The 88,488-nt window shown below is 54.7% G+C and carries 84 protein-coding genes, 4 tRNA genes and 2 pseudogenes; 54 read left to right on the plus strand and 36 right to left on the minus strand.

The genetic code is table 11. The features are described 5' to 3' along the window. Positions 1-175 precede the first annotated feature (175 nt). The 6 genes and pseudogenes from A936_RS17020 (at position 176) to tssD (ending at position 5,654) form a co-directional block, all read left to right on the plus strand. Positions 176-1,324 (plus strand): integrase core domain-containing protein, encoded by a 1,149-nt coding sequence (locus tag A936_RS17020; protein ID WP_008459987.1) that lies wholly within the window; start codon positions 176-178, stop codon positions 1,322-1,324. A gap of 432 nt (positions 1,325-1,756) precedes the next feature. Beyond that, entirely contained in the window at positions 1,757-1,969 is a 213-nt protein-coding gene (gene cspE, locus A936_RS17025) for a transcription antiterminator/RNA stability regulator CspE (protein ID WP_008459989.1), read from the plus strand. 256 nt (positions 1,970-2,225) lie between these two features. Continuing rightward, entirely contained in the window at positions 2,226-3,410 is a 1,185-nt protein-coding gene (uxuA, locus tag A936_RS17030) for a mannonate dehydratase (RefSeq protein ID WP_008459992.1), read from the plus strand. A 74-nt stretch (positions 3,411-3,484) separates the two neighbouring features. Continuing rightward, a complete protein-coding gene (uxuR, locus tag A936_RS17035) occupies positions 3,485-4,267 on the plus strand; it encodes a Uxu operon transcriptional regulator (RefSeq protein ID WP_008459994.1) in 783 nt (260 codons plus the stop codon). Between the two features lie 740 nt (positions 4,268-5,007). Then, a complete protein-coding gene (locus A936_RS17045; protein ID WP_008459997.1) occupies positions 5,008-5,274 on the plus strand; it encodes a hypothetical protein in 267 nt (88 codons plus the stop codon). A 19-nt stretch (positions 5,275-5,293) separates the two neighbouring features. After that, positions 5,294-5,654, plus strand: a pseudogene (gene tssD / locus A936_RS17050) (type VI secretion system tube protein TssD). A 38-nt stretch (positions 5,655-5,692) separates the two neighbouring features. Here the strand turns inward: tssD and A936_RS17055 are convergent. From A936_RS17055 to A936_RS17075, 5 genes are all read right to left on the minus strand, one after another. Beyond that, on the minus strand, positions 5,693-6,490 hold the full coding sequence (locus A936_RS17055) for an anti-sigma factor family protein (protein WP_008460001.1): 798 nt from the start codon (positions 6,488-6,490) through the stop codon (positions 5,693-5,695). Then, positions 6,487-7,035, minus strand: a complete 549-nt coding sequence (locus A936_RS17060) for an RNA polymerase sigma factor (protein ID WP_008460002.1) — start codon at positions 7,033-7,035, stop codon at positions 6,487-6,489. Before A936_RS17060 ends, A936_RS17055 begins: the two co-directional genes overlap by 4 nt. Further along, positions 7,013-7,465, minus strand: coding sequence for a tetratricopeptide repeat protein (locus A936_RS17065; protein WP_442892840.1), 453 nt, complete (start codon positions 7,463-7,465; stop codon positions 7,013-7,015). The genes A936_RS17060 and A936_RS17065 overlap by 23 nt, the downstream gene beginning before the upstream one ends. A 100-nt stretch (positions 7,466-7,565) precedes the next feature. Next, positions 7,566-8,156, minus strand: coding sequence for a cytochrome b (locus A936_RS17070; protein ID WP_008460004.1), 591 nt, complete (start codon positions 8,154-8,156; stop codon positions 7,566-7,568). Positions 8,157-8,279: 123 nt separating this feature from the next. Next, complete coding sequence (locus tag A936_RS17075; RefSeq protein ID WP_034809735.1) at positions 8,280-9,374, minus strand: adenosylhomocysteinase; 1,095 nt, start codon at positions 9,372-9,374, stop codon at positions 8,280-8,282. A 221-nt stretch (positions 9,375-9,595) separates the two neighbouring features. Between A936_RS17075 and A936_RS17080 the strand changes: the two genes are divergently transcribed. Next, the gene (locus A936_RS17080; protein ID WP_008460006.1) at positions 9,596-10,180 is read left to right on the plus strand and encodes a histidine phosphatase family protein; all 585 of its coding nucleotides are present in this window, start codon (positions 9,596-9,598) and stop codon (positions 10,178-10,180) included. 57 nt (positions 10,181-10,237) lie between these two features. On the opposite strand, the gene A936_RS17085 is transcribed toward A936_RS17080, so the two are convergent. From A936_RS17085 to A936_RS17095, 3 genes are all read right to left on the minus strand, one after another. Then, positions 10,238-11,911 carry a carbohydrate porin gene (locus A936_RS17085; RefSeq protein ID WP_008460008.1) on the minus strand — a complete coding sequence of 558 codons (1,674 nt, stop codon included), beginning with the start codon at positions 11,909-11,911 and terminating at the stop codon, positions 10,238-10,240. 89 nt (positions 11,912-12,000) lie between these two features. Next, complete coding sequence (locus A936_RS17090; RefSeq protein ID WP_008460011.1) at positions 12,001-13,323, minus strand: PTS sugar transporter subunit IIC; 1,323 nt, start codon at positions 13,321-13,323, stop codon at positions 12,001-12,003. Positions 13,324-13,455: 132 nt separating this feature from the next. Continuing rightward, a complete protein-coding gene (locus A936_RS17095) occupies positions 13,456-13,770 on the minus strand; it encodes a PTS sugar transporter subunit IIB (protein ID WP_008460012.1) in 315 nt (104 codons plus the stop codon). Between the two features lie 195 nt (positions 13,771-13,965). Here A936_RS17095 and A936_RS17100 point away from each other — a divergent pair, with 195 nt between their 5' ends. The 7 genes and pseudogenes from A936_RS17100 (at position 13,966) to A936_RS17130 (ending at position 21,763) form a co-directional block, all read left to right on the plus strand. Next, the gene (locus tag A936_RS17100) at positions 13,966-14,673 is read left to right on the plus strand and encodes a GntR family transcriptional regulator (protein ID WP_008460014.1); all 708 of its coding nucleotides are present in this window, start codon (positions 13,966-13,968) and stop codon (positions 14,671-14,673) included. A 356-nt stretch (positions 14,674-15,029) separates the two neighbouring features. Beyond that, positions 15,030-15,923, plus strand: a complete 894-nt coding sequence (gene bglK / locus A936_RS17105; protein WP_008460016.1) for a beta-glucoside kinase BglK — start codon at positions 15,030-15,032, stop codon at positions 15,921-15,923. Between the two features lie 10 nt (positions 15,924-15,933). Continuing rightward, positions 15,934-17,364, plus strand: a complete 1,431-nt coding sequence (locus A936_RS17110) for a 6-phospho-beta-glucosidase (protein WP_008460019.1) — start codon at positions 15,934-15,936, stop codon at positions 17,362-17,364. Between the two features lie 412 nt (positions 17,365-17,776). Then, on the plus strand, positions 17,777-18,226 hold the full coding sequence (locus A936_RS17115) for a cupin domain-containing protein (protein WP_034809738.1): 450 nt from the start codon (positions 17,777-17,779) through the stop codon (positions 18,224-18,226). Positions 18,227-18,522: 296 nt separating this feature from the next. Continuing rightward, positions 18,523-20,214 (plus strand): methyl-accepting chemotaxis protein, encoded by a 1,692-nt coding sequence (locus tag A936_RS17120; RefSeq protein WP_008460024.1) that lies wholly within the window; start codon positions 18,523-18,525, stop codon positions 20,212-20,214. A 154-nt stretch (positions 20,215-20,368) separates the two neighbouring features. Continuing rightward, entirely contained in the window at positions 20,369-21,178 is an 810-nt protein-coding gene (locus A936_RS17125) for a CatB-related O-acetyltransferase (protein WP_008460026.1), read from the plus strand. A 262-nt stretch (positions 21,179-21,440) separates the two neighbouring features. Continuing rightward, positions 21,441-21,763: pseudogene (locus A936_RS17130) on the plus strand (DUF1889 family protein). Positions 21,764-21,824: 61 nt separating this feature from the next. Here A936_RS17130 and A936_RS17135 read toward each other — a convergent pair. Further along, positions 21,825-21,900 (minus strand) — tRNA-Ile (locus tag A936_RS17135). Positions 21,901-22,026: 126 nt separating this feature from the next. On the opposite strand from A936_RS17135, the gene mug reads away from it, so the two are divergent. Further along, on the plus strand, positions 22,027-22,533 hold the full coding sequence (gene mug, locus A936_RS17140; protein WP_008460030.1) for a G/U mismatch-specific DNA glycosylase: 507 nt from the start codon (positions 22,027-22,029) through the stop codon (positions 22,531-22,533). A 236-nt stretch (positions 22,534-22,769) separates the two neighbouring features. On the opposite strand, the gene rpoD is transcribed toward mug, so the two are convergent. The 3 genes from rpoD to rpsU form a co-directional block, all read right to left on the minus strand. Then, positions 22,770-24,614, minus strand: coding sequence for an RNA polymerase sigma factor RpoD (gene rpoD, locus A936_RS17145; RefSeq protein ID WP_008460031.1), 1,845 nt, complete (start codon positions 24,612-24,614; stop codon positions 22,770-22,772). 150 nt (positions 24,615-24,764) lie between these two features. Further along, on the minus strand, positions 24,765-26,510 hold the full coding sequence (gene dnaG, locus A936_RS17150; RefSeq protein WP_008460032.1) for a DNA primase: 1,746 nt from the start codon (positions 26,508-26,510) through the stop codon (positions 24,765-24,767). Positions 26,511-26,663: 153 nt separating this feature from the next. Beyond that, positions 26,664-26,879 (minus strand): 30S ribosomal protein S21, encoded by a 216-nt coding sequence (rpsU, locus tag A936_RS17155; protein WP_001144069.1) that lies wholly within the window; start codon positions 26,877-26,879, stop codon positions 26,664-26,666. Positions 26,880-27,128: 249 nt separating this feature from the next. On the opposite strand from rpsU, the gene tsaD reads away from it, so the two are divergent. After that, entirely contained in the window at positions 27,129-28,142 is a 1,014-nt protein-coding gene (gene tsaD, locus A936_RS17160) for a tRNA (adenosine(37)-N6)-threonylcarbamoyltransferase complex transferase subunit TsaD (protein WP_008460033.1), read from the plus strand. A gap of 44 nt (positions 28,143-28,186) precedes the next feature. Here the strand turns inward: tsaD and A936_RS17165 are convergent, their stop codons facing one another. Next, complete coding sequence (locus A936_RS17165; RefSeq protein WP_157141432.1) at positions 28,187-28,633, minus strand: cupin domain-containing protein; 447 nt, start codon at positions 28,631-28,633, stop codon at positions 28,187-28,189. Positions 28,634-28,825: 192 nt separating this feature from the next. Here A936_RS17165 and trpC point away from each other — a divergent pair, with 192 nt between their 5' ends. Together trpC and A936_RS17175 are read left to right on the plus strand one after the other, a co-directional pair. Further along, positions 28,826-29,620, plus strand: a complete 795-nt coding sequence (gene trpC, locus A936_RS17170) for an indole-3-glycerol phosphate synthase TrpC (protein ID WP_008460036.1) — start codon at positions 28,826-28,828, stop codon at positions 29,618-29,620. A gap of 149 nt (positions 29,621-29,769) precedes the next feature. After that, complete coding sequence (locus tag A936_RS17175) at positions 29,770-30,000, plus strand: hexameric tyrosine-coordinated heme protein (RefSeq protein WP_008460037.1); 231 nt, start codon at positions 29,770-29,772, stop codon at positions 29,998-30,000. A gap of 78 nt (positions 30,001-30,078) precedes the next feature. On the opposite strand, the gene plsY is transcribed toward A936_RS17175, so the two are convergent. Then, the gene (plsY, locus tag A936_RS17180; RefSeq protein WP_008460038.1) at positions 30,079-30,699 is read right to left on the minus strand and encodes a glycerol-3-phosphate 1-O-acyltransferase PlsY; all 621 of its coding nucleotides are present in this window, start codon (positions 30,697-30,699) and stop codon (positions 30,079-30,081) included. Between the two features lie 107 nt (positions 30,700-30,806). Between plsY and folB the strand changes: the two genes are divergently transcribed. Together folB and bacA are read left to right on the plus strand one after the other, a co-directional pair. Then, positions 30,807-31,175: a bifunctional dihydroneopterin aldolase/7,8-dihydroneopterin epimerase gene (folB, locus tag A936_RS17185; protein ID WP_008460039.1), complete on the plus strand. Its 369-nt coding sequence runs from the start codon at positions 30,807-30,809 to the stop codon at positions 31,173-31,175. Between the two features lie 115 nt (positions 31,176-31,290). Then, a complete protein-coding gene (gene bacA / locus A936_RS17190; RefSeq protein ID WP_008460040.1) occupies positions 31,291-32,112 on the plus strand; it encodes an undecaprenyl-diphosphate phosphatase in 822 nt (273 codons plus the stop codon). 12 nt (positions 32,113-32,124) lie between these two features. Here bacA and A936_RS17195 read toward each other — a convergent pair whose 3' ends face one another. Together A936_RS17195 and A936_RS17200 are read right to left on the minus strand one after the other, a co-directional pair. Beyond that, the gene (locus tag A936_RS17195) at positions 32,125-33,366 is read right to left on the minus strand and encodes a multifunctional CCA addition/repair protein (protein WP_008460041.1); all 1,242 of its coding nucleotides are present in this window, start codon (positions 33,364-33,366) and stop codon (positions 32,125-32,127) included. A gap of 81 nt (positions 33,367-33,447) precedes the next feature. Beyond that, positions 33,448-34,068: a TIGR04211 family SH3 domain-containing protein gene (locus tag A936_RS17200; protein WP_008460042.1), complete on the minus strand. Its 621-nt coding sequence runs from the start codon at positions 34,066-34,068 to the stop codon at positions 33,448-33,450. A 235-nt stretch (positions 34,069-34,303) separates the two neighbouring features. Here A936_RS17200 and A936_RS17205 point away from each other — a divergent pair, with 235 nt between their 5' ends. The 3 genes from A936_RS17205 to hldE are packed head-to-tail and all read left to right on the plus strand — an operon-like array spanning position 34,304 to position 39,961. Continuing rightward, complete coding sequence (locus tag A936_RS17205; RefSeq protein ID WP_008460044.1) at positions 34,304-35,602, plus strand: CYTH domain-containing protein; 1,299 nt, start codon at positions 34,304-34,306, stop codon at positions 35,600-35,602. Positions 35,603-35,625: 23 nt separating this feature from the next. After that, positions 35,626-38,484 (plus strand): bifunctional [glutamate--ammonia ligase]-adenylyl-L-tyrosine phosphorylase/[glutamate--ammonia-ligase] adenylyltransferase, encoded by a 2,859-nt coding sequence (gene glnE / locus A936_RS17210; RefSeq protein ID WP_008460047.1) that lies wholly within the window; start codon positions 35,626-35,628, stop codon positions 38,482-38,484. A 49-nt stretch (positions 38,485-38,533) separates the two neighbouring features. Then, positions 38,534-39,961 (plus strand): bifunctional D-glycero-beta-D-manno-heptose-7-phosphate kinase/D-glycero-beta-D-manno-heptose 1-phosphate adenylyltransferase HldE, encoded by a 1,428-nt coding sequence (gene hldE, locus A936_RS17215; RefSeq protein WP_008460049.1) that lies wholly within the window; start codon positions 38,534-38,536, stop codon positions 39,959-39,961. A 47-nt stretch (positions 39,962-40,008) separates the two neighbouring features. Here the strand turns inward: hldE and A936_RS17220 are convergent, their stop codons facing one another. Beyond that, positions 40,009-41,352, minus strand: a complete 1,344-nt coding sequence (locus A936_RS17220; protein WP_008460050.1) for an NCS2 family permease — start codon at positions 41,350-41,352, stop codon at positions 40,009-40,011. 16 nt (positions 41,353-41,368) lie between these two features. Continuing rightward, a complete protein-coding gene (locus A936_RS17225) occupies positions 41,369-43,156 on the minus strand; it encodes an adenine deaminase (protein WP_008460052.1) in 1,788 nt (595 codons plus the stop codon). 134 nt (positions 43,157-43,290) lie between these two features. On the opposite strand from A936_RS17225, the gene A936_RS17230 reads away from it, so the two are divergent. Both A936_RS17230 and A936_RS17235 read left to right on the plus strand, forming a co-directional pair. After that, entirely contained in the window at positions 43,291-44,217 is a 927-nt protein-coding gene (locus A936_RS17230; protein WP_008460054.1) for a LysR family transcriptional regulator, read from the plus strand. A 20-nt stretch (positions 44,218-44,237) separates the two neighbouring features. Beyond that, the gene (locus A936_RS17235; protein ID WP_008460056.1) at positions 44,238-44,978 is read left to right on the plus strand and encodes a CDP-diacylglycerol diphosphatase; all 741 of its coding nucleotides are present in this window, start codon (positions 44,238-44,240) and stop codon (positions 44,976-44,978) included. A 209-nt stretch (positions 44,979-45,187) separates the two neighbouring features. Here A936_RS17235 and A936_RS17240 read toward each other — a convergent pair whose 3' ends face one another. From A936_RS17240 to A936_RS17265, 6 genes are all read right to left on the minus strand, one after another. Continuing rightward, the gene (locus A936_RS17240; protein ID WP_034809722.1) at positions 45,188-45,700 is read right to left on the minus strand and encodes a YjjA family protein; all 513 of its coding nucleotides are present in this window, start codon (positions 45,698-45,700) and stop codon (positions 45,188-45,190) included. A gap of 139 nt (positions 45,701-45,839) precedes the next feature. Further along, complete coding sequence (locus tag A936_RS17245) at positions 45,840-46,268, minus strand: organic hydroperoxide resistance protein (protein WP_008460060.1); 429 nt, start codon at positions 46,266-46,268, stop codon at positions 45,840-45,842. 95 nt (positions 46,269-46,363) lie between these two features. Further along, positions 46,364-46,810: a MarR family winged helix-turn-helix transcriptional regulator gene (locus A936_RS17250; RefSeq protein ID WP_008460062.1), complete on the minus strand. Its 447-nt coding sequence runs from the start codon at positions 46,808-46,810 to the stop codon at positions 46,364-46,366. Between the two features lie 67 nt (positions 46,811-46,877). After that, positions 46,878-47,351, minus strand: coding sequence for a threonine/serine exporter (locus A936_RS17255; RefSeq protein ID WP_008460064.1), 474 nt, complete (start codon positions 47,349-47,351; stop codon positions 46,878-46,880). After that, positions 47,342-48,118, minus strand: coding sequence for a threonine/serine exporter family protein (locus tag A936_RS17260; RefSeq protein WP_008460066.1), 777 nt, complete (start codon positions 48,116-48,118; stop codon positions 47,342-47,344). Before A936_RS17260 ends, A936_RS17255 begins: the two co-directional genes overlap by 10 nt. Positions 48,119-48,228: 110 nt before the next feature. Then, positions 48,229-48,687, minus strand: a complete 459-nt coding sequence (locus tag A936_RS17265; protein WP_008460069.1) for a YbaK/EbsC family protein — start codon at positions 48,685-48,687, stop codon at positions 48,229-48,231. Between the two features lie 211 nt (positions 48,688-48,898). Between A936_RS17265 and A936_RS17270 the strand changes: the two genes are divergently transcribed. Together A936_RS17270 and A936_RS17275 are read left to right on the plus strand one after the other, a co-directional pair. Then, the gene (locus A936_RS17270) at positions 48,899-49,204 is read left to right on the plus strand and encodes a PTS sugar transporter subunit IIB (RefSeq protein ID WP_008460070.1); all 306 of its coding nucleotides are present in this window, start codon (positions 48,899-48,901) and stop codon (positions 49,202-49,204) included. A gap of 13 nt (positions 49,205-49,217) precedes the next feature. Then, the gene (locus A936_RS17275) at positions 49,218-50,564 is read left to right on the plus strand and encodes a PTS cellobiose transporter subunit IIC (RefSeq protein ID WP_008460071.1); all 1,347 of its coding nucleotides are present in this window, start codon (positions 49,218-49,220) and stop codon (positions 50,562-50,564) included. Between the two features lie 60 nt (positions 50,565-50,624). On the opposite strand, the gene fhuF is transcribed toward A936_RS17275, so the two are convergent. Both fhuF and A936_RS17285 read right to left on the minus strand, forming a co-directional pair. Further along, on the minus strand, positions 50,625-51,416 hold the full coding sequence (gene fhuF, locus A936_RS17280) for a siderophore-iron reductase FhuF (RefSeq protein ID WP_008460072.1): 792 nt from the start codon (positions 51,414-51,416) through the stop codon (positions 50,625-50,627). Positions 51,417-51,545: 129 nt separating this feature from the next. Beyond that, positions 51,546-52,610, minus strand: a complete 1,065-nt coding sequence (locus A936_RS17285; protein ID WP_008460073.1) for a GGDEF domain-containing protein — start codon at positions 52,608-52,610, stop codon at positions 51,546-51,548. Between the two features lie 265 nt (positions 52,611-52,875). Here A936_RS17285 and A936_RS17290 point away from each other — a divergent pair, with 265 nt between their 5' ends. Continuing rightward, positions 52,876-53,115 (plus strand): DUF1435 domain-containing protein, encoded by a 240-nt coding sequence (locus A936_RS17290; protein WP_008460074.1) that lies wholly within the window; start codon positions 52,876-52,878, stop codon positions 53,113-53,115. 39 nt (positions 53,116-53,154) lie between these two features. Here the strand turns inward: A936_RS17290 and A936_RS17295 are convergent. The 4 genes from A936_RS17295 to rsmC form a co-directional block, all read right to left on the minus strand. After that, positions 53,155-53,241: transfer RNA gene (locus A936_RS17295), tRNA-Leu, on the minus strand. A 47-nt stretch (positions 53,242-53,288) separates the two neighbouring features. After that, a tRNA-Leu gene (locus A936_RS17300) sits at positions 53,289-53,375 on the minus strand. Between the two features lie 31 nt (positions 53,376-53,406). Further along, positions 53,407-53,493 (minus strand) — tRNA-Leu (locus A936_RS17305). 121 nt (positions 53,494-53,614) lie between these two features. Further along, positions 53,615-54,646 (minus strand): 16S rRNA (guanine(1207)-N(2))-methyltransferase RsmC, encoded by a 1,032-nt coding sequence (rsmC, locus tag A936_RS17310; protein WP_008460075.1) that lies wholly within the window; start codon positions 54,644-54,646, stop codon positions 53,615-53,617. 107 nt (positions 54,647-54,753) lie between these two features. Between rsmC and A936_RS17315 the strand changes: the two genes are divergently transcribed. From A936_RS17315 to yjjJ, 14 genes are all read left to right on the plus strand, one after another. Next, positions 54,754-55,173, plus strand: coding sequence for a DNA polymerase III subunit psi (locus A936_RS17315; protein ID WP_008460076.1), 420 nt, complete (start codon positions 54,754-54,756; stop codon positions 55,171-55,173). Continuing rightward, positions 55,142-55,585, plus strand: a complete 444-nt coding sequence (gene rimI, locus A936_RS17320) for a ribosomal protein S18-alanine N-acetyltransferase (RefSeq protein ID WP_008460078.1) — start codon at positions 55,142-55,144, stop codon at positions 55,583-55,585. The genes A936_RS17315 and rimI overlap by 32 nt, the downstream gene beginning before the upstream one ends. 18 nt (positions 55,586-55,603) lie before the next feature. Continuing rightward, positions 55,604-56,281, plus strand: coding sequence for a pyrimidine 5'-nucleotidase (gene yjjG / locus A936_RS17325; RefSeq protein WP_008460080.1), 678 nt, complete (start codon positions 55,604-55,606; stop codon positions 56,279-56,281). A 100-nt stretch (positions 56,282-56,381) separates the two neighbouring features. Further along, a complete protein-coding gene (prfC, locus tag A936_RS17330) occupies positions 56,382-57,971 on the plus strand; it encodes a peptide chain release factor 3 (protein WP_008460083.1) in 1,590 nt (529 codons plus the stop codon). A 315-nt stretch (positions 57,972-58,286) separates the two neighbouring features. Continuing rightward, the gene (osmY, locus tag A936_RS17335) at positions 58,287-58,898 is read left to right on the plus strand and encodes a molecular chaperone OsmY (protein WP_008460085.1); all 612 of its coding nucleotides are present in this window, start codon (positions 58,287-58,289) and stop codon (positions 58,896-58,898) included. A 133-nt stretch (positions 58,899-59,031) separates the two neighbouring features. Continuing rightward, positions 59,032-59,193, plus strand: coding sequence for a DUF1328 domain-containing protein (locus A936_RS22960; protein WP_007373037.1), 162 nt, complete (start codon positions 59,032-59,034; stop codon positions 59,191-59,193). A 292-nt stretch (positions 59,194-59,485) separates the two neighbouring features. Continuing rightward, entirely contained in the window at positions 59,486-60,559 is a 1,074-nt protein-coding gene (locus A936_RS17340; protein WP_008460089.1) for a patatin-like phospholipase family protein, read from the plus strand. Next, entirely contained in the window at positions 60,556-61,332 is a 777-nt protein-coding gene (locus tag A936_RS17345; protein WP_008460090.1) for a metal-dependent hydrolase, read from the plus strand. The genes A936_RS17340 and A936_RS17345 overlap by 4 nt, the downstream gene beginning before the upstream one ends. 171 nt (positions 61,333-61,503) lie before the next feature. After that, entirely contained in the window at positions 61,504-62,781 is a 1,278-nt protein-coding gene (locus A936_RS17350) for a NupC/NupG family nucleoside CNT transporter (RefSeq protein WP_008460091.1), read from the plus strand. Positions 62,782-63,126: 345 nt separating this feature from the next. After that, complete coding sequence (deoC, locus tag A936_RS17355) at positions 63,127-63,906, plus strand: deoxyribose-phosphate aldolase (RefSeq protein ID WP_008460093.1); 780 nt, start codon at positions 63,127-63,129, stop codon at positions 63,904-63,906. Between the two features lie 182 nt (positions 63,907-64,088). Continuing rightward, the gene (gene deoA / locus A936_RS17360) at positions 64,089-65,411 is read left to right on the plus strand and encodes a thymidine phosphorylase (RefSeq protein ID WP_008460095.1); all 1,323 of its coding nucleotides are present in this window, start codon (positions 64,089-64,091) and stop codon (positions 65,409-65,411) included. Between the two features lie 52 nt (positions 65,412-65,463). Continuing rightward, entirely contained in the window at positions 65,464-66,687 is a 1,224-nt protein-coding gene (deoB, locus tag A936_RS17365; protein WP_008460097.1) for a phosphopentomutase, read from the plus strand. Positions 66,688-66,746: 59 nt separating this feature from the next. Beyond that, positions 66,747-67,466: a purine-nucleoside phosphorylase gene (deoD, locus tag A936_RS17370; RefSeq protein ID WP_008460099.1), complete on the plus strand. Its 720-nt coding sequence runs from the start codon at positions 66,747-66,749 to the stop codon at positions 67,464-67,466. A gap of 150 nt (positions 67,467-67,616) precedes the next feature. Then, a complete protein-coding gene (yjjJ, locus tag A936_RS17375) occupies positions 67,617-68,945 on the plus strand; it encodes a type II toxin-antitoxin system HipA family toxin YjjJ (protein ID WP_008460101.1) in 1,329 nt (442 codons plus the stop codon). Here the strand turns inward: yjjJ and lplA are convergent. Together lplA and A936_RS17385 are read right to left on the minus strand one after the other, a co-directional pair. After that, positions 68,942-69,958 (minus strand): lipoate--protein ligase, encoded by a 1,017-nt coding sequence (gene lplA, locus A936_RS17380; RefSeq protein ID WP_008460104.1) that lies wholly within the window; start codon positions 69,956-69,958, stop codon positions 68,942-68,944. The two genes, yjjJ and lplA, sit on opposite strands and share 4 nt — an antisense overlap. Positions 69,959-70,032: 74 nt before the next feature. Beyond that, a complete protein-coding gene (locus tag A936_RS17385; protein WP_008460105.1) occupies positions 70,033-70,668 on the minus strand; it encodes a YtjB family periplasmic protein in 636 nt (211 codons plus the stop codon). Positions 70,669-70,872: 204 nt separating this feature from the next. On the opposite strand from A936_RS17385, the gene serB reads away from it, so the two are divergent. The 3 genes from serB to nadR are packed head-to-tail and all read left to right on the plus strand — an operon-like array spanning position 70,873 to position 74,526. Further along, positions 70,873-71,850 carry a phosphoserine phosphatase gene (serB, locus tag A936_RS17390; RefSeq protein WP_008460106.1) on the plus strand — a complete coding sequence of 326 codons (978 nt, stop codon included), beginning with the start codon at positions 70,873-70,875 and terminating at the stop codon, positions 71,848-71,850. A gap of 14 nt (positions 71,851-71,864) precedes the next feature. Continuing rightward, positions 71,865-73,247: a DNA repair protein RadA gene (radA, locus tag A936_RS17395; RefSeq protein WP_008460107.1), complete on the plus strand. Its 1,383-nt coding sequence runs from the start codon at positions 71,865-71,867 to the stop codon at positions 73,245-73,247. Positions 73,248-73,293: 46 nt separating this feature from the next. Next, positions 73,294-74,526 carry a multifunctional transcriptional regulator/nicotinamide-nucleotide adenylyltransferase/ribosylnicotinamide kinase NadR gene (gene nadR / locus A936_RS17400; protein WP_008460108.1) on the plus strand — a complete coding sequence of 411 codons (1,233 nt, stop codon included), beginning with the start codon at positions 73,294-73,296 and terminating at the stop codon, positions 74,524-74,526. Positions 74,527-74,690: 164 nt separating this feature from the next. On the opposite strand, the gene ettA is transcribed toward nadR, so the two are convergent. Continuing rightward, positions 74,691-76,358 carry an energy-dependent translational throttle protein EttA gene (gene ettA / locus A936_RS17405; protein ID WP_008460109.1) on the minus strand — a complete coding sequence of 556 codons (1,668 nt, stop codon included), beginning with the start codon at positions 76,356-76,358 and terminating at the stop codon, positions 74,691-74,693. Between the two features lie 242 nt (positions 76,359-76,600). Here ettA and sltY point away from each other — a divergent pair, with 242 nt between their 5' ends. Continuing rightward, on the plus strand, positions 76,601-78,535 hold the full coding sequence (gene sltY, locus A936_RS17410) for a murein transglycosylase (RefSeq protein WP_008460110.1): 1,935 nt from the start codon (positions 76,601-76,603) through the stop codon (positions 78,533-78,535). Between the two features lie 55 nt (positions 78,536-78,590). After that, complete coding sequence (gene trpR, locus A936_RS17415; RefSeq protein WP_008460111.1) at positions 78,591-78,929, plus strand: trp operon repressor; 339 nt, start codon at positions 78,591-78,593, stop codon at positions 78,927-78,929. Here trpR and yjjX read toward each other — a convergent pair. Continuing rightward, positions 78,926-79,453, minus strand: coding sequence for an inosine/xanthosine triphosphatase (gene yjjX, locus A936_RS17420; protein WP_008460112.1), 528 nt, complete (start codon positions 79,451-79,453; stop codon positions 78,926-78,928). The two genes, trpR and yjjX, sit on opposite strands and share 4 nt — an antisense overlap. Positions 79,454-79,505: 52 nt before the next feature. On the opposite strand from yjjX, the gene gpmB reads away from it, so the two are divergent. Continuing rightward, a complete protein-coding gene (gpmB, locus tag A936_RS17425) occupies positions 79,506-80,153 on the plus strand; it encodes a 2,3-diphosphoglycerate-dependent phosphoglycerate mutase GpmB (protein WP_008460113.1) in 648 nt (215 codons plus the stop codon). Here gpmB and robA read toward each other — a convergent pair. Next, complete coding sequence (robA, locus tag A936_RS17430; RefSeq protein WP_008460114.1) at positions 80,150-81,019, minus strand: MDR efflux pump AcrAB transcriptional activator RobA; 870 nt, start codon at positions 81,017-81,019, stop codon at positions 80,150-80,152. The two genes, gpmB and robA, sit on opposite strands and share 4 nt — an antisense overlap. A gap of 211 nt (positions 81,020-81,230) precedes the next feature. Between robA and creA the strand changes: the two genes are divergently transcribed. Continuing rightward, positions 81,231-81,704 carry a protein CreA gene (gene creA / locus A936_RS17435; RefSeq protein ID WP_008460116.1) on the plus strand — a complete coding sequence of 158 codons (474 nt, stop codon included), beginning with the start codon at positions 81,231-81,233 and terminating at the stop codon, positions 81,702-81,704. Between the two features lie 141 nt (positions 81,705-81,845). Beyond that, positions 81,846-82,748 (plus strand): LysR substrate-binding domain-containing protein, encoded by a 903-nt coding sequence (locus tag A936_RS17440; RefSeq protein ID WP_008460117.1) that lies wholly within the window; start codon positions 81,846-81,848, stop codon positions 82,746-82,748. Between the two features lie 129 nt (positions 82,749-82,877). Here A936_RS17440 and A936_RS17445 read toward each other — a convergent pair whose 3' ends face one another. Continuing rightward, positions 82,878-83,177 (minus strand): CBU_0592 family membrane protein, encoded by a 300-nt coding sequence (locus tag A936_RS17445; protein ID WP_008460118.1) that lies wholly within the window; start codon positions 83,175-83,177, stop codon positions 82,878-82,880. Positions 83,178-83,369: 192 nt separating this feature from the next. Between A936_RS17445 and A936_RS17450 the strand changes: the two genes are divergently transcribed. The 4 genes from A936_RS17450 to A936_RS17465 are packed head-to-tail and all read left to right on the plus strand — an operon-like array spanning position 83,370 to position 88,359. Further along, positions 83,370-84,959: an ABC transporter substrate-binding protein gene (locus A936_RS17450; RefSeq protein WP_008460120.1), complete on the plus strand. Its 1,590-nt coding sequence runs from the start codon at positions 83,370-83,372 to the stop codon at positions 84,957-84,959. Then, a complete protein-coding gene (locus tag A936_RS17455; RefSeq protein WP_008460122.1) occupies positions 84,959-85,906 on the plus strand; it encodes an ABC transporter permease in 948 nt (315 codons plus the stop codon). Before A936_RS17450 ends, A936_RS17455 begins: the two co-directional genes overlap by 1 nt. A 3-nt stretch (positions 85,907-85,909) precedes the next feature. Further along, positions 85,910-86,740: an ABC transporter permease gene (locus A936_RS17460; RefSeq protein WP_008460123.1), complete on the plus strand. Its 831-nt coding sequence runs from the start codon at positions 85,910-85,912 to the stop codon at positions 86,738-86,740. Further along, entirely contained in the window at positions 86,737-88,359 is a 1,623-nt protein-coding gene (locus A936_RS17465; protein WP_008460124.1) for an ABC transporter ATP-binding protein, read from the plus strand. The genes A936_RS17460 and A936_RS17465 overlap by 4 nt, the downstream gene beginning before the upstream one ends. Positions 88,360-88,488 lie beyond the last annotated feature (129 nt).

Consider the following 88,488-nt stretch of genomic DNA (forward strand, 5'->3'; position numbering starts at 1 on the left):
GAATGTTTGGGTGATAGCCGGTGGGTTTACCGCTTCAGCGGCGATGAGCTCGCCGGGCGCCGGGGGTTGTCAGGGGGCATGGCGTTGTATGAACTGGCACATAGGTAACACTTTAAACCGGGCACATGGGTAACAGGTTATAACTGGTACGGTAAACTGAGTGAGGAGGTTTATCGTGCCCTGGCTTGAGACTGTTACCATGCAACGAATGCAATTTGTCATGGCATGCCTTGTAGACGGATTATCTGTCAGCGATGCCTGTCGCAGATTCAATATCAGCCGTAAAACGGGCTATAAGTGGTTAGCTCGTTTTTCAGGCGAAGATGTTAACTCTCTGGCTGACCGTTCCAGGGCACGCCATCATCAAAACACCATTCCTGAGTCGATGGTTCAGTTGCTGCTGAAAACTAAAAAGCAGTACATGCTGTGGGGGCCAGAAAAAATCAGGCAATATCTGCTCAATCTGGATACTCCCGGTGTCCCTGCCGCAAGCACTGTCGGCCAGATATTCAAGTCTCATGGATTGGTAAAAGCACGCCCCCCTGCTCGATTCAAGCCGACACAGCCCCATGTTCTGTATGAGGTCAAAGAGCCCAATGATGTCTGGAGTGCTGATTTTAAAGGGAAATTTAAACATGCTAACGGGAAATGGTGTTACCCGCTCACGCTGACGGATAACTGCAGCCGGATCATCCTCGCCAGTGAGGCGACCTATTCCCCTAATAATGCCTTTGTCGTTTCCTGCCTCGAGCGCATTTTTATTGAAAACGGCATGCCCCAATTATTACGGACTGATAACGGTGCACCCTTTGCCGGACATGGGGTGTGGGGGTTGAGTGTCATGTCCGTCTGGTTATTAAAATGTGGCATTATTCCTGAACGTATCCGGCCAGGTAAACCGACTGAAAACGGGCGTCACGAAAGAATGCACCGGACAATGAAGGAAGCGCTCAACCAACATTGCTCATTTTCTTCTCTGGAAGAACAGCAACAATGGTTTGACAGATGGCGAAAGGAATTCAACGAGATAAGGCCGCATAAAGCGCTTCAGGGTAAAACGCCGGCCTCGGTCTGGAAACCTTCGGAAAGACAGTTTACGGGGCCACGAACAGAAATGCCTGTCCCGGATAATGCCAGAATGTTGAGAGTCGCGCAGAGAGGAGATTTATGGTTCAACAGTACCCGAATATTTCTGAGTGAAGCGCTACGAAATGAGTGGGTCTGGATGAAACCGTTGAATGAGCAATGCGACGAAATAGGATTTGGTGAACTGATACTGGCGCATTACGACAGAATCAATCACCGTATCCTGAGGTTAGATTGAGAGAAAGGTGTAACCCATGTGACCGGTCAGTTCTGTAACCCATGTGACCGGTTCATACAGCGTAGTGCCCCCTGACACGTTCACTGTCTCTGTACCTGTAGGGTAAAAAGAGATACGGGTGAACGGAACTTAAGCCGCTCTCTTTATAGATAACTTGTGTGAACAGCCAACAGTTTCATGTCCCCCTTAAATGAGAATTTTTTTTATTTCCCTGCTGTACTTGCTAAATGGCGGCGGACGTGAGAGATTAGCACCCGGTTTGGAACACAGACCTTATGAAAGCAGTTTTAGTAAAGCAGTCCTCAGTTCAAGCGCTATCTTAGATATCCCTTCTTCTCGAGTCTCCTCCTAAGTGCCCGAATAAGTCCAACTCTGCTGAACAGACCATGTTCGCCGCGTTTAGTGGCTCAAGAAACTGAAAAGGTAATATCTATGTCTAACAAAATGACTGGTTTAGTAAAATGGTTCAACGCTGAGAAAGGTTTCGGCTTCATCTCTCCTACCGATGGCAGCAAAGATGTATTCGTACACTTCTCTGCAATCCAGAGCGACAGCTTCAAAACCCTCGACGAAGGCCAGAAAGTTGAGTTCTCTATCGAGAACGGCGCTAAAGGCCCAGCTGCTGCTAACGTTGTTGCGCTGTAATCCAGCCTGACGTTTCAGAAGTGAAGAAACCCGCTACGGCGGGTTTTTTTGTGCCCGCAGTTTGTAGATGTCTGATATCTTTTGCCCTCTCCTGCCTAATGTTGTGTGTTAAATTGTGATTTTGGTTAACCAATTATCCCTTCCTGATTGACACGCTTGCCGAATTGGCCGAACTTAGACGCTATATCACGCACCTAAAGAGGTGCTTAATCATCAGTGTTTACTGGTCAACCAATTTGAGTTGTGGGGGGATATTATGAAGCAAACCTGGCGCTGGTATGGTCCAAACGATCCGGTTAGTCTGGCCGACGCCCGGCAGGCGGGGGCGACAGGGATCGTCACCGCGCTGCACCATATTCCGAACGGTGAAGTGTGGCCGGTCGAAGAGATACTGAAACGCAAAGCCGTGGTGGAGGCCGCCGGGCTGGTCTGGTCGGTGGTGGAAAGCGTGCCTATCCACGAAGAGATCAAAACCCATCGCGGGCAGTACGATTTGTGGATCGACAATTACTGCCAAAGTCTGCGTAACCTGGCGGAATGCGGCATCTACACCGTGTGCTACAACTTTATGCCGGTACTGGACTGGACGCGCACCGATCTCGAATACCCGCTGCCGGACGGCTCCAAAGCGCTGCGCTTTGACCAAATCGAATTCGCCGCGTTTGAGCTGCATATTCTGAAGCGCAAAGGGGCTGAAGCTGACTACAGCGCGGAAGAAATTGAACAGGCAAACCGACGCTTCGCGGAAATGCGAGAGGATGAAAAAGCGCGGCTGACCCGCAACATCATCGCTGGCCTGCCCGGCGCGGAAGAGGGCTACACGCTCGAGCGGTTCCGCGCCCAGTTGGACACTTACAAAGATATCGACAAAGCGAAGCTGCGCGAAAACTTTGCCTACTTCCTTGAGGCCATTATCCCCGTTGCGGAGCAGGTTGGCATCAAAATGGCGGTTCACCCGGACGATCCTCCGCGCCCCATCCTTGGCCTGCCGCGCATTGTTTCAACTGTGGAGGATATGCAGTGGATGGTGGAGGCGGTGAACAGTCCGGCGAATGGCTTTACGATGTGTACCGGCTCTTACGGCGTGCGGGCCGATAACGACGTGGTCGGCATGATTAAACGCTTCGGGCCTCGTATCTACTTCACGCACCTGCGCTCAACGCTGCGGGAAGAAAATCCTAAAACCTTCCATGAGGCCGCACACCTTTATGGTGACGTGGATATGTATGAAGTGGTGAAAGCCATTGTGGAAGAGGAACAGCGCCGGAAAGAAGCAGGGCAAAGTGAACTGATTCCGATGCGCCCGGATCACGGCCATCAAATGCTGGATGACCTGAATAAAAAGGTGAATCCAGGCTATTCGGCGATTGGCCGTCTGAAGGGGCTGGCAGAAGTGCGTGGCGTTGAGATGGCTATCCAGCGCGCGTTCTTTGGTAAATAGCCCTCGTCGGGCCAGGGAATGGGTCAACCAGTTATGCTATAGTCCGGCTCATTCCCTACCTGCCGTGAGTAAAGATGAAACCGCAAATCCAGGACAAACCTGCCGCGCAGCCGCAGCGGCCTTATCAGGAAGTGGGCGTGATGCTGCGCGACATGATTGCGCGGCAGCAATATGCCCTGGGGGATCGTCTTCCGCCCGAGCGTGAAATTGCGGCGCTGCTGTCGGTGAGCCGGACCGTGGTGCGCGAAGCGCTGATCATGCTTGAGATTGAAGGGCTGGTGGAAGTCCGCCGTGGGGCGGGTATTTTTGTGGTTGCCATGCCGGATAAACTCGTTAACCCTCCGGTCGGCACGAGCCAGTGCAACGATGCCGGGCCGTTTGAGCTATTGCAGGCGCGCCAGCTGCTGGAAAGCAATATCGCGGAGTTTGCCGCCCAGCAGGCCACACGGGAAGATATTCTGAAAATGCGTCAGGCCTTGCAGATAGAAGAACAGGAACTGGCTGCCGGGGATAACGAAAGCGGCGACAGGCAGTTCCATCTTGCCGTGGCCGAGGCCACCCACAACAGCATGCTGGTGGAATTGTTTAAACAATCCTGGCAGTGGCGTGAAAACAACCCGATGTGGATCCAGCTGCACAGCCATCTGGAGAACAACCACTATCGGCAAGAGTGGCTCGCCGACCATAAACAAATCCTTGCGGCGCTGATCAAGAAAGACGCCAAAGCGGCCAAACACGCGATGTGGCAGCACCTGGAAAACGTCAAAAACCGGCTGCTGGAGCTGTCCGACGTCGATGATATTAACTTCGACGGTTATTTGTTCGAGTCCTGGCCGCTGAACGAGCCCGGGCGTTAATTCTCGAAAAGGCCAGCTAATTAGCTGGCTTTTTTTGCTCTGTATATCCTTTCTTTTTTAGAACGGTAGTTTAGCTGGATTGCATTTATATTCATTTAATGAATGATCTGGCGTGGATGATTTATTGAATGAATAGCTTGTGATGTTATTTTTATTTTAAATGAGAAGAGTGTCATAAATAATGAACTCTTTGAGAGGTAAGTCTAGTTTATTTTATAAAATATAATTATTATCCATAAATCTTATTGTACTAAGCAATGGATGACTTATGGCTTTACATGGAAAGATGCTGCTGAATAATTCATATTATGCAATAATAAGAAATGCGTTGCTGAGCACAACACCTATTCGTGTGCCTTGTATTAAGTTCTTGATGGCCCGTGGTTGGATTGAGGTCGTGGTCTATGGCGATAACAACACGTGTCCGTAATGTTGGAAAAACACTCTATTTTTTAATCTTATCACTGATTATAGGTCGTACAATTGGGAATCCTGAAATATGGTTCGATCATGACCTGGCCACTCAGCTAGGCAACATACTGTATGGTCCCGGAGAGATTGGTGCTGATAATTTTTATGATCTCTATTTTTATATCTCTATCATTACTGATTTATCTGTAACAATATTGATTTATTTTATAACTGTGAAGTTATTCAGAGCTATCAGGAGTGAGTTCTAATGCTAATTACTCACTGTATGAAGTTACCCATCGCTCTCGGATAAATTGAGGTGGTTGCCAGTGGAATTGCCAACGCTTGCCCGTAGATTGCTTAAAATAGGGTTGCTCCTGTTTATTGGCGCAATGGTAATGATACGTTTAGATAATCCAGAAAACTATGTTAACCGTCAAGTTGCGAACAAGATCGCCCTGTTTATAGCGGGGAATATCAACGCAGAGTCAATTTATGACGCTTACTTTTATATCGATATTATCTGCGTAGTAGCCATTACCATTGCAGCTTACCTGATAGCAATTAATTTAATAATCAAAATAAGGAAATACTAAAACGCCAATTTATCCCAATATGTGGCTTAAAGATGATGGTGGTGCAGATATAAAAGGTTCTGTAGACATTGAAGATGGCGAAGGTAGTTGATAGCTCAACACCTTACCTTTATAAAGCCGCAGGGCAGACACTGAGAAATGCTGAGGTCTGGTTTTACCGGATAAACGATGCGGGGCAGGAGGTTTGCTACTACACGGTATATATGGAGAATGCAAAAATCACGGGCGTTAACTGTGGTGTTCCAAATGTGAAATTGGCTGGAAACGATAAAATGAAGCATAACGAAAGCGTCAGCCTGCACTATGAAAAAATTACCTGTCGTATTGTTGATGGAAATATTCAGTATACGGACGCCTGGAACGAACGTCCTGGCGCTTAAACGCTTCGCTGTAAATGGCCGCGGATGCGGCCCTTATTTCACGCGAACTGCCGCTGCAGCAGCTCGCCGCTTTGCTGTAAATCCTGCTGCGGGTTGCGGCCTATCAGCACATATTCATACCCCTTACTGCGCCACCAGACGAGGTTAAGGCCGCGGCGAACTTCGTGCTTCAGCGTAGGGCTGTCGGCTGCCTTGCTGCGGGAAATACACAGCGCCATCGGCCCGTAGCTGGCGTGCAGGTAGGCCATCTGCGCGATGGAGGTGCTGTCGTAGCGCAGCATCCTGACGCTTTTTAGCTCGGCTTCCGGCAGCTCAACTTCACCTTGCTGCAGCCTGAGGCCGATATCTTGCTGCATACGGTTCAGGCCGTTTTGCAGCGCCTGAGGCGTGACGTTGATGTCCGCTAGCGTTTCGGCGCTGTAAAGCGACATGTACTGCGCAATCAGGTCGCGAATTTCTGGCTCGCCGCTAAGTTTTTGCTCGCCGGGGCGAATAAAGCGCCCGGCCAGCACGCCGACGGCGAGGAAGCTGAGGGAGGCGGCGATCAGGCTGCGGCGGCTAACGCCTTGTGTTTGCGGCTTCATGTTCACCGGCTGATGCAGCAGCACGTTGAGTTTGGCCTGCATTCTATCGACTGGCGCTTCTTCCAAAAGTGGGGCAAAAGCCTGTTCCAGCGGCAGATGGCTTTGCATGAGCGGCTCAACGCGGGCGGCCAGATCGGCGTCGTTATTCAACTGCTGCTCAAAGGCGTGGCGTTCATCCTCGCGCATTTCGCCGTCCAGCCAGGCCACGATAGCCTCATCGCTCCACGGAGCGGAGAAGGATTGACGCGTCATTGGAGCTCCTTCTTCATCGTCGGCATCAGGTGCCTGGCCAGCGTCAGACGCGCGGCGGCCAGGCGGCTCATCACGGTGCCGATGGGAATGGCCAGCGTGTCGGCCGCTTCCTGATAGGTAAAGCCTTCGACATACACTAAAAACACGGTATTGCGCTGGGCTTCAGGTAGCTCGCTAACCTGCTGCAGCAGCGCGTGATACTGGTGCTTGTCTTCGGTATTTTCGCTGTCTGCCAGCTGGCTCAGTTCGTCGCTGTCGACAAAGCCCTGGCCCTGGCGAACGCGCAGGGCGCGAATTTCGTTGATCCAGATAGAGTACAAAATCGCAAACAGCCAGCGGTCTATCCGCGTCCCGGACTGAAACTGACTGCAGCGCTCTAAAGCGCGCACGCAGGTGGACTGAACCAAATCTTCAGCCACATCACGATTGCGGGACAGCACCATGCCGTAACGCCAGAGGCGGGCAAGGTGCTGGGCCAGCTGTAAACGAACTTCGTTGACGGTGATTTTTATGCCCTCAGCCTTAGGACTCCGGGTGCCCGTCAATGGCGGCTTTTAAATCGCGATACTCCTCGCAGCCGGTTCCGCAGAGCGTTTTAATGGTCGCTAACTGGGCTTTCGCCAGGTCAGGGCGGCCCTTAATCATCCACGCTTCGCCAAGATATTCGCGCACTTTGGCATAGTGCGGATCCAGGGCGATGGAGCGCTGATAATAGCCGATTCCTTCGTCGGTGCGCCCCAATTTTCTTGTGGCGTAACCCCGGTAGTTCCAGGCTTCACGCGTGTTGGGCTGCTGCAGGGTATCCAGCAGGTTTAACGCCTCCTGATACCGGCCTGATTTTGCCAGATGGTAAGCATATTGCGTCTTGTCGCTGTCGCTTAACATGCTGCTCTTTTCCACGGTACAGGTTTTGGTTTTGCTGTCGTACACCTGGCCTTTCGGGCAGTCCGGCGTTTTGGAATCATCGTCGCCCATGGCGCTGGCGGTGGCGGAGTAGAAAAGTCCGCTGGTCACGAGGCACAGCAAAGGCAGCAGTTTACGAGTTAAAGGCATGTTCATGGTGTCGTCCTGTAGGTTAACGAGAGTGGCCTTTGCAGGCGGGGAGCATGCGGCGCAGCGTGCCGTCACGCAGAACATAGTGGTGGATCAGGGCGGCGACAGCATGCGCGCCCGCCAGCAGGATCAGCGCCCAGGCCACGTTGTTGTGCAGCATCGCCAGGGTATGGCGCAGCGTCGGATCGATGTTAAACACGTCCGGAACTTCAAACAGGTTGAAGAACCAGAAGGGTTCGCCCTGCGCCCAGCGGAACAGGAAGCCAAGCGTGATCTGAGTCAGCAACAGGATGTAAAGCACGCCGTGGGTGGCATGAGCGGCGATGCGAAACGCGCCTGGCATCGGCACTTTCTCCAGCTTTCGTGACGGCGAAAAAGCGGCGCTGATGCGCCAGATTAGTCGGACGACCATCACCGCCCCAAGCAAAATGCCGAACGAAATGTGTAGCGATTGCAGGCCTTTGCGAAGCGGAGTGCCGCGTTCAAGGACTTCCCAGATGTGCGCGCTGGCAAACAGAAATATCACGCAGAAGGCGGTTAGCCAGTGGAGGGCCATGCTAAAGGCGTCGTAGCGCTTGTGAGGCGGCGTAGCTTCGGGGGGCAGGTAACTCATGATTGTCTCTTCCTCAGGTTCTTGTAAGGAGTAAACAATCGGGGTGGGGAAATTATTCGGCGAAAACGAAAAAAAAGTCAGGCACTCCGCAGAGGCCTGACTTGATCGGGGCTGGAAGGCAGCTTAAAGGGCTTTTTCCCACACGGACTGCGGCAGTAAATAAACCGCTTTTTCAGCGTGCTGGCCGTCGGTCACGATGTGTTTGATGCCGCTTGCCATCACGGCCAGCGTCACGTCGAAGGCGTTCAGGCTGTCGCCGAAGCCGGCGGTCAGGTTCAGCATTGAGCCGTTCGCCATCAGATAAAGCGTTTTGCCGTTAAGCTGGTACGCGTTGATAAACGGCATCACTTCTTCGGTCGGATATTGCTGCAGGTAGCCGCAGTCGATCTCTTCCGCAACGTGGCCCACGTTCAGCACAAACACGCCGTCTTTGGCTTTATCCAGTACCGCTGCGCTGACGACTTTTTTCGCGCCGGTGGCGGTGGCGACAACGTCAGTGGTGGCAATCACGTCATGAATATCAACCACGTGCCAGCCGTCATAGGCGGCCTGCAGGCGGCGGGCCGGATCTAACTCGGCAACCATCACCTGGCCTCCGTAGGCTTTGGCGGCGGCGGCAACGCCCTGGCCCACCAGGCCATAGCCAATCACCAGTACTTTCTTTTCGTGCAGGGTGAGGTGGGTGGTCTGGAAGAAGGTCTGCCAGGCGGTGAGGCCAACCATGTGGCGGTTATGCAGGCCTTCTTTTACCGGCAGGTCGTCCCAGTTAAAAATTGGATAGCCGGGGCGCAGATCCGCGAGGCGGTTGACCCCGGAGCCGGTTGCTTCCAGGCAGGCAACCACGTCGCCAAACTCGCCACGCTGATGCAGCAGCGTGGTGATGTCCGCGCCCATTTCGCACAGATGCGTTGGGCGCCAGGCGATGGCTTTTTCCCACGAGTCGCGCCAGTCGGCGTCGTTCATATTGCGCCATGCGCTGGCTTCCGCCCCGGCGGCGACCAGGTAAGCGATAACGTCATCCTGTACGGTGGTTGGGTTGCAGGTGGTGAGGAAGACTTTGGCATTTTTCTTCAGCAGGCCTTCAACCAGCGGGATCATTTTCAGGTCGAGATGCATATTGCAGGCGATGCGAACGTGGCTTAAGTCGGGCAGCGCCTGAACCTGTTTGAGGGTGCGAACCATGTGGCGAGTAGACCACGCAATCTCTTTGTTAAACATCTCGTTCTGGGTGCTCACGTCTTTTCCTTATTAATTGTTTTTACTGGTTTTTATAGAATATATCATCACGTTAACGGACGTCAGAATAGCAAAACGATGGCCAGTTGTTAATCGCTGAACCCGGCGCGGCAGGCGTGACGTCTGCTTACCAATGTTTTGTTTTTTTCCTCGGTTTCTTCTCTATAGTAAAAGTTTCATTCCCTGATAAAAACGAGAAAAACATGATCAAAAAAGCGCTTGTTGTGTTGCTGAGCAGTGCCTTCTTGACCCCGATGATAGCGAATGCCGACAGCACGATAGTCTTCCTGCGCCACGGTGAGAAACCGGCTAACAATAGCGGGCAGCTCACCTGCAAAGGGCTGAATCGCGCGCTGCAATTGCCGTCGGTTCTGCTGAGCCAGTACGGCAAACCGGATGCCATCTACGCCGCCGCGCCGAAAGAGAACAAAACCGGCAGCTCGCTGCGCCCGTTAACCACCATCACGCCGACCGCAATCCGCCTTTCTCAGGCCATCGACCTGCATTACCACGCGGAGCAGACGGACGAACTGGCGGATGATTTACTGAAAACTCAGAGCAGCGGCCGCCTGACTTTTGTCTCGTGGGAGCACAAAAACCTGGTGATAGCGGCGCAAAAGCTGGTGAAGAAAACCGGCGGCGACCCAACCGTGGTGCCAAAATGGCCGGGCAGCGATTTTGATTCGCTGTACATCATCAAACTGGACGATCAAAAGCGATTTAAATCTTTCACCCACGGGGCTGAAGGGCTGAATAACGTGCCGGACAGCTGCGCGGGCGCGAGCTGACAGAAAAGAAAAACCCGTCTGGAAGACGGGTTTTTTTATGCACTTAGCAAAAGAGGATTACCACCACACTTCAGCCTGAACGCCAGCCATAAACTCGTTCTTGCTGTTTTCGTTAAAGCGGAAGTTTGACAGCTCGTTGTCCAGAATATTCAGGTATGTGCCGTAGAAACGAATTTCAGGCCGCGAGCCGAGCAGGCTTGGGCCAACCTTCAGAGCGTGATAGAGCGTGGTTTTGTAGCCCGACTCTTTCAGGTTAACCCCTTGCTCTGTTTTGTTTTTCTGGGTAAACCAGCTCAGCTCCAGGCCGGTCTGGTTCCAGGTATCCCAAATCCACGCCGGGCGAATCACGGCCCGAATGCTGCTGAAGTCGCTGTGGGCGCCGCTCTCATAGCTATAAACATCGCTACCCTGGGAGTAAACCAGCGCGTTAGCCATGATGATCCTGTCCGCGAGGTACATTTCCCCCTGCGAAATCAGACGCCAGGCCACGCCGTCCGTCTGGTCGCCGTAGTAATATCGGCCCGGTGCCATGGAGTTGCTGGCTCCCGAGAAGTTCGCGAAGCTGCTGGCATAAGAGTTATTGGCCACCTGCAGGGTAAACTCGTTGAAGGTGTCGCGCGGCAGATCCTGGCGCACAATGGCCGTCGCCATCCAGGTATCCTTCAGTTTAAAGAAGGAGCCGTTATTTTCGTTGTCCTTCTGGTCGTCAGTTTTATTGGCAAAGGCGTATTTGCCCATCAGCGAGAGCGAACCTTTTTCCCACAGCGGAATGTTGCGGTAGCGCAGGTCAACCGAGTTGGTGTTCATCTGCGTGGTGTGGCTGAAGTCGCGGGAATAAACGTCGACGTCGTTGCGGCTGAGGGAGGCGTCAAGCTGGCCGACGCCCAGGTTCCAGTTTTGGATCCCGACGGCCGCCGCCACCTGGGTAGTTAAGGATTTCCAGTCGAGCATCTGGATTTCGTACTCAGGCAGCTTGTGCTTCCCGACCCAGAAGTCTGCTTCCGGTGCAAACGGCAGGAAGCCTCTGGTGGTCAGGAAAATATCGCTGAACTGCATGATGTTTTCGTTGCCATTGTTGTCGCCAAACCAGGCGTCGTTATACTGCTCCCCGACGTTACCGTCGTAGGTCACGATGGCGTTGGCGGTTTTGCCGTCCTGGTTGTAGACGCGCTGGTTCAGCGTTAAGTCGAACCAGCCGCTCATTTCGTTGCCGAAACGACCCAGCGACCCGGCGGCGTAGGTTTGAGCCGACCCGCGATTGGCCGCTGCCCAGCCGGAACGGAAATAACCTTCGTAGCTAAAGCCAATATCATCTTTAATGTATTTACTGATGTCTTTCAGGGTAACGTTTTCTACGGTAGTCTTGCCACCTTCGTTATTGACCACGGCCACTTTTTGCGTGCCTTTCACCGGCGTTGGTGCCGGCTTAGTATCGAGATGATTATTTTCATTCTCGATGTTGTCGGCTACCGGAGAATACACCGTCTGATTGACCGGTGCCGGGCCAGACTGCACGTTGTTACCGGTTGGCTGCAGTTGGGCGACCTTATCTTTATATATGGCCAATTCTTTCTGAGTTTTATTTAATTCTGATTTGTTTTCTGATAATTGTTTTTCAAGTAATTCCAGACGCTGCTCTACCGTTAATTTGGCTGCCATTACGTGGGTTGAGGATAACGCCAGAAGGATGGATGAAGACAATAAGCTAACCTTCAATAAATTTGAATTCATAGAATGTCCCAGAAGTATAATTATTATTTGCCTCCGGTTTTAATAACCGGAGGCGGGTGGAAATTAAATTGCTATCATCGGTTTATTTATTACTGCGCCGCCTGTGCTGCATTTACCTTATTGGCGGCCATAACGAACGGTAAATAAATTAGCGTGGAGATGGCCAGGCATAGCAGCCCGACAATCAATGCCATCCAGTTCCCCCCGGTGCCGAAGAAGGCGATGAGCGGCCCCGGCGTTGTCCACGGTACGGCATAGGCAATTGGTGGAATAATCTCCAGAGTGACGAAGGTGTAGCCCACCAAAGAGTTGACGAACGGCACCATAATAAACGGAATGATCAGGATCGGGTTCAGCACGATGGGCAGGCCGAAAATCACCGGTTCGTTGATGTTAAACAGGCCCGGCACGAAGGCCATTTTCGCCAGATCGCGGTAGTCGGCACGGCGGGAGGCAATAAAAATAGCCAGCAGCAGGCCGAGCGTCATTCCCGAGCCACCGTAGTTGGCGAAGGCGTCGTTGATGCTCCCCCAGGTGATAGGGTATGGCGCCCCCCACGTAGTGCCGTTGGATGCGGCAAAAGAGAGGTTCTCGAGGTTAGCTTCGGAGAAAATAGTCTCGCGAATCGCCGCCGTGGTGTTCGGCCCGTGAATGCCCAGCACCCACAGGAAGTTGGTGACCACGCCAAGTACCAGCACCGCGACGATATTGGTGCCCATGTTTTTCAGCGGGGCCTGAATCAGGGTATAAATCAGTTCGTTCAGGCCATTCGGGGAGATTTTCGTCAGGCAGTAGTTCAGCACCGAGAAGAAGATCATCACGAAGAAGATAGGAATTAAAACTTTAAATGAGCGTGCAACCGCCGGCGGTACGGCGTCTGGCATGGTGATGGTGATCTTCGGGTTACGCGCCAGGCGGCAGAAGATTTCCCCGGTAATCAGCGCGACAATCACCGCCACAAAAAGCCCCTGCGGCCCCAGATATTGCGTGGTCAGATACGACTGCCCGCCCATCATTTGATAAGGGGTATAGACCACGAAGAACGCGCCGATAGCGGTCAGGCCGCACAGCAAGTCGTCCTGCTGATAGCTGATAGCGATATTACGTGCGACCAGGAAGGCAATCATGATCGACATGATATTCACCGACCCATTCATCACCGGGGAGAATATGTTTTGAGCTTCGGCTAAGTTAGGGAATAACACGCCGAGATGCAGCAGTGAAGCAATAAAACCATCCGGTGAAAGGATGGCAAAGTTAATCAGCACGATCAGCGAGCTGGCCATAACGATGGGGAACGACAAAATAAATGCATCGCGGATGGCCGAGACGTGTATCTGAGAGTTTAATTTAATCGCAATAGGAACAAGGAGCTTTTCCATACCGCGCTCAAAGGCATTCATAATACTCATGATGCGCCCTTTATCATTAGAGAGATATTGACTGATGATATAAGTTTATTGGCGAAGCCTCTGCTTAATAGCAGGTCGCGTAACGATAAACCTAATCAATTACCCATTGGGTTGTTATTTTGGCTGGAAAGCTTAGTGTTCACCGAGTAAATTCAGTGCGGAATCAAGAACTGATTTGCCATCCATTTGCCCGTAATACTTCATGTCGATTACCGCTACCGGAATTTTCCCCTGGGCGATTTCTTCTATTTCACTTTTTTGGAAGCGAACCTGAGGTCCCAGCAGAACAACATCTGCTTCATTTCTTTTAATTCTTTCTTTCGCCTCGGCAATCGCCAGTGCATTAATATTGACCGAAATATTTCCCGCGCTGGCGTGATCCTGCATTCTTTTCACCAGCATGCTGGTAGACATCCCGGCCGCACAAACCAATAATATATTCTTCATTTTTCCCCTTAACGCTTCGTAGATAATCAACCAGCGGCTAACTTAATGAATATCAATGCGTTCATCTGCCATTTCGATCACAGTTAGTCATGCCCGAGTGGTGCAGAAAGCAAAGTGAAAATGGACCTGTGTTGCGCTTTTATTATGACTCGAACGGTAATTGACTGTTTTTAAATAAGTTCAGGAGGTTCAAAAGTGGTATACAAAGATGTTGTTAACTTACTAAAAAACAGGATCAGCAGCCCAACTTATCATATCGGCGACATCCTCCCTTCGGAGAAAGAGCTGGCTGAGTTCTACAATGTGTCACGTAATACCTTGCGTAAAGCATTGAAAGTGCTGGAAGATGAGGCGTTGATTGAGCGTAGGCACGGCTCCGGCACCTATGTGCGAAATAAACATTTTCAGGCTTCGGTTACGCATCTGGACAGCTTCACCGAGATTGCCCGAAGTGAAGGGAAAAAACCGTCCAGCCAGGTGCTGAGATTTGAGCTGCAGCAGGCATCGGAAGAGATTGCCAGCCGCCTGCAGCTGGCCATCGGCGAACCGGTCTATTACGCCAAACGACTGCGCCACATCGACAACGTGCCGATGCAGCTGGAAGAGACCTGGCTGTCGGTGAACCGCTTCCCCGACCTGACGGTCAACCACATGAAGCGTTCGAAATTTTCCTACATCGAAGATGAATGCGGCGTCAAAATTCACGGCTGCTACGAGGCGTTTCAGCCCATTCTGCCGTCAACCGAGATTGCCAAAATGCTGCACATCAGTACCCGCGACCCGATTATCCGCATGGAAACCCAGTCCGTTGACGCCAGCCACAGCCCGATTGATTACTCGATCCTCTACACCAACGTGTTCGAGTTCCAGGTGAAGTATTTTTTGCCTCGTAAGGCGGGCTAGCCGCTGTGGCTGACCTTGCATTCGCCACGTCGGTCACAGTTCTGCTTTAAAAAGAGGTTCAATAATGTTCATGAAAATGAACCTGTCGCTTCTGAAAGATGAATATCAGCGGTAACTCACTGTATATCATATCTTTTGACAGGTTCAAAAGTTGTTCAATGTGTTATCCCCCTTCTATTGCCTGATGCGCCTCCCATTGATTAAGATTTTCTTCGTTTTCAGAACTGATAATTAAAAATTGAACTCGTCAATTTTTGTATTCCTTTTACCAGGCATGAATATGACCGGTGCGAAATAGTTTCCTCGTTTCAGTGGAAATAAACGATGAGCCGGAAATATGCAGGAGGAATTAGCGTATGAATATCGCCGCATTTGATATCGGTGGTACGGCTTTAAAAATGGGGATCGTCAACTCGCAGGGCGAGATACTGGCAAAGGGCAAAGAGACGATCGACGACAGCGATGGCGAGCAAATTTTACAGGCCATTTTAGCGTGGATTGCCGAGCATCCCGGCTGTGAAGGCGTGGCGATCAGCGCCCCTGGCTATGTCAATCCGCACACTGGCTTTATCGAAATGGGCGGGGCCATCCGCCGCTTCGACAACTTTGCCATCAAAGAATGGCTGGAAGAAAGCACGCAGCTGCCTGTTGCCATCGAAAATGACGCCAACTGCGTCCTGCTGGCTGAACGCTGGCAGGGGAAAGCGGCGGGGATGAGCAACTTCCTCGTACTGACCATCGGCACCGGCATCGGCGGAGCGATTTTCTGCAATAACCAACTGGTACACGGCGCGCGCTTCCGGGCGGGAGAATTCGGTTACATGCTGACCGAACGCCCTGGCCCACGCGATGTTCGCCGCTACACCATGAACGATACCTGCACCCTGAGAACCCTGCGCAAAGACTACGCGGAGTATGTCGGCAAGCCGCTTGAGGCCGTCAGCGGGGAAGAGATTTTCGACCGCTTTGATGCCGGCGACGTGGCGTGCCAGCGTATGGTGAACGCGTTCTTCAACGATCTCGGCACCGGCCTTTATAACCTCGTCAATCTGTTCGACCCGGAAAAAATCCTGCTCGGCGGCGGCATTGTGGAACGCCCAGGCTTCCTTGCGCTGCTGCGCGAATATCTGGCCTGGTTCACCCTCGACGACTATATCGACACCGTCAGTCACGGCAACGATGCCGGACTCATTGGCGCGGTCTACCATTTTAATCAGCACTATCGGTCGCAGCATGCGATCTCTAATTAAGGGAGAGAATATGTCTGGATTCAAAGAAGGTTTTCTGTGGGGCGGCGCGGTTGCGGCGCACCAGCTGGAAGGTGGCTGGAAAGAGGGCGGCAAAGGCGTTAGCGTTGCGGATGTGATGACGGCCGGCGCCCACGGCGTCCCGCGTGAAATTACCGATGGCGTGCTGCAGGGAAAAAACTACCCTAACCATGAAGCGATCGACTTCTACCACCGCTACAAAGAAGACATCCAGCTGTTTGCCGAGATGGGCTTCAAATGCTTCCGTACCTCCATCGCCTGGACGCGTATTTTCCCGCTGGGCGACGAGCTGGAGCCGAACGAAGCCGGCCTGCAGTTCTATGACGACCTGTTTGACGAATGCCTGAAGCACGGCATTGAGCCGGTGATTACGCTGTCGCACTTCGAAATGCCTTACCATCTGGTCACCGAATACGGCGGCTGGCGTAACCGTAAGCTGATTGATTTCTTCCTGCGCTTCTCGAAAGTGGTCTTCACTCGCTATCAGCACAAAGTGAAGTACTGGATGACCTTCAACGAGATCAACAACCAGGCCAACTACCACGAAGACTTCGCGCCGTTCACCAACTCGGGCCTGAAGTATCAGCCGGGTGAAGATCGCGAGCCGGTGATGTATCAGGCGTCTCACTATGAGCTGGTTGCCAGCGCTCTGGCGGTGCGTGCAGCCCGTGAAATCAACCCTGCGCTGCAGGTTGGCTGCATGATTGCCATGTGCCCAATTTACCCGCTGACCTGTGCGCCAGGCGATATGATGATGGCGATGAATGCGATGCACCGCCGCTACTGGTTCACCGACGTGCACGTGCGCGGTAAGTACCCGCAGCACCTGCTGAACTACTTCGAGCGCCGTGGTTTTGAGCTGGATATTACCGACGAAGATCTCGCGGCGCTGGCCGAAGGCTGCGTCGATTACATTGGCTTCAGCTACTACATGTCGTTTGCCACCAAAGCCAGCGCCGACAACCCGCAGTTTGACTACGACGAATCAAAAAGCCTCGTGTCTAACCCGTATGTGCAAAAATCCGACTGGGGCTGGCAGATTGACCCGGTGGGCCTGCGTTACTCTCTGAACTGGTTCTGGGATCACTATCAGCTGCCGCTGTTTATTGTGGAAAACGGCTTCGGGGCGATTGACGTGGCGCAGGCCGACGGCTTCGTGGACGACCAGTACCGCATCGATTATCTTTCGGCGCACGTCGCAGAAATGAAAAAAGCGGTAGTGGAAGACGGCGTTGACCTGATGGGCTACACCCCGTGGGGCTGTATCGACCTGGTCTCCGCCGGGACGGGCGAAATGAAAAAACGCTACGGCTTTATCTACGTCGATAAAGACAACGAAGGCCACGGCAGCCTGAGCCGCAGCCGTAAGAAATCCTTCCAGTGGTACAAAGATGTGATTGAGAGCAACGGCGAAAAGCTCTGATAACGCCTGTGGCTGACTGAACGCTGGGTTAAACACCAGCGTTTTTATTTGCATGTGTTCAACCCCTGAACTGAATTCACTCGGCTACCAGGTTGACGCTATTCCTGTATTTTTAGAATAAAGCGTTAAGTTAAATTATGGCTATCACCTTCTGTATTTAGTTTATTTTGTTCTAAAATATTCTTTTACCGTTTAATGACAATCAAAGTTAGCCTGTATTGAAATGCCCGCCTGGATGTTTTTTCACTCCACATTTTCTTTATATATATTTAATTTATTAACTAAATAAACTTGTCGTGCATGATATTGACGAAATTGACCACCTCTGGTGTACTAACCTTGAATTTTGTTTTTTGTTACGGTGCTTTATTCACCGAAAAAGTGCTGGCTGAAATTAACTCTGGACACGATCATGAAAAAAATAACACGGCTTATGTTGGCCACCACAGGTTTGCTTGTTTCAATGCTTGGACATGCCGAAGCCACAAAGACAGATGCCAGCGAACACCGTATTCCAGCGATAAAATTGATTAACACGGCTGATAATCACTCTGCGTTTGTAAAAGGTTCAATTCCCTCTCTGGCGAAACTTTCTTCTGAAAATCTCTATTTCAGTAATACCTTTGAAGAGTGGCAGAAAGGGGTGCATCCGGCACCGAAAAAGCAGTATGTGGTTACCCTGAAAGGCAAGCTGAAGTTTAAGGTTAGCGACGGCTCTACGTTCATCATCGAGCCAGGTACAGTACTGCTTGCAGCAGATACCGCCGGCGAAGGGCACAGCTGGGATATCGTTGATGGGAAGGAGTGGGTGCGCGTTTATATCCCGGTGGGAGACGACGATCGCTTCATCGCAGATAAATAAATCCTGCACAGATAAAGCGCTAATTTCAGTCCCGTTAACCACACAATGGAACGGGGCTGCCACTCCTAAAAATAGTAGTTTTAATTCTGTTTAGAACATTAATTCGTTCATTACTTGTCATCTCTTTGTCATTATTTTATGTGGCCAGATCATTATAAATAATGGCTAAAGAAGTCTCTCAGGCTGCCGATAAAAAATCGATAATTAAAAAAACACCGTCGCAACCGTTGATGTGATTTCTACCAATTACCTCCTCTTATTGCCTGCGATATAACCATTAAAGCTCAGAGGGATTTATGAACAAACTGAAGAATATGCGCCTTAGTACTATGCTGGGGGCTGGCTTTGCGCTGGTCATCGCTATTGGATTCTTTGTCGCATTATTTGCCAGAACGCAGTTGGTTTCTGTTGGAAATAACCTTAATTATGCTGCCAATGTCCGCCTGGTGAATTTGCTGCTGATCGTAAAGATTAAGGATAATATTACGGACAATGCCCACGATATTCGTGATATGGCGTTGTTCACCACGCTGCCGCATACCGAAGCTGAGAGTCGGGACTACATTACAAAAACCAACCAGGTACTCGAAAAGCGTATCGCGGACAACAACGTCCTCTTGAAACAGCTGGATAAGGCGCTGAGGCTTAAGCATTCTCGCGAGCTGTTCGACAACCTGAACAATGTTCGCCCGGCATACTCCCAGGCGCTTCGCAAGGTGATGAGCGTCAGCGCGGCGGGGCAGTATGATGCCGCCCGCGCGTTAGTCATCAGCGAAGTGGTTGGCCCCCAGGCCAGAGTACTCGATGCGCTCAGCGAGATGATTAGCGATCATTCCGGTAGCACGGTGGGCATGGCCCGTGGCTATGTGGAGGAAGCTCATTTTGCCGGTAACTTGTTGTTGATTATTACGATTATCAGTGCCGTGATTGGCTCTTTGATTGCCTGGAGCATCGGGCGATCGGTGAAAGGCCAGCTTGGCGGCGAGCCCGTTTATGCCGTCTCCGTGGCCAAACAAGTTTCTGAGGGGCAGCTCAATACCGCCGTTGAACTGAAGCAAGGGGACACCAGAAGCCTGCTCGCGGCTATGGATGAGATGCGTAGCCGTCTGCTCGGGGTTGTGCGTGAAGTGCGAGACAGCAGCCATTCTATCTCCGTGGGTGCCAGCGAGATTGCGGCTGGCAGCACCGATCTCAGCCAACGCACCGAAGAGCAAGCGGCCAGCCTGCAGGAAACGGCCGCTTCGATGGAACAAATGAGCCAGACAATTCAGCAGAATGCCGAGACGGTGCGCACTGCGACTCGCCTGGCCAACTCTGCCAGCGAAACGGCCACGCAAAGCGGGAGTGCCGTTAATAATCTGGTGCTGACGATGCGTGAAATTAGCGAAAGCTCACAGAAAATTGGCGACATTATTAGCGTTATTGACGGCATCGCATTCCAGACGAACATTCTGGCGCTGAATGCTGCCGTGGAAGCCGCTCGTGCAGGGGAGTCCGGGCGCGGTTTTGCAGTAGTTGCCGGGGAAGTTCGCTCGCTGGCGCAGCGTTCTGCTTCGGCGGCCAGTGAGATCAAAGCCCTGATTGAGGACAGCATGCGTACGGTAACAAAAGGATCGGATATGGTGAGTTCGGCGGGAACGACGATCGATGACCTGGTGCAACAGTCCCACCGCGTGGCCGGGCTTATTTCTGAAATTGGCGTGACGACGGAAGAGCAGGGGCAGGGGATTGCGCAGATCAACGTGGCGATCACTCAACTGGATCAGGTTACGCAGCAGAATGCTGCGCTGGTGGAGGAGTCTGCCAGCGCCGCTGAGAGCCTCAGCGATCAGGCTACTCGGTTGGTGCAGCTGATGAGTATCTTCAATACCGGGCAGGTCATTGCCGCAGCTAACGCCCGCCAGGATAAACCCGCACCGGCTTCTACCACTCGCAGGCCAGAGCTTGCCGCGAACGGTGGCCGTTTAGATAACTGGGAGCAGTTCTAAAATCTGCCGTAAGCTGTTTTAAAACTAAGGCCCGAGTTTACTCGGGCCTTACTGTTTTTAGGCTAAATTCACCTCATTTTGCGAAGTTGATAAAAACAGGTGGGTGGGATATCTTTATTTTTAACATAGTGACAATCTTATAAATGTTGAGAATATGAAAAGCGAATTATTTAAGTTTACTGAAGAAAATAATAATGGTTATACCTTTAGATGGACAAAAAGACATTATGAGTACTGTGCGGATAATAAGATATTTTTAGGTCACAAAGGCAGGAAGGTTTATAAAGAGAGAAGTTTATTGCGTTTCGTCAAAGGCGATAAAATAAAAATTGATGATAATGTTATCGCCGAAGAGTATTCCACTATGCCGATACGTAATTTTTCCAGCGTGGGCGCGTTTTCATTTCCAAGTTGCCATTTTTCAGGCAATACTGTCATCGGCAGATTCTGCAGTATTGCTGGGAATGTAAAGGTGATGGGTGGCAATCATCCCATGGACAGATTTACCACACATATGCTGACCTACAACGGGGGATTTGATAAATATGCCAGGACTGAATTTAATCGGCAGTGGGTATTAAAACCGTTTGATACGACGCAAAAAAATCCTGTAATAGGCAACGATGTCTGGATCGGCAATGATGTGGTTTTAAAAGGGGGAATTACCATCGGTGATGGCGCAGTTATTGCTGCAAACGCTGTGGTGACAAAGGATGTGCCTCCTTATGCCGTTGTTGCAGGTGTGCCAGCCAGGGTAATTAAATACCGTTTTAATGCTGATGTAATTAATGAGTTATTACATTTGAAATGGTGGGAATATAACTACCCAGAACTTCCTGATAATAATAAATGTGACGATATCGATTATTTTATTAAAGAGATTAGTGATGGGGTTGCCAGTGGAAGATTGAAGGTAAAAGAGTATAAGAAATTCGATCTTTCTAAAGACTTTAAGACGCTTTAATTTTGCGACTGCTCATTGTCGTGAGGCTTTATTTTTCGTTTCTGCGATCCTCTGGGAACGTTTATCAATCATTGCCTTTCCCGCTCGATATTACAGGCTGGCATGTTCTTCACCATGCCGGCTTTGAGTGATAAAACAACGGAAATAGGGCTGGCGGGAAGCAAAGAACCCTTTGTACTGGTCATAAACGTGACTGACCCTGAAAAAATGAAGTTTGATTAATGGTACATTTGATCTCGCTTGTCACAGTCTTATTGATTAAGTGGTTAATTTTAAGGATAAATTATGCCAACAGCGATTGATAAAGCGTTAGACTTCATTGGCGGTATGAATACCTCGGCCTCTGTGCCGCACCCTATGGATGAGAGCACCGCGAAGGGAATGCTTAGGTATCTGAAGCAATTGGGCGTCCCGGCAAGTGCTGCCGACGTTACGGCTCGTGGTGTTCAGGAGGGATGGAACACCGACTTCACGAAAAAAGTCGCCGGTTGGGCGGACAAGGTTGAGTCCGGTAACCGCCTCGTGATTAAAAACCCTGAATACTTTTCTGCCTACATGAAAGAAGAGCTTCGGGCACTGGTTTAAACGAAATCCCCATGACCCGCACAGCAAAAAGGCTGACGATTTCTCGTCAGCCTTTTTTGTCTGGTGGCCCCTGCTGGACTTGAACCAGCGACCAAGCGATTATGAGTCGCCTGCTCTAACCACTGAGCTAAGGGGCCGTGGCGCTGAATTATAATGTAACTGTCGATGGCAATCCAGCGCTTAAATTACATGTGCTGATTTTATAAACAATGGCTAATCAATCCCTTATACTTCCCGCTCGATTCCTTCAGATGAGAAATGCAATGGTTAGCGATATCCTTCAGCCTGACCTTCGGGTCGTGTTTTGCGGCATTAATCCGGGAAAATCATCCGCTCATCTCGGGCTGCCTTTTGCTCATCCTGCCAATCGCTTCTGGAAAGTGCTTCATCTTGCGGGTTTTACGGACCGCCAGCTCAAGCCTGAGGAGGCGCAGCTGTTGCTTTCCTACGGCTGCGGCGTGACGAAACTGGTGGAGCGGCCAACCGTGCAGGCAAACGAAGTGGCACTGCAGGAGCTGCGTGCTGGCGGGCGAGAGCTGATTACAAAGATGCAGGAGTACCAGCCGGGAGCGCTGGCGATTCTGGGCAAGCAGGCGTTTGAGCAGGCGTTCAGGCAGCGTGGCGCGAAATGGGGCAGACAGGAGATTACCCTCGGTGATACCGAGGTGTGGATTTTGCCTAATCCGAGTGGCTTGAGCCGCATCACGGTGGATAAGCTGGTGGAGGCCTATAGAGAGCTGAATGAGTCGCTGTCGGCGCGCGGGCGGTAGGTAAGGTGTTGCCGTTTTCCCTCACCCCGGCCCTCTCCCGGAGGGAGAGGGGAAAATAAAAGAGGCTCCAGGAGGGTGAGAGGGAATGAAAATAATCTCCCTGAGGGAAAAGGGGGAATTAAAAGCTGTGTACGGAGAGAGAAGTGAAAAAGAGGTGCCTGCGGGAGGCGGGAGAAACCGCAAATTCAAGGCAAAAAAAAGCTCCCTGGCGGGAGCTTTTCAATTTTTGACACCGATTAATCGTCCAGGAAGCTACGCAGGACTTCAGAGCGGCTTGGGTGGCGCAGTTTGCGCAGCGCCTTCGCTTCGATCTGACGGATACGTTCGCGGGTAACGTCGAACTGTTTACCCACTTCTTCCAGCGTGTGGTCGGTATTCATGTCGATACCGAAGCGCATACGCAGGACTTTCGCCTCACGCGCTGTCAGGCCAGCCAGAACATCGTGCGTTGCGGAACGCAGACTTTCGGAGGTGGCAGAATCCAGCGGCAGCTCGAGGGTGGTGTCCTCGATGAAATCACCCAGATGCGAATCTTCATCGTCGCCGATTGGCGTTTCCATGGAGATAGGCTCTTTGGCAATTTTCAGCACTTTACGGATTTTGTCTTCCGGCATCAGCATACGTTCGGCTAACTCTTCCGGCGTTGGCTCACGGCCCATCTCTTGCAGCATCTGGCGCGAAATACGGTTGAGCTTGTTGATGGTCTCAATCATGTGCACCGGAATACGGATGGTACGCGCCTGGTCGGCGATAGAGCGGGTGATAGCCTGACGGATCCACCAGGTTGCATAAGTCGAGAACTTATAGCCACGGCGGTATTCAAACTTATCCACGGCTTTCATCAGGCCGATGTTGCCTTCCTGAATCAGGTCGAGGAACTGCAGGCCACGGTTGGTGTATTTCTTAGCGATAGAAATAACCAGACGCAGGTTGGCTTCAACCATCTCTTTCTTCGCACGGCGCGCTTTCGCTTCACCAATGGACATGCGACGGTTAATGTCTTTTACCTGCTCGATGGTCAGGCCGGTCTCTTCTTCGATCTGCTGCAGTTTCTGCAGGCTGCGGTGAACGTCTTCGGAGACTTCATGCAGCTTCTCAGACCACGGCTTGTTCATCGCAATGGCCGCGTTGAACCAGGTTTCGCTGGTTTCGTTGCCGGTGAACAGCGTGATGAAGTTTTTCTTCGGCATTTTGCACTGCTCAACGCACAGCTTCATGATGATACGTTCTTGGGTACGAACGCGGTCCATCATGACGCGCATGCTGTTGACCAGGTAGTCGAACTGTTTCGGCACCAGGCGGAACTGTTTGAACACTTCAGACAGCTGCAGGATCTCCGCGGCGGCGTCAGCGTGGCTGCGGCCCTTCGCTTTGATGGTGTCGCGAGTCAGTTCGTACTGCTTGCGCAGCTCACCAAATTTTTCGCGCGCCAGTTCCGGGTCGATGCTGTTGTCATCGTCGGAGCTGTCGTCATCAGACTCTTCGTCTTCATCCTCATCGTCGTCCATCTCTTCCTGAGAGAGTTCGGAGCCGACGTGGGTTGCGGTTGGCGCGAGATCTTCTTCCGCGTTAGGGTCAACAAAGCCGGTGATGAGGTCGGACAGGCGTGCTTCTTCAGCTTCAACGCGATCGTACTGCTCCAGCAGATAGGTGATCGCTTCCGGGTACTCGGCAACCGAGCACTGTACCTGGTTGATACCGTCTTCGATACGCTTCGCGATATCGATCTCACCCTCACGGGTTAACAGTTCAACGGTCCCCATTTCGCGCATGTACATACGCACGGGGTCGGTGGTACGTCCAATTTCGGACTCCACGCTGGACAGCACCTGGGCAGCCGCTTCTTCCGCGTCTTCATCGGTGCTGTTAGAGTTTTCAGCAAGCAAAAGATCATCGGCATCAGGGGCTTCTTCCATCACCTGAATGCCCATGTCGTTGATCATTTGGATGATGTCTTCGATCTGATCGGAGTCGACGATATCTTCCGGCAGATGGTCATTGACCTCGGCATAGGTCAGATAGCCTTGCTCCTTACCACGTTGGACAAGAAGCTTGAGCTGTGACTGCGGGTTTTGCTCCATAAGACGGTATCCACACTTCAGTATTAGGGTTGTGTCGGTAGGCGTTGCCGCCAACAATAACGTACGAGGGCTGATTTATTTTTATGCCGCAGCCCGTCCGTGCGGCGTTCGGGGGTGACCCGATCAATGTTCGGCAGTTAAGCCGCGAATCTATTTTTTGGCGCGTGATTGCGTGATCACGCGAACTTCTTCACGTTCCGCAGGGGTCAGCCCCGTCGTTCTGGAACGTGCCATTAATTCTTCAAACCTCAGCTCCAGCGCCGACTCAAAAAGATGGTCCAGCGAGTCGGTGAACGTTTTTTCAGCAATGTCCTTATCTGCTATATCGTCCCACGCCGAGAGTTTTTCAAGGGTTGTGGCCTCATTTGTGCCACGATATTGTTCCAGTAGCTGCCCGGTGGTCAGCCCCGGATGCGCCAGGCAAGCGTCAACCAGGTCGCTAAACAGCGTTAAACCCGGCAGCTTTGCGGCATCCAGCCCGCTTAGTGGCGGGACCAGCGGAGCCAGTTCCGGATTCTGTACCAATAACCCTATCAGTATACGCATGGTTGTGCGTTTTAGCTGAGGCGCCGGACGAGGTGTTGCCCCCTCGACCTGTTTGGGCATCAGCTTTTCAAGCTGGCTGTCGTCCAGAATACCGAGCTTGTTGCCCAGCTCTTGGCGCAGATAGATACGCAGCGTTTCGCCGGGTACCTGGCTAATCAGCGGCAGAGCCAGCGTGCTTAGTCGCGCTCTTCCGTCTGGCGTACTCAAATCAACCTGCGGCAGCAGGCTGTTAAACAGGAACGTGGAGAGCGGCTGAGCCTGCTCCATCCGCGCTTCAAACGCGTCCTTTCCTTCTTTGCGCACCAGCGTATCCGGGTCTTCACCGTCGGGCAGGAACATAAACCGCAGCTGACGACCGTCCGTCATATAAGGTAGCGCAGTTTCCAGCGCTCGCCATGCCGCGTCTCGTCCTGCGCGATCGCCGTCATAACAGCAGACGACATTATCTGTCACCCGGAACAGCAACTGAATATGATCGGCGGTGGTGGAGGTACCCAGGGAAGCAACGGCGTAGGAAATGCCGTACTGCGCTAGCGCCACCACATCCATATATCCTTCGACTACCAGAAGGCGTGCCGGTTCCGGCTGGCTCTGCTGGGCTTCATACAGGCCATACAGCTGGCGGCCCTTGTGAAAAATGTCGGTTTCCGGGGAGTTCAGGTATTTCGGCAGGGCATCGCCCAGCACGCGTCCACCAAACCCGATGACCCGGCCGCGTTTATCGCGAATCGGGAACATGACCCGCTCGCGAAAACGGTCGTAACTGCGGCCCTGGTCGTTGGTGACCAGCATGCCTGCGTCCGTCAGCGCCTGGCGGTTTTCGCTGTTGCCGCCAAAGCGTTTAAGCGCATTATCCCAGCCGGGTGGCGCATAGCCGATGGCGAAATGGCTAATGACCTCATCGCTCAGGCCACGCTTGCCCAGATACTGACGCGCCGGTTCTGCGGCGGGCTGCTTCAGGGACTGCTGATAAAAGGCGTTCAGGCCGTCCATCAGTTGATACAGGCTTTGGCGCTGGTGTCGTTCGATCTGGCTTGGGCCGTTGCCCGCTTCGTACGGCACTTCAAGGTTGTGCATGGTCGCCAGCTCTTCAACGCTTTCGACAAACTCGAGCTTGTCGTAGTTCATCAGGAAGTCGAGGGCGTTACCGTGTGCGCCACAGCCAAAGCAGTGGTAAAACTGTTTATCACCGTTCACGGTGAAAGAGGGGGTTTTCTCGTTATGGAATGGACAACATGCGTGGTAGTTCTTGCCCTGCTTTTTCAGCTTCACGCGAGCATCGATCAGGTCGACGATGTCGGTGCGAGCGATCAGGTCATTGATAAAAACACGCGGGATTCGTCCAGCCATAGGCCCCATGCTATATCCGTCATCTCTCAGGCGGTGGCCTAAAAGCTCAGGGATATGTCAGTTTATAAACGAGAATAAGCCGCGCATTCCTTTCGGAAGCACGGCCTTATAACTACTACTCAGTCTGATGTTGAGGAGTGAATCCTCAGAAGATTAGTACAGACGAGTGCGGCGTGCGTTTTCGCGAGCCAGTTTCTTCGCGTGGCGTTTCACAGCAGAAGCTTTAGCGCGCTTACGTTCGGTCGTTGGTTTTTCATAGAACTCACGACGACGGACTTCCGCCAGAACGCCTGCTTTCTCGCAGGAACGCTTGAAGCGACGCAGTGCTACGTCGAACGGCTCGTTTTCACGTACTTTAATTACCGGCATGTAACTCTCACCTTTAATAATTCGGTTTGCCGCTGGCATACAGGCCAGCTTAATTCAAAATGGTGCGGAATTTTACTGCAACTCTTGCTGCTTTGTAAAGCACCGAACGACCAGAAACCTGGCTTTTAGGGCCGGTATCTTCCAGGGCCGCAGATTATACACCATTAGTCCCGTCCTGGGGCAGCAAAGTTTTACAAAGGAAGCCACCGGGATTAAACTTCGCGCCGGGCCAAAGAGGTAAAACAAGCCATGCGTGTACTGGGAATCGAAACATCCTGTGATGAAACCGGCATCGCCATTTATGACGATGAGAAAGGGTTATTAGCCAACCAATTGTATAGTCAGGTGAAACTTCACGCTGACTACGGCGGCGTGGTGCCGGAGCTGGCCTCCCGCGATCACGTTCGCAAGACCGTGCCGCTTATCCAGGCTGCCCTAAAAGAGGCTGGATTAACCGCCAAAGATATCGACGGCGTGGCGTACACAGCCGGGCCGGGCCTGGTTGGCGCGCTTCTGGTTGGCGCAACCATTGGCCGCTCGCTGGCGTTTGCCTGGGACGTGCCTGCCGTGCCGGTCCACCACATGGAAGGCCACCTGCTGGCGCCGATGCTGGAAGACAATCCGCCCGAGTTCCCGTTCGTCGCGCTGCTGGTTTCCGGCGGCCATACCCAATTGATCAGCGTCACCGGCATTGGTAAATATGAACTGCTGGGTGAGTCTATCGATGATGCGGCAGGCGAAGCGTTCGATAAAACCGCTAAGCTGCTGGGGCTTGACTACCCAGGCGGGCCGCTTCTTTCCAAAATGGCGGCCCAGGGTACGCCGGGGCGTTTCACCTTCCCACGTCCTATGACTGACCGCCCGGGCATGGATTTCAGCTTCTCTGGCCTGAAAACCTTCGCGGCAAACACCATTCGTGATAACGACGCTGACGATCAAACTCGCGCGGATATCGCCCGCGCCTTTGAAGATGCGGTGGTGGATACGCTGTCGATTAAATGTAAACGTGCGCTCGAACATACCGGCTTTCAACGTCTGGTGATGGCGGGCGGCGTGAGCGCCAACCGCACCCTGCGCGCTAAGCTGGCCGAGATGATGACCAAACGTCGCGGCGAAGTGTTTTACGCGCGGCCGGAATTTTGCACCGATAATGGTGCCATGATCGCCTATGCCGGGATGATTCGCCTCAAAGTAGGTACTTCCGGCGAGCTGAGCGTTAGCGTTCGCCCGCGCTGGCCGCTGGCAGAGCTACCCGCCGCCTGATAAACGAGAAAAAAGGAGTGGGAACCACTCCTTTTTTATTTGGGCTAGAAAGGCGTTGGGCCCAGCACGGTCACTGCGAGTTGTTCGGCAATGGCCATCAGCTGGTCCATATCCTGAGCAGCAATCAGCCGCAGCGCCTGCTCAACGCCTCCGGGTGTACAGGTCATTAGCAGCCGCATGGGCTTATCGGTTCCGTTGGCCCATGCGTGTGGAATACCTCTTTTTAACAGCAGCGATTCGCCGGCGCTGGCATCAATAACCTTTTCCCCGTAGGCAATCCGGGCAGTGCCCTCGAGGACAAGGGCATACTCATCTTCGTTGGCATGAACGTGAAGCGGCGTTCCGTCGCCCGGCTGTGAAACGATCTCCACCACCGAGTAAAGTCCACCGGTCTGCTCCGCAGAGACGCGAATCAGGCAAGCTTCGCCCGGCCGCGTTTGCAGCCACTGTGACGATGCTTCCAGCGCCGTTGAGTGCGATGTTGTATTCAAGATGTTGGCCTCAGTAAAAGTGTTTTGCAGGTGAAACTGTTTTTTTGTTCCTCTCCACTTTAAGTTCCCCACATCCCGCGCTGCATCTCTGGAGTGTAATAATATGCAACAAACGAAAGCAGCCTTAGCCCGGTACTTTCAGCTCAGGATCCGGCACTCTAAGGTGATACCCGACTGAACCTGGAGAACCCTGTGTCCGATATCCTCAGCAAAATTATCGCCGTTAAACATGAAGAAATTGCCGCCGCCAAAAAAGCAATTTCCCTGAGCCAGCTTGCCGAACAGGCCGCTGCTCAGAACCACCGTGATTTTGTTGCCGCGCTGCGTCATAAGCGTGATGCAGGCCTGGCGGGCGTGATTGCCGAAGTGAAAAAGGCCAGCCCATCGAAAGGGTTGATTCGTGAGAATTTCAATCCCGCTGAGATAGCCGTTTCTTACCAGCAGGGTGGGGCTGCATGTTTGTCGGTGCTAACCGACGAACAGTTCTTCCAGGGAAGCGCGGCCTATCTGCAGCAGGCGCGAGCTGCCTGCGACCTGCCGGTTTTACGCAAAGATTTTATGATCGATCCGTGGCAGGTTGTGGAAGCCCGGGCGATGGGGGCGGATTGCATCCTGCTTATTGTTTCTGCGCTTGAAGATGGCCAGATGCAGGAGCTTGAGGCGCAGGCCCACGAGCTGGGCATGGCGGTGCTGGTAGAGGTGCATGATGCCGATGAGCTGGAACGTTCGCTCCGGTTGACCACGCCACTTATCGGTGTCAATAACCGCAATTTGCGCACCTTTGAGACCACGATAGAAACCACCATCAGCCTGTTGGCACAGCTGCCGGCGGATCGCATGGTTGTGACCGAGTCAGGCATCGCTACGCGCGAACATGTGGTTCGCCTGCGTGAAGCTAGCGTGAACAACTTCCTCGTGGGGGAAGCTTTTATGCGGGCAGATGAGCCGGGTAAAGAACTGGCCGCGATGTTTTTCCCCGCGCGGTAAACGACAGAATACATGTTAAACCAGAGCTAAAGCCCGCTGAGATAGCGGGCTTTTTTATTGATTTTTGCCAGGATTATGTTGATAACTGTCGTGCACTTAAAGTGCATAATAAATGCAATTTATACAATAACGATAATGAGTGGGACAATATGAGCGATAAATGGTTAACAACGCTGATCGCTGACGATCCGCAGGCAGGATATGAACTGGCGGTGACGCTGAGCCGTCGGGGAGTCAAAACCGTACAGCCGGACCCGGAAGTGCTGAAAAAACTGCGTCCGGTCTACGCGAATGATGCCGATGCGCTGATTGCGTCATCTCAGGTCATCGCGATTCATTTCCAGACGATTGCTGCGGCGAATAATTACTGGAAGGATTAGTGCTTAGCTGATTTACCTAAGAAAAAGGAGTGATTTATCACTCCTTTGTTGTTTCTACAGGGCTCGAATAATCCTGTCTTATTCAGACTCGTCTTTTTTCTTTTTCTTTTTAAATCGCGCCCAGATTTTCGTTTCCTGGCCTCGCCACAGGCGCTGAATATTGTCGTGATGGCGCATCAGGATCAGGCAGGAGAGCATTGCCACCGGGAAGGTAAACTGCGGTTTGAACCACCAGACATAAAACGGGGCTATCAGCGCGCTGATAATGGCACCGAGGGAAGAATAGCCGCTCAGAAGTACGCTTAGCAGCCAAGTTCCGGCCATCACGCCGGTTAAATCCCAGCCGATAGGTGCAATGGCGCCAAACGCCGTGGCGACGCCTTTACCGCCTTGAAACTTAAAGAATACTGGCCAAATATGGCCCATGCAGGCGGCAATAGCAATCAGGCCAAGCCAGAAGGGCGTCACACCCAAGGCCCAGGCCGCCCAGACCGGCAGCATGCCTTTCAGCACATCAAAAATTAGTACCGCTACGGCTGCACCTTTGCCGCCAATGCGTAACACATTGGTTGCTCCTGGGTTACCGGAGCCGCTCTCGCGTGGATCGGGGAGACCGGCAATGCGGCACACCAGAATGGCGCTAGAAATCGAGCCGCAAAGATACGCGAGGAGAATCATACCAGGCGCGATTGCACTCATAACGCTGTTCCATGTTGAAAGTGTCGAAGTCTTCTTTGCATCTGTGGATAATACGCATATTTCGCCGGAAGTGGTATCCGGCATGACTAAAAACCGGGCAGGGCGTGATGGACATTGTATTTATAGAGCAACTTTCGGTAATCACCACTATTGGTGTTTACGACTGGGAACAAACCATTGAACAGAAGCTGGTGTTCGATATCGAAATGGCCTGGGATAACCGCAAAGCCGCAGGCAGTGATGATGTCAGCGACTGCCTCAGCTATGCGGATGTCAGCGAAGCGGTTATAAAGCACGTGAGCGGGGGGCGTTTTGCGCTGGTGGAGCGCGTTGCTGAAGAGGTTGCGGAACTGCTGCTGACCCGCTTTAATTCACCGTGGATTCGGCTGAAGGTGAGCAAGCCCGGCGCTGTTGCACAGGCCGCTAACGTGGGCGTTATCATCGAGCGTGGCGGTAATCTGAAACAAAGCAAATAATGGGCTGAACGTTAAACCAAACGGCGAAAGGCTGGTCTTAACGATGTATCTTTTTGCGGCAGGCGTCAAACGTGTGCCGTTTTTTTGTGTTCGTTTTCGGGATGAGGGGTAAGTGATGAGCGATTTACCAACGTTGGCGATAGCCGCCATTCTTGGCGTTGTGGAAGGTTTAACGGAGTTTTTACCGGTATCGTCTACCGGGCACATGATCATCGTAGGGCATCTTTTAGGCTTCGAGGGGCAAACGGCGGAAACCTTTGAAGTGGTTATTCAACTGGGTTCTATTCTCGCCGTGGTGGTGATGTTCTGGCGTCGTCTGTTTGGTTTGATTGGTATCCACTTTGGTCGTCCTCCTGAGCATGAAGGGGTAGGTACCGGCCGTCTTTCTCTGATTCATATTTTGCTTGCTATGATCCCGGCGGTAGTGCTCGGCCTTGTCCTGCACGATGCCATTAAATCGCTGTTTAACCCGGTCAACGTGATGTATGCCCTGGTGGTTGGCGGCGTGCTGCTGATTGTCGCCGAGTGCTTTAAGCCAAAGGTACCGCGTGCCGTAGGCGTGGACGACATCACCTATCGTCAGGCGTTTATGATTGGCTGCTTCCAGTGTCTGGCGCTTTGGCCGGGGTTCTCTCGTTCCGGGGCAACGATTTCCGGTGGGATGCTGATGGGCGTTAGTCGCTATGCGGCTTCTGAGTTCTCATTCCTGCTGGCGGTGCCAATGATGATGGGGGCGACGGCGCTTGATCTCTACAAGAGCATCGGCTTCCTGACGATGGGTGATCTGCCGATGTTTGCCGTGGGCTTTGTCACGGCGTTTATCGTGGCGCTGGTCGCCATCAAAACCTTCCTGCAACTCATCAAGCGTATTTCGTTTATTCCGTTTGCGATTTACCGTTTTATTGTTGCCGCCGTGGTGTTCTTTATCTTCACCTAGTGGCAGCGGCCCTCAGCCTTGCGGCTGGGGGCAATTCGCTTCCTTCCAGGCCGCAACGGCCTTAATTCTCCGCTTCGTTAATTCTTCACGGATCGCCGGGCCGCTGAAGCCTGCTTCTATCACTTCTTTATTGGTTACGCTCTGCGCGGCAACCCAGGCCGCGCGAAGCATTCTGCCCTGCGGATAATCGCTGGCCTCAAAGCCGGTGCGCCCGCGAGCATCTGCTTCGCTGGTTAAGGCGATTTGGTCCACGCGCTGCGGCTTGCGCCAGGCGTCAATGGCGTCGAACAGCTTGATCACCGTTTTGGGCTGCAAAATCGGGAAGGTATGGATCAGGTCGTGGAATTCTGCGACCAGTTTAGCCAGATCACGAATCTCGTTTGGTACGCGCAGGCGAGCACAAAGTTGCTCCACAAGCTTAACGCCCGCCGGGCCGTGGCCGTGGTGGCTGGGCCATTTTTCCTTTGGCGTCAGCCCTTTTCCGAGATCGTGACACAGCGTGGCGAAACGCACATCTACCGCCGGGCTAAGCTGCGCTGCAATAGACAGCGTCATCAACGTATGAATACCGGTGTCGATCTCCGGATGCCATTTGGCCGGCGCGGGGACACCGTAAAGCGCGTCGATTTCCGGGAACAGAACTTTCAGGGCGCCGCATTCGCGTAGTACGGCAAAAAAGACCTGCGGATTGCGGCTGGTCAGCGCATTTTCCGTCTCTTTCCACACGCGTTCGGCGGTGAGATGCGCAATTTCGCCGTTGTCCGTCATGGAGCGCATCAGGGCGAGTGTTTCTGGCGCTATCTGGAAATTAAGATGGGCATAACGTGCAGCAAAACGCGCCACGCGCAGCACGCGCAGCGGGTCTTCATTGAACGCCGGTGAAACATGGCGAAGCAGGCGACGCTCGATATCGGCAAGGCCGTTATACGGGTCGATAAGCTCGCCATTCTCATCCTGGGCAATAGCGTTGATCGTCAGGTCGCGACGCAGGAGATCCTGTTCAAGCGTGACGTCCGGGGCCGAATAGCAGGTAAAGCCGGTATAACCCTGGCCCGATTTCCTTTCGGTACGGGCCAGCGCATACTCTTCGTGGGATTGAGGATGCAGAAACACCGGGAAGTCTTTTCCGACCTGCTCGTAGCCTTCGTCCAGCATTTGCTGAGGCGTCGCCCCAACCACAACCCAGTCTTTATCCTTAACCGGCAGTTTTAATAACCCGTCACGAACCGCACCACCGACAAGATAAATCTTCACGCTTTACACCCCAGGCACCGTTATTGAACCACGAATGGTAAGTGTAGATGCGAGGGGGAATCAACGGCTAATGTGCCGTCGCTAGTTCATCCAGCGGTCTTTCTTCTTGCGGCTTGGGATCATGTGCGGAAGCAGCAGGCCAATCAGCAGGCCAAACCCTGCCACGCCGCCGCCGTACATAAACCATTGCATGATGATGGCACGCTGTTTGTCGTCAAGCTGGACGTTGGCGGCATCCACCTTTTTCTTGGCGACGATAAGCTGGTTTTTGAGCTGCTGATTCTCGTCCTTCAGGCCATTAATCACGGTGTCGCTCTGGGCCACTTTCTGCTGCATTTCAGCGGTACGCTGGTTCCAGGTCGTGTCGATGTTGTTCAGCTTGTCGGTCAGCGTTTTGACCTGGTTTTCCAGATCGGGAACGCGGGTACGCAGGCTTGGGGTGGTGCTTAGCTGCGCGAGGGGGATCCAGGAGGTACGCCCGTTGCTGTCACGTACCTGGCCGTATTTGGTTTCTTCGTTGCTTTGCAGCAGCGTGACTTGTTCCCCTGCGTTGACGGTGCCAACCAGGCGGTAGTTATCGCCCGGGCCGCTGCGGACCCAGGTGTTTAATTCATCAGAGACATAACGTTTTTCTTCGGCATGAGCCACGACGGAAACGCTAAGGGAGAGCAAAGTGAGGCAAATCAGGCGTAATTTCTGCATTATTTCGTCGTTATTTTCATAAAGTGTGGAACGATAGTAGTGGCAACAGTCTGACGGCGCAATCCGTAAACCTGAATGAGAATCATCCTGATGTCAATTTGACCACCCGGTGTTCCCGCCCTACCGCAAATTCGCTACCCGACAGGGTATTTTGTCGTACTATTACAGACCTAATCGACGCTATTTAGTTCGCCAGGCGATCGCCTGGTGTGACGTAAACATAAGTAAAGAAGACATGGCCCAGGAAATCGAACTTAAATTCATCGTTAATCCTGTAGCGCTTGACGCGCTGCGCGACAAATTAAATGCCCTGCCGAGCGAGCACAGCGACCCGCGTCAGTTGCTCAATATTTATTATGAAACGGCGGATAACCTGCTGCGCCGCCACGACATGGGGCTACGTATTCGCGGCGATGCCGGGCAATACGAAATGACGATGAAAATCGCCGGGCGAGTGACCGGTGGGCTGCATCAGCGCCCTGAATACAACGTGGCGCTAAGCAAGCCCGAGCTGGATCTTGCTTTACTGCCAGCAGAAGTTTGGCCGGAAGGGCTGGACGTGGCGACTTTACAGGCCGACGTGAAGCCGCTGTTCAGTACGGATTTTGCGCGCGAAAAGTGGGTAGTTACTCACGGTGAAAGCCGCATTGAACTGGCGTTGGATCTGGGTGAAGTGAAAGCCGGTGAGCACCAGACGCCCATCTGCGAGCTTGAACTTGAGCTGCTGAGCGGTGAGACGGTGGATTTACTGGCCCTGGCGGAAAGTCTGGTCACCGAACCTGGCCTGCGTCAGGGCAGCCTGAGCAAGGCGGCACGGGGCTATCACCTGGCCCAGGGCAATGCGGTGCGCGAAGTGAAACCGCTGGGCGTGCTGTATCCGCCGGCTAAAGCCAACGTTGAGCAGGGGCTGGAAGGTGCTCTGGAGCTGGCGCTCGCCCACTGGCTGTACCATGAAGAATTATGGCTTAGCGGCGCGAAAGCGGCTAAGCAGCAGGTGATTGACGCCGTGGGCCTGGTGCGCCATGCCCTCGCGCTTTTTGGCGGCATCATTCCAAGAAAAGCGAGCACCCACTTACGTGAGCAGCTGATTGCGCTCGAAGCACGCTTTGCCGGTGACGAAAAAGCTGAAGTGATTGTCTATAGCGCGCAGGCGAGCAGCGCTAAGCTGGCGCTGACCCGCTGGCTGGTGGAGCGCCAGTGGCAGCCGTTCATTGATGAGAAAGGCCGCGCGAAGCTGGATAGTTCCTTTAAACGTTTCGCGGATACGCATCTTTCCCGCCATGCGGCTGAGTTAAAAGAGACGTTCCAGCGCCCGCTGGGGGATGCATACGCAGACCAGTTACCGCGTCTGGCGCGTGAGACGGATGCTATCCGCCTGCTGGCCGGGGTGTACAGCGATGCGCAAACCCAGCCGTGGCTGGAAAACTGGCAGGGGTTGCGTCACGCCATTGTTACCCGCCAGCGCATAGAAATTGAGCATTACCGAAACGAAGCGATCTCGCAGGCGCCTTTCTGGCTGCACAGCGGGAAATAATAGACTGGTAACGGATACCCACCATGATGGCGCTGACCCCTTTGTTACAGCAGCACCTGCAGGCGTTTTTACCGCGCCTGCCGCAAGAGATTGACTCCCTGACACTGAGCGAAGAAGCTCGCGCGGTGCTGGCGATAAGTGATTTTGTTGGTGACAGCGTGGTGGCGTATCCCGCCTGGCTGCAAACCCTGCAGCAGGACGCCCCTACGGCTGACGAATGGCAACATTATGCCGCCTGGCTGCAGCAGGATCTGCAGGATGTGCACGACGAAGCGGCGTTGATGAAAGCGCTGCGGTTTTTCCGTCGCCGTATCATGGTGCGTATCGCCTGGGCGCAGTCGCTGGAGCAGGTGGATACGCAAAGCACGCTGCAGCAGCTGAGCGTGCTGGCAGAAACGCTGATTGTTGCCGCCCGTGACTGGCTTTATGCCGCCTGCTGCCGCGAATGGGGCACGCCTTGCAACGCCGCCGGTGAGCCGCAGCCGCTGCTGATCCTTGGCATGGGCAAGCTGGGCGGAGGCGAACTGAATTTCTCTTCCGATATCGACCTGATTTTTGCCTGGCCGGAAAACGGCTCCACCCAGGGCGGGCGCCGTGAACTGGATAACGCCCAGTTCTTCACCCGCATGGGGCAGCGCCTGATTAAAGTCCTCGACCAGCCAACGCAGGACGGCTTTGTGTACCGCGTGGATATGCGTCTGCGTCCGTTTGGCGACAGCGGTCCGCTGGTACTGAGCTTTGCCGCGCTGGAAGATTATTACCAGGAGCAGGGGCGCGACTGGGAACGCTACGCGATGGTAAAAGCGCGGATTATGGGCGACAACGACGATGTCTGGAGCCAGGAGCTACGCAACATGCTGCGGCCATTTGTGTTCCGCCGCTACATCGACTTCAGCGTGATTCAGTCCCTGCGAAACATGAAGGGCATGATTGCCCGCGAAGTCCGTCGCCGTGGGCTAACGGACAATATTAAGCTCGGCGCCGGCGGCATTCGCGAAACCGAGTTTATCGTGCAGGTCTTCCAGCTCATCCGCGGTGGCCGGGAGCCTTCTCTGCAGTCCCGTTCGCTGCTGCCTACCCTGGAAGCCATTCAACAGCTTCATCTGCTGCCGGAAGAAGATGCCCAGAAACTGCGTGCGGCTTACCTCTACCTGCGTCGGCTGGAAAACTTACTGCAAAGCATCAACGACGAGCAGACGCAGACCTTGCCCGGTGACGATCTAAACCGTGCCCGGCTGGCCTGGGCGATGCAGGCGACTGACTGGGAAGCCCTGCAGCAAACGCTGCAGCTGCATATGAACGACGTGCGTCAGGTCTTTAACGATCTGATTGGCGACGATGAGCCGGAGGCCGGTGAAGATAAAGTTGCTGAAGGCTGGCGCGAGCTGTGGATCGACGCCCTGGACGCCGATGAAAACACGGCGGTGCTGAGTCATTTGAGCGCTGAGGCGCGGGCAGAGTTACTGAAGCAAGTTAGCCATTTCCGGCAGGAGATCGACAAGCGCACCATTGGCCCACGTGGCCGCCAGGTGCTGGATCAACTTCTGCCGCACCTGCTGAGTGAAGTCTGTTCACGGGCCGACGCGCCGCTGACGTTTTCCCGTCTGACGCCGCTGCTGTTTGGGATCCTCACCCGCACAACCTATCTGGAACTGTTAAGTGAATTCCCCGGCGCGCTTAAACACCTGATTACGCTCTGTGCGGCCTCGCCGATGATTGCCGCGCAGCTTGCCAGCTATCCGCTGCTGCTGGATGAACTGCTCGACCCTAATACGCTGTATCAGCCCACGGCAATGGACGCCTATCGCGACGAACTGCGTCAATATCTGCTGCGCGTGCCGGACGAAGACGAAGAGCAGCAGCTGGAAGCGTTGCGTCAGTTCAAGCAGGCGCAGATGCTGCGCGTGGCGGCGGCCGATATCGCTGGCACCTTGCCGGTGATGAAGGTCAGCGACCATCTGACCTGGCTTGCGGAAGCGATTCTCGATGCGGTGGTGCAGCGTGCCTGGGCGCAAATGGTGGCGCGCTACGGCCAGCCTCGTCATTTGCAGGACAGAGAAGGGCGCGGCTTTGCCGTGCTGGGCTATGGCAAACTCGGTGGCTGGGAGCTGGGCTACAGTTCCGATCTGGATCTGGTTTTCCTGCATGATTGCCCGATGGAAGTGATGACGGACGGCGAGCGTGAAATCGATGGCCGTCAGTTCTATCTGCGCCTGGCGCAGCGCATCATGCATCTGTTTAGCACTCGTACCTCAACCGGGATTTTGTACGAAGTTGACGCTCGCCTCAGGCCGTCCGGTGCGGCAGGTATGCTGGTCACCACCGCAGAATCGTTTGCTGATTATCAGAAGAATGAAGCCTGGACCTGGGAACATCAGGCGCTGGTTCGCGCCCGCGTGGTGTACGGCGATCCGGCGCTTAACCGCCAGTTTGACGCCATCCGCCGCGAGATCCTGTGCACGCCGCGTGAAGGGGAAGCCCTGCAGGTAGAAGTGCGCGAGATGCGTGAAAAAATGCGCGCGCATTTGGGCAATAAGCACCGCGATCGCTTTGATATTAAAGCCGATGAGGGTGGGATCACCGACATCGAATTTATTACGCAATATCTGGTGCTGCGCTATGCCAGCGAAGCGCCGAAGCTAACCCGCTGGTCCGATAACGTGCGCATCCTGGAACTGATGGCGCAGAACGACATCATGGATGAAGCCGAGGCCAAAGCGTTGACGCATGCCTATGTCACGCTGCGGGATGAATTGCACCATCTGGCGCTGCAGGAATTGCCGGGCCACGTTGCGCTGGACGCCTTTGCGAAAGAGCGTGAGCAGGTGCGTAGGAGCTGGCAAACCTGGCTTGGCGAGCCGCAAACGCACGCGGGAGAGTAATTATGTTATCATCCCGCGCAAAATTTTATCCCTCGCTGGAGAGTCAGGAATGAAAGTAACGCTGCCCGAATACAGCCGTGCAGGCGTCATGGTGGTTGGTGATGTGATGCTGGATCGCTACTGGTACGGCCCAACCAGTCGTATTTCGCCGGAAGCCCCGGTGCCGGTGGTGAAAGTCGATACCATCGAAGAACGCCCTGGTGGCGCGGCTAACGTGGCGATGAACATTGCTTCGCTGGGCGCGAATTCTCGCCTGGTTGGCCTGACCGGCATTGACGATGCGGCGCGCGCGCTCAGCCAGAGCCTGGCCGGGGTCAACGTGAAGTGTGACTTCGTTTCTGTTCCGACTCACCCGACGATTACCAAGCTGCGCGTGCTATCCCGCAACCAGCAGCTGATTCGCCTCGACTTCGAAGAAGGGTTTGAGGGCGTCGATCCTGAGCCGCTGCACGAACGTATCAGCCAGGCGCTGCCGCAAATTGGTGCGCTGGTGCTTTCCGACTACGCAAAAGGCGCTCTGGCGACCGTACAGCAGATGATTCGCTTGGCTCGCGAAGCCAAAGTCCCGGTGCTCATCGACCCGAAAGGGACAGACTTTGAGCGCTACCGTGGCGCAACGCTGCTGACCCCGAACCTTTCAGAATTTGAAGCCGTGGTCGGCAAGTGCAAAACCGAAGCCGAGCTGGTGGAACGTGGCATGAAGCTTATCGCCGATTATGAACTGTCGGCGCTGCTGGTGACGCGTTCAGAGCAAGGCATGACGCTTCTGCAGCCGGGCATTGAGCCTTTCCATCTGCCGACTCAGGCGCAGGAAGTCTATGACGTGACCGGGGCCGGTGACACGGTGATCGGCGTGCTGGCGGCAACGCTTGCGGCGGGGAACTCGCTGGAAGAAGCCTGTTACTTCGCGAATGCCGCAGCTGGCGTGGTGGTTGGCAAGCTGGGGACATCAACCGTTTCTCCGGTCGAGCTGGAAAACGCGGTGCGCGGTCGCGCGGAAACGGGTTTTGGCGTGATGACCGAAGCCGAGCTGAAAGTTGCGGTTGCCGCTGCCCGCAAGCGCGGTGAGCGCGTGGTGATGACCAACGGCGTGTTCGATATTCTGCATGCGGGCCATGTTTCCTATCTGGCCAACGCGCGCAAGCTGGGTGACCGCCTGATTGTCGCGGTTAACAGCGATGCGTCAACCAAACGCCTGAAAGGGGAAACCCGGCCGGTTAACCCGCAGGATCAGCGCATGATCGTGCTGGCTGCGCTGGAAGCGGTGGACTGGGTGGTACTGTTTGAAGAAGACACGCCTCAGCGCCTGATTGGTGAAGTCCTGCCGGATCGTTTAGTGAAGGGCGGCGACTACAAACCAGAACAGATTGCCGGGAGCAAAGAAGTTTGGGCCAACGGCGGGGAAGTGATGGTACTGAACTTCGAAGATGGCTGCTCCACCACCAATATCATCAAGAAGATTCAAAATAACGGCTAAATTGGCCGTTAAGAAAAAAGCCTCTCGTTTGAGAGGCTTTTCTGTTTCTAGTGCTTCACCAACGTGGCGAAGTAGTACGCCAGCGGAATGGCCAGCAGGTAAAGCCCCACCGGGATTTCACGCCATTTACCGGCAATCACCTTAATGATGATATAGAACAGCAGGCCGCCAGCGATCCCGGTCCCGAAGCTGTTGGCGATAAGCGTGATCATCACCATCATCAGCACCGGCAGACCTTCGGTGAAGTTGCCCAGATCCACTTTGCGCAGGCCGCTGAACATGTTCAGGCCGATAAGGATCAGCGCGGGCGCGGTTGCCTCTTTCGGGATCATCAATGCCACCGGGGTAAACAGCAGCATCAGCAGGAACATTACCGCTGCCGCCAGCGCGGTGAGGCCGGTTTTACCGCCCGCTTCTGCCGCCGCTGAAGACTCAATCAGCGCGGTAGCCGCCGGAATGCCGACCCACGGGCCTAGCGCGGCGGCAATAGAATCCACCATAAACGGGCGGTTGATGTGCGGCATGTTGCCATGTTCGTCCAGCAGGCCAGCTTCGCCACCCACCGCCAGCGTCGTGCCCATGGTGGAGAAAAACTCTGAGGCAAAGAAGACAAACAGGAACGGCAGGAAGGCGATATTCAGCGCGCCGAGCATATCCACGTGCCCCAGCACCGGCGTCAGCGAGTGCGGCATGGCGATAAAGCTCTGCGGCAGGTGAGTGACGCCCAGAGGAATACCGACCAGAGTGGCAAACAGAATCGCCCATAAAATGGCTCCCGGCACGCGGCGAGCCTGAAGCGCAATCGCCAGGAACAGGCCGCACAACGCCACGACAGCGCCAGCAGAAGTGAAGTCACCGAGCGCCAGCGCGTTGGTTTTGGCGTTGGCGAGCACCAGCCCGGCGTTGCGGAAGCCCAGCACCGCAACAAACAGGCCGATGGAGGCCGTCAGCCCAAGCTTGATCGACTGCGGTACCGAGCGCGTGACCACTTCACGCAGGCCAAGACGGGTAAGCGCAAAGAACAGAATGCCTGACCAGCAGGCGATGCCGAGGCCAATCTGCCAGCCAATATGCTCGCTCCCGGCAAGCGTCACGCCGACCAGCACCGAACCGCCGATGCCCGGCCCGACAATAAACGGCAGGTTGCCGTAAAACGCCATCAGCAGCGTGCCGAGGACAAAAACAACGATCGTCCCGGTGGTTGCCGCGCCTTTATCCATCCCGCCCACGGCCAGCAGGCCAGGGATAACAACCAGCAAATAGGCGGCGGCGAGAAAGCCAGTGATGCCCGCGAGGCATTCGGTTTTCACTTTGCTTTGGCGGCTGCGAAGCTGGAATCGCCGCTCCAGCCAGCTTTCGCTGGCAGCCTGAGACACTGAATTTTCGGCCATTACTTGGCTCTCCGGATTAATGTGTTGTGTGTGCGTCTGCCGGGTGTTCGTGGCATTCAATAAGCGGGTCGACGATCTGGCGAGTACTGCCGTCCGTCAATCCCAGGTCGGTCAAATGTGGCCCGGCGTTACAGGCCAGGCAGGTGCCTTCGATGGCCTTGAAAACCCGGTACGGTGGCTCCCAGTCGGCGACTTTATTGCTCAATTCACGGAGTTGGGCAAACTGCTGCGCCAGGTCGGCGGCGGGCAGGTCGGAGAGCATCCCGGCAATCGGCATTTCCACCTTCGCCAGCATCTGTCCGTTCTGGCTCAGCGCCATCCCGCCTCCACAGGCGATCAGCGCGTTGGCGGCGAGCGCCATGTCCTGCGGATCTCTGCCGAGGACAACGAGGTTGTGCGAGTCGTGTGAATAGGTAGTGGCAATCGCGCCGCGCAGCTCACCCCAGCCTTCGAGCAGCGCCAGCTGTGGTTTTGCCTCATGGCGACCGTGGCGATGCTGAACCCAAATCAGGCTGAAGCCGTCCGGGATCTGAACTTCACCGCGCCGGACTTCTACCTCGACTTCGCTCCACTGGGTGAAGCGAGCACCCTTGATGTGGCGCAGGCGCGCACGGCCATTATTCACTGGCACCTTGAGAACAAAATCGTTCGGACTGAGAGACTGAAGTCGGACGGTGTCTCGCGGGGGAACGATGGACGGTGCCGCTACGGGCTCCAACATTTTTCCCTGTTCCGCGACGAGCTTCCCGGCGACATAAACGGTTTGAGCGCTCAGTTTCTCCAGCGAATCGAAGACCACCAGGTCGGCAGTGCGGCCCGCGGCAATCAGGCCGAGATCCGGGCGTTGCAGGCGCAGCGAGGCGTTCAGCGTGGCCAGGCGCAAAGCATCTTCGGCTTTCATGCCGTGCTCGATGAGCAAGTTCAGCAGGGCAACGATACCGCCTTTCGCCAGCAGCATGTCCGGCGGCACGTCGTCGGTGCAGACGGTGACCTGCGATGACAGATGCGGCAGGCCGTTCAGGGCGGCGACAATCTCCGGCAGCAGATACGGATGTGAACCGCGTATCTCCAGGGTCAGCCCGGCACGCAGTTTTTCCAGCGCGTCGGCGGCGGAAGTCAGTTCATGATCTGACGTCACGCCAGCGGCAAGGTAGGCCTGTAATCCTGCGCCATTCAGGCCGCGGGCGTGTCCTTCAATTAGTTTGCCGCTTTCCAGGCCAGCGTTAAGAATCTCCAGCATTCTTTCGCTGCCGTTCAGCACGCCGTGCATATCCATCACTTCGGCTACGCCGGCGACTTCCGGCCATGAAAGCAGCGTTTCCATCTCTTTCCCGGCAAAATCAGCGCCGGACATTTCCAGGCCCGGCGTTGAAGGCACGCTGGACGGGGCCGCGCAGATCACGCGTAGCGGCAGGTTGCGGCTGGCGTCAACGGCGTAACGCACGCCCTCAATACCGAGCACGTTCGCCAGTTCGTGCGGATCCCAAAAAACCGTTGTGGTGCCCTGGGCGACGACAATTTCCGCATAGCGCGCGGGCGGCAGGTGGGAGCTTTCAACGTGGACGTGGGTATCCATCAGCCCTGGGCTGAGATAGTTTCCGGCGAGATCGTGAGTCTGGGCGGCATCTTCGCGGCTGCCGCGTGGATGTACGCTGGCGATGAGCGTACCGACGATACCGACATCCGCCTCACGGATTTCACCGGTGGCCATATCCACGATCCGACCATTGATGAGCAGCAGGTCGAAAGGCGTTTCGCCGAGAGCGGCTTTCACCGCGCGGCGACGTAAATCAGCAGGAGTCATGACAGGTTCCAAAACAGGGGCTCTGGCGGCTACTCTAGGCAGGGGAATACGCTTTGCCCAGATGATTTAATTTATCAGCCGATAAGAAACGTTTATCCTGTGGCAAACGTTTACCTGGCAACCCTGATACTCCAATGGCTGAACCCTGGCAGCGCCTTCCCGCACTCTCGTTAAAACAGATCCAGTATTTTGTGACGCTGGCCAAACTTCGTCATTTCACCGATACCGCCAACCGGCTGGCCATTAGCCAGCCCGCGCTAAGCAGCGCGTTACGGCAGATTGAGTCCGTGTTGGGCGGAAAGCTGGTTAACAGAACCGCTGCGGCAGTGACGCTGACGGACTTGGGCGCAGCGCTACTGCCCCATGCCGAACGCGTGCTCAACGTCGCGCAGCGCGCTTTTGACGACATGCAGCGCATTGTCCAGGACGGCGGTGACGGCACGCTTCGCATAGGCCTGGTGCCCTCGGTCGGCAGCCTTTTATTTCCCGATATTCCTCAACGTATTGCAGAGGCTTTTCCTCGCCTGCGGGTGGAGTTTCACGACCGCACCAATGACGCGCTGATTGCCCAGCTTGAAAGCGGCCAGCTGGACTTTGGCCTGGGGGCGCTGGACAGCTCGGTGCCCAAAACGCTGGAGATCCATCCGCTGCAGGAAGATCCCTTCGTGGCGGTAGTCAACTGTCACGATCCTCTGGCAGAATCCAGCCACGCGCCGTGGCGAAGCCTGGTGAAGCGGGACATCGCGGTGTTTTCAAAAGGGAATATCAGCCGGCTGGTCGCGGCGATGGCGGAAAGCCAGCGCCTGACGCTGAATGCGCGCTATCAGGTTGATTTTATTGAAACCCTTTATGGACTGGTGCGCTCACAGCTGGCGGTGGCGATTTTACCGCAGCTTTACACCACCTTTTTGCAGGACCCCGAGCTGAAAGTGATTCATTTGCAGCAGCCTTCGCTGAGCCGCACCGTGGCATTGATGCGCAGCACTGAGCCGTTCGCGCCGCAAATAGAAGCCTGCTTCCAGCTTATTGTCCGCCTATTACAACAACGAAAAGTACTCTGACTTTACAAGGAAAACCTGACATGAAAAAGATCCTGCGCGTGGTGGTTGTGCTGCTGATTTTGCTGGTGGCCGCCGTCGCAATCCGCCTGTGGCTGCTGCATCGCCACAGTGATGCTCTGTGGAATATCATCAGCCAGCAGTGCATTCCCAATCAGCAGCAGAACCACTCCCCAGCGCCTTGCCTGAAAGTCGATCTGGCCGGGCGCTACCTGGTATTTAAAGATGCCAAAGGCCCGTTGCATAATTTGCTGATGCCGACGGACAAAATCACCGGTATCGAGAGCCCGAAAATCCTTGAAAACGGTGCGCCAAATTACTTCCTGGATGCGTGGGAGAATCGCCACTATCTGCTGGATGAAACCACAAAAGCGGTTCGGGACGATGATTTGGTGTTAGCGATCAACTCTCGCTACGGACGCTCTCAGAATCAGCTGCACATTCACCTGTCCTGCCTGCGCCCTGAGGTGTATCAATCCATTAACCAGCTTGCCGACAAAGTCGGTGACCAGTGGCAGCCGTTTGGTGCGGAGATCCTTGGCCATAAATATCTGGCGAGAAAAGTCCCGGCAGAGGCGAATCCGTTTACCGTGCTGGCGGAGTACGTGAAGGCTCAGGGCGATGAGATGGAAAACTTTGGCCTGGCGCGAGTGGTGACAACGAAGGGGGATGTGGTGCTGTTGGCTAACCCTCGTCAGCTGCTGGGCGGGAACCAGGGTTCGGCGGAAGAGATGCTGGACTACAGCTGCTCGCTGGCAAACTAAAACAAAATGGCCTCTTAGCAAGAGGCCATTTCAGACTGATGACAAACCCCAAGCGCATAAAATTCTGCAATCTGTCGCCATAGAAATAAACTGGAAAATCAATGCATTGATTTTCGGCTGCTCACCACAAAGAGGGAAAAACCACGCTTTTTCCCTCTTTGTCAGCAACCTCAAATGGCCTCTTAGCAAGAGGCCATTTTTTTGTGCCGTTACGACAGGTAATTCATGCCCTGTTTGAGCACCAGATCGCAGGCTTTGGTTTTCACCTTTTCAGCCAGCGGCGAGTTGCCGATGCTGTTCAGATCCAGCTTCTGGCCGTTGGCCGTGTTCAGTAAGCCCATCAGACCCTGATTGTAGTCCTGCTTGTCGGCAGGCTTGGTGCTGCTTTCCAGCCCCAGCTTGGTCATCAGCTGGTTTTTAATGTTGTCGGTATTGGTGACGGAAGCCAGTTTATTCTTCGCGCAGTACTCCATCACGCCAGCCGCATTGGTCATCGTACTTGAGCTGAGAGATTTGCTGTTGCCGTTCAGCAGGCTGGTCAGTGAAGAGAGAGACAGACCGCCGGTCTGAGCGCCATTGCTGGTAGTAGTGGCATTGCCGCTTTTAGTCAGTTCATTGGCGGCGCTGGAAAGTTGTTCCTGCCAGTTTGCAGCCGTTGCCTGGCCCGCGAAAAAGGCTGCTGCCAGCGCCATTGCGCAGAGCGTTTTATTCCTTGCTTTCATCTTGTGATACTCGCTTTGTTTGCCTGCGGTGCAGGAGATTTCAGGCGTGAGTATAGCGCTTTGGCCGGAAGCAGGGGGATTGAGAGTTGTCTTAAACCGTGGGGGCAGGAGAAAAAGCCGGGTTTCCCCGGCTGTAGCATCAGTTGATGATGTTCAGGGTCACATCAATGTTGCCGCGGGTTGCGTTGGAGTATGGGCAAACAATGTGTGCCGCATCGACCAGTTTTTTCGCTTCGGCAGCGTCCATCCCCGGCAGGTGGATATTCAGCTTCGCTTCGATACCGAAGCCGGTTGGCAGTGGCCCGATACCGACTTCACCTTCGATGAAAGCGTCAGACGGCATGGAGATTTTATCGCGGCCGGAGACGAACTTCATCGCGCCCAGGAAGCATGCGGAGTAGCCCGCCGCGAACAGCTGCTCAGGGTTGGTGACTTCGCCACCCGCGCCGCCCATCTCTTTTGGCAGGCCCAGTTTGACGTCCAGTACGCCGTCGGAAGAGGTTGCACGACCTTCACGGCCACCGGTGGCTTTGGCTTTTGCGGTGTAAACGACTTTTTCTAAAGACATGGCAGGTTCCTCATCTTACATTTAGTATGTGCTATAAAATAGCGTGCGATTTATATGATGTTTTAAAAATCGCCGACAGTATCGACGATTAATTATTACGTATTTAAATTACTGCGCAAAGTTTCCAGCTGCGCTTTCAGCGCCATCATGCTGTCTACGCTACAGGCAGAAGCACAGCGCACGGAGTCTGGAATACCCAGCGCTTTTTCCTGCAGCGCTTTCCCTTCCTGGGTCAGCGTGACTGCCACCTGACGCTCATCTTCGCGGGAGCGCTGACGTAGCAGCAGCCCTGCGCTTTCAAGCCGTTTTAGCAGTGGCGTTAAGGTGGCTGAGTCTAAAAACAGACGCTCGCCGATTTGCGACACCGTGACATCGTCCTGCTCCCACAGCACCAGCATCACCAGGTATTGCGGATAGGTGAGCTGCAGCGGCGTAAGCAGCTGGCGGTAGAGCTTGTTCACCGCCAGATTGGCGGAGTAGAGCGCGAAGCAAAGCTGGTTGTCCAGCAGCAGGGCGTTCGTTTCGGTGGATGTCTTCTTCATGTTTCTCAATATAGATAGCGCGCGATTAAATAGCAAATTTTATTTTACGGCGATTTCGTCTGTGCGATCAGACCCGGGGCTTTTTGCGATAAAGCCACAGCCCCGGCAGAGAGAGCCCGATGGACAGCGCCCCCACGATAAATGACGCTTTCAAGAAGTTGGTCACCAGTTGGATCATCAGCGGATCGCTGTAGCCAAAGTGCGTCAATTTTACCGCCGAGATCATCGCGGTATAGGCGTAGATCCCCGGAAACATAGGAATGACGGCCGCAACGGTAAAGACCTTCGGGTGAGCAAGATACCAGCGTGACCACTGAATACCAATGATGCCGACCAGAATCGACGCCAGAAAAGTGCTCCACTCGATGTTTAAACCCGCCGTCATCATCGCCATACGCGAGCCGTGGCCGATGGCACCGAGAAGCCCACAGTAAGGCAGGGCGCGCTGAGGTACGTTAAAGACTAACGCAAAGCCCACCGCCGGCACGGCAGACAGCGCCATATCCTGAAGCAGGACCAGAAGAAATTCGATTATGCCCATCCTCTTAGCCCCCATACCGCCATTGCCATCACCACGCCAATGCAGGTTGCCAGCGTGAGCAGGCTGGCCATCGCCCAGCGAGCAAGCCCGGTATTAACGTGGCCTTTAAACATGTCGGCCACGGCGTTAATCAGCGGGAAACCGGGGACGAGTAATAACACGCTCGCGGCCATCGCAATATTGGAAGTTGCGGCAAATGGGCCTTTGGCGATAAGCAGGCCCGAAACGGTAGTGGCGACAAACGCGGTGATGCAGAAGTTGATCTGCGGATGAAGCTGGCGGTGGGTGAGCAGCTGGCGGACATACATCGCCAGTGAGCTGGCGACAAAGGCGACAAACGCCCCGTCCCAGCCACCGTTGTTCAGTTTGCAGAAGCAGCCGCAGGAAAGACCCACCATCAGGACAACCAGCCAGCGTGGGTAACGCAGCGGTTTGATGTGTTCGAAGCGTTTGAGAACGTCCCTGGCATCCAGCAGCTTGTGTTCGGTGAGGATCACGATGTGCTGTACTTCGGTGACGACGTGCATGTTGATCCCGCGATCGTTATTTTTGCGGGTAGTCGTCAGGCACTGATTGTCTTTAATGGTGCTAAGTACAATGGCGTTAGCGGAGATTGAGCTTTCCACGCTGTCCATCCCCAGCGCTTTGCCAAGGCGGGTTGAAAGCTCCTCGACCAGCGCGCTTTCTGCCCCGTGCTGCAGTAAAAAGAGCGCGCATTGAATACATAAACGAGTGACGTCCCGCTGGGAAGCAACATCTGGCTGCATGCTTGATCCTGACTAAAGAGAAGAAAATGCGCTTAACGTTTATCCATTTAACATGAGCGCATCGCTTCATTAGCCGCGTCAGATCAAGCTTTGCGTCACTTAGACGGCAATTACTGGCAGACGTCCACCCATTTGGCGTGGGTGAGTTCGGCCATGCGTTCAGGTGAAATGCGGACGGCGCTGTGAATGGCCCCTGCGGCTGGCAGCACTTCATCGTACTGGCGGAGTGAGATGTCGCAGAACACCGCCAGCGGGTTTTCCAGCCCGAACGGGCAAACGCCGCCGACCGGATGCCCGGTCCAGTTCACCACTTCATCGCTGCTGAGCATGCGCGCTTTAGAGCCAAATGCTTCTTTAAGTTTCTTATTATCAAGACGAGCATCGCCCTTCGCGACGATCAGAATAATGTCGTTTTTGACCTTTAATGAGAGCGTTTTGGCTATTTGTCCGGGGGCCACATTGTGGGCGGCGGCGGCAAGTGCGACGGTAGCGGTGCTTTGGTTTAGCTCGATGATGTCTATATCGGGGGCATGGTCGGCGAAGAATTGCCGCACGGACTGCAAACTCATGATTTTCTCCTGATCCAGGTGGCAAATAATTTCGCATAAGCTTGTGCTTTCTGTAAACCGCTTATACTTATCTCATACCCGCCTTGTCAGAAATTTCTGGATCTCCTTCACAATCACTGAAACCGGTTGCAGTAACCGGTTGCAGTAATAAATTCCGCGAGGAATACTGAATCCTGTAACCACCCCCTGTACCTAATAATAAGAGTCGTCTATGAAACGTATCCTTTTATGCTGTGCCGCTGGTATGTCTACCAGTATGGTCGTGAACAGGATGAAACAGGCCGCCCAGGATCAACATATTGAGGTTGAGATCAAGGCGGTGGGTATCGAAGAGTTCACGGATGTTATGCCTGAATTTGATTGCTGTTTACTCGGTCCGCAGATCAAATACCGTCTGGAAGATTTTAAGGCTCAGGCCGCGCCCAAACGGATCCCGGTCACGGTCATTAACTCTATGGATTACGGAATGATGCGCGGCGACAGAATTCTCGCCGACGCACTCGCGTTGATAGCCTGACAGGAGAGCCACTATGTCTTCCAACCATGCTGCTTTTAATTTAATTTTTCGGTTTGTTGAGAACTACGTTAGCCCGATAGCTGGCCGCATTTCTTCCCAGCGTCACGTGATGGCCATTCGCGACGGCTTTATTTCTGCGATGCCATTTATGATTGTCGGCTCGTTCCTGCTGGTTTTTGCTTATCCCCCGTTTTCGCCCACCACGACATGGGGCTTTGCTCGCGCCTGGCTCGACCTGGCGAAGCAGTTTGAAGGGCAGATTTTAACGCCGTTTGATATGACGATGGGCATCATGTCTATCTACATTTGTGCGGCGATCGCCTACAACCTGGGTAAACACTACGTTAAATCGCACGGGCTCGATCCTTTCATGTGCGCCATGCTGTCGCTGATGGCTTTCCTGGTGGTTGCGGCCCCGAAAACCAAAGGCACGCTGCCGGTGGACAGCCTTGGCGGCACCGGGATCTTCACCGCAATCCTGGTGGCGATTTACTGCGTAGAGATGATGCGTTTCCTGAAGGCGCATAACATCGGCATCAAGCTGCCGGATCAGGTGCCGCCGATGATCAAAAACTCCTTTGATCTGCTGATCCCGGTGCTGGTTGTGGTGCTGACGCTGTATCCGCTGAGCCTGTTTATTCAGTCCCAGTTCGATATGCTGATCCCTCAGGCCATTATGGCGCTGTTCAAACCGCTGGTGTCCGCGGCGGATTCTCTGCCGGCGATTCTCCTTGCCGTACTGATTGCTCACCTGTTGTGGTTTGCGGGTATCCACGGGGCGGCGATTGTCTCCGGGATGCTGCAGATGTTCTGGCTGACTAACCTGGGCCTTAACCAGGGCGCGCTGGCTGCCGGTGCACCTCTGCCGCATATCTTTATGGAAGCGTTCTGGACCTTCTTCATCGTGGTCGGCGGTTCCGGGGCAACGATGGGATTGGTTATCTGCTACCTGCGCAGTAAATCTGCCCACCTGCGTTCCATTGGCCGCCTGAGCATCGTGCCAACCTGCTTTAACATTAACGAACCGGTGATCTTCGGGACGCCGATTGTGATGAACCCAGTATTCTTTATTCCTTTCCTGCTGGCGCCAATGGTCAACGCCGTGCTGGCCTGGGGCGCGATGAAGCTGGATCTGATTGGTCGCGTGATTTCCGTGGTACCGTGGACCGCGCCTGCGCCAATCGGTGCCGCCTGGGCGCTGGGCTGGGACTTCCGTGCCGCAATTCTGGTGATTCTGCTGGCCTGCGTGTCGTCCATCATCTACTTCCCGTTCTTCAAAGTGTACGAGAAGCAGCTGCTGGAACAGGAGAAAGAAGAAGCTCAGAGAGCGAGCGAGGAAGGGAGCCAACAGCTGGCTTAATGGTTTAGCGGAATGAAGAACGGCGGGGAAACCCGCCGTTTGCTATTTCTCCGCCGCTTGCTATTTCAGAGTACAGTCGCCGCAGCGCTGGACGTCAGGCAGCTTATAGCGCTGGCAGCAGGTGCGTCTGACCAGAATGCCTTCACGCGAAATGACCGTGCGGTAGAGTGGATTCTCCCGGCCACATGAAAGCTGTTTTTCAAAGAAACAGGTCTGCACCAGCGCCGCCAGGCTCTGTTCATCCAGAAGTGGTTTTAGCTCGCCGAAGAACCAGTTCACCAGGTAGCCGGTGTTGCTCCAGATAAGCCGGGCGTTGATCTCTTCGCTGGCTTCCAGCGCCGCTACGACCGGCATCAAACCTTCAACGATAAACTGCTCTAGCCGCAGATGGAGCGGCAGCTCGCTTGCCCGGCAATCTTCAGTCACGTCAATCCAGAAGCATTTTGCCCGGCCCGTTTCGTGGAACTCGGCCCGCACATACTGGGGGGCAATATTCAGCGCTTTAGGCTGAGTCAGTAACGCCATCATCATCGGTGGCACCAGCAGGCCGATGTACCATTGCGCCCACAAAGACTTCAGCGGTTTGTGCTCGCGGGTAAGCTCAGGCTGGTGACGATAGATATGGTCGCCGTAGGCCGCCATCAGAGAGGTTAGCGTGGTGGGACGCTGCCACTCGCTTAGCGTCATTGCTGTGGCGGGAGCCTGTTCGTTTAATTTGATGATGTCGTTGAAGTACGGGCGGTGCGCGGCAAAATACTCCCGCAGCGAATCTGCCTGCGGGCCTGTCGCTGGGGACCAGGGAAGAACAAAGCAACCGCTGTCATCGCTGAGCTGGAGGGAGTGAAGCGCCATACTTTCGTCAGGGAGTAATCTAAATGATAATGATTAGCAATACTAACGGTGAGCGAAATCTCTGGCAAGGTGAATTCACCGCCACCGCTCGGTGATGGCTGTTTTTGCGATCTGGCGCGTCTCGCCGGGTTAATTCACGGCGAGCATTTCGTTGGTCAGGATGCTGTTTCTTCCTCGGTTTTTGGCCTGATAAAGCGCTTTATCCGCGAGGCTCAGGGCATCGTCTATGCTGCCTTCAGTGAATGGCGCAAGCCCGATACTGACGGTAACGTTGGTCGCGACCTGGGTATTAAACATATGCGGGATGTCCAAATCGAAAACGCGCTGGCGGATCCTTTCCGCCGACTGCATCGCGCGTTCCGCGTCGATGTTGGTGAGCATAATCATGAACTCTTCCCCGCCGTAGCGCGTGACAAGATCCCTTGAACGCACGGCATCGCGAATCGCCGCCGAGACCCGGATCAACGCCTGGTCGCCCATCGCATGGCCGTAGTGGTCGTTGTACGACTTGAAGTGGTCGATATCCAGCAGCAAAACGAAGTGGCTGCCGCTGCCGGAGGCCTGAATGTGCTCGAGGCGGTTTTGAAAGCCGCGGCGGTTGTACAGGCCGGTTAAAGGATCGAGCATGCTGAGATCGGTCAGTGTCTCTTTTTCTTCAAGCAGTTTATTCATCAGCCGCTGGGTGAAACGGTCATTACGTTTCTGAATAATATGCTGAATAGCGATCCCGATAGCGGGCAGCGCAATGGAATAAATTACCCTCAGCCATTGGTCAACATTACCCAGCCAAAGTACGACCAGCGCCACGGGCAGGCTGTGCAGCAGGAAAGCCACAATATTATTAATAAATGCAATAGCGCCAATAAAAAGCACCGACATCAGGCTAATCACCAGAAATGAGGTGTCCAGGTCCGCGATGGCCGCGTTTTTAATGAAAATATGCACCGCCCATAATAACCCGAAAAATAACGAGATAATATTCAGGTTAATCAGCTGCTTATTATTCCACATCTGCCAGGCAAGCAAGGCCAGGCTCATCAGCAGAATGGCGACAACGGGCGGCGTTATGCGCACTGTCGAATAGAGCGGAAAGAGAATAGAAAAAGCGGCTGCCAGGGCGTTGAGCAGCAAAAATAAACGTAAAGAAAGCAGCTGCTTTGCTTTGAGTAAGGCTCGCCAGGTTTGGGCTGTCATAGAACGATTGTGTCTTGGGTAAGCGCGTCAGGTGTTGTGTGTGTCGTATTAATGAAAAGCGAGTTATCGACTTTTCTGGCAATTATTGGAATTTTTATAAGGCAAACTAAAGCCGGCGCTCAATCTATCACCTTACTGAAAATCTGTCATTAAATGACACGTCAACCCTGGCTATTTCAGCTATAGGTCGCGCACGTTTTTACGCTGACAGTTGAGAAAATTTATCATATGATATTGGTTATCATTATCATGATGGGGCGTAAAAATGCTGCAACGACGACTCGAAAGTGGCTGGAGTGTAATGGTGGCGGGGCTTGCCGTGGCGCTGCTTGCCTGCCTGGATCTCAGTTTCAGTCAGTGGCGTGTGCTGGTGGTTATCGGGTTGCTTGCCACGGCATTGATGCTCTACCATAAAACGTTAAGACACTTTGTTTTACTGCCATCGTGCGTAGCATTTGCCAGCGGATTGCTGTTGATTGTGATGAATTTGGGATCGATGAGATAAACAAGCTGGGGGAGATAAAGAGGGTCACTTCATAAGAAGTGGTGCGAAGAGAGGGACTTGAACCCTCACGTCCGTAAGGACACTAACACCTGAAGCTAGCGCGTCTACCAATTCCGCCACCTTCGCACAGTTTTCAGATTTGCATCTGAAGAGTTTTGATATCGCCTTCGCATTGGTGCGAAGAGAGGGACTTGAACCCTCACGTCCGTAAGAACACTAACACCTGAAGCTAGCGCGTCTACCAATTCCGCCACCTTCGCGCAGTGCGAACGATATCTTTCGTGGTTGTGTTGGTGCGAAGAGAGGGACTTGAACCCTCACGTCCGTAAGAACACTAACACCTGAAGCTAGCGCGTCTACCAATTCCGCCACCTTCGCATACCTGTAATACCGAAGTATCACAACCACGGAGGCGCATTCTAGATGTTTTCTGAGCTACGTCAACACTTAATTTGATGCCGCTTTTCCGACTGATGCAAAAAGCGGCACCTTAACGCGTTTAGCGCTTTTTACCCGCCCGGGTCAGCACGGCGCGGTAAACTTTGAAGCGGCCGGTTTGAGCAATAACTTCATGACTACCAAATACTTCGTCCAGCACGTTCGGGTAGGCAAGGAAGGCGTTCGCCACGATGCGCAATTCGCCACCCATATTCAGATGGCGGGCTGCACCGCGAATAAGCTGGTGCGCTGCATCGAGGCTGGTTTGCATCCCGTCGTGGAATGGCGGGTTGGAGATGATCATGTCGAAACGGCCGTTGATTTCCGAGTAGACGTTACTGGCGATCACTTCCCCTTCAAAGCCGTTAGCGGCAAGCGTTGCGCGGCTGGCGGCGACCGCCGGTGCGCTAACGTCGCTAAGCGTGAGGCGAACTTTTGGCGAGTGGCTGGCGAGAGTAATCGCCAGGACGCCCGCGCCGCAGCCAACATCCAGCACTTTGCCTTTGGTGTGCGGCGTCAGCGTGGAAAGCAGCAGTTTGCTGCCGGTATCCAGACCGTCGCGGCTAAAGACGCCCGGCAGGGTTTTCACGGTCATCCCTTCATGAGGGTATTCACCCCACCAGCTGTTTTCATCAAACGCAGGTTGCTGCTCAAGGCGGCCATGGTACAGACCGCAGCGGCGCGCGCTGTCGATTTTTGTCAGCGGGCAAATTTCAGCCAGCATTTGCTCTGCGCTACGCACGCCAGAGCGGTTTTCGCCGACGACAAAAACATCGGTGCCAACCGGCATCAGCGACAGAATATTCATTAGCTGGAACTGAGCTTCTGGCTTGTTTTTCGGCCAGTAGTAGATAAGCGTATTGCTGTCGGCAATGTCATCCGCACTGACCACCAGGCCATATTGTGCGTTCTCACCCATCTGCGCGCTTAATACCTGCCAGTGGTGGAATTGCTGGGTGTGGGCGCGGCTGGCGGCGGTGTCGAAACGCGCCGGCAGGTCGTCTTGCATGTCACCGGCAAACAACACACGGCTCTCGGTAAAATCATCGCTGTGGCGCAGCAGTACTTCACTCGCCGGGGTAAACGCACTCATCAAATAGCTCCTGGAAAATCAGAGCGTGGATTATAGAGCTTTAATGGCGTGGATTCGATGAATTTGCTATATTTGCCGCCCGAATTACGCTCTCAACAGGTTTCGCTATGACTTCCCCTTCCCGACGCGACTGGCAGTTACAGCAACTGGGTATTACCCAGTGGGTGCTGCGCCGTCCGACGGCGCTACAGGGCGAAATTGCGGTTTCTTTGCCCGCGGGCGTGCGTTTAGTGATGGTGGCTGAGACGCTACCAGCCTTGAGCGATCCGCTGGTGAAGGACATTTTACGCAGCATAGCGTTAAGCCCCGACCAAGTAATGCAACTGACGCCGGAGCGCGCGGCAATGATGCCGCCTGACAGCCGCTGCAATAGCTGGCGCCTGGGCGTTGAGCAGCCGCTGACGCTCAGCGGCGCGCAGCTTGCGTCCCCTGCGCTTGACGAGCTTTATCACAATGGCAACGCGCGACAGGCGCTGTGGCAACAGATTTGCGAACATGAACACGATTTCTTCCCTGACGCCGAATGATTTGGCGGACGCGTATGCCATTGAGCTGCGCAGTCATGCTTTTCCCTGGAGTGAAAAAACCTTTGCCAGCAATCAAGGCGAACGCTATTTCAATTTGCGGCTGGACGTTGACGGCAAACTTGCCGCTTTTGCGGTGACGCAGGTCATTCTCGATGAAGCCACGCTGTTCAACATTGCGGTTGATCCAGCGTATCAGCGGCAAGGGCTTGGGAAAGCACTGCTTGAGCATCTTATTGCCGAGCTTGAAAAACGGGATGTCTTTACGCTGTGGCTGGAGGTGCGTGCCTCTAACGTTGCGGCGAGAACCTTGTACGAAAGCCTGGGCTTTAACGAAGCGACGGTGCGTCGCAATTATTATCCTGCAAAAGAAGGTCGGGAAGACGCGATCGTGATGGCGCTCCCCCTTGGTTAATTTTTAAAAGGTGTGTGGATGAACTGGGACTGGATTTTATTCGATGCGGACGAAACGCTGTTTACCTTTGACGCGTTCGGCGGTTTGCAGCGCATGTTTCTCGATTACAGCGTGACCTTTACCGCAGATGATTTCCAGGAGTACCAGGCGGTAAACAAGCCGCTGTGGGTCGACTACCAGAACGGGGCGATTACCGCGCTGCAGCTGCAGCTCAGGCGTTTTGAGGACTGGGCAGGGCGGCTGAATGTGCCGTCAGCAGAGCTGAACGATGCGTTTTTATCCGCCATGGCCGAAATTTGCGCCCCGCTGCCCGGGGCGGTTTCTCTCCTGAATGCGCTGAAGGGCAAGGCTAAACTTGGCATTATTACCAACGGCTTTACCGCGCTGCAGCAGACTCGCCTCGAGCGCACCGGCCTGCGTGACTATTTCGACCTGCTGGTGATTTCCGAGCAGGTAGGGGTAGCCAAACCCGATCGCCGCATTTTCGACTATACCTTCGAGCAGATGAACCAGCCGCCGCGCGACCGCGTTTTGATGGTTGGCGACACGGCAGAATCCGACATTCTGGGCGGCATTAACGCCGGGATAGCAACCTGCTGGCTTAACGCCCACGGGCGCACCGCGCCGCAAGGGATTGAACCGACCTGGCAGGTCACCTCGCTAAGTGAACTGGAGCAACTGCTGTGTAAGCCATGATTGTTGATTGTTAAACCCGCAATGATGGGTAAAATAGCCGCCAAATAACGTTCACTCGCCGCGTGGCTCAAGGCCGCGCGCACTTACAGAAGATGTAATTATGACTTTGTCTCCTTATCTGCAAGAGGTGGCTAAACGCCGCACTTTTGCCATTATTTCTCACCCGGATGCCGGTAAAACGACCATCACTGAAAAGGTGCTGCTGTTCGGACAGGCTATCCAGACCGCCGGGACGGTAAAAGGCCGTGGCTCAAGCCAGCACGCCAAATCCGACTGGATGGAGATGGAAAAACAGCGTGGGATCTCGATCACCACCTCGGTAATGCAGTTCCCGTATCGCGACAGCCTGGTCAACCTGCTGGATACTCCGGGGCACGAAGACTTCTCCGAAGATACCTACCGTACCCTGACCGCGGTTGACTGCTGCCTGATGGTTATCGATGCCGCAAAAGGCGTAGAAGATCGTACCCGTAAGCTGATGGAAGTTACCCGTCTGCGCGATACGCCGATCATCACCTTCATGAACAAACTGGACCGCGACATTCGCGATCCAATGGAAGTGCTGGATGAAGTTGAGCGCGAGCTGAAGATTGGCTGCGCGCCAATCACCTGGCCAATCGGCTGCGGCAAGCTGTTCAAAGGGGTTTACCATCTTTATAAAGATGAAACCTACCTCTACCAGACCGGTAAAGGCCACACGATCCAGGAAGTGCGCATCGTGAAAGGGTTGAGCAACCCAGAACTCGACGCAGCCGTCGGGGAAGATCTTGCTCTGCAGCTGCGTGAGGAGCTGGAGCTGGTGCAGGGGGCTTCCAACGAATTCGACCATGAACTGTTCCTGGCCGGTGAAATCACCCCGGTATTCTTCGGCACCGCGCTGGGCAACTTCGGCGTCGACCACATGCTGGATGGTCTGGTTGAGTGGGCGCCGGCTCCGATGCCGCGTAAAACCGACACGCGTCTGGTGGATGCGGCGGACGAGAAGTTCACCGGTTTTGTCTTTAAGATCCAGGCCAACATGGACCCGAAACACCGTGACCGCGTCGCCTTTATGCGCGTGGTGTCCGGTAAGTATGAAAAAGGCATGAAGCTGCGCCAGGTGCGTATCGGGAAAGACGTGATTATTTCTGACGCGCTGACCTTTATGGCCGGGGATCGTTCTCACGTGGAAGAAGCCTATCCGGGCGATATTATCGGCCTGCACAACCACGGCACGATTCAGATCGGCGACACCTTTACCCAGGGTGAAATGATGAAGTTCACCGGTATTCCGAACTTCGCCCCGGAACTGTTCCGCCGTATTCGCCTGCGCGATCCGCTTAAGCAGAAGCAGTTGCTTAAAGGCCTGGTGCAGCTGTCTGAAGAAGGCGCGGTACAGGTGTTCCGTCCTATTGCCAACAACGACCTTATTGTTGGTGCGGTTGGGGTTCTGCAGTTCGATGTGGTCGTTGCTCGTCTGAAAAGCGAGTACAACGTGGAAGCGATTTACGAATCGGTCAACGTGGCGACGGCGCGTTGGGTTGAAGGGAATGACGTTAAGAAGTTTGAAGAATTCAAACGTAAAAACGAAGTTCAGTTAGCGCTGGATGGCGGCGACAACCTGACCTATATCGCCCCAACGATGGTAAACCTAAACATTACCCAGGAACGTTACCCTGACGTGACCTTCCGTAAAACGCGCGAGCACTAATTATCAGCCAGAGCGCGGCGTTCGCCGCGTTCTTCTCACTTTCCCTGTCTTTTTAATCCCTTGCAGAATCCTCTTAATTTCCCGCGAATCCTGCGTCATTGCTGATTTTTCCATCAACACGTCATGCACTTTTATGATTGTGATCTATATTTAACAAAGTGATGACAATTTTATTGGATGAAAGATCCGGGAATTAATCATTTTCTGGTGTCTTGTTGGCGTTTCTCATGTCATCTCAATATTAATAGCTGATTTTTTTCAGCTTACGGGAAGCGAGAAAGCTCAAATGATGAGCAAACCTACAGGAATTAATCGATGACTACGACTAAGATTTCAAAAACTCTGCTGGCGGTTGTGTTGGGTTCTGTACTGGCAAGCACCAGCGCCTTTGCGGAAGACACTCTGCTTAATAAAACGGAATCTACCGCCGATAGTGCAGGGAAAAAAATCGATAGCTCCATGACGAAAGTCGGTAATTTCATGGACGACAGCGGCATCACAGCGAAAGTCAAAGCAGCCCTGGTTGACGATAAAAACATCAAAAGTACCGATATTTCGGTCAAAACCGACAATAAAGTGGTCACCCTGAGCGGTTTTGTTGAGAGCCAGGCTCAGGCCGAGCAGGCCGTTGCCACGGCGAAAAAAGTGGAAGGCGTAACCTCGGTGAGCGACAAACTTCACGTTCGCGATGTGAAAACACAGTCGGTGAAAGGCTATGCCGGTGATGCGGCCACGACCAGCGAGATCAAAGCGAAATTGTTGGCCGACAGCATTGTGCCGTCGCGTCATATCAAAGTAGAAACCACTGACGGCGTGGTTCAGCTGTCCGGCGAGGTGAAATCCGCCGCTCAGTCTGAGAAGGCTGAAAGCATTGCTAAAGCTGTTGAAGGCGTGAAAAGCGTTAAAAACGATCTGAAAGTGAAGTAAAGCAGCACCCGAAATGGCTTTCTGGACGCGTGCCGGGAAGCCATAAGCACCACCCTTACACATTATCGCCTGCGGGTTAGCCATTCGGTGCCCGTGAAGAAGCGATAAGATTCACTATGGTTAAGGAGAGTCTATGTTTCGTTGGGGCATTATTTTTCTGGTAATAGCGTTGATCGCTGCGGCCCTGGGCTTCGGTGGTCTGGCGGGTACCGCAGCAGGTGCTGCAAAAATTGTCTTTATCGTCGGGATCATTCTGTTCCTGGTCAGCCTGTTTATGGGGCGCAGACGTCCTTAGCAACGCTCATTGAGTAACATGCCGATACAAAAGAAAAGCCAGTCCTCGTGACTGGCTTTATAGTGTCGACAAACCGCTGTCGACAGAAAAGAACGACCAGACGGCTCGTTAAAAAAAACAGGAAAATCAATTCATTGATTTTCGGCTGCTCACCACAAAGAGGGAAAAACCACGCCTTTTCCCGCTTTGTCAGCAACCTTAAGCCAGTCCTCGTGACTGGCTTTCGCCGTTTTACTTAGCGCGCTATGGGTATAGGGTAGAAATTCACAACAACAGCAATTCAGGAAAGCAGGTGGGAAATCGTATACCCGTAACGCTCGGCAATATTGCGCCGCTGGCGACTAAACCTTTTCGTCCTGGAAAACTCGCTCTGATTTGTGAAGGGGGCGGGCAGCGCGGGATCTTTACGGCTGGGGTTCTGGACGAGTTTATGCGCGCGGAATTCAACCCTTTTGATCTGTTCCTTGGTACCTCTGCCGGGGCGCAGAATCTTTCCGCTTACGTTTGTAACCAGCCGGGATACGCGCGTCGCGTCATCACGCGCTTCACGACGACGAGGGATTTCTTCAATCCGCTCCGCTTTGCGCGCGGAGGGCATCTGATCGATCTCGACTGGCTGATTGAGTCGACCGCCGCCAGACTGCCGCTGTCGATGTCCAGTGCCGACCCGCTGTTTGAACAGGGAAAAGAGTTCTTCATGTGCGCCTGCCGCAGTGATGACTATGCGGCGAATTACTTTTCGCCGACCACGGATACCTGGCTAAATTTGCTGAAAGCCTCCAGCGCCATTCCCGGTTTTTACCGCTCAGGCGTGGATATTGACGGCGTCAGCTATCAGGACGGCGGCATCAGCGATGCGGTGCCTGTGCGGGAAGCGGTTAATCGCGGGGCAGATACGCTGGTGGTCATTCGCACCGTACCTTCACAGATGTACTACACGCCGCAGTGGTTCAAACATATGGAACGCTGGCTGGGCGACAGCAGCCTGCAGCCGCTGTTGAATCTGGTGCAGCACCACGAGGAAAGCTACCGTGAAATCCAAAGCTTCATTGAGAAGCCGCCCGGTAAACTGCGAATCTTTGAGATTTACCCCCCGAAAGCGCTATTAAGCAGCGCGCTCGGCAGCCGCCTGCCTTCATTGACGGCGGATTATCAAACGGGGCGCTTGTGCGGGCGCTATTTCCTGGCCACCATTGGCAAACTGCTGGTGGCTAAACCGCCGTTAAGGCGTCATTTGCCGCGCATTAATACGCCCGGCCCGTTGGTCATTCCTCCTGCTGCGGCGGCAAACGAATCGCTGGTCAAGCCGATTAGCTCTGGCCTGCAGGCGAATGATGCGGCGTTTGATAATGAGGATCTTGCGTGAGTTTTACGTTCTACGACACCCATTGCCACTTTGATTTTCCCCCCTTCACCGGGGATGAAGAGCACAGCCTCGCGCTGGCCGCTGAGGCCGGGGTTCGTAAAATCATTGTGCCAGCAATAGAAGCGGGGCGTTTCAATCGCGTACTCGCGCTGGCGCAGAATTATCCGGCGCTTTATGCCGCCCTGGGTATGCATCCGATTGTGATTGAAAAGCATGATGATACGGGGCTGGCCGCGCTGGAGGATCTTTTGCGGCAAAAGCCGGAGAAGCTGATCGCCATCGGCGAGATTGGGCTGGATCTTTATCGCGAAGATCCGCAGCTAGACAGGCAGGAGTTTATCCTCAGCGAGCAGCTGAAGCTGGCAAAGCGTTACGATCTGCCGGTGCTGCTCCACTCCCGCCGTACCCACGACAAGCTGGCGCTGCACCTGAAGCGTCACAACTTGCCCAGAACCGGCGTGGTGCATGGTTTTGCCGGCAGCTTACAGCAGGCGGAACGGTTTATTGCAATGGGCTATCGCATTGGCGTCGGTGGCACCATCACCTATCCGCGAGCCAGCAAAACCCGGGATGTGATGGCCCGTTTGCCGCTTTCATCGCTGTTGCTGGAAACCGATGCGCCGGATATGCCGCTGAACGGCTGGCAGGGGCAGCACAACCGGCCGGAACGTGCCGCCAGGGTCTTCGATGCGCTGTGTGAATTACGCCCGGAGCCCGCAGAAATCATTGCTAATGCCTTGAAAAAAAACGCAGACGAATTATTCGCCTTCTAATGAGTCTCCCTCAAAGTGTGATATTCATCACCTTGCTATGTAAATGTTTCTATACATTTCGCCCTACACGTGATTGCTCCGGCACTTTTCTCGCCCCTGTGGTTATAATCCGCGCGCTAAAAAGGGGCTGCTAAAGCCCGAATCTTTCCAGTTGATACACAGGGATACTGTATGCAAATTCTCATGGGATTGATCGGCATGGTGGCATTGCTGCTGATCGCCGTTTTACTTTCCAGCAACCGCAAAGCGATCAACCTGCGCACCGTCATTGGTGCGTGGCTTATCCAGATCGGTATCGGGGCGCTGATCCTTTACGTTCCGGTCGGGCGTAAAGTCCTGCTCGCGATGTCTGAAGGGGTGGCTAATGTCATCGCCTACGGCAATTCAGGGATTTCTTTCCTGTTTGGCGGGCTGGTGTCTGACAAAATGTTTGAAGTCTTTGGCGGCGGCGGCTTTATCTTTGCGCTGCGCGTCCTGCCGATCATCGTCTTCTTCTCCTCTCTTATCGCCGTGCTTTACTACCTCGGCGTGATGCAGTTAGTGATCCGTATTCTCGGCGGCGGCCTGCGTAAGGTATTGAAAACCTCGCGCACTGAATCCTTGTCGGCGACGGCAAATATTTTCGTTGGCCAAACCGAAGCGCCGCTTGTGGTTCGCCCTTACATCTCGACCATGACTCGCTCTGAGCTGTTTGCCGTGATGTGCGGTGGCCTTGCCTCCGTGGCGGGCTCCGTGCTGGCGGGCTACGCGCAGATGGGCGTGCCGCTGGAATACCTGATTGCCGCATCCTTTATGGCCGCACCGGGCGGGCTGCTGTTTGCCAAGATAATGCTGCCTGAAACGGAAACCCCGAACGACACGCCGGAGCTGGAGTCGATGAAAAACGACCCAGATCGCCCGGCTAACGTGCTGGATGCGGCGGCCTCGGGCGCAGCCTCCGGGATGCAGCTGGCGCTGAACGTCGGGGCGATGCTGCTGGCGTTTGTGGCGCTGATTGCCCTGTTGAACGGGATGCTTTCCGGTATCGGCGGCTGGTTCAACTATCCGCAGCTTTCGCTGGAGCTGATGCTGGGCTGGGTGTTCTCCCCGGTAGCCTGGCTGATTGGCGTGCCGTGGAGCGAGGCGATGGTGGCCGGATCGTTTATCGGCCAGAAGCTGATCATCAACGAGTTCGTTGCTTACCTGAACTTCGGCGCTTACCTGAAGGATGATGCCGAAGTGGCTGCGGCGGGCCTGCAGGTGCTGTCCGGCCATACCAAAGCAATTATCTCCTTCGCGCTGTGCGGATTTGCTAACCTTTCTTCTATCGCCATTCTGATCGGTGGCCTGGGCAGCATGGCGCCAAACCGTCGGCACGATGTGGCTCAGCTGGGCATGAAGGCCGTGGCGGCGGGGACGCTGTCTAACCTGATGAGCGCCACCATCGCCGGGCTTTTCCTGGCGCTGTAGCCTGCAATATAAATGTTATAATAATAACATTAAGCGGTAACCGATGGCTGGCGCCCTGCCAGCCATTTTCTTGTGTCCTGGCGCAATTTAGCGCGTTATTTTGTTCCTTTAATCACATATACTCTATGAAAGCTTGCAATTCACGCTTTGGCTTTTGTGAGGCGAGACACAAAATTGCATCGGTGGTGGGTGTTAGAATTCTAACATTGCAACCGGCAATGTGCGGTGGGAAGGATCTCAACGTGAGGGTGACTCAGGTGACCACTCTTCTTCAAGGAACCAAGTCCGCTCCAACGTGTTGAGTTTCCAGGCCGGAGACTTATTTCCCTTTTGTTGGAGAGCGTTATGACCGATTTAACCCAAAGCAGCCTGCGTGCGCTGAAACTGATGGATCTGACTACCCTGAACGACGATGACACTAACGAGAAAGTCATCGCTCTGTGCCATCAGGCAAAAACCCCAGTCGGCAACACCGCTGCGATTTGTATCTATCCGCGTTTCATCCCAATCGCCCGTAAAACCCTGAAAGAGCAGGGCACCCCGGACATCCGCATTGCGACCGTGACCAACTTCCCACACGGTAACGACGATATCGACATCGCGCTGGCAGAAACCCGCGCCGCTATCGCTTACGGTGCAGACGAAGTGGACGTAGTGTTCCCATACCGGGCGCTGATTGCCGGTAACGAGCAGGTAGGCTTCGACCTGGTGAAAGCGTGTAAAGACGCCTGCGCCAGCGCTAACGTACTGCTGAAAGTGATCATCGAAACCGGCGAGCTGAAGACCGAAGAGCTGATCCGCAAAGCGTCTACTATCGCGATTAAAGCCGGTGCCGACTTTATCAAAACCTCGACCGGTAAAGTGCCGGTTAACGCCACGCCGGAAAGCGCTCGCATCATGATGGAAGTGATCCGCGATATGGGCGTGGAAAAAACTGTAGGCTTCAAACCAGCCGGTGGCGTTCGCTCCGCTGAAGATGCTGCGCAGTTCCTGGCTATCGCGGACGATCTGTTCGGCGCCGACTGGGCCGACTCCCGTCATTACCGCTTCGGGGCGTCCAGCCTGTTAGCCAGCCTGCTGAAAGCGCTGGGCCATGGGGACGGTAAAAGCGCCAGCAGCTACTAATTACTCGTCATACTTCAAGCCGCAGGGGCGTTAGCTGCACTCCCTCACCTCAGTCACTTACTTCAGTAAGCTCCTGGGGATGAGCTCTTTTGCCTTCTGCCTGCGACTCGAATTATCCAGAGTAATCTTTAATTGCGGCGGATTTTCCGCCGCTCTTTACCCGCATTTCCCAGGGGGTTGCCGTGTTTCTCGCACAAGAAATTATTCGTAAAAAACGTGATGGCCTGGTACTGAGCGACGAAGAGATTCGCTTCTTTATCAACGGCATTCGCGACAACACCGTCTCTGAAGGGCAAATTGCTGCTCTGGCGATGACCATTTTCTTCCACGACATGACAATGCCGGAAAGGGTGTCGCTGACAATGGCGATGCGGGATTCCGGCACCGTGCTGGACTGGAAAAGCCTTAACCTCAACGGCCCGATTGTGGATAAACATTCCACCGGCGGCGTGGGGGATGTCACTTCGCTGATGCTTGGCCCAATGGTGGCGGCCTGCGGTGGCTATGTGCCGATGATTTCAGGCCGTGGCCTGGGGCACACCGGCGGGACGCTGGACAAGCTCGAGGCGATTCCGGGCTTCGATATCTTCCCGGACGATAACCGCTTCCGCGACATTATTAAGGACGTCGGCGTGGCCATCATCGGCCAGACCAGCTCGCTGGCACCGGCGGACAAACGTTTTTATGCCACCCGCGATATTACCGCGACGGTGGATTCTATCCCGCTTATCACCGCTTCCATTCTGGCGAAAAAACTGGCCGAAGGGCTGGACGCGCTGGTGATGGACGTGAAAGTAGGCAGCGGCGCATTTATGCCGACTTACGAGCTGTCAGCTCAGCTGGCAGAGGCTATCGTTGGCGTTTCCAACGGCGCAGGCGTGAAGACTACCGCGCTGCTGACGGACATGAACCAGGTGCTGGCTTCCAGCGCGGGTAACGCCGTGGAAGTCCGTGAAGCGCTACAGTTCCTCACGGGGGAATACCGCAACCCGCGTCTGTTCGATGTGACAATGGCGCTGTGCGTGGAAATGCTGATTTCCGGCAAGCTTGCCAAAGACGAAATTGAAGCACGCGCGAAGCTTCAGGCGGTGCTGGACAACGGCAAAGCAGCCGAAGTGTTTGGCCGCATGGTTGCCGCGCAGAAAGGCCCGAGTGACTTCGTTGAAAATTACGCGAAGTACCTGCCGACGGCAATGCTGAGCAAGGCAGTGTATGCCGAAGCGTCCGGGTTTGTTTCGGCGATGGACACTCGCGCGCTGGGCATGGCGGTGGTGTCGATGGGCGGCGGTCGGCGTCAGGCTTCCGACACCATTGATTACAGCGTCGGCTTTACCGACATGGCGCGTCTGGGAGAATCTATCGACGGCGAACGTCCGCTGGCGGTGATCCACGCCAAAGACGAAGCCAGCTGGCAGGAAGCCGCGAAGGCGGTGAAAGCGGCAATCAGCATTGACGAAAAAGCACCGCAGGAAACACCAACGGTCTATCGCCGAATCACCGAATAACGGTATACTGATCTGATCCCTATTTTATAGAGCACAAGGTACGGAGAATAATATGAAACGTGCGTTTATTATGGTGCTGGACTCGTTCGGCATCGGTGCTACCGAAGACGCAGAGCGCTTCGGAGATGTCGGCTCTGATACCCTCGGTCACATCGCGGAGGCTTGCGCTAAAGGCGAAGCTGACAAAGGCCGTAAAGGCCCCCTGAACCTGCCTAACCTGACTCGTCTTGGGCTGGTAAAAGCTCATGAAGGCTCCACCGGCAAAGTGGCAGCAGGCATGGACGGTAACGCAGAAGTTATCGGCGCTTACGGCTGGGCACACGAGCTTTCTTCCGGCAAAGACACCCCGTCTGGCCACTGGGAAATCGCCGGCGTGCCGGTTCTGTTTGACTGGGGCTATTTCAGCGACCACGACAACAGCTTCCCGCAGGAGCTGCTGGACAAACTGGTCAAGCGTGCCAACCTGCCGGGCTACCTCGGCAACTGCCACTCTTCCGGGACCGTGATCCTGGACGAGCTGGGTGAAGAGCACATGAAAACCGGGAAACCGATTTTCTATACCTCCGCTGACTCCGTGTTCCAGATTGCCTGCCACGAAGAAACCTACGGCCTGGATAAGCTTTATGAGCTGTGTGAAATTGCGCGCGAAGAGCTGACCGAAGGCGGCTACAACATTGGCCGCGTTATCGCGCGTCCGTTTGTTGGCGATAAAGCGGGTAACTTCCAGCGTACCGGCAACCGTCACGACTTAGCAGTCGAGCCACCTGCCGCCACCGTGCTGCAGAAGCTGGTTGATGAGAAGCAGGGCCAGGTTGTTTCCGTGGGTAAAATTGCGGACATCTACGCCAACTGCGGCATCACTAAAAAAGTGAAGGCAACCGGTCTGGATGCGCTGTTCGACGCCACCATCAAAGAGATGAAAGAAGCCGGCGACGACACCATCGTGTTCACCAACTTCGTCGACTTTGACTCCTCCTGGGGCCACCGTCGCGACGTAGCCGGCTATGCGGGCGGCCTTGAGCTGTTCGACCGTCGCCTGCCAGAGCTGATGGCGCTGCTGAAAGAGGACGATATTCTGATCCTTACCGCGGACCACGGCTGTGACCCAACCTGGCAGGGTACCGACCATACTCGCGAGCACATTCCGGTGCTGATCTACGGCCCGAAAGTGAAAGCCGGTTCTCTTGGCCACCGCGAAACCTTCGCGGATATCGGCCAGACGGTAGCGAAGTACTTCGGTCTTTCCGACATGGACTACGGCAAAAACATGCTGTGATCCCTTTGGGCGGGCGGTTGCCCGCCTGATTGCTAACTTTTAAAATCAAGGAATACACAATGGCTACGCCACACATTAACGCAGAAATGGGCGATTTCGCTGACGTAGTACTGATGCCGGGTGACCCGCTGCGCGCCAAGCACATCGCGGAAACCTTCCTGGAAGACGTGCGTGAAGTGAACAACGTGCGCGGCATGCTCGGATTCACCGGGACTTACAAAGGCCGTAAGATCTCCGTTATGGGCCATGGTATGGGCATCCCATCCTGCTCCATCTACGCGAAAGAGCTAATCACCGACTTCGGCGTGAAGAAAATCATTCGCGTGGGTTCCTGCGGCGCGGTTCGTGCAGACGTTAAGCTACGCGACGTGGTGATCGGTATGGGCGCGTGTACTGACTCTAAAGTTAACCGCCTGCGCTTCAAGGATCACGACTTCGCGGCTATCGCGGACTTCGATATGGTTCGTAACGCGGTTGATGCGGCAAAAGCGCTGGGCGTTGACGCTCGCGTGGGCAACATCTTTTCTGCAGACTTGTTCTACACGCCGGATCCGTCCATGTTCGACGTGATGGAAAAATACGGCATTCTGGGTGTGGAAATGGAAGCAGCCGGGATCTACGGCGTAGCGGCTGAGTTCGGTGCAAAAGCGCTGACCATCTGCACCGTGTCTGACCACATCCGTACTCACGAGCAGACCACCGCCGCTGAGCGTCAGACTACCTTCAACGACATGATCAAAATTGCTCTGGAATCCGTCCTGCTGGGCGACAAAGAGTAAGTTTTTCTTCTCGTTTAAAGGGCGCCTTAGGGCGCCTTTTTTATGCCATTTATCTATTCATTTTATTTCTTATTTTGGGTTAATCCTCTTTACCTATCTGGCATTCAAGACTATAAATCAATTCAAGTATCTATTCATTAATCTATTCACATGAGCGAACTAGCGGACATTCTTCTTACCGGGCCTCTTCCAGCCAGAACGCTGGCCCAACGGCTGGGTATCAGCCAGGCGACTTTCTCTCGCCGGGTAGCGCTTGAGCCTGACGTTATCAAATTCGGTTCAGCTCGTGCGACGCTGTACGGATTAAAACACCCGGTAAGGCAGCACCGCGAATTTCAGCTCTGGCAGATTGACGACGTCGGTAAAGCCTGGGTATTTGGTGTGCTTTATCCCGTGTGGCCGAAAGGCAGTTGCCTCGTTGTGCATCACAACGGCGACAGCCGCTGGTTTGACGGGTTGCCCTGGTACCTGACCGATCTCCGGCCTCAGGGGTTTTTGGGGCGAGCCTGGGGGCGTGAGTTAGCTAAAGACAGCGATTTGCCGGAAGATATTCGGCTGTGGCGAGAAGAGGATGTGCTCCTGGCGCTCTCTGTGCAGCGGCAGGAAAATCTGGGGGGCTGGCTGGTGGGCGAAGAGAGTTATCGCCTGTGGACAGAGAAAGACGTTCCCGAAGCCATTCCTCATAATGAACGCCTGAAGGTTTACGCTGAGCTTGCTCACAGGGCGATAGACGGTGAAATTGTCGGCTCATCCGCCGGAGGCGAGCAGCCTAAATTCACCTGCTACAGTGAAACGCTTCGCGGGCCACGACATGCTCTTGTGAAGTTCACCCCGGCTATGCGGAACGATAACCAGCGTCGATGGGCGGATCTACTGGCCGCTGAGGCTAGCGCTTTAACGCTGCTAAATGATGTAGGGATTGCTGCCGCACGGTGTGATCTACTTTCGACGGTTAGCGGGCAGGTCTTTCTCGAAGTTGAGCGCTTTGACTGCGTGGGCGTTTTCGGGCGGCGCAGTATTGTCTCTCTTGAAAGCGTGCAAAGTGAATATGCGGCGGGCGTGCTTAGCTGGCCTAAAGCCGTGACGCGTCTAAAAGAAGAGGGGATGGTTGAGGCCGCCACGCTTCGGCAGGTGCAGCGCATTTGGGCGTTTGGCCGACTGATTGGTAACAGCGATATGCATGCCGGGAACCTCTCTTTTTTTCTCTCTGACCGTCCGCTTGAGCTCACACCGGTCTACGATATGCTGCCTATGGCCTGGGCTCCGGGCAGTTCAGGCAATATGCGAACAGGCTGCATTGAGATTAATATTGATGCCGACGTCCCCGGCGAAGTGTGGCTCGAGATGCAGCCTTGGGCGCAGCGCTACTGGCAGGAGCTTAGCCTGAATGTGATGCTGAGCGAGCCATTCCGGCAAATTGCGGCGGGAATGGCTGAGCAAGTCGAGCGGTTAAGCGAGCGGCTTCGGCGGCTCGCTTAACGAACGGCCTGAGCAATCCAGGCTGAAAGCTCTCTCAGTTCGGCTTCCTGTTCCGGGAAGCTGTAAATCAGCGTTTCGCACTCCTGCTGCAGCAAAATACTGCGGTACAGGCAGCCTTTTAACCGGGCGGCCAGCGCTTCAAGCGGGGCAGGGTTCAGGCTATCGGTGAACACCTGGGCGCGGGTGATATGCCCTTTTTCGACGTCAAAATGTAGCTCAACGCCCCCCCAGGTAAAGCGGTTGTCCAGCAGGTGCGTAAAGGCCGGAGCCTGACCAAAATTCCACTCCCAGCTGCTCTGGCGGGCAAAAGTCTCGGCAAACCCTGGCAGATTGGGGAGCGCTTCCGGGGAGATATGCTCGGGTTCCACACGCTCGCCGTAGTGGACGAAAAACGCAGCCGTAATCGCGTCGGCTATCTGCTCGTGGGTCAGGCCTGGCTTGATGTCGCTGAGGTTGGCGACCCGGCTTCTTACGGATGTAATGCCTTTGGCCTGGAGCTTTTTCGGATCGGGATTGAGGTAGTTTGCCAGGCGGCTCAGATCGGCATTCAGCAGCAAAGTGCCGTGATGAAACCCACGATCCAGGGTTTCCCGGTAGGCGGAACCTGAAATCTTGCGCGTACCTTCGGCGGTTTCGACCTCAAGGTCGTTGCGCCCGGATGCGGTGGCTTCCAGCCCAAGGCTCGCCAGGGCGTTCAGTACGATAGCCGTGGAAATACTCTTGTCGTATTCGGGTTTGCCGGCCATAAAAGTGAAGCAGGTGTTGCCCAGGTCGTGGAACACCGCGCCACCGCCGCTGCTGCGCCTTGCCAGCCGAACGTTATCTTGCTCCATGCGCCCGGTATTGCACTCTTTCCAGGGGTTCTGGGCGCGGCCAATCACCACCGTATCTGCATTACGCCATAGAAACAGAACCCGCTGAGTGGCGGGCATCTGCCGAAAAATAGTCTCTTCAACGGCCAGGTTAAACCACGGGTCGTAAGAGTCAGAGATTAGCAAACGCAAAGTCGACATAACAAAGATCCTTTTCCCAGAAGAATGGCGTCATCTTAGCATGACGCTATCTCGGCGAATTTACTGAGGGAGCTTTACTTAGGCTCGTCTTCCTCTTTTACTTTCGTATTGGCGGTAAGCAGGAACGGTGACTGCTGCCAGCGGGTGCGCTTGCCGTGCAGCAGCGTGCGGGTCAGCACAATACCGATTGCGACGGCGAGCAGCAGCATCAGGCGCAGAATATTGGTGGTGTTGTCCACTTGCTTAGCTTCGGTGGCAAGCGTGTGGGTATCCAGGGTAATGCGCAGGTAGCCGATAGGCCCGCTTTTATCGGTGATAGGTTCGACGATTTGCTGGTTGAAGTAGCTGCCGGCTTTTTGGCCGTCCAGCGCCAGGCGATCGCGAACCTCAATGTTTTCCCCCGCGCGCGCAATTTGGTCACCTTCGCTGTCGTACACGGCGGCATCCAGAATACGGCTATCCTTAGTCAAAAGGTTAAGCACGGTGGAGATGCGTTTTTCATCCGGATTCTCAGTTTTCATGACGGGAACCAGATTAAACGCGACTTGACGGGAGAGGGTGCGGGCCAGCTCCTCTAACTGAACGTTTCGCGCCTGCTGGCTGCCCCGGCTGAACCAGGACGCGCCCTGCATTAGCGCCACCAAAAGTGCGAGGCAGAACAGCACAATCACTGCGCGATGGAGCCGAAATTTAAATTTTACCCGAACCATGATGCACCTTTGGAAAATTGCTTACTTTAATGTTGCCAGAAGCAAGGCGGACAAGGTAGCCTCATGCGTTGTTTTTACCCGGATACCCTGCATCCTTCAAAGGGCAGAAGCTCAGGCTTTACGCCAGCGCGAGGAGAAAAATCCCTTGCCATCAGCCCGCAATCCGACTGCAAAAGGGTATGTTTACTTGATTCTGGAGCCGCAATGCCAAACAGTTTGACCTGGTGCGATTTGCCTAACGATGTTTCACTTTGGCCTGGGTTGCCGCTTTCCCTGAGCGGCGACGAAGTGATGCCGCTGGACTACCGCGCTGGCCGCAGTGGCTGGCTCCTGTACGGGCGTAATCTGGACAAGCAGTGTCTGACCAAATACCAGCGCAAGCTGGGAGCGGCGATGGTGATTGTGACCGCCTGGTGCGTGGAAGATTATCAGGTTATTCGCCTGGCCGGCTCTTTAACGCCGCGCGCGACCAAGCTTGCGCATGAAGCCGGGCTGGACGTGGCGCCGCTGGGCAAAATCCCACATTTGAAAACGCCTGGTCTGCTGGTCATGGACATGGACTCCACCGCCATTCAGATCGAGTGTATCGACGAGATCGCCAAACTGGCGGGAACGGGTGAAATGGTGGCTGAAGTCACCGAACGCGCAATGCGCGGCGAGCTGGACTTTACCGCCAGCCTTCGCCAGCGTGTGGCGACCCTGAAGGGCGCGGATGCTAATATTTTACGCCAGGTTCGCGACGAGCTACCGCTGATGCCGGGGCTAAAATCTCTGGTACAAAATCTCGATACGCTGGGTTGGAAAGTGGCGATTGCCTCTGGCGGGTTTACCTTCTTCGCCGAATACCTGCGCGACACATTAAACCTGACGGCGGTGGTCGCCAACGAACTTGAAATTTGCGACGGCAGGCTGACCGGCGAAGTGCTGGGGCAGATTGTGGACGCGAAGTTCAAAGCGGTCACTTTGAAGCGCCTGGCCGAAAAAAATGAAATCCCCGCCGCGCAAACCGTTGCGATTGGCGACGGGGCCAATGATTTACCGATGATCCACGCCGCAGGCCTGGGGATTGCCTATCACGCTAAGCCGAAGGTGAACGAGAAGAGCGAAGTCAGTATCCGTCATGCGGATCTGATGGGCGTGTTCTGCATCCTTTCCGGCAGCCTGATTCAGGAAGAACGTTAACAAGAGGTATAAAGGTGGCGAAAGCTCCAAAACGCGCATTTGTTTGTAACGAGTGTGGTGCGGATTACCCGCGCTGGCAGGGGCAGTGCAGCGCCTGTCACGCGTGGAATACCATTACCGAAGTGCGCATCGCCGCTTCTCCGCAGGTTGCCCGCAACGAGCGCCTCTCCGGCTATGCCGGGAGCGCGGGCGTCAGCCGCGTACAAAAGCTTTCGGACATCAGCCTGGAAGAACTGCCGCGCTTCTCCACCGGTTTTAAAGAATTTGACCGGGTGCTGGGCGGTGGCGTAGTGCCGGGCAGCGCCATTCTGATCGGCGGTAACCCCGGCGCAGGGAAGTCAACGCTGCTGCTGCAAACGCTCTGCAAGCTGAGCGAGCAAATGAAAACCCTGTACGTCACTGGCGAAGAGTCGCTTCAGCAAGTGGCGATGCGCGCGCATCGGTTAGGCCTGCCGACGCAAAACCTCAATATGCTGTCGGAAACCAGCATCGAACAGATCTGTATGATCGCTGAGGAAGAGCAGCCGAAGCTGATGGTGATCGACTCGATCCAGGTCATGCACATGGCGGACGTGCAGTCTTCGCCGGGCAGCGTGGCCCAGGTGCGTGAAACTGCGGCCTACCTGACGCGTTTTGCGAAGACGAAAGGCGTGGCGATCGTGATGGTCGGGCATGTCACGAAAGACGGTTCTCTTGCGGGGCCAAAAGTCCTCGAACACTGTATCGACTGTTCAGTCATGCTAGATGGCGACGCCGATTCCCGCTTCCGTACCCTGCGCAGCCATAAAAACCGCTTTGGGGCGGTGAACGAGCTGGGCGTGTTCGCGATGACCGAGCAGGGACTGCGTGAAGTCAGCAACCCGTCGGCCATTTTCCTTAGCCGGGGCGATGAAGTGACGCCGGGCAGTTCGGTGATGGTGGTTTGGGAAGGAACTCGTCCGCTGCTGGTTGAGATTCAGGCGCTGGTGGATCAGTCGATGATGTCCAACCCTCGCCGCGTAGCCGTTGGTCTGGAGCAAAACCGCCTGGCGATTCTGCTGGCCGTACTCCACCGTCACGGCGGCCTGCAAATGGCCGATCAGGACGTGTTTGTGAACGTGGTGGGCGGCGTAAAGGTTACCGAAACCAGCGCCGACCTGGCGCTGCTGCTGGCGATGGTTTCCAGCCTGCGCGACAGAGCCTTGCCGCAGGATTTAGTCGTGTTTGGGGAAGTCGGGCTGGCGGGTGAAATCCGCCCGGTACCCAGCGGCCAGGAGCGTATTTCCGAAGCGGCGAAACACGGCTTTAAGCGCGCAATTGTGCCCCAGGCCAACGTACCGAAAAAAATTCCTGAAGGGATGCAGGTCTTCGGCGTGAAAAAACTTGCTGATGCGCTTTCTGTATTCGACGACTTATAATTGAGTAACTTGCGGGAACCGTTCCCGCTTCGGCAGGAGGCAGCGCGTGTCGTCATTCGACTATATTAAAACGGCTATTCGTCAGCAGGGCTGTACTTTACAGCAGGTGGCGGATGCCAGCGGCATGACTAAAGGCTACCTGAGCCAGTTACTGAACGCGAAAATCAAAAGCCCCAGCGCGCAAAAACTGGAGGCGTTGCACCGCTTCCTTGGGCTGGAATTCCCGCGTCGCGAAAAGAAAGTCGGCGTGGTGTTCGGTAAGTTTTATCCGCTACATACCGGGCATATCTACTTGATCCAGCGCGCCTGTAGCCAGGTGGACGAGCTGCATATCATCATGGGCTATGATGAGCCCCGCGACCGCGCGCTGTTTGACGATAGCGCGATGTCCCAGCAGCCAACCACCGGTGACCGCCTGCGCTGGCTGCTGCAAACTTTTAAATATCAGAAGAATATCCGCATTCACTCCTTTAACGAGGAGGGAATGGAGCCTTATCCCCACGGCTGGGACGTCTGGAGCCGGGGGATTAAAGCGTTTATGGACAGCAAAGGTATTTCGCCAGACCGGATCTATACCTCGGAAGAAGGGGACGCCGCGAAGTTTACCGAACACCTCGGGATCGAAACGGTGGTGGTCGATCCAAAGCGAACCTTTATGAACATCAGCGGCACACAAATCCGTGAAAACCCGTTCCGCTACTGGGAATACATTCCTACTGAGGTAAAACCGTTCTTTGTGCGCACGGTGGCGATACTTGGCGGCGAGTCGAGCGGGAAGTCGTGGATGGTGAACAAGCTTGCCAACATCTTCAATACCACCAGCGCCTGGGAATACGGGCGGGATTACGTTTTCTCGCACCTGGGCGGTGACGAAATGGCGCTGCAATATTCCGACTACGACAAAATTGCCATCGGCCATGCGCAGTACGTCGATTTTGCGGTGAAGTACGCCAATAAAGTGGCGTTTATCGACACCGACTTTGTGACCACTCAGGCCTTCTGCAAGAAATATGAAGGCCGCGAGCACCCGTTTGTACAGGCGCTGATCGATGAGTACCGCTTTGATCTGGTTATCCTGCTGGAAAATAATACGCCGTGGGTGGCTGACGGTTTACGCAGCCTCGGCAGCGATGTGGACAGAAAATCGTTCCAGAACCTGCTGGTGGAGATGCTCAAAGAGAACAACATCGAGTTTATTCACGTCGAAGAGTCCGACTATGACTCGCGCTTCCTGCGCTGCGTGGATCTGGTGAAAGAGATGATGGGCGAGCAGCGGTAAAGCGTACGCTGGCCCTCACTCTAACCCTCTCCCAGAGGGAGGGGGAATAAACACTATTATGTGTCGTTTTTCTCCCTCGCCCTCTGGGAGAGGGCCGGGGTGAGGGGAAAAGTACTACGGGTGAACTCACCATAAAAAAGGCACCGTGAAGGTGCCTTTTGCATTTACTTGGTTACGCGCTTGTACTTGATGCGTTTTGGCTCCAGGGCATCTGAGCCGAGGGTACGCTTCTTGTACTCTTCGTATTCGGTGAAGTTCCCTTCGAAGAATTCGACTTTACCTTCATCCTGGTAATCCAGAATGTGGGTAGCGATGCGGTCCAGGAACCAGCGGTCGTGCGAGATAACCATCGCGCAGCCCGGGAACTCCAGCAGGGCGTTTTCCAGCGCACGCAGGGTTTCGATATCCAGGTCGTTGGTTGGTTCATCGAGCAGCAGAACGTTACCGCCAACCTGCAGCAGCTTCGCCAGGTGCAGACGACCGCGCTCACCGCCGGACAGCTCGCCCACGCGTTTGCCCTGGTCGACGCCTTTGAAGTTAAAGCGGCCAACGTAGGCGCGGCTTGGCATCTCGGTGTTGCCGATACGCATAATATCCTGGCCGCCGGAGACTTCTTCCCAGACGGTTTTGCTGTTATCCATGGCGTCACGGAACTGGTCAACGGAAGCCAGTTTCACGGTCTCACCGAGGGTTATAGAGCCGCTGTCAGGCTGTTCCTGACCGGACATCATGCGGAACAGGGTAGATTTACCCGCGCCGTTCGGACCGATGATGCCGACGATGGCGCCTTTCGGTACGGAGAAGCTCAGATCGTCAATCAGCAGGCGGTCGCCGTAAGATTTACGCAGGTTGTTAACTTCCACCACTTTATCCCCCAGACGTGCGCCAGGTGGAATAAACAGTTCGTTGGTTTCGTTACGTTTCTGGTATTCGGTGTTGTTCAGCTCTTCGAAGCGTGCCAGACGGGCTTTGCCCTTAGACTGACGGCCTTTAGCGCCCTGACGAACCCACTCCAGCTCTTTCTCAATGGATTTACGGCGAGCCGCTTCCGTTGAGGCTTCCTGTGCCAGGCGCTGATCTTTCTGCTCCAGCCAGGAGGAGTAGTTACCTTCCCATGGAATACCTTCCCCACGGTCAAGCTCGAGGATCCAGCCGGCGACGTTGTCGAGGAAGTAACGGTCGTGGGTGATCGCCACCACGGTGCCCTCGAAGTCGTGCAGGAAGCGTTCCAGCCATGCCACGGATTCTGCATCCAGGTGGTTGGTTGGTTCGTCGAGCAACAGCATGTCTGGTTTTTCCAGCAGCAGGCGGCAAAGCGCAACGCGGCGGCGTTCACCCCCGGACAGCTTCTCGATTTTTGCATCCCAGTCCGGCAGGCGCAGGGCATCGGCGGCGCGCTCCAGCTGCACGTTCAGGTTATGACCGTCGTGCGCCTGGATGATTTCTTCATACTTGCCTTGCTGCGCGGCCAGCTTATCGAAGTCCGCGTCCGGCTCGGCGTATTTGGCGTAGACTTCGTCCAGGCCTTTCAGCGCGTTAACCACTTCGGAAACCGCTTCTTCTACGGACTCACGTACGGTGTGTTCCGGGTTCAGCTTAGGTTCCTGCGGCAGGTAGCCGATCTTGATGCCTGGCTGTGGACGGGCTTCGCCTTCGATATCGGTATCGATGCCGGCCATGATGCGCAGCAGGGTGGATTTACCGGCACCGTTCAGACCCAGTACGCCGATTTTGGCGCCAGGGAAGAAGCTGAGCGAAATATTTTTCAGAATATGTCGTTTCGGCGGGACAACTTTGCCGACACGATGCATGGTATAAACGAATTGAGCCACAGTGCGACTTTGCCTCTTTTATCGTGATGTAAGATGGTACTTAACAAAGGCGAAGTGTAGCCGTTTTCACGGTCTAATCCCAGCGGGGTATCGTGCTTCTGCCGCGCAGGGCGCCTTTATACGCTTCATGACCAAAATATCCCTTCCGGACGTGGCGTATTGCGTCTCCCCTGGTTAGCATGAATGCATTCGCTTATTGCAGCGCAGGCATGATGCCGTCAGGAAAATAATGAGGAGAAGGTGTGGTAAAAGCCAAACAAGTCGTATGGCAGTTGCTTGCCGCGGGCGTTAGCCTGGTGATGTTAAACGGTGCGGTACGTGCAGATTCTCTCGATGAGCAGCGCAACCGCTACGCGCAAATTAAACAGGCCTGGGATAACAAGCAAATGGACGTGGTGCAGCAGCTCATGGCCACGCTGCAGACCTATCCCCTTTATCCTTATCTTGAATACCGCCAGCTCACCGATGACCTGATGAACGAGCCGACCGTGGCGGTGGCCCAATTTATCCAGGCGAACCCAACTTTGCCTCCGGCGCGAACCTTAAGCTCCCGGTTTGTTAACGAGCTGGCAAGGCGGCAGGACTGGCAAGGTTTGCTGGCCTTTAGCCCCGAGCCGCCTGCCACTAACGAAGCAAAATGTAATTACTACTTTGCCAAATGGAATACCGGGCAAGCGGATGCCGCCTGGGCCGGTGCGAAAGAACTTTGGCTGACGGGAAAGAGCCAGCCATCAAGCTGTGATGCGCTGTTTTCGGCGTGGCGAGCTTCCGGCACGCAGGATCCGCTGGCTTACCTTGAGCGAATTCGTCTGGCGATGAAAGAGGGGAATACCTCGCTGGTGAACGCGCTGGCGAACCAGATGCCAGCGGAATATCAGACCATCTCCAGCGCCCTGGTCAGCCTGCAAAATAATCCTGGCACGGTGCTGACCTTCGCTAATACGGTGGGGGCGACGGATTTCACTCGTCAGGCGGCCGCTATCGCCTTTGCAAGCGTTGCCCGTCAGGATGTAGAGAATGCTCGCCTGATGATCCCGTCCCTGGCTCAGGCACAGAAATTGACCGAGGAGCAGGTGCAGGAATTGCGTGACGTTGTGGCCTGGCGGTTGATGGGCAGCGACGTAACGGATGAACAGGCTCGCTGGCGGGATGACGCCATTATGCGTTCCCAGTCCACCTCGTTGATTGAGCGGCGCGTGCGCATGGCGCTGGGTGCGGGCGATCGCACAGGCCTGAATACCTGGCTGGCGCGTTTGCCAATGGAAGCCAAAGAGAAAGACGAATGGCGCTACTGGCAGGCTGATTTACTGCTGGAGCGGGGACGTGAAGACGAAGCGAAAGGTATTCTTCGTGCCCTGATGCAGCAGCGTGGTTTCTATCCGATGGTTGCCGCCCAGCGGCTTGGGGAAGAATACCCCCTGCGCGTGGATAAAGCCGAACCTGTTAATCCTGCGCTGGTGCAGGGGCCTGAAATGGCCCGCGTCCGCGAGCTGATGTACTGGAATATGGACAACACCGCGCGGAGCGAATGGGCAAATCTGGTCACCAGCCGCAGCAAGCAGGAGCAGGCCGGGCTGGCGCGCTATGCTTTTGAGCAGGACTGGTGGGATCTCAGCGTGCAGGCAACCATTGCCGGCAAGCTATGGGACAACCTCGAAGAGCGCTTCCCGCTGGCTTATAAAGACACCTTTGCCCGCTACGTTAGCGGCAAAACTGTGCCACAAAGTTATGCCATGGCGATTGCCCGCCAGGAAAGTGCCTGGAACCCGAAAGTGCGTTCCCCGGTGGGGGCAAGCGGCCTGATGCAGATCATGCCGGGCACCGCCACCCATACGGTGAAGATGTTCAGTATTCCAGGCTACAGCAGCCCGGTGCAGCTTCTGGATCCTGACACCAACATCAATATTGGCACCAGCTACCTGCAGTATGTGTTCCAGCAGTTTGAGAACAACCGTATCTTTGCTTCCGCCGCCTATAACGCAGGGCCGGGGCGCGTGCGGACCTGGCTGGGTAACAGCGCAGGGCGGATTGACGCCATCGCATTCGTGGAAAGCATTCCGTTCTCTGAGACGCGTGGCTATGTGAAAAACGTGCTGGCCTACGATGCCTATTACCGCCATTTCATGGGGCAGCCGGACAAGATTCTGTCTGACAGCGAGTGGCAGCGGCGTTACTGATTGCGCAGAGAGTATGTTATGCTGCCGTACTAGTTAAAGAGTATGGTGGCCTGACATGACTCAGCTCTCTCAGTATTCGGCGGAACAGGCCGAGCAAAGTAATAAAGAGTGGCTCCGCTTTGTGGGGCTGTTACAGCAAGCTTTTGGGCAGGAGCTTCACATGCCGCTGCTGACGCTGCTGTTGACGCCGGATGAGCGTACGGCGTTAGGCACGCGAGTACGCATCATCGAAGAGTTGTTGCGCGGTGAGCTTAGCCAGCGTGAGCTGAAGAATGAACTGGGCGCGGGGATTGCAACCATCACCCGCGGCTCTAACAGCCTGAAAGCTGCGCCGACGGAACTACGGGCGTGGCTGGAAAAAGAGCTGCTGCAGGGTGGCAGCTCAAACCGCTAAATATTTTCCCGGCAGTAAATCTCGTTATGAAATGGACTTAGCGCCAGAATCACCGCCTGATGGTAAACGCTACTACGCGTGAGCTTTCCGGCGGTGAACACCCCAATCGCTCCCTCTTTACGCCCAATCTCATTGATACCCGTATAGTCGGACATCACCGGCCCCAGAGCGTGGCCTGCGCTGACTTTTTGCAGAATGATGTCTGGCAGTGGCAGGGTCGCCGAACGGGCTTCACCGCGCTGCTGTCGATTCTCGATCACCACCCAACTGAAGGTACTCCCTTCGTCGATACCGGCCTCAATAGCGACCCAAAAGTCGGCATCTGGTCTGATCTCCCGGGCATTCGCTACTCTGCATCGTGCGCCAGTTCGCGTTTCCTGACTACCAAAGGGCTGCTCCGGCACGCCACTATCGACGACCACGGGCTCAATATGGCAGGATCCTTCGCCATAAATCTCGCTAAACGCCTGCAGAATCGCCTGAATTTTGGCGGGATTGGTTGTTGCAGCTACGACATGGTTCATAATAAGTCAGAACTCTCGATATTTCGTGACCGGAGTATAACGGAAAAAACGCATGTTACAGGTATACCTTGTTCGTCATGGCGAAACGCAGTGGAATGCTGAGCGCCGCATTCAGGGGCAGTCAGACAGCGCGCTGACTGAAAACGGAGAGCGTCAGGCCTGGCAAGTGGCCGAACGAGCCAGAGCCCTTGGCATCACCCACATTATCAGCAGCGATTTAGGCCGTACTCGCCGCACCGCAGAGATCATCGCCGAAGCCTGCGGCTGCGAGATTATCCTGGATTCCCGCCTGCGTGAGCTCAATATGGGCGTGCTTGAACGCCGCAAAATGGACTCGCTAACCGAAGAGGAAGAGGGCTGGCGGCGGCGCTTAGTTGACGGCACGCCGGACGGGCGTATTCCCGAAGGCGAAAGCATGCTGGAACTGAGTAACCGCATGCACGAAGCCCTGAACGCCTGCCGGGAGCTGCCGGCCGGAAGCCGACCGCTGCTGGTGAGTCACGGTATGGCGCTGGGCGGACTGGTGAGTACGATTCTTGGTTTACCGGCGTGGGCGGAACGTCGACTGCGTCTGCGCAACTGCTCGATTTCCCGCGTGGATTATCAGCACAGCCCGTGGCTGGCATCTGGATGGGTGGTTGAAACAGCAGGAGACATCTCGCACCTTGATGCCCCTGCTCTGGATGAAATCCAGCGTTAACGGCGAACCGGGATCAGGTATTCACAGCGGATATGCATCGGCACATCCTGATCCCGCGTTTCATCCTGAGGATAGAAACGTTCGATGTCCTGACCTTTACGGCGCGTCAGGTTGAGTGATGGCATGCAGGTGCCATAAACCGTCAGGATAAAGTCCTGCAGCCCGGTGCCCAGCCCTTCGTAGTTAAATTGAACATAATCCCCCCCTTCCAGCACCACCGGATGTGAATCCGGCAGGAAACCATTCGCCAGCTCAGGCGTGAGCGCCGTGGTGTAGAAGACTTCCTGCTCGTCGTCTTTTTCCGAGCTTGGGCGAGGCTCATGCAGGCCGTATAACACCCGCGGGATGGTCGGTGAGTTGCCGAGGAACTGCGTCCAGAACTGGATGCGCATCTCATTACGGAAGTCGGAGATTTGCTCCAGCGTGCAGCTGTAGCTTTGCGTGACCCCAACCAGATGCGTTTCCGGCATCGTGATGAAGTGGGCCTGCGGCGGCGTAAACTCGCCGAGACGCAGCGGCGGGCGCATACCGAAGGCGCTCCAGTCAGGAGAACGACGGTAGAGCGCCGGCGTTTGAGCAAACTGCTTTTTAAACGCACGAGTAAACGTCTGCTGCGAGTCAAAGCGGTACTGAAGCGCAATATCGAGAATAGGGCGCGCAGTCAGGCGCAGAGCAACGGCGGATTTGGAGAGTCGGCGGGCGCGAATATAGGCACCAATAGCGTGCCCGGTAACCTCTTTAAACATCCGTTGTAAATGCCACTTGGAATAACCTGCTTTTGCCGCCACATTATCAAGGGCGAGAGGCTGGTCGAGGTGGCCCTCCAGCCAGCTAAGAAGATCGCGAATGATCCCAGCCTGATCCATAAAATATCCTCATCCATACAAGCGAATGCCTGTTTACTAAGGTAGCGGATAATAGCATTTTTGTAGTTTATGCATTCACCGTTTTTATTTAACAAGTTGTGCCAAATTTGCCGATTATGGAGGCAGGTTTTGCTAATAATGTGATATTCAACGGTTTTTTGTCCAATTGTTGAATAGTCCCGTAGGGTAATTTTTATACAATGGTAACAATATGAAATATAAAGCTTTAGCACTTTGCAGTGCGCTTCTGGCCGTAAGCTACGGTGCGAGCGCGGAGCAGATCGGATCGGTGGACACCGTGTTTAAAGTCTTTGGTCCCGACCACAAGATTGTCGTCGAGGCGTTTGACGATCCTGATGTGAAGAATGTGACCTGTTATATCAGCCGCGCAAAAACCGGGGGTATCAAGGGCGGCCTCGGATTAGCTGAAGACACGTCTGATGCGGCCATTTCCTGCCAGCAGGTAGGCCCGGTTGAGCTCAGCGATAAGATAAAAGCGGGTAAAGCGCAGGGCGATGTAGTGTTCCAGAAGCGAACTTCGCTGGTGTTTAAAAAGCTGCAGGTGGTGCGTTTCTATGATGCGAAGCGCAATGCGCTGGCCTACCTTGCCTACTCTGATCGGGTCGTAGAAGGCTCTCCTAAGAACGCCATCAGCGCGGTACCGATTATTCCGTGGAGTAAATAATCTGTGCACTGGCGCTGAGCGGATGCATTCACGCATGGCCGCATGAGAAGCCTGATGTATTTCTAATGCATCAGGCTTGTCAGTTCTTGCCTTCCTTATTAGTGTGTTATGACCGTGCCGTTGCCTTCTAAGGCTTCTTTGATGCAGATCGAGCCTCTACCGCCCCTGAATACCCTTATCGCCTTCGAATGCGTGGCCCGCTATGGCAACATTTCTCGTGCGGCGGAGGAGTTAAACCTGACGCAAAGCGCGACCAGCCGGCAAATTCTGCAGCTGGAAGAGATGCTCGGCTGCAAGCTATTTACCCGAACCCAGCGGCGAGTGCTGCTCACGCCACGCGGTGAAGCTTATGCCGAGCGGGTCAGGCAGCAGCTGGCGGCCCTGTCGCATGCCACGGCAGAAGTGATGGGCTGGACCGGGTTGCCACAGGTCACTATCGCCTGTACCAGCGCTATGAGTTCGCTGTGGCTGTCATCCCGGCTTTCTGCCCTGCATCGTGAGCTGCCAGATTTGCAGATTCGCATGAAAATTACCGACAACTTCTCGGAGCTGCGTTCATCGGAATTTGATCTGGCTATTTTTTACCTGCGAAGCGTGCCCGTCGGTTTTCACGCCACGCCGCTCTTCGATGAAGTCTGTTACCCCATGTGCTCCCCGGCTTTTCTGTCCCGCATTGGTTCAGACGCACCGGCGGAAGCGCTGCTGCAGCACACGCTGCTGATTCAGGACGATCCCCAGCGGGAGTGGACCGGGTGGAGCGACTGGTTTGCTTCGCAAAATGTTTTGAGCTTTGTGCCAGGGCAAACCTGGCGAGCCAATAACTATCCGTTTTTGGTGGAGACGGCGGTGCGCGGCGACGGGATATTACTCGGCTGGGAAGGGCTGGTGCAGGATTATCTTAACCGGGGCGAGCTTGTCGCGGCGCACCCTGGCAAGCTGGCCGCCGCCAGTAAATGTTTCCTGCTTATCCCCCAGGATCGCTACATGAAGCCGATTGTTCGCCATGTGATGAGCTGGCTACAGCGCCAATCTTTGACGGAATAAGCAGAAAATAGATGTAAATCACATAAGACGATTATTTTAATATTTTGGTCATCAATAAATTATCTGCTTATTTTATTAGCCATAACGTTTTCTTATACAATACGACGGGAAATAAGTGATGAATCACATTTAATCCTTTGGTTTATTTATCGTCTCTAAATCCAAAGGCACTATTTTATTTTTCATCTCTGCGCGTCGACGATAAGAAGTATGCATACCTACAAGTGTGAAAACCAGCCACATCGACTGCGATATTACCGACGCTAAATTAAAATCATGGCTAAGAGAATACAGCCCGCCCACGCAGCCTGCGATGTTGAGTACAGCATAACCATTTGAATCTATTGATAGCCTTCGCATTTGGACCAGGGCGTATGCCAGCAGGTAACAAAACACGCCAATTAAACCTACAAGGGTATGCAGTTCCACTTTTTCTTTCCTGATGTGACTCCGTGAACGGGAAATTATCTTTTTTGCCGTGGTTCTGCCGTGCATTTTTTTCATAGTCTGATACGAAAAACTCATGCCTCAGTGTTTAGCTGTTTTGATATAAATCATAAATAGATGTGCTATGGCATCTGGCCGGTGGTCAGACAAACAAATAATAACGGAGAAAAATAAATGAAAGACGATCGTTCAGACGAAAAAAAATACCTGCAGGGCGTGAGCATGAGCCGCCGTTCATTTATCAATACGGCGGCGCTGATTGGTATGGGCAGTGCGTTATCGCTGTCGCCGCTGGCGGGTTTTGCTGCCGAAGCGACGCCTAAAAAAGGGGGCGTGCTGAAGCTGGGCATGTCGGGCGGCAATACCAGCGATTCTCTGGATCCCACGCTCTTTAGCGACTGGGTGCCGCTTAACCAGGCATACATGCTGATGAACGGCCTGGTGGAAATTGATGAGAATAACCAGGCCACGCCGGAGCTACTGGAAAGCTGGGAAGCGAAGCCGGGCGCGCAGGAGTGGACCTTTAAAGTGCGTCAGGGCGTGACCTTCCACAACGGCAAGGCGCTTACCGTGGAAGACATCCTTTACTCGATTAACCTCCACCGTGGCGATCAGTCTCGCAGCGCCATTAAAACGCAGCTGGCGGCCATCAAAGATCTGAAGAAGAGCGGTGAGAACGAAATTACCCTGACGCTGGACAGCGGCAACGCCGACTTGCCGTTCCTGCTGGCGGACTACCACCTCGTTGTGGTGCCGGACGGCTTTACCGACTGGAAACACCCGATTGGCACCGGCGGCTTCGTCTTTGATCAGTACCAGCCGGGCGTGCGTTCCTATTTCAAACGTAATCCGAATTACTGGAAGCCAAACCGCGCGTTTGTGGACGCCGTTGAAGTGCTGGTGATCAACGATGCGACCGCGCGTACCAACGCCCTTATTTCGGGCCAGGTCCACGCCATCAACCGCGTGGACTTTAAGACCGTCGATTTCCTGAAGCGCAGCCCGGCGCTGAACATCGTGCGGGCGGCCGGCGGGCAGCATTTCACCTTCCTGATGGACTGCCGCGTATCACCGTTCAACAACAATGACGTTCGGACGGCGATTAAATACGGCATCGATCGCGAGAAATTACTGGCCACCGTGCTGCGGGGTTACGGCACGCTGGGCAACGATCATCCGATCCCGAAAACCGATCGCTTCTTCAATAAAAGCCTGGAACAGCGCGCCTACGATCCTGACAAGGCTAAGTTCTTCCTGAAAAAAGCCGGGCTAAGCGCGCTGCCGCTTGAGCTGTCGTCCTCTGATGCTGCCTTTGCCGGGGCATTGGATGCCGCCGCATTGTTCCAGGGGGAAGCCGCTGCAGCGGGGATTCAGGTCAGCATCAAACGCCAGCCGGCAGACAGCTACTGGGATGACGTCTGGATGAAAGCGCCGTTTAGCATGGGCTACTGGGGCGGGCGTCCAACGGCGGATCAGATGTTCTCCACCGCCTGGCAGTCCACCGCCAAATGGAACGATACCCACTGGAAGAATGACAAGTTCGACAGCCTGCTGATTCAGGCGCGATCGCTGCTTGATGACCAAAAGCGGGCAGAGATCTACGGGGAGCTGCAAAGCATTGCCCGGGATGACGGCGGCGCGATGATCCCGCTGTTTGGCGACTATCTGGACGCCACCAGCAAAAAAGTCGGCGGTGTGAAACCTCATCCGCTCTTCAACTTTATGGGTGGCCGCCTGGCTGAACGCGTCTGGCTGGAGTCGTAATGAAAAAACAGATCCTTCATCGTTTATTGCTGGGCGTGCTGACGCTGTGGCTGGTTTCGGTTCTGATCTTCGTCGGCACCGAGCTGTTGCCCGGCGACGTGGCGAGCGCCATCCTCGGCCAAAACGGCACGCCGGAAACCATCGCCGCGCTGCGTCTCCAGCTTGGGCTGGATCAGCCGGCGGTTTATCGCTATCTGCATTGGCTGTCCGGCGTCTTGCACGGTGATTTAGGCACTTCGCTTGCCAACAACCAGCCTATTGGCGCCGAGCTGCTGCCTCGTCTGGCGAACACGCTGTTTCTTGCGCTATATGCCGCGCTGATCGCGATTCCGTTGGCGGTCGTATTGGGGATTGCTTCTGCGGTGTGGCGCGGTTCCTGGTTTGACCGCCTGGCGAACACGCTGACGCTGATGAGCATTTCGGTGCCGGAGTTTTTTGTCGGCTACGTGCTGGTGATCTTCTTTGCGATTCGCCTGGCCTGGTTCCCCAGCCTCGCGCTGGTCGACCCGGATGCCAGCCTTCTCGACAGGCTCTATGCCTGTACGTTGCCGATGCTGACGCTGGTGCTGGTGGTGCTGGCGCACATGCTGCGCATGACGCGGGCTTCCGTCGGCGCGGTGATGTCCAGCAGCTACATCGAAACGGCGCTGCTAAAAGGGCTTTCCCGCTGGCGCATTGTGCTCAGCCACGCGCTGCCCAACGCGCTCGCGCCAATCATCAACGTGATTGCTTTCAACCTGGCCTATCTGGTGGTGGGCGTCATCCTGGTTGAGGTGGTCTTTGTTTATCCGGGCATCGGGCAACTGATGGTGGATGCGGTGACAAAACGAGATTTGCCGGTGGTGCAGGCCTGCGGGCTGCTTTTTGGCGGGACTTATATCCTGCTGAATACGGCGGCAGATCTGCTGGCCATTTGGTGTAACCCACGACTGCGGCATGCGAGGTAGGCCATGAAAAATATCAAAATTCGCACGGTGCCGCTGTCGGCAATATTAGGGTTGACCATCATCGCCGTCAATTTGATTGCCGCGCTTTTTGCGCCCTGGCTGGCGCCGCACAGCGAAACGGCTCAGGTGGGTGACATCTGGATGCTGCCGTCGAGTTCAATGCCGTTCGGCACCGACAGTCTTGGGCGAGACATGCTGTCGCGTATTCTGTTTGGCGCCCGAACCACCATTGCGATTGCGCTGGCGATCACCGCTATTTCATTTGTGGTGGGCATTATTACCGGTTTTACCGCCGCGATTTACGGGCGCTGGGTGGACGTCGTGCTCACCCGTATCGTCGATACGCTGATGTCGATCCCGGTGCTGATCCTGGCGCTGATCGTCCTGTCCGTGCTGGGGACCTCTATTCCGGTGCTGGTCGGAACCATTGCGCTGTTAGACGCGACTCGCGTTTTCCGTCTTGCTCGTCTGGTCGCGCAGGGGATCGTTTGCCTTGAATATGTTGAGGCGGCGCGCCTGCGTGGGGAAGGGCTGTGGTGGATCGTCCGTAAAGAGTTTCTGCCTAACGCGATGCCGCCGCTGCTGGCGGAATTCGGTATGCGTTTCTGTTTTACCTTCCTGTTTATTGCCGGGCTGAGTTTCCTTGGGCTGGGCATTCAGCCACCGTGGGCGGACTGGGGCAGCATGGTGCGTGACAACGCACAGGCCATCAATTTTGGCCAGTTTGCTCCGCTGTACCCCGCTGCGGCTATTGCCCTGCTGACGATAGGCGTCAACCTGGTGGTCGACTGGCTGCTGGTGCGTAACAACCTTTCGCTGGGAGAAGAGGGATGACACAACCGATTTTACAGATGCGTGATTTACGCATTGAAACCGAGCAGGGGCTGCCGCTGGTGAAAGGCGTCTCTCTCTGCCTGATGCCTGGCGAAGTTCTGGGGCTGATTGGCGAGTCCGGCGCGGGGAAATCAACTATCGGTCTTGCGGCCCTGGGCTATGCCCGACCTGGCTGCCGGATTGCGGGCGGTGAAGTGCTGGTGGGCGGGCAAAATATTGTGGCGCTATCCAGCAAAGAGAAACGTGAGTTTCGCGGTAAGCGCGTGGCCTATGTGGCGCAGAGCGCCGCCGCCGCGTTCAACCCGGCGCTGACCATCGGCAAGCAGGTTTGTGAAGGGCCGCTTCGCCATGGCCTGATGAGTCCGGAAGAAGCCCAGGACTGGGCCGTGACGCTGTTTAAAGCGCTTGATCTCCCGGAGCCTGAAGCTATCGGCCAGCGCTATCCACATCAGCTCTCGGGCGGGCAGCTGCAGCGAGCGATGGCGGCGATGGCGATGTCCTGCAAGCCTGATGTCCTGGTCCTGGATGAACCGACCACCGCGCTGGATGTGACGACGCAAATCGAAGTGCTGGTGATGCTGCGCAAACTGGTCAGAGAGTTTAATACCGCCGCGCTGTATATCACTCACGATCTGGCGGTTGTCGCACAGATTGCCGACCGCATTATGGTGCTGCGACAGGGGAGCGAAGTGGAGTGCGGCAGCACCGTCGATATTCTGCAGAAGCCAACAGAAAGCTACACGCAGCGACTGGTGTCCGAACGCGCCCACGCTTTAACGCCGGTGCATGCCGAAAGTAAACCTGAAGGGCAGCTACTGGCGTTGAATAATCTCTCTACGGGCTACAACGGTAAAACGGTCGTCCACAACGTTTCCCTCAGCATTGCCAAAGGAGAAACGATGGCCATTATCGGCGAGTCCGGGAGCGGGAAGAGTACGCTGGCCCGGGCGCTCTGCGGCCTGCTGACTGACACGAAAGGCAGCGTTACCTTTGCTGACAAGGTGCTGGCCAACCGTTACCCGCAGCGTGATAAAGAGACGCTGCGCCGTATCCAGATGATCTATCAGTTGCCCGATGTGGCGCTTAACCCAAGGCAAACCGTGCTGGAGGCGATTGGCCGCCCGGTAGCGTTCTATTTTGGCCTTGATAAACAGCAGGTTCGCGCGCGGGTTCTGGAACTCCTGAAACTGACTGAACTCCCTGATTATCTGATTGATCGCTATCCTGGCTCGCTTTCCGGGGGGCAGAAGCAGCGCGTGTGTATTGCACGAGCGCTGGCCGCGAAGCCCGATCTTATCATCTGCGATGAAGCAACCTCCGCCCTTGACCCGCTGGTGGCGGAAGAAGTGCTGAAATTGCTGAGAAACCTGCAGGAACAGCTGGGGCTGTCTTATCTGTTTATCACCCACGACCTGAGCACGGTAAAACGCATTGCTCAGCAGGTTGCCGTGATGTATCAGGGCAACGTCGTCGCACAGGGCCCAACCGCGCAGGTATTCAGCGCACCAATGCACAGTTACACCGAGAAACTGCTGACTTCCGTGCCGGAAATGCGCCCTTCCTGGCTGGATGAGGTGCTGGGTCAGCGTCAGTTAAACGCGATGGCAGGAGCTTCATGAAAACTCTTATTACGCAATTCCCTCACAGCGTGAGCGTGACGGAACATTTGTGGATTGTTTTGAAAGACGGAACTCGGCTGGCGGCGCGTATGTGGCTACCTTTATCGGCTTCGCAGCAGCCGGTGCCCG

This window comes from Enterobacter sp. Ag1, assembly GCA_000277545.1.
In the GTDB taxonomy this organism is placed as follows: Bacteria; Pseudomonadota; Gammaproteobacteria; order Enterobacterales; family Enterobacteriaceae; genus Cedecea.

Bases quoted from the DNA above. Each gene is read 5' to 3' on its own strand.
- cspE (WP_008459989.1), top strand. From the start codon at position 1,757: ATGTCTAACAAAATGACTGGTTTAGTAAAATGGTTCAACGCTGAGAAA.
- uxuA (WP_008459992.1), top strand. From the start codon at position 2,226: ATGAAGCAAACCTGGCGCTGGTATGGTCCAAACGATCCGGTTAGTCTG.
- uxuR (WP_008459994.1), top strand. From the start codon at position 3,485: ATGAAACCGCAAATCCAGGACAAACCTGCCGCGCAGCCGCAGCGGCCT.
- A936_RS17055 (WP_008460001.1), bottom strand. From the start codon at position 6,490: ATGACGCGTCAATCCTTCTCCGCTCCGTGGAGCGATGAGGCTATCGTG.
- A936_RS17065 (WP_442892840.1), bottom strand. From the start codon at position 7,465: ATGGGCGACGATGATTCCAAAACGCCGGACTGCCCGAAAGGCCAGGTG.
- A936_RS17070 (WP_008460004.1), bottom strand. From the start codon at position 8,156: ATGAGTTACCTGCCCCCCGAAGCTACGCCGCCTCACAAGCGCTACGAC.
- A936_RS17075 (WP_034809735.1), bottom strand. From the start codon at position 9,374: ATGTTTAACAAAGAGATTGCGTGGTCTACTCGCCACATGGTTCGCACC.
- A936_RS17080 (WP_008460006.1), top strand. From the start codon at position 9,596: ATGATCAAAAAAGCGCTTGTTGTGTTGCTGAGCAGTGCCTTCTTGACC.
- A936_RS17085 (WP_008460008.1), bottom strand. From the start codon at position 11,911: ATGAATTCAAATTTATTGAAGGTTAGCTTATTGTCTTCATCCATCCTT.
- A936_RS17090 (WP_008460011.1), bottom strand. From the start codon at position 13,323: ATGAGTATTATGAATGCCTTTGAGCGCGGTATGGAAAAGCTCCTTGTT.
- A936_RS17095 (WP_008460012.1), bottom strand. From the start codon at position 13,770: ATGAAGAATATATTATTGGTTTGTGCGGCCGGGATGTCTACCAGCATG.
- bglK (WP_008460016.1), top strand. From the start codon at position 15,030: ATGAATATCGCCGCATTTGATATCGGTGGTACGGCTTTAAAAATGGGG.
- A936_RS17110 (WP_008460019.1), top strand. From the start codon at position 15,934: ATGTCTGGATTCAAAGAAGGTTTTCTGTGGGGCGGCGCGGTTGCGGCG.
- A936_RS17115 (WP_034809738.1), top strand. From the start codon at position 17,777: ATGAAAAAAATAACACGGCTTATGTTGGCCACCACAGGTTTGCTTGTT.
- A936_RS17120 (WP_008460024.1), top strand. From the start codon at position 18,523: ATGAACAAACTGAAGAATATGCGCCTTAGTACTATGCTGGGGGCTGGC.
- A936_RS17125 (WP_008460026.1), top strand. From the start codon at position 20,369: ATGAAAAGCGAATTATTTAAGTTTACTGAAGAAAATAATAATGGTTAT.
- mug (WP_008460030.1), top strand. From the start codon at position 22,027: ATGGTTAGCGATATCCTTCAGCCTGACCTTCGGGTCGTGTTTTGCGGC.
- rpoD (WP_008460031.1), bottom strand. From the start codon at position 24,614: ATGGAGCAAAACCCGCAGTCACAGCTCAAGCTTCTTGTCCAACGTGGT.
- dnaG (WP_008460032.1), bottom strand. From the start codon at position 26,510: ATGGCTGGACGAATCCCGCGTGTTTTTATCAATGACCTGATCGCTCGC.
- rpsU (WP_001144069.1), bottom strand. From the start codon at position 26,879: ATGCCGGTAATTAAAGTACGTGAAAACGAGCCGTTCGACGTAGCACTG.
- tsaD (WP_008460033.1), top strand. From the start codon at position 27,129: ATGCGTGTACTGGGAATCGAAACATCCTGTGATGAAACCGGCATCGCC.
- A936_RS17175 (WP_008460037.1), top strand. From the start codon at position 29,770: ATGAGCGATAAATGGTTAACAACGCTGATCGCTGACGATCCGCAGGCA.
- plsY (WP_008460038.1), bottom strand. From the start codon at position 30,699: ATGAGTGCAATCGCGCCTGGTATGATTCTCCTCGCGTATCTTTGCGGC.
- folB (WP_008460039.1), top strand. From the start codon at position 30,807: ATGGACATTGTATTTATAGAGCAACTTTCGGTAATCACCACTATTGGT.
- bacA (WP_008460040.1), top strand. From the start codon at position 31,291: ATGAGCGATTTACCAACGTTGGCGATAGCCGCCATTCTTGGCGTTGTG.
- A936_RS17200 (WP_008460042.1), bottom strand. From the start codon at position 34,068: ATGCAGAAATTACGCCTGATTTGCCTCACTTTGCTCTCCCTTAGCGTT.
- A936_RS17205 (WP_008460044.1), top strand. From the start codon at position 34,304: ATGGCCCAGGAAATCGAACTTAAATTCATCGTTAATCCTGTAGCGCTT.
- glnE (WP_008460047.1), top strand. From the start codon at position 35,626: ATGATGGCGCTGACCCCTTTGTTACAGCAGCACCTGCAGGCGTTTTTA.
- hldE (WP_008460049.1), top strand. From the start codon at position 38,534: ATGAAAGTAACGCTGCCCGAATACAGCCGTGCAGGCGTCATGGTGGTT.
- A936_RS17220 (WP_008460050.1), bottom strand. From the start codon at position 41,352: ATGGCCGAAAATTCAGTGTCTCAGGCTGCCAGCGAAAGCTGGCTGGAG.
- A936_RS17225 (WP_008460052.1), bottom strand. From the start codon at position 43,156: ATGACTCCTGCTGATTTACGTCGCCGCGCGGTGAAAGCCGCTCTCGGC.
- A936_RS17230 (WP_008460054.1), top strand. From the start codon at position 43,291: ATGGCTGAACCCTGGCAGCGCCTTCCCGCACTCTCGTTAAAACAGATC.
- A936_RS17235 (WP_008460056.1), top strand. From the start codon at position 44,238: ATGAAAAAGATCCTGCGCGTGGTGGTTGTGCTGCTGATTTTGCTGGTG.
- A936_RS17240 (WP_034809722.1), bottom strand. From the start codon at position 45,700: ATGAAAGCAAGGAATAAAACGCTCTGCGCAATGGCGCTGGCAGCAGCC.
- A936_RS17245 (WP_008460060.1), bottom strand. From the start codon at position 46,268: ATGTCTTTAGAAAAAGTCGTTTACACCGCAAAAGCCAAAGCCACCGGT.
- A936_RS17250 (WP_008460062.1), bottom strand. From the start codon at position 46,810: ATGAAGAAGACATCCACCGAAACGAACGCCCTGCTGCTGGACAACCAG.
- A936_RS17255 (WP_008460064.1), bottom strand. From the start codon at position 47,351: ATGGGCATAATCGAATTTCTTCTGGTCCTGCTTCAGGATATGGCGCTG.
- A936_RS17260 (WP_008460066.1), bottom strand. From the start codon at position 48,118: ATGCAGCCAGATGTTGCTTCCCAGCGGGACGTCACTCGTTTATGTATT.
- A936_RS17265 (WP_008460069.1), bottom strand. From the start codon at position 48,687: ATGAGTTTGCAGTCCGTGCGGCAATTCTTCGCCGACCATGCCCCCGAT.
- A936_RS17270 (WP_008460070.1), top strand. From the start codon at position 48,899: ATGAAACGTATCCTTTTATGCTGTGCCGCTGGTATGTCTACCAGTATG.
- A936_RS17275 (WP_008460071.1), top strand. From the start codon at position 49,218: ATGTCTTCCAACCATGCTGCTTTTAATTTAATTTTTCGGTTTGTTGAG.
- fhuF (WP_008460072.1), bottom strand. From the start codon at position 51,416: ATGGCGCTTCACTCCCTCCAGCTCAGCGATGACAGCGGTTGCTTTGTT.
- A936_RS17285 (WP_008460073.1), bottom strand. From the start codon at position 52,610: ATGACAGCCCAAACCTGGCGAGCCTTACTCAAAGCAAAGCAGCTGCTT.
- A936_RS17290 (WP_008460074.1), top strand. From the start codon at position 52,876: ATGCTGCAACGACGACTCGAAAGTGGCTGGAGTGTAATGGTGGCGGGG.
- rsmC (WP_008460075.1), bottom strand. From the start codon at position 54,646: ATGAGTGCGTTTACCCCGGCGAGTGAAGTACTGCTGCGCCACAGCGAT.
- A936_RS17315 (WP_008460076.1), top strand. From the start codon at position 54,754: ATGACTTCCCCTTCCCGACGCGACTGGCAGTTACAGCAACTGGGTATT.
- rimI (WP_008460078.1), top strand. From the start codon at position 55,142: ATGAACACGATTTCTTCCCTGACGCCGAATGATTTGGCGGACGCGTAT.
- yjjG (WP_008460080.1), top strand. From the start codon at position 55,604: ATGAACTGGGACTGGATTTTATTCGATGCGGACGAAACGCTGTTTACC.
- prfC (WP_008460083.1), top strand. From the start codon at position 56,382: ATGACTTTGTCTCCTTATCTGCAAGAGGTGGCTAAACGCCGCACTTTT.
- osmY (WP_008460085.1), top strand. From the start codon at position 58,287: ATGACTACGACTAAGATTTCAAAAACTCTGCTGGCGGTTGTGTTGGGT.
- A936_RS22960 (WP_007373037.1), top strand. From the start codon at position 59,032: ATGTTTCGTTGGGGCATTATTTTTCTGGTAATAGCGTTGATCGCTGCG.
- A936_RS17350 (WP_008460091.1), top strand. From the start codon at position 61,504: ATGCAAATTCTCATGGGATTGATCGGCATGGTGGCATTGCTGCTGATC.
- deoC (WP_008460093.1), top strand. From the start codon at position 63,127: ATGACCGATTTAACCCAAAGCAGCCTGCGTGCGCTGAAACTGATGGAT.
- deoB (WP_008460097.1), top strand. From the start codon at position 65,464: ATGAAACGTGCGTTTATTATGGTGCTGGACTCGTTCGGCATCGGTGCT.
- deoD (WP_008460099.1), top strand. From the start codon at position 66,747: ATGGCTACGCCACACATTAACGCAGAAATGGGCGATTTCGCTGACGTA.
- yjjJ (WP_008460101.1), top strand. From the start codon at position 67,617: ATGAGCGAACTAGCGGACATTCTTCTTACCGGGCCTCTTCCAGCCAGA.
- lplA (WP_008460104.1), bottom strand. From the start codon at position 69,958: ATGTCGACTTTGCGTTTGCTAATCTCTGACTCTTACGACCCGTGGTTT.
- A936_RS17385 (WP_008460105.1), bottom strand. From the start codon at position 70,668: ATGGTTCGGGTAAAATTTAAATTTCGGCTCCATCGCGCAGTGATTGTG.
- serB (WP_008460106.1), top strand. From the start codon at position 70,873: ATGCCAAACAGTTTGACCTGGTGCGATTTGCCTAACGATGTTTCACTT.
- trpR (WP_008460111.1), top strand. From the start codon at position 78,591: ATGACTCAGCTCTCTCAGTATTCGGCGGAACAGGCCGAGCAAAGTAAT.
- yjjX (WP_008460112.1), bottom strand. From the start codon at position 79,453: ATGAACCATGTCGTAGCTGCAACAACCAATCCCGCCAAAATTCAGGCG.
- gpmB (WP_008460113.1), top strand. From the start codon at position 79,506: ATGTTACAGGTATACCTTGTTCGTCATGGCGAAACGCAGTGGAATGCT.
- robA (WP_008460114.1), bottom strand. From the start codon at position 81,019: ATGGATCAGGCTGGGATCATTCGCGATCTTCTTAGCTGGCTGGAGGGC.
- creA (WP_008460116.1), top strand. From the start codon at position 81,231: ATGAAATATAAAGCTTTAGCACTTTGCAGTGCGCTTCTGGCCGTAAGC.
- A936_RS17440 (WP_008460117.1), top strand. From the start codon at position 81,846: ATGCAGATCGAGCCTCTACCGCCCCTGAATACCCTTATCGCCTTCGAA.
- A936_RS17450 (WP_008460120.1), top strand. From the start codon at position 83,370: ATGAAAGACGATCGTTCAGACGAAAAAAAATACCTGCAGGGCGTGAGC.
- A936_RS17455 (WP_008460122.1), top strand. From the start codon at position 84,959: ATGAAAAAACAGATCCTTCATCGTTTATTGCTGGGCGTGCTGACGCTG.
- A936_RS17460 (WP_008460123.1), top strand. From the start codon at position 85,910: ATGAAAAATATCAAAATTCGCACGGTGCCGCTGTCGGCAATATTAGGG.
- A936_RS17465 (WP_008460124.1), top strand. From the start codon at position 86,737: ATGACACAACCGATTTTACAGATGCGTGATTTACGCATTGAAACCGAG.